Raw genomic sequence first — 115,343 nt, 5'->3', positions numbered from 1 at the left:
CAATTGAAGCTTAAATTCAAGCAGGATTCGTGGATACAGGTCAAACGTGAGAACGGTACTGTCGTTACCTCGCACCTGGCCAAGGCTGGCACGGAAGAGTTTTTTGACATGAAAGAAGCATTGCAAATCAGGATAGGCAATGCCGCTGGTGTCGAAGGCTGGTTGCGTGGCAATGCCATGGGTATCGTGCCGGGCAAGGATAGCAATGTTGTTAATTTGAATGTGAAGTAAAGATGACGGATTTTTTATCGGAAATTGCTTCTGGCCCTCAGTTCAGGCGCAAATCCCGTTCGGCCAGCGTCAGTTATGGCAGCCGTGAAGTGATCGTTGGTGGTGGGGCGCCAGTTGTGGTGCAGTCCATGACCAATACCGATACGGCAGATGCGATAGGTACCGCTATCCAGATCAAGGAACTGGCGCGTGCCGGGTCCGAACTGGTCCGTATTACCGTGAATAATCCGGAAGCCGCTGCAGCCGTACCGGCAATACGCGAGCAACTCGACAGAATGGGCATTGATGTCCCGCTGGTGGGGGATTTTCACTATAACGGTCACACGCTGTTGCATGATTTTCCCGATTGCGCCAAGGCCTTGTCCAAGTACCGGATTAACCCTGGTAATGTAGGCAAGGGTGCCAAGCGTGATACGCAATTTGCGCAAATGATAGAAATGGCCTGCCGTTACGACAAGCCAGTACGCATAGGCGTCAATTGGGGTAGCCTCGATCAGGCCTTGCTGGCCCGCATCATGGATGCTAATGCACTGCGTCCAGAACCCTGGAGTGTGCAGGCGGTCATGTATGAAGCATTGATCACGTCTGCCATTGAAAGCGCCCAGAAGGCGGAAGAGCTGGGGCTGGCTGGTGACAAGATCATCCTGTCCTGCAAGGTGTCTGGCGTGCAGGACCTGATTGCCGTTTATCGTGAACTGGGACGTCGTTGCGATTACCCCCTGCATCTTGGTCTGACCGAAGCAGGTATGGGTAGCAAGGGCATCGTTGCCTCGACAGCCGCATTGGCGGTACTGATGCAGGAAGGCATAGGCGATACCATCCGTATTTCCCTGACCCCTGAACCAGGTGGCGACCGCTGCCGCGAAGTCATCGTTGGCCAGGAGATTTTGCAGACCATGGGCTTGCGCAAGTTTACCCCCATGGTGATCGCTTGCCCGGGTTGCGGCAGGACCACATCTACCGTCTTTCAGGAGCTTGCTGACGATATACAGACTTTCCTGCGTAGCCAGATGCCGAGTTGGAAGCTGGAATATCCCGGTGTGGAAAACATGAATGTGGCAGTCATGGGTTGTATCGTGAATGGGCCTGGCGAATCCAAACATGCCAATATCGGTATTAGCCTGCCTGGTACGGGTGAATCCCCGGCAGCGCCAGTATTTATCGATGGCGCCAAGGCGCTAACCTTGCGCGGCGACAAGATTGCCGAAGAGTTTCAGGCCATAGTCCTGGATTATGTAAAAAGTCACTATGCGCCGTCGAACGGCGTGTCAGATCATTGAATCAGGTAGCAAGCATGTCGGAAAATAAAAAAGCAGAAAAAATTGCAGGCATTAAGGGTATGAATGACCTGTTGCCGGATGACGCCCCCTTGTGGGAGTTGTTTGAAAATACCGTGCAATCGGTGTTGAAGAGCTACGGCTTTCAGCAAATTCGTACCCCTATCGTCGAATCGACCCCGCTGTTTGCGCGTGGCTTGGGTGCGGTAACGGATGTCGTCGAAAAAGAAATGTATTCTTTCGAAGATTCCATGAACGGTGACAAGCTGACCTTGCGCCCCGAGGGCACAGCCGGTGTGGTCAGGGCAGCTATCGAACATAATCTGGTGTATGACGGTCCAAGGCGTTTGTGGTACACAGGCCCTATGTTCCGCCATGAGAGGCCGCAACGCGGGCGTTATCGCCAGTTCCATCAAGTGGGTGCCGAAGCTCTGGGTTTCAGCGGTCCGGATATTGATGCCGAACTGATCATGATGTGCCAGCGTTTGTGGGATGACCTGGGCTTGCAGAATGTGCGACTGGAACTGAACTCGATTGGCGATGCCGCCGAAAGAGCGCAGCACCGTGCAGCACTGGTTACCTATTTTGAGCAACATCTGGATATTCTGGATGCAGAAGCACAACGTCGTCTGCATACTAATCCTTTGCGCATACTGGATACCAAAAATCCGGCGATGCAGGAAATGGTCAATGGCGCGCCCAAGTTGCTGGATTATCTGGGTGAAGAATCGCTCGCCCATTTTGAAGGCGTGCAGAAAATCCTGCGCCATAACAGTATTCCCTTTACCATCAATACCCGCCTGGTACGTGGCCTGGATTACTACAACCGTACCGTGTTTGAATGGGTGACGGATGAGCTGGGTGCCCAGGGTACAGTCTGTGCCGGTGGTCGTTATGATTCTCTGTTCGGTATTTTTGGCGGCAAGCCTACGCCATCTTGCGGATTTGCAATGGGAATAGAGCGCTTGCTGGAATTGATGAAGATCAACGGTGATCTGCATAAGCCGGCTTTGTGCGATGTGTACCTGGTACACCAGGGGGATGCCGGACAGGTTCAATCCATGGTACTTGGCGAACGATTGCGTGATGCCGGGCTGGATGTTGTGTTACATTGCGCAACGGCGGCGGGTGCAGGCAGTTTCAAGTCGCAAATGAAGAAGGCAGATGGCAGCGGCGCAGCCTATGCCGTTATTATTGGTGAGGATGAGGCCAGTAATAATACCGTCAGCATCAAGGCCATGCGTGCCGATGATGTTGAAAACAACCAGGTCAACGTGCCATTCGATACAGCGGTGGATTATCTGGTCGACCAGATTGCCGGTGTGGAAGATGCTGATCATTGCTGCGACGACCCGACTCACATCCATATTCATCATTAATACGCATTAGTACGATTATTAACGTTAATAATATAGATAACAATAGACACTATGGCATACGATTTAGAAGAACAAGAGCAGATAGACAGCCTGAAAGATACCTGGAAAAAATACGGCAATCTGGTGACATGGCTGGTGATTGTTTGCCTGGGCGGCTATGCAGCCTGGACTTACTGGAACACCTATCAGGGCAATCAGTCCTTGCAAGCTTCACAGTTATATGAAGAAATGCAAAAATCAGTGACGTCCAAGGACAATGCCAAAGTGCAACGTGCTGCTGAAGACTTGAAAGAGAAATTTCCACGTGCAGCCTATGCGCCCATGGCTGCACTGGTTGCCGCAAAGAGCGCATTTGATGCAGGTGACCTGAAAGTAGCTAAAACCCAGTTGCAATGGGTGGCTGATACAGCAAAGGTGGATGAATACAAGGCCATTGCCAAAATTCGCCTGGCCGGTATTGCACTCGATGAAAAAGCTTACGACGAAGGACTGAAGCAATTATCTGGCAGCTTCCCGGCAGAACTGGAAGCGGATGTGCTGGATGCCAAGGGTGATATTTATGTTGCTCAGAACAATATCGCAGAAGCACGTACTGCCTATAAAGCTGCACTGGACAAGATGTCGGAAAAAAATCCGGGACGTCAGTCTTTGCAAACCAAGCTGGATGCCGTTGGCGGTGCAGCTGAAACAAAAGTTGTTAGTAAATAACAGGAGCCATACATGCAATTTTCTGCCAAGCTGCTGGTTACGGCGTCTGCACTTTTTGCCTTGAGTGGCTGTTCTACACTGTCATCCCTGAATCCTTTTTCTTCCAAGTCAGAAAAAAACACACCTGCTGTTCTGACCGACATTAAAACCACGATGTCCATCAAGGCTAGCTGGACTGTGCCAGTTGGTGCTGCCGGAAATTACCTGTTTACACCAGCTTCACTGGCGCAGAACGTGTATGCCGCTGCGGCTGATGGCACGCTGATACGGGTTGAAGTTGCAAGCGGTCGTACTGTCTGGAAAATCAATGCAGGCATGCGTCTGACTGCCGGTGTCGGTGTTGATGCTGGCACGATTGCCGTAGTGGGTGAAAAAGGTCAGTTGCTGGCATTTGATCTGGATGGCAAGCTGCGCTGGAAGACGCCAGGCACGAATGAAATCCTGTCTGCACCTGCAGTCGGCCAGGGCCTGGTCGTGGTGCGCAGCATTGATAACAAGATATCTGCGTATGACGTCAATACTGGCGAACGCAAATGGTCCGTTGAGCGACCTTTGCCACCTTTGACCTTGCGTCTGGCGCCAGGCATCGTGATCACAGAACAACAGGTGCTGGTGGCTTTGCCAGGTGGCCGCATGTCTTCTCTGGCGCTGAATAACGGTGGTCTGCGCTGGGAAGCGGTAGTCGGTGAGCCGAAAGGCGCGACCGAACTGGAGCGTGTGGCGGACGTGTCCGGCATTCCTGTGATTCTGGGTCGTGATGTATGCGCCAGTTCCTTTCAGGGTCGTGTAGCCTGTTTTGACGTAGGTACCGGTGCTTTGCGCTGGAATAAGAACTTGTCCAGCGAGGTCGGTGTCAGTGTTGACGAACGTTTCGTCTTCGCGGCTGATGTCAATGGTGCAGTAAATGCCTATGCCCGTACTGGCGGTGCCAGTGCGTGGCGTAATGATAAATTGAGTAACCGTCGTTTATCTGCCCCCATTTCATTCGATCGCGCAGTAGCGGTGGGTGATTTGGCAGGTTATGTCCACTTCCTCTCAAGGGAAGATGGTTCGTTCATAGGACGGGTAACTACCGATGGTAGTCAGATTTTAGCGGCACCATTGGTGGTGGATGCTAAACTGATCGTCCAAACAAAATCAGGATCACTGGTTGCACTTGCAGCCGAGTAATAAAAATAATGAAGCCGGTTATCGCACTTATAGGCCGACCTAATGTCGGCAAATCCACGCTGTTCAATCGGCTTACCCGTTCTCGTGATGCTTTGGTAGCAGACTTGCCAGGTTTGACGAGAGACCGCCATTACGGTGAAGGCCGTGTTGGTGAGCGTCCTTTCCTGGTGATTGATACGGGCGGTTTCGAGCCTGTTGCCAAGGAAGGCATCATGCATGAAATGGCCAAACAGACCAAGCAGGCAGTGGCTGAGGCTGATGTTGTTGTATTTATTGTCGATGGCCGTCAGGGCCTGACACCGCATGACAAGACCATCACCGATTTTCTGAGGAAATCTGGCCGTTCTGTCATGCTGGTCGTCAACAAGGCCGAGGGTATGAAATACACCTCGGTGACTGCCGACTTTTACGAGCTGGGTCTTGGTGACCCGTATGTCATTTCCGCCGCCCATGGTGACGGTGTGACTGATCTGGTTGAAGAAATGGTGGACATCGCGTTTGCGCAACGTCCACCAGAACTGGAAGAGCCGGAACCAAACGTACGTGGCATCCGTATAGCTATTGTAGGTCGCCCTAACGTCGGTAAATCGACGCTGGTGAACACCTTGCTGGGCGAAGACCGCGTGATCGCCTTTGATATGCCGGGTACCACCCGTGACTCCATCGAAATCCCGTTCGAGCGTGAGGGCAAGCATTATTCCCTGATTGATACCGCTGGCATACGCCGGCGCGGCAAGGTATTTGAGGCGATAGAAAAATTCTCGGTCGTGAAAACCCTGCAATCAGTGTCTGAAGCCAATGTTGTCTTGCTGCTGCTTGATGCGCAACAGGATATCTCGGAACAGGATGCCCATATCGCCGGCTTCATTCTTGAATCTGGCCGTGCCCTGGTGGTTGGTGTGAATAAATGGGATGGCCTGCAAAGTGACAGACGGGATGAAATCAAGATGGATATTGAGCGCAAGCTGAATTTCCTGACGTTTGCCAAGTTCCATTTTATCTCTGCACTGAAATCGACAGGTATCGGTCCTTTGATGAAATCGATAGATGCTGCCTATGAAGCGGCGATGTGTAATTTGTCGACACCAAAACTCACCCGTGCACTGATTGAAGCAGTAGAGCATCAGCAACCCAAGCGCAAGGGCTCGATTCGTCCAAAATTGCGCTATGCGCATCAGGGCGGGCAAAATCCGCCTATCATTGTCATTCATGGCAATGCGCTGGAAGCGATCGGTGACGTGTACAAACGCTATCTTGAAAAACATTTCCGTGAAACTTTTTCTCTCACGGGAACTCCATTAAGAATAGAAATGCGATCGGGCAAGAATCCGTTCGACAAATCAAAATAATGGAAATAATGCCAGTTCCGATAAAAATTCGGTGCTGGATATGCAATAAAGATAAAAATAGATTACATTACTTTGTAATCAACTTCTTGGATTACTTGTATTTTGCCAAGTAGTCCCCAACTCCTGATCACAACAACACAATGGAGCTGTTATGAGTAATAAAGGGCAACTACTACAAGACCCGTTTCTGAACGCTTTGCGTAAAGAACATATCCCTGTATCAATTTATCTGGTGAATGGCATCAAGCTGCAAGGCCATATTGAATCGTTTGACCAGTACGTTGTTTTGCTGCGTAATACAGTGACACAAATGGTCTACAAACATGCTATTTCGACTGTTGTTCCAGCACGTGCAGTCAGCATTAACACCGAGTCTGAAGCAGAGTAATTTTTGAGCGCTGAATCATTGGAAAGAAGTCGTCTATGCGCGCCGCTCTAGTCGGTGTGGATTTTGGCAAAGACGACTTTGCCGCTAGTTTAGAAGAATTGACTTTGCTCTCGCAATCAGCGGGGGCGGAGCCGGTTACAACCATCACTTGCAAGCGGGCAAGCCCTGATGCGGCGTTTTTTGTCGGTTCCGGCAAAGCGGATGAGATAGCACATGCTGTCGCTGATGCCACGCTGGATATTGTGATTTTTAATCACGCATTATCGCCAGCCCAGCAAAGAAATCTTGAACGTCACATGAAAGTCAGGGTGGTAGACCGTACCAGCCTGATTCTCGATATTTTTGCCCAGCGCGCCCACAGTCACGAAGGTAAGGTGCAGGTGGAGTTGGCTCAGTTGCAACATCTGGCAACGCGCCTGATTCGCGGCTGGACCCATCTGGAACGTCAAAAAGGTGGTATCGGTCTGCGTGGTCCGGGTGAAACGCAGCTGGAAACAGATCGTCGCCTGTTAGGTGAACGGGTCAAAATGCTGAAGCAGAAGCTGGAAAAGCTGCATAAGCAGCGTGAGACTCAGCGCCGTTCAAGAGGTCGCAGCAATACTTTGTCGGTTTCCCTGGTAGGTTATACCAATGCCGGGAAATCAACTTTATTTAATACACTGACAAAGGCCGGTGCCTATGCAGCCGACCAGTTATTCGCGACTTTGGACACAACATCCCGTCGCCTTTATCTGGGAGAGGCCGGTAGTGTGGTAATTTCGGACACAGTAGGCTTTATTCGTGAGCTGCCGCATCAACTGGTTGCCGCGTTTCGTGCCACACTGGAAGAAACCATTCATGCGGATCTGCTTTTACACGTCGTGGATGCCGGTAGTCCGGTAAGATTCGACCAGATACAGCAAGTCAATGAAGTATTGAAAGAAATCGGTGCCGACCATATTCCGCAGATGCTGGTCTGGAACAAGATAGACCTGGCGGGTATAGAACCATCGGTTGACCTGGATGAGTGTGATAAAATCCAACGGGTTTTTTTGAGCGCTCGTACTGGGGCAGGTATCAGTTTGTTGCGTGAATCGATAGCTCAATTCGCGCTGGAAAAAGCGTCAGCTTCGGGGCAGGCGGTATTACCTCAAGATAATGACGCACGCTTTAATCTTCAGTAGTCCAACCCACTATTCATTGGATAGCGACAGAATGCTTGTTTCACTTCTCAAAAGAATTGGTTTGACCATGTCGTTGAACGACCCTCAATGGGGACGTGGTTCACAAAACAATAATCAGAATAATAATAATAACAATAAAAAGCCGCCTGAAGGGCCGCCTGATCTCGATCAGCTATGGAAAGACTTTAGCCAGAAGCTGAGTCGCCTGCTGGGCCAAAAAGGCAATGGCGGTGGTGATAATGGCGGTTTCTCGCCTGATTCTTCGGGTGCCAAAATAGGTGCTTCACTGATTGTTGGTATTTTTGCCCTTATCTGGCTGGCGAGTGGCTTTTTCATTGTGCAGGAAGGTCAGACGGCTGTCATCACGACCTTTGGCAAATTAAGCCATCAGACTTCTGCCGGTTTCAACTGGCGCTGGCCTTACCCTATTCAGGGCCATGAAATCGTCAATGTGTCTCAGGTGCGTACTATTGAAGTCGGCTACCGTTCGAATGTAAAGAACAAGCAGGCGCGTGAATCCCTGATGCTGACTGATGATGAAAACATCGTTGATATTCAATTCGCAGTTCAGTATAAATTGAATAATGCCGCAGACTGGCTGTACAACAACCGCGATCAGGAAGACATGATACGTCAGGTCGCCGAGACTGCCGTGCGAGAAATCGTCGGCAAGAACAAGATGGATTTCGTTTTGTATGAAGGCCGTGAAAAGGTTGCGCTGGATGTCAGTGCCAGCATGCAAAAAATTCTGGATATCTACACTGCTGGTGTGCAGATCACGAATGTGACCATGCAGGGCGTGCAGCCGCCAGAACAGGTTCAGACAGCGTTTGATGATGCCGTCAAGGCAGGGCAGGACAAGGAACGTCAAAAGAATGAAGGCCAGGCCTATGCCAATGACGTTATTCCAAAGGCACGTGGTGAAGCATCCCGTCTGCTGCTTGATGCAGAAGCCTATCAGTCACGCATTGTTGCCAATGCGGAAGGTAATGCCTCACGCTTCAAGCAGGTGTTGACGGAATACCAGAAAGCACCGGCCGTTACCCGTGACCGTATGTACCTGGAAACCATGCAGCAGATTTTTGCCAGCACCAGCAAGGTGATGGTCGATACCAAGGCTGGCAATAACATGCTGTATTTGCCGATAGACAAAATGATGGCGCCATCTGATTCGTCTGCTGGCAAGGCAGCTTCAGCAGCCACCGTGCAGCCAACGGCACCGTCTGCCGAACAGATTCCTACTGTGGAGATGCGTTACAGCAAAGATGGAAGATCAAGAGATAGCCGTGACTCTCGTGAAAGGGAGGTACGATAAATGAATAAGCTCATTTCAGTTGTTGTGGCCTTGTTTGCAGCCATACTGGTAGCATACTCCACCATATTTGTGGTTGACCAGCGTTCACACGCCATTGTTTTTGCCCTGGGTGAGGTACGTTCTGTCATCAGCGAACCTGGTCTGCATTTTAAATTGCCGCCACCGTTCCAGAATGTATTGTTCCTGGACAAGCGTGTCCTGACCATTGATTCTCCGGAAGCCGATCGTTTCATTACGGCAGAAAAGAAAAATATTCTGGTTGATTCCTACGTCAAATGGCGTATCAAGGAACCGAAGCTGTACTACGTCAGCTTTAACGGTGAAGAGCGTCGCGCTACGGACCGTATGTCACAGATCGTCAAGGCTGCCCTGAATGACGAAATTACCAAGCGCACTGTACGTGAAGTGATTTCTGGCGAACGTGGCAATGTCATGGATGCGATCAAGAAAAAAGTCGCAGAAGAAGCAAAGCAGATCGGTGTGGAAATTCTTGATGTGCGTTTGAAGCGTGTTGATTATGTCGAACAGATCAATAATTCCGTGTATGACCGTATGAAGGCAGAACGTGCCCGTGTTGCCAATGAATTGCGTTCTACCGGTGCTGCCGATTCTGAACAGATTCGTGCTGACGCTGACAAGCAAAGAACGGTGATACTGGCAGAAGCCTTCCGTGAAGCAGAAAAAATGCGCGGCGCCGGTGATGCTGAAGCCTCACAAATCTATGCGCAGGCATTCGGGCAAAATCCTGAATTCTACAAATTTTATCGTAGCCTCGAAGCCTATCGCAACAGCTTCAAGAATAAGAGCGATGTGTTAGTGGTTGATCCTAATTCTGATTTCTTCAAATACTTTAAAGGCTCTGGTGCTTCTGGCGGTAGTGCGCCTGCAGTAAAAGGCAAGTAATTCATTTGTTTTCTCGACAGCGATCTGCACCTTAAGGTGCAGATCGCTGTTTGTCGGATTGGCCTAGCCAAATTTTTTTGTTTTTTACATAATTCCCCATGCCAAATTGGCTTTTACCTGAAAATATTGCGGATATCTTGCCCTCTGAAGCACGCAAGATAGAAGAGTTGCGCCGTGCCTTGCTGGATCACTTCCGTCTGTTCGGTTACGAACTGGTGATGCCACCACTGCTGGAATACATAGAATCTTTGCTGACCGGGGCAGGGCAGGATACCGACTTGCGTACTTTCAAGCTGGTTGATCAGATGTCTGGCCGTACCATGGGCCTGCGTTCGGATATGACGACCCAGGTCGCCCGTATTGATGCACATTTGCTGAACCGCCGTTCGGTCACGCGTCTTTGCTACGCCGGCAGCGTATTGCAGACCAGGCCATCCGGCCTGCATGCCACGCGTGAGCCTTTGCAGATTGGTGCCGAGATCTATGGTCATGCCGGTCTGGAAGCAGATGCCGAAATCCAGGAGCTGGTACTGGGTTGCCTGGCGCTGGCAAATATCCGTGATGTGCGTCTGGACTTGTGTCATGTGGGCGTCTTGCGCACCTTGCTGGCAGCAGATCCGCTCGCCAAGGCGCAGGAAAATACCCTGTTTGCCCTGCTGGAGGCAAAAGACCTGCCCAGCATAGATAAACTGAGTCAGAATTTCTCTGCCGAAGTCAGGGCTGCCTTGCTGGCCTTGCCTGGCCTGTATGGCGACGCTTCTGTTATTGCCAGGGCACGTGCTGTCTTGCCGGCAATGAAAGGCATTGACCTTGCTTTGGATGAGTTGGAATATCTGGTCAACCTGACCGGTGGTGCCCATGTCACCATTGATCTGGCTGATTTGCGTGGCTACCACTATCACAGCGGCGTTATGTTCAACGTATTTGTGCCTGGTTTGCCGAATGCTGTCGCGCGCGGCGGGCGTTATGATCACGTGGGCGAGGCTTTTGGTCGCCTGCGCCCTGCAACCGGTTTTTCTCTGGATTTGCGCGAGCTGGCACGCCTGTTGCCCACAGCAGAGAGAAAAGGCGCGATACGCGCCCCCTGGGGCAGTGAGCAACTGTTGCGCGAGAAAATTGCCCAATTGCGTAGCGAGGGCGAGATCGTGATTCAAAGCATGCCCGGACACGAGAGTGAACAAGACGAATTTGATTGCAATCGCGCACTCACTTTCGATGGTGGTAAATGGATTCTTCAAAATGTAGGTTGAGTGATGACACAAACTAAAATTGCAAAAAACGTTGTTGTAATCGGTACCCAGTGGGGCGATGAAGGCAAAGGAAAAATCGTTGACTGGCTGACCGATCACGCACAAGGCGTAGTTCGTTTTCAGGGTGGACACAATGCTGGTCATACGCTGGTGATAGGCGGCCAAAAGACAGCCTTGCAACTGATACCTTCCGGTATCATGCGCGCCGGTACTGCCTGCTATATCGGCAATGGTGTGGTGTTGTCTGTGCCTGACCTGTTGAGAGAAATCGACAAGCTGCAGGCCAATGGTGTGGAAGTGGCATCACGTCTGAAAATTTCGGAAGCCTGTCCGGTTATCCTGCCTTACCACACTGCACTCGATGCGGCGCGTGAAATTGCCCGTGGTGCTGCCAAGATCGGTACTACCGGCAAGGGTATAGGCCCGGCCTATGAAGATAAAGTTGCGCGTCGTGCGATTCGTGTCGCCGATTTGCTCAATGAAGAGCGCTTTGCTGAAAAGCTGCGTGATAACCTCGATTATCACAATTTCGTACTGACCAATTACCTGAAGGCTCCTGCCGTCGAATTCCAGAAAACCCTGGATGACACGCTGGCCAATGTACCGCGTATTCGCCCTATGGTGGCGGACGTGTCGAGTGCACTGTATGCGGCTCACAAGGCTGGTGCCAGCCTGTTGTTTGAAGGTGCGCAAGGCAGCTTGCTGGACGTTGATCACGGCACCTATCCTTTCGTGACTTCCAGTAACTGTGTCGCTGGCAATGCCGCTGCCGGTTCTGGCGTTGGTCCTAACATGCTGCATTACATTCTGGGTATTACCAAGGCTTACACCACGCGTGTCGGTTCTGGCCCTTTCCCGTCTGAATTGCCGACGGATGCAGGTGTCGGCAAACATCTGGCCAGTGTTGGTCATGAGTTTGGTACCGTCACCGGGCGTGCGCGTCGTTGCGGTTGGTTTGATGCCGCCCTGTTGAAGCGCTCGGTGCAGATCAATGGCGTTTCCGGTATGTGCCTGACCAAGCTGGACGTACTCGATGGTATCGAAACGCTGCGTCTGTGCACTGGTTATAAAGTGGATGGCAAAGTCGTTGATATCTTCCCTGTCGGCGCTGAAGAAGCGGCACGTTGTGAAGCGATTTATGAGGAAATGCCAGGCTGGACCGATACAACGGTTGGTGCCAAGAGCATGGACGCGTTGCCAGTCAACGCCCGTAACTATATCCAGCGTATTCAGGAGCTGGTCGGTGTTCCGGTAGATATGGTATCTACTGGCCCGGATCGTGAAGAAACGATCGTTTTAAGGCATCCATTTATTTAAGAAGGAAAATAAGAATATGAATATGCCCGCATCAACAGACAAGGACTTATGGGTTTCCTGGGAAGCCTATCACCGCTCGATTGAAGAGCTGGCACTGAAAGTGCACGAAACCGGCTGGAAATTTGACCAGGTATTGTGCCTGGCGCGTGGTGGTTTGCGTCCAGGTGACATCTTCTCGCGTATTTTTGATGTACCGCTGGCGATATTGTCCACCAGTTCTTACCGTGAAGAGTCCGGCACTTTGCAGGGTGCGCTGGATATCGGCAAGTACATCTCCATGACCAAGGGTGCCTTGCAAGGCCGCGTGCTGGTGGTGGATGATCTGGTTGATTCTGGTGTGACGCTGGAAAAAGTACTGGTGCATTTGCGCGAGAATTTCCCGGCAGTGACTGAAGTCAAGTCAGCCGTGATCTGGTACAAGGCATGTTCATCCGTGGCGCCGGATTATTATCTCGATTATCTGGCCACAAATCCATGGATACATCAACCTTTTGAAGAGTATGACAGTATCAGGCCGCATCAATTGAATGCCTGGCTGAAAAAAGGCGCGAAGTAAGGGTGTCCCAAAAACGGAAGCATAGTCTTCCGTTTTTTTTATGCCCGCCTTGATCGTGCTGCAGAAAGTGATTGTTGGTGCTCTAATGGCGTAGTGGTGAGGTGGGGATGTGGAAGTGCAGGGAGGTGATGGCGGTGGGCTTGAGAAAGCAGAGGGGCGCGGAAATGAAAAAGCCCGCTGACGAATCAGCGGGCCATCAATTTGGTGGTGCCCACGGAGGGACTCGAACCCCCACACCCGAAGGCACATGGACCTGAACCATGCGCGTCTACCAATTCCGCCACGTGGGCAACAGAAGGCGTCATTATAGAGCATTTGCATCGTTTTGGGTGAATTCCGGGCGAATTTTTCAAAACTTTCAAAATGAAAATCAAAACTAGGCAAATGAGTTGGATTTGATTTTTGTCCGGATGAAAAAAACGCCATGAATAATGGCAGAATCAGGGATGTAGCACTGGGCTGAAGTGGGCTTGATAGTGGAGGTGAAAATGGGCTTGAGAAAGCAGGGCATCGCAGAAATGAAAAAGCCCGCTGACGAATCAGCGGGCTTCCAATTTGGTGGTGCCCACGGAGGGACTCGAACCCCCACACCCGAAGGCACATGGACCTGAACCATGCGCGTCTACCAATTCCGCCACGTGGGCAACGGAGAACAACATTATAAATTAATACGAGGATTTGTCAAGGCACATGCCTTGATGAATACAAGAATTGTTAGGTGAAAGAGGTTTGCTCCGGTAAACTAATGCCTGACTTTGGTTCTGGCACAGGCCAGATTAACATTTAAAGAAGACATATAAGATTTGAATAAGCATTTATACCCTATTCCCAGTCGCGAAGAGATACTGGGCGTTCTACGTACTAACAAGGCAAAAATGACGGCTTCCGCCATTGCGGACGGTTTGTCGGTTAAACCTGAGGAGTTAGATGGCATGACACGACGATTAAACGCGATGGAAAGGGATGGGCAGATCAAAGTGGACAAAGGTGGAAGTTACACCATCGCCAATCAGGATAATTTCATCAGCGGAAAAGTCAGCAGCCATCGTGAAGGTTATGGTTTTCTGATACCGGATGACGGTAGTGAAGACCTGTTTTTGCCAGAGCGCGAAATGCAGAAAGTATTGCATGGTGATCGCGTCATGGCACGCGTGGTTGGTACTGACAGACGTGGCCGGCTGGAAGGTGGCATTCTGGAAATTCTGGAACGGGCCAATACCCATGTCATTGGCCGTTTGCTCAATGAAAACGGCGCCTGGATCGTGGCACCTGAAGACAAGCGTTTCAGCCAGGATATTCTGTTGACCGGTGCGCCCGGCAAGGCAAAAGCCGGCCAGGTAGTCAGTGTCGAGTTAACCGAACAGCCGACCCGTTATGCGCAGCCAGTAGGCAAAATTGTAGAGGTGCTGGGTGATGTCGATGATCCTGGTATGGAAATCGAAATCGCAGTCAGAAAATTTGGCGTGCCGCACGAATTTTCAGAAGCAGTCAAAAAGGCTGCTTCAAAACTGCCGTCCGAAGTCCGTGACGTGGATCTCAATGACAGAGTTGATCTGCGCGATATCCCATTGGTCACCATCGATGGTGAAGATGCACGTGACTTTGATGATGCCGTGTATTGCGAACCCATCAAGATCGGTCGCAGCAAGGGGCACCGCCTGATCGTGGCGATTGCCGATGTCAGCCACTATGTGCAGCCGAATGATGCGCTGGATGAAGAAGCGCTGTTGCGCAGTACATCCGTGTATTTCCCGCGTCGCGTCATCCCCATGTTGCCGGAACGTCTGTCGAATGGCTTGTGTTCGCTGAATCCTGACGTTGATCGTTTGACGCTGGTGTGCGACATGGTGATTACACAGGATGGTGAAGTCACGGCTTACCAGTTTTATCCCGCAGTCATCCACTCGGCGGCACGTTTCACGTACACCGAAGTAGCGGCCATCCTGGGCAATACCAAGGGCCCCGAAGCTGCCAAGCGCCTGACGCTTGTGCCACATCTCCTGCATCTGTATGAAGTCTTCCAGTCCTTGCTGAAGGCACGTCAGGTGCGTGGTGCGATCGATTTTGAAACGACAGAAACCTATATCGTTTGCAATCCATCCGGCAAGATAGAAAAAATCCTGCCACGCACGCGCAATGATGCCCACAAGCTGATCGAAGAGTGCATGCTGGCCGCTAACGTTTGTGCTGCCAATCTGCTGGAAACCTATAAACATCCGGGTACTTACCGCATCCATGCCGGCCCGACCAAAGAAAAACTGACCCAGGTCAGAAATTTCCTGAAACAGGTTGGCCTGTTCCTCAACGGTGGCGATTCACCTTCGGCATCTGACTATGCCGAGTTGATGAAAAAAATCAAAGGCAGGCCAGACGCACCGTTGTTGCAGACCATGTTGCTGCGCTCCATGCAACAGGCGGTATACAGCCCGGACAATATCGGTCATTTCGGCTTGTCTTATGACGCTTACGCGCATTTCACCAGCCCGATTCGCCGTTACCCTGATTTGCTGACGCACCGCGCCATCAAGGCTATCTTGCAGGGACGTAAATACGAACCAAAAGGCATAGACCTGAGCCTGTTGAATACCACCGTGTCCAACGCTGCGCGCAAGCAGATGGTGGCTGACAAGGCTGCCGGCAAGAAAAAGGTCGAAAAAGACCCGACGATCTGGGACGCACTGGGTGTTCATTGTTCTGCCAATGAAAGGCGGGCAGATGAAGCATCACGTGACGTGGAAGCCTGGCTGAAATGCTATTTCATCCGTGGCAAACTGGGTGAAGAATTTACTGGCATGATCACCGGCGTCACCCAGTTCGGTATTTTTGTTCAGCTCGACGAAATTTATATCGAAGGCCTGGTGCATGTGACTGAACTGGGGGCCGATTACTTCCAGTTCGATGACGCACGTCATGAATTGCGTGGCGAACGCACAGGCAAGCGTTATCAATTGACGGATAAAGTCCGGGTCGTGGTGAGCCGGGTTGATCTGGATGCGAGGAAAATTGATTTGAGTATCGCGCAACCCGCTTCCGGCAAAATGCCTGGTGGGCCAGGTGAGCAAAGAAGTGTCACCGCATCAGATAAAAACCGTAAGAATCCGGCCAATGCAAGAAAGCTTGCCCTGGAACCGGAAGAAAAATTAGCCCCTGTTTTTTCCAAGTCGGCCAAGGCTGCTGCGGTTAAAAAGAGCGGCGTCAAAGCAAGTGAAGACAGTTTTTCTGGGGGACGTCGCCAGAAATCTGCTGCTGCGCCTGCCAGTGCCAAGAAAAAAGCACCAGGCACTACGGGCAAGGCTGCAAAGAAAAGACGTTAGTAGATAATTGAAAAGAACAAGATGAAAAGTAAAATGATATTTGGCTTCCACGCGGTGACTTCACGTATCCGCCACGAAGCCTCTTCCGTCGACGAAATTTACGTCGATTCCGCCCGTGTGGACAGACGTATGCAGGATTTGCTGAGTACAGCAAAAGCTGCCGGTGTGCGCATTATCCTGACAGATGACCAGCGTCTCAGCAATATCGTCGGTACCCGCCGTCACCAGGGCGTTGTAGCGAAAGCCAGTGAACTGTCACTGGCACGCAATCTGGATGAATTGCTGGATGCAATCGATGGCCCACCTTTGTTGCTGGTACTTGATGGCATTACCGATCCACACAACCTGGGTGCCTGCCTGCGTGTTGCTGACGGTGCCGGTGCGCATGCGGTGATCGCCCCCAAGGACAGGGCCGTGGGTTTGAATGCCACAGCAGCCAAAGTCGCCAGCGGTGCGGCCGAAACCGTCCCGTATATTACCGTGACCAATCTGGCCCGCACCTTGCGTGAGCTGAAAGAGCGTGATATCTGGCTGGTCGGTACGACGGATGAAGTCGAAAAGAATATCTATGACGTTGACTTCAAAACCGGCAGCGCCATCATCATGGGCTCTGAAGGCGAGGGCATGCGTCGCCTGACCCGTGAAACCTGCGATGTGCTGGTCAGCGTACCCATGTTCGGTTCTGTCGAAAGCCTGAACGTGTCGGTGGCTTCTGGTGTTTGTCTGTATGAAGCACGTCGTCAGCGTCTGGTAAAAAGCTGACGCTGTAAAGCTTAGTTCGCCGCCCGCCATTCCCCGGCGGGCATTAGGGGCTCTCCACAGGGCCTTGTGAAATACGCTACTATCTATCTCCCGCCAGAACATTTTCAAATTCCATGTTTAGCCGCTTAAGAGAAGATATTGCAAGTATCATCAAGAAAGATCCCGCAGCACGCAATGCGTGGGAGGTGATTACTTGTTATCCTGGTTTTCAGGCAATTCTCATGCATGGATGGGCGCAATGGTGCTGGACGCGTGGCATGAAGTGGCTGGGGCGTTTTATTTCCCATGTCGCCAGGGTATTGACCGGCATAGAGATACACCCGGGCGCGCAGCTGGGGCGCAGGGTATTTATCGACCATGGCTTTGGTGTGGTGATAGGTGAAACGGCTGAAATCGGCGACGATTGCACGATTTACCAGGGGGTGACACTGGGCGGTACTTCTTTGTCCAGAGGTGCCAAGCGTCATCCTACGCTGGAGGCAGGTGTCATTGTTGGCGCCGGTGCCAAGGTACTGGGTGGTTTTACCATAGGTGCGGGTGCCAAGATAGGCTCCAATTCCGTGGTGTTGAAGCCAGTACCTGCCGGCGCAACGGCGGTAGGCAATCCGGCACATATCATCAAGAGAGAAGTGGCGTCCGCCGATTCCGAGGCAGCACAACTATTTACTGCCTATGGCGTGACGCAGAATAGCGATGATCCTATTTCCAAGGTCTTGCACAAGCTGATAGATCATGCCGCTTCACAGCAGGAACAGATAGAAAAACTGTCCGCTGCGCTGTCGGGTGCAGGTATTGTTTGTGACGCCGCGCAAAAAGCTGAGAAACTGAATCCTGAACAGATCAATAGCCTGGTCGACTGATCAGGTTTGATGTCGCTGAAGATTAGGCATAATCATGCATGATCGCGCTAGTGGACTGTAACAGTTAAAACAGAAGTGAAAGATGTTTGCCCGGCGATCAGGGCAAGGCAAGGTTGACACTTATGCACAGCGATAGTGAACTATCGCGAGCATTTGCAACGCAGTCATGGTCGTCGCGCAAGCGGAAGGCACTCTGTTTTCAGCTGTTACAGTCCACTAGTGATCAGCGCTTTGTCAGCAGGTTCAGGTTTTGCCTGATAACAGGCAGCAATTCACTGGCAGTCAGTCCTATGGGGCCGACTCCTTGCGCCACCAGTTCATCTGCCGCATAAGCATGTGCCCAGACAGCAATTCTTGCTGCCTCAGCGGCAGTGCAGCCTTGTGCCAGTAAAGCGCCGGTAACGCCAGCCAATACATCACCAGTGCCGCCGCTGGCCAGCGCCGGATTGCCGGTCGTGTTAATGGACAAATCCCCATTTGCTTCGCAAATGATGCTGCCAGACCCTTTCAGTACCACAACGGTATTCAACTGCTGCGCCAGTTTGCGCGCTGCAAGCAAGCGGTCTGCCTGTACTTCTGCCACGCCTTGTTGCAACAGGCGGGCTGCTTCCAGTGGATGCGGGGTAAGCACACTGGCGGCAGTTCTTGCTGCCAATAGATGAGCAAGTGCTGCGTCTGCGGCGATCAGGTTCAGTGCATCTGCATCCACCACCAATGTCTTTGCTGACTTGATTGCCTTGGTCAGCAATGCCTGCACTGATGCTGACGTACCCAGGCCAGGGCCGATGACGACATGGTGATTATGAAAGTCCATGTCTTCAGGCGAGCGAAACATGATTTCCGGATGCAGGCTGTCATAACTTGGCGCCAAAGGGATTACGCCAGGAATGCCACAATAAATGCGTCCGGCGCCCGAAAATTGCGCTGCCCTGGCAGCAAGGATGGCAGCGCCCACCATGCCGCTGGCACCTCCTATGATGATGACATCGCCATAGCTGCCTTTGTGGCTGTTTTGTTTGCGTGGCTGCAGTATGCCTTTCAGTGATGCAGCCGTATTCAGACGGGCTTTGCCGGGCGGGAAAAAATTTGCCGGAATATCCAGTGTCGCCACGCTGACCTCGCCAGCATAATCTCGCCCTGCACCGGTATGCAGGCCTGTCTTGTTGCCGATGAAGCTGATGGTATGCGTTGCACAAACAGCGATGCCATCAGCACCTGTGACTTGTCCGGTATCGGCATTCAGGCCGCTGGGTACATCCAGTGCCAGTAAGGGTATTGCAAGCTCCGCTGCAAGCTTGTTGATATCCCTGATCAGACTGGCGATGCTGCCTTCTGGTGCCTGTTTCAAACCTATGCCAAACAGGCCGTCAATGATCAGTGCCCAGTCAGCGGGCAATGTCGCCAGAATGGCGGTATCGATAAATTGCACATGCTGTGCCTGTGCTTTGTGCCGGCTGGACAGGGCGTCGCTGGAATAATTTGCCGTTTCGCCGCATTGCAGTACATGTACGACATGGCCCTGTGCCGATAAGAGGGCAGCGACCTCGAAGGCATCACCGCCATTGTTGCCAGGGCCTGCCAGTACCAGGATTTTTGCATGCGCTTGCGTGAGCAGTTCAGCAGCCAGGTGGGCCGCTGCCAGCCCGGCTTTCTGCATCAGTGACATCGTGTCTGCATTGCCAGCATCTGCCTGCATGGCCAGCGCATCGGTTTCTATGGCGCGAATTTCTGCCACGCTGTATACCCGATATACGCTATCCTGATTGCCCATGGTTTGCATAATGACTTATCTTGGTGGTATGGCTGATGGCAGGGGTAATGGTTTTGGTGGCTGAATATTCGGCTGCCCCATAGCCTGCATGGCTTCTATGCCTTGCTGAAACAGGTTTTCCAATGGCAAAAGTAAATACGGCATGATCAGCGCCAACATCAAAAAGCCGACACCTATAGTAATCGGGAAGCCGATACCAAATAAATTCAGTTGAGGGGCGGCACGTGTCAGGATACCCAGTGCCACGTTGGTAACCAGCAAGGCTGCCACGATGGGTAACGATAAATGCATGCCCACACTGAAAATCTGTTCGCCCCATAGCGCCATTTTCTGATAGTTCAGCCCGGTCTGAAAGGTGGTTGAAATCGGTATGGTCTGGAAGCTTTCAACCAGTGTGGCGAGCATGGACAAGTGCACATTCGCAGTCAGCATCAGCAGGGTGGCAGTCAACACCAGAAACTGCGCAATTGCCGAGGAACGCCCTTGCGTCTGCGGATCAAAGAAGGTGGCAAAACCCAGACCCATGGTCAGACCTGCCACCTCGCCCGCCATTTCTATGGCAGAAAATACCACGCGCATGACAAAGCCCATGCCTATGCCTATGATCAGTTGCTGTGACAGAACGAGTATGCCATTCAGTGATACTGGATCCAGTGCAGGCATGGCGGGCAGGGTAGGGGCAACGATGAGTGACAGCACGATACCCAGCGCCAGCTTGATCTGTACCGGGACGGTATTGTTGCCGAAGGGGGGCGCAACCGCAATCATGCCCAGTATCCTGGTCAGCGGCCAGATAAAGGAATTGATCAGTGCGATCAGTTCATTGCTGGAGAAGGAAATCATGGATGTGACATGTCAGCCGCCAGTGGGTGGCTGCACCTATCCTGCCATGGTTGCGATACTGGTGAACATCTGGCGCATGTAATCCGTCAGCACAGTCAACATCCAGGGGCCGGCGATAATCAGGGTGACAAAGATACCCACCAGCTTGGGAATGAAAGACAGTGTGGTTTCATTGATCTGGGTGGCCGCCTGAAAAATACTGACGATCAAACCTATGCCCAGTGCAACCAGCAGTAAAGGGGCGGAAACCATCAGGGTTACTTCCATGGCCTGGCGGCCGAGTGTCATTACGCTATCCGGGGTCATAATTAGCCTTGATGAAGCCTTAATAAAAACTTTGTGCGAGTGAGCCTATCAATAATTGCCAGCCGTCCACCAGAACAAACAACATCAGCTTGAAGGGCAGGGAGACAATTGCAGGCGACACCATCATCATACCCATGGACATGAGCACACTGGCGACCACCATATCGATGATCAGGAAGGGAATGAAAATGGCAAAGCTGATTTGAAAAGCGGTTTTCAATTCACTGGTGATGAAGGCCGGTATCAGGATACGCAGCGGTACATCTTCAGGACCCTGCAATTGCGGGGTGTTCGACAACTTGACATACAGCGCCAGGTCTGACTGTCTGGTCTGCTTCATCATGAATTGCTTCAGCGGTGTGGCACCTTTATCCATCGCTGCCTGCATGGTGATCTTGTTTTCAGTGAACGGTACGTAGGCTTCGGCATAGATTTTGTCAAACACCGGCCCCATGACAAACAGGGTTAAAAACAGTGACAGCCCGACCATTACCTGGTTGGGAGGCGCCGACTGCGTACCCAGGGCCTGCCGCAGCAAGGAAAGTACGATGATGATGCGGGTGAAACTGGTCATCATCAGCAATGCTGCCGGGATAAAACTGAGCGCCGTCAGGAACAACAGGGTCTGAATACTAAGCGAATAATTCTGGCCGCCACCGGCAGCAGGCGTCGTCGTAATGGCTGGCAAGCCACCTGTCGTTTGTGAAAAAGCCAGTTCAGGCAACAGCAGGCCACTCAGAAAAATGGCAAGCCAGACCAATGGCAGGGAAGAGCGCAAAGTTTTCATGCAGATGTAATTACTTGTTGTCAGATCGTTCGGTAGAACGTTTATCCAGCGTGCGTTTCAGCCATGCAGAAAATGGATCATTGGTTTGTGCCTGTGCCGCCTGTAATAACAACTCTTCCTGTTTTGGCATGCTGCCCAGATTGTTGATATTGTTGGCGGTGACACCCAGGATCAGCCATTGATCAGCCACTTCCACCACCATCACGCGTTCGCGGTTGCCAACATTGATGCCACCAATAATTTTGACCTGGATCTTGTTGCCACCCTGTATGGGGCCCAGGCGCTTCATGACCCATGCAGCGGCTACCACCAGTGCCAGTACCAGCAGCAGGGCCATGATGATCTGCAGCAGCCCACCACTGGGCGATACGGCAGGGGTATCTGCCGCCAGAACACTGCCAGACCATGTTGCCGTCGCCAGTACTGCATAAAAACGTGGGGAATACTTCATTTGTTCAGTTTGCGTATGCGCTCGGCAGGCGTGACGATATCGGTCAGGCGTATACCAAACTTGTCATTCACTACCACCACCTCGCCCTGAGCAATCAGACAGCCATTGACCAGTACATCCATAGGTTCACCGGCCAGACCATCGAGCTCCACCACCGAACCCTGTGCCAGTTGCAGCAGGTTCTTGATGGCGATTTTGGTCCTGCCCAATTCCACGGTCAGCTGTACCGGTATATCCAGAATGAAGTCGATGTCATTATGGGTTTCCGGTGCCTGGCTTTTCCCGCTAAATTCCTTGAAAATGGCTGCAGTAGGCTGTGGCTCGCTCTTTTCTGCTGCCGCAGCTTCTGCTTTTTCCTGTTCTGCAATTGCAGCACCCCAATCATCTTCACTGATTGGTGCGTCGCCGTTATCATCCATGGTTCTCTCCTTGTGCTACTTCCTGTACGCTGGAACTGATCAGTTTCTCAACGCGTAAAGCATACTGTCCGTTAAATACTCCATATTTGCACTCCATCACAGGCGTGCCATCGACCTTGGCTGAAATGATTTCCGGAATGGACAAAGGGATCACGTCGCCTTCTTTCATATTCAGGATATCACCCAGGGTGACACGGGTTGTACCCAGGTCAGCAACGATCTCTACTTCTGCAATTTGTATCTGCTGCGTCATCAGACGCACCCAGCGCTTGTCCACTTCCAGCGTTTCACCTTGCAAACTACTGGTCAAAATGTCGCGTATGGGTTCTATGGTGGAGTAGGGCATGCACAGATGCATCTCGCCACTGACCGGCCCCAGTTCTATCGTGAAGGTCGTGGAGACCACGACTTCATTCGGGGTTGCGATATTGGCGAACTGGGTGTTCATTTCTGAACGTATGTATTCAAACTCAATGGGATAGACCGGTTCCCATGATTTGGAATAGGTTTCAAAAATGATTTCCAGTATGCGGTGGATGATACGCTGTTCAGTCTGGGTGAAGTCTCGACCTTCCACACGGGTGTGGAAGCGGCCATCGCCACCAAACAGATTATCTACCAGCAAAAACACCAGGCCCGGATCAAGCACAATCAGCGAGGTACCGCGCAGGGGCTTCATGTGGACCAGATTCAGATTGGTCGGTACCACCAGGTTACGGATGAATTCACTGTACTTGGATACCCTGACGGTACCCACCGATACTTCAGCACTGCGGCGCAGGAAATTAAACAGGCCTATGCGCAGCAGGCGGGCAAAACGTTCGTTGATAATTTCCAGCGTCGGCATGCGACCACGGACGATACGCTCTTGTGTGGCAAGATTGTAGGGCCGGACACCGGAGGTATCCTCCAGTGATTGCGAGTCGTCCTGATCTCCCGTGACGCCCTTTAAAAGGGCATCAACTTCTTCCTGGGAGAGAAAATTATCTGACATGGCTTATTGAACGACGAAAGAAGTAAAGAAAACGCCACTCACTTTTTGTGGCTCGCCTTTGGCTGTAAACGGCTGGCTGACTTTCTCAATGATTTCATTGACCAGTTTTTCCTTGCCTTCAGCGGACAAGATTTCGGTAGCATCCTTGCTCGACAGCAGTAACAGCAGGCGGCTGCGTATTTGCGGCATATTCGCCTTGATCAGATTGACCTGTTCTTCATCCTGTACTTGCAGCGTCATGCTGATTTGCAGGTATTTGTCACCGCCGTCAGATTGCAGGTTGACGGTAAACGGTTCCAGTGCCAGGAATACCGGTGCTTTTGCAGGTTCAGCCTTGTGTTCTTTTTCTTTATTGGCAGCCCCTTTTTTTGACAGGAAAACAGCTGCTCCTCCACCCACTGCCACCAGTAGAAAGACGGCTGCGGCGATCATGATAAGGAGTTTCTTTTTGGATTTGCCCGCTGGTGCGGCATCACCTGTGTCAGTCGCTGCTTTTGCTGGTGCTTTCGCCATGGTTTTCCTCTCGATGGGCATTTATTGCCATGATTTATACGTATTATCGTTTATCCGGGGCTTTTAATATCCAAGAAAAAGAAGGTGTATTGCAGCTTAGCTCTGTCATTTGCGCGATGAAAGGGGGGGGCATGCATTCACTGTCAGTTGCGGTCCGGGACCGCAAGCTTCATGGATATAGCCTTTGGCAATCATTCTACATGCATGTGGGTGTTTTTTTCCAGACACCCCTCAGTGAAACCGAAGCAGATGGTGAATTTAAGTGATATTCATCAATGAAGAAGCTTGCCGGGGCAAGCTTCTGGTGTGGGCTTTGTCTGCGGGCTGTGTTTGCGCGTCGTGTTGCCAGAGCCAGCTGAGACAAGCCTGCAGGCACAGTCTGGCCCGGCAGGCAGATGTACGGCGCAGACCTTTCTAATCCGGATCAGGCGAAGGTATCGACGACGCCATTGCTGACCCTGACTTTAGGCTGGCTGCTGGTTGCGGCTACCGTTGTATTGTCACCGATGTCATTGCCAAGGCGGGATGTGCCTGTGTTCCTGGCTTGTTGCTGGGCAAAGTTTTGTCCTTGACCTGCACCTGCGGCCTGTGAATTGACCGAGAAACCTGTCAGTTGCACGCCAGCATCGCTGAGCATCTGACGTAAGCGGGGCAGGGCTGCTTCCAGTGCTTCCCGGACTTCAGGCTGGGCAGCGGTAAAGCTGGCATTGGCCTGGTCATTGCTGACTTTCAGCACGACTTGCAGCGGGCCAAGGTCGGGCGGGTTCAGTGTCAGTTCGGCAGATTGCATGGCTTCGCCAACCATCCATACCACTTTTTGACTAACCGCCTTATCCCAGCCTGGGTTGCCGACGCGTGGGCTGATATGGTCTATTGCCATGGCGGTTGCGGCATTGGCTTGGCTATTGCTGACGGCTTGTGTGGCAATCGGTGCTGGAGCAATGACCTGTGGTGTTTCCTTGCTGCTTTCAGCTGGCTTGATTTCGGCCAGCTTGTCCGCAATCACCTCACGCGCTTGTGCTACATCACTGGCGAAGCTTTTAGCCGTATCGGCCGCAATCGCAGTGGTGGCACTGGCTGCTTTGTCAGAAGCTTTGCTACCCAGCGCGAGGTCGCTGGTGGTGACTTCTGTTTTGCTTGCGTCTGTCAGTGCTGCGCCATCAGTTTTGACTGTAGTATCTTTGGGTGCTGGCGTCAGTGCGGGAGTGGCCACCAGCGTGGTATTGCTGCCTGCGAGTTTGTTGTCTATGGCATTACTGACTGTGGTATTGGTGACGGTCTTGTCTGTTGCCTTGGTTCCGGCTGTGGCTTTGCCAGCCATTAATTGTGCGGCAATGGCATTGATATCGGCGGCGCTAACGCCAGCTTCGCCGGCAACCTGATTTTTGCTATTGGCCTTGATGTCAGCGGCGGCGGTCTTGGCATCCGCAATGGCTGCTGCAAGCTTGTCAGCAGTTTCTGCATACTTGCTGTCGCCAGCCAGAGCTGTCGTATCTGTAGTGCCGGTCGCGGCATTACTGGCGGCGAGTACACTGGCATCTGCGGCAGCCAAGGCGTCAGTTGCGGCGACATCGGTGGAGATAACAGTCGCCTTGCTGGCATCGGCTGTCACTGGTGCGGGCGCCAGATTGCCTACCAGCGCCAGTATCTGGGCACTAAGGTCTTCTACGGGCGCTGTGTTTTTTTCATCATCTTTGCTGACTTTACTGCTGTTATCCGTCTCGTCGGCAGGGGAGCTGTTTTTTACCGGTGTGCCGGGTGCATTGTCGGCGGTATTCTGCTTGTCGGCATTGTTGTTGGCGTTATTATTGACATTGCTGCTGGAATTGTTGGGCGTAGCGCCAGCATTGTTATTGGGTTTGGGTGCAGTCGCAGGTTTTGCCACATTGCGATTGACGTCACTGTCCGGTTTTTTGACGCTGGAAATTTCTTTATTCAGCATCTGATTGAAATTGTTCCCGGCGTCGCTGGACGTGGTGCTTTTTGCAGATTTAGCGCTTCCAGCCTGTTTATCCAGGGAAGTCAGTAAGGTTGTCGCTTGCATGTGGAGTACCTGTTAAATTTTTGACTAACGCTTGTAAAAAAGGGCGCGGGCAGCCATTTCATCGGTTTGCTTCTGGTCGCGCTTCGCTTCTTTTTTTTGCAGCACGTTATGCGCACGATTTTGCAAAGTGTTATACGAAAGACGCTTTTTTTCCGTCGCTTGCCATTCTGTTTTTGCCATGACGATGCGGTGCTCTGCATCCATGACTACCTGCTTTTGTCCTTCAATGGCAGCATCAAGCTTGCCGAGGAAGGACAGGAAATTCGTATATTGCGCGGCACTTAAACCTTTTGTCGCCCCATCTTGCAGTCGCTGCGCATAGTCATCACGGTATTGCTGCAATAAGCTGAGCTTTTTCTCTGTATCTTCATGAGCGCGGATTGCCTTTCCCAGAAATTTGGCGGCGTCGTCCACTTCTCTTTCTGCAATTTCGATCAGTGTGGTAATGGGGGATTTTAGTGCCATGGTGATTCAAGTATAGTAGGTATCAGAGGTTTCTATCCGTTGAATAGGGCCTGAAGTGCCCCCAAGCTCTCTGGTATGGTACTTTTTTCCGTGATGTCCTGTTGTAAGAATGCAATGATTTTTGGCTGCAACCGGATCGCTTCATCCAGTAACGGGTCCGAGCCCGGCGAATACGCCCCGACGCTGATGAGATCTCTGGCACGTTCATAGCGCGAATACAATTGCTTGAGTTTTCTTGATAGTTGCTGATGTTCTGGCGTGGTAATGCTGTGCATGGCCCGGCTGATCGACTGTTCTATGTCAATGGCAGGGTAATGGCCGCTTTCTGCCAGGGTGCGGTTCAATACGATATGACCATCCAGAATTGCCCTGGCGGCATCGGCAATCGGATCTTGCTGGTCGTCGCCCTCGGTCAGTACCGTATAAAAGGCGGTAATGGAACCACCACCGCTTTTACCGTTACCAGCGCGTTCCACCAGGATGGGCAGTTTGGCAAAGACAGATGGTGGATAACCCTTGGTTGCTGGTGGTTCGCCGATGGCCAGTGCAATTTCCCTTTGCGCCATGGCATATCTGGTCAGAGAATCCATGATCAGCAATACACTGCGCCCCTGGTCCCTGAAATATTCAGCGATGGTAGTGGCATAGGCGGCACCTTGCAGGCGCATCAGGGGAGGGGCGTCCGCCGGGGCTGCCACGACCACAGAACGGGCCAGACCGTCGGTGCCCAGAATCTGTTCTATGAATTCCTTGACCTCACGACCACGCTCACCGATCAGTCCAACCACGATGATGTCGGCAGAGGTGTAGCGCGCCATCATGCCCAGCAGCACGCTTTTGCCTACGCCAGAGCCAGCGAACAGGCCCAGGCGCTGGCCCCGGCCAACGCTGAGCATGCTATTGATGGCCCTGACGCCTACGTCCAGCGTATCAACGATGGGAGCGCGTTCCAGCGGGTTGTAAATACGCGCTCCCAGCGGGGCGGATTCATGCGTGCCTAGCGGACCCAAAGTGTCCAGCGGGCGACCATTGCCATCCAGGACACGCCCCAGCAATTCATAGCCTACCGGTAAATGCCTGCTTCTGTCGCTGGGACGGCGGCGGGGATGATTGACGACTTCATGTGCATCGGGTTCCGCCGGAAAGACGGGAGCACCAGGGGTAACACCGTCCAGATCGCTATGCGGCATCAGAAACAGGCGTTCACCTTCGAAACCGACCACTTCGGCATCTATTTTTGCACCACTTTGCAAATGGATGGAACAGGCGCTGCCTACCGGCAATCGCAAGCCAACCGCTTCCATCACCAGGCCGGTGACACGGGTAACACGCCCTGACAGCGAGGTAGTGTTGACATGCGATAGCTGCTCACGGCTGTTGTGCAGCCTGGCTTTCCAGTCGCTGATGTATGCTTCTTGCATCATGTCGGTCTGCCTAGACGGCGTTCACAAAATTGTGCTGCATGCTGTCCATGAGTTTTTGCCAGCGTGTCGCATAACTCGCATCCAGCAGATTGTGCTGGGTTTCCAGCCTGCAGCCACCGCGTTCTATATGTGGGTCAGAGACAATGCGCCAGCCATTTTCAGCCAGTGATTCACCCAGATGGTTTTTGACGATGACAGCATCATCCGGATGCAACAAGACCTGCGCCGGTTGCTGGACTGTACTTATCTGATTGATTGCATCTTCGACGATGGGCAGTATCAGCTCAGGTTCGGTGTCAAATTTGATTTTCAGCATGGCTTTGGCCAGATCTATCGCCAGTTCCAGCACTTCATTACTCATCTGTCCGGACGCCGCCTGCAATTGCTGTGAAAATCCTTGCGCCATCTGTTGCAGGGAATGAATTTCGACCTGCACCTGTTCCATGGTTTCTGCGTAAGCCGTTTCCTGGCCATCTTTCAGGCCACGTTCATAGGCTTCCTTGTAACCAGCGGCAAAACCTTCCTGGCGCGCACTTTCCCGCAGTTTGTCGGCTTCGACGCGACTGATGGCAGCTGCCTGCGCGCTTGCTGCCTTTACTTCTTCGACATGTGCCGGCCGATTGTCGCCAAACGAGGTCATTTCCCAGCGTTGAAAGGCGGTCAGATCGCCGCTACGCACAGGATTAGACATAAGCGTCTTCGCCTTTTGCGCCCAGCATGATCTGGCCTTCGTCAGCCAGGCGACGGACGATCAGCAAGATCTGTTTCTGTTGTGCTTCCACTTCCGACAGACGTACCGGGCCTTTGGATTCCAGATCTTCACGCATCATTTCAGCCGCACGTTGTGACATGTTCTTGAATATTTTTTCGCGCATATCCTGATTCGCGCCCTTCAGTGCCACGATCAGTGAATCAGACTGCACTTCACGCAACAGCAGTTGTATGCCCTTGTCGTCAATTTCGAGGATGTTATCAAAGACGAACATTTCATCCATGATCTTCTCGGCCATGTCGCCATCGTATTTCCGGAGATTGTCCATGACGGACGCTTCGTTTTCACCGCTCATGAAGTTCAAGATTTCAGCCGCAGCGCGCACGCCACCTATGGATTTTTTCTTCAGGCTTTCATTGCCGGTCAAGAGCTTGGTGAGTACGTCATTCAGTTCACGCAGGGCAGTAGGCTGAATACCATCCAGGGTGGCGATACGCAATACGATGTCATTGCGCAAACGCTCGGTAAACTGGTTCAGGATTTCACAGGCCTGGTCACTTTCCAGATGAACCAGGATGGTGGCAATAATTTGTGGATGTTCGTTCTTGATCAGTTCGGCAACCGAAGGGGAATCCATCCACTTCAGGCTTTCTATACCGCTTGCGTCCTTGCCGCCCAGGATGCGGTTCAACAGCGAAGCAGCCTTGTCATCGCCCAGGGCCTTGGTCAGCACGTTGCGGATATATTCATCCGAATCCAGCCCGACCGAAGAACTGAGGTCAGCCGCCGCCTTGAAGTCATCCAGGACTTTGGCAATGGCTTCATGCGGGATAGGGCCGATCGCAGCCATGGCTGCACCGATTTTTTGTACCTCACGCGGGCCAAGATATTTCATGACCTCGGCCGCACCGTCTTCACCCAGCGCCAACATCAGGGTGGCTGCTTTTTGAACTCCGTCTTCACTCATTGCTGACCCATGCCTTTACAACGTTTGCGACTATCCTTGGATCGTCTTTTGCCAGGGTTTTTGCCATTTCCAGATTCATTTCATAGCTGGAACCCTGACGCGTATTCTGCTGTTCAGCCTCTTTGGAAAGATTGACGATGGCGGCTTCTTCTTCCTCGCGCTGTTCTTCTTCCAGGACTTTCTGTTTTTCCGCTTCCAGCGCTTCCAGTGTTTCCTTGTCCTTGCCCATTATCTTATACAACATGGGTTTGAGGTAACCAAAAAACAGGTAAGCCAATACCAGTGCAGCAAGTGCATATTTACCAAATTCCTTTGCCATCTGAATGACATCTGGCTGTTTCCACAGTGGTAATTCCACTATAGTTTCTTTTTCAGGGCTGGCAAAGGGACTATTGACCACATTCAGGGTATCACCACGATCTTTGTTGAAGCCCATGGCTTCCCTGGCAAGATCAGTAATTTGTGTTTTTTCTATGTCCGTCAGAGGGCGGGTTGAGGTTTTCCCTGCCTTATCAGTTTCTGTCCTGTAATTAACCACGATGGCCACCGACAGGCGTTTGACGCCACCCATGGGCTGCTGGGTGTATTTGATGGTCTTGTCTACCTCAAAATTGGTGGTCGAGTCCTTCTGCATCAAACCGGCATTCGCTGCACCTGCCTGACCAGTCGCGGCTGCGCTGGCAACGATAGGTGCTGTCGCCGGTACGGGGGGCTGGTTGCTCAATGCGCCAGGTATACCCGAGGGGTTGGCAGATTTATTATAGGACTCGCTGGTTTGCTGGCTGCGGATGGTGGATGCTTCCGGCGGTGAGTTGGGGCGATAACTTTCAGCTGCCTGTTCTGACCTGGAAAAATCAATATCCGCCGTCGCTTCAGCCCGCACATTGCTGGAGCCGACAATAGGCGAAATAATGGATTCTATGCGTTTGACGATGTTTTGCTGATATTCCTGCACATACTTCAGTTGCGAAGGGTCAAGATTATTATTCGCCATCTGTTTGCTGGGATCAGACAGTAGATTGCCATTCTGGTCAACGATGGTGACGCTCTTGGCCGACAGTTCCGGCACACTGCTGGCGACCAGATGGATAATGGCGCTGACCTGTTGCTGATCCAGCACGCGGCTGGGGTAAAGATTCAGCAAAACCGACGCAGTGGGCTTTTGCTGATCACGGATGAAGACCGATGATTTGGGTATGGCCAGATGCACACGTGCGGTCTGCACCGCAGAAACTGCCTGTATGGAACGTGCCAGTTCGCCTTCCAGCGCGCGTTGAAAATTGACTTGTTCCAGGAATTGCGAAATCCCCAGTTTTTGGTTTTCCATAAGTTCAAAGCCGACATTGCCACCCTTGGGCAAGCCTTGTGCCGCCAGTTTCAGGCGCGCATCATGGACCTGGTTGGCAGGCACCAGAATGGCATTGCCGCCGTCGGAGTATTTGTAGGGCACATTCAATTGCTGCAAGGATGCGACGATGGCGCCGCCATCTCTGTCATTGAAGTTGGAAAACAGGACCTTGTAATCCGGCTGCTGGCTCCACAGCCATACACCCACCATGATAGCCAATGTGATGGCAGCACCCACGGCCAGCAAGATATTGCGAATGGCAGGTGTTTGCTGTAATCCGAAGATATTCGGAAGAACAGGGCCTGGTGGGGCAAGTACGGTATTTTCTGCGGTTGCCATAAATTACCTTGTGCCAATAATTGTGTCGATGAGTTGCATGCGTGTACTTCCGGAGATGAGTTTTTTCCTTGATACCGATTTTCCACTGAATTTGCAAAATCAAAGGCAGGAAAAACACTGGTTTTCCTGCTCTTTTCCAGCTTCGCTTTTGTTTGCCAACTGTTAATGTAGCAGTCATAGAAGTCTGAAAAAAGGTGATGTGATGAATATCGGCGGAATTGACGCAAGTCGCATAGAAGCCATGGTGGCACAGTTGAAGGCAACTGCGGCAAGAATGGAAGCCAGTGCAAGTGTGGGCGCGGGTTTGGGGGTAAATCAGGCGGACAATGTCAGTCCACCAGGCAAGCTCGATTTTGCAGACGCGCTGAAAGCCTCGCTGGATAGCGTGAACCAGGCGCAAACGAGTTCGCAAAAGCTGGGGGAAAAATTTGCCATGGGGGATGATAAGGTCAGTTTGTCCGACGTCATGATTTCCATGCAAAAAGCGAATATATCTTTCCAGACCACGGTACAGGTCAGGAACAAACTGGTGTCTGCCTATCATGACATCATGAATATGCAGATATAGCCCGTGTATTTTATGCCAGGCAATTTGTGTATTGATTGCCTTGATTGTGTCTGCACAAAAAAACAAAGGGGCAATTTTGCCCCTTGTTCTTTCTGATGGTCTCTTGTTGTCTAGCGTATGCCAGTCATTTTGGCATTGCGCTCACGTTCCAGTTTCATGATGTAACGCTGAACACTGGCAAGCACGTTGTTGGACATGTTGATGAACTGACACCCCAGACGGCGATTGGTTTTGCCATTCAACAAAATAAGATCCTGTGAGTTCCTGACTTGCAACACCACATCCACCAATCCTATGGTTGGCAGATCAAGTTTGCAATGCTCATAGATAACACCTATGGTGCTATCCATGGCTTTTCTTTCATCCAGTATGGCGATGCCGCCGCAACTGATATCAACCAGCGACAGTTTCAGGGTTTCTTGCCGGGTATCCACCTGTACCGGTACCAGGGCACGTATCGGTGTTGATAGCGGGGTGTTGATACGATAATACTCGCGCCTTTGCAGGCGTATTACCGTTGCCGGAATACTAAACTGGAAAGCAGGGCGGTCTTCAAACGTGATCAGTTCCAGGTTGTCGGATGAAAACTGTATGCTGATCTTGTCCAGCAAGCCTTCAAAAGAAACCCGTGGTGCTTCAGTAATGCGTTGATTTGCCAGTTGGCTTGGTGCACTGTCGATAATGATTAAGTTATTGGTGTCATCAACTTCCAGAATGGACGTGATGAATACTTCGGAACCGCTGTTGATCAGCATGCTGATCAATTGTTTGCTTTCCCTTAAGCCGCGTAACAAGCCGATGATCTCCCTCCGGGAGTCGACCTGGAAGGGGCTCTGGTTTTCTGTACCTAGGCTCGGAGGTGAGGATGGCATATATTTTTATAATTACATTCAGTAAATGGGCAATCAAACCGGTTTTTGCCCTGACGTCTCCGAAATTGCTTCTGAGTTTCCTTTATCAATATGGTAAAGCCAAGCGAGAAGTTCTGCAACTGCGCGATACAAAGCTGGAGGAATATCCCGGTCCAGATCGACTTTCATCAATAACGAGACCAATTCCTTGGATTGGTGCACGTGCACGCCATGTTCTTTAGCGCGGGCAATGATTTCTTCTGCAATCAGGCCCTTACCCTTGGCAACCACACGTGGTGCCGCATCGCCATTCTGGTAAGCAAGGGCGACAGCATTCTGAATCTGCGGTTTGGGCTCATTCATCTTGATTGACAACGAAAGACATCAGCGGCGAGCCGGCCATTTGCAATGCAGAGGCTAGCTCGCTGGCATGGCTTTTTAAAGCGGCTACCGTGTCACCCTGCGTGGCACGCAGCGACAAACCAACGGTATTCGATTGCAGGTTGATGGTTGCCGTTACCTTTCCCAGTGTGGGAAGATCAAAACTGACGACCGATTGCCAACTGCTGTCTTCACTGCCTGCCTGCGTATGCCGTGCCTGCTCGTTTTCTTTTCTGATTTCCCAGTCAATTTTCCGACCAGGAAAAAGCTCACCCTGCCATCGTACAACGTTTTGTTCCAGGACATTGAGCTGTTGGTGAATAATTTGGCCCATTTCCTTATTGATGGACGTGGTATTGCTGGCCTGCAAGCTGTCTGCCGCTTTCGATAAGCCGAGCTGGGATTGCGGTTCACTGCGGATGTCGGCGATATCCCGTTTGCCTTGCGCCCATTCTGCGACGTGGGATTCATAGAACAGGCCGCTGGTGCTGATTTGATTTTGCAGCTTGGTCGCGGTCCTTATGCCGTCTTTTAATTCTGAAGGACTGGCAAGAATGGGTACTTCGCTGTTGATACTGGTTTTCGTGCCGGTCTGACGTCCGGTTTGTAAAATTTGGTCAATCATTTTCCCGGTGTTGCTTAATGACGTCGGTGCGCTGCTCAGATGGTCTGGCGTGGTGTCAACAACATTGGTATTGAGCAGCGGCGATTTGCTGACGATTTCGCTGGTTTTTGATGTCGCCAACTGCTGCAGTGCTGGTGCCAGCGCCTTGTCCAGGAGGGCATTGCCGGTTTGTGGCAAGCTTTTGTTGCCGTACAGCGTAACTACTGCCGATGCATCTGCTTCGTGAGGTGTTTCGGCAATGACCGCAGGGGTGTTGTTACCCGCAGTGCCTGGTAAAGGTGTTGCCTTGCCAGCCTCTGTGGTCTGTGGCGCAGCATAATTCTGCGATGGAGATGGCAATCCGGGTTTGCCCGGGCCTGGTGTCAGTAACTGTGGTGCGTTAGTGGGGAGTTGATGGACATCCGCATCGCTTTCCAGCAAAAAGGTAGGGCGTGGCTCAGTACCGATCAGACGCAGGGGGATTTGATCCCCGGTCTTACTGCCTTCGGGCAACAACATTTTTGCTGTTATACCCGCTACTCTTACGGTAAAACTGCCATCCATCAGTTTTGATAGTACTTCACCCTTAAGTAGCTGGCCTGTGACCAGTTGCGCCAGTCGCGGGGTGATGTCCTGTTTGACTTCTGCAATCGCGCCTACGGCGGCCGGTGCCTCGATATTGGCTACAGGTTTAGTGAGTATATCGAGCCGCGCAGGCATAGTCGTCAGGCGCTATTGCCAACACCATAAGTCCTGGAGAGCTTCTGGCTGGTGCTGGAGCTTTTCATCATGTCGGATAACTGAGCCATCCAGGGTTCGGTAATGTCACGAATTTCCCTGTCGTCAGCCAGTATCTGCTTGATAATGCGGATTTTTCTGTCGCGCATATCGGCTGGAAGATCAGATGGAATTTCATTTTCACGCAATTGCTGGACGCGGCTTGAGCAATCGCTTTCCAGTTGTCCCAGCAGTTCCCAGTCGCGTGAACGGGCGGCTTCCAGCATATTGCCCGTAATCGTTGCGACATTTTCATACAATGTAATCAGTTCCAGACTATTCATCTTGATTCAAGCCTCAACAAAGTTGGCGGGACGAGGAGACAGCGGGTCAACGTTCATTTTTGGCGCTTCCGTTACGGCTTCATTGACAGGCGCAATCGCTTCCCATGAAGTTTTCAAATCTTTCAGCAGATTTCTGACTTCGCTCAGCATGCCGTCGTTGTTTTCCAGATTCGCCTTGATCAAACGGGCGGTCATGTATTCATACAAAGCATCAAGGTTATTGGCTATTTCACCACCTGCTTTTTTATCAAGGCTGGCACGCAGGCCATTTTCGATAATGGCAATTGCTTTCGAAATCGACTGACCTTTAGAGGCTATTTCCCCATTGCTTAAGTGCTGCGAAGCATTGGAGATCGCCACGATTGCGCCTTCAAAAAGCATCACGATCAATTTATGGGGGCTGGCAGCAACAACACCAGTCTCTATGCCAACCTTGGCATAGGCATTTGCACCACGTACTTGAGATGAGCCAAACATAGCGATTAATCCTCTCTGATATTTTCTATTCTACCAACTACTTTTACTTCTTTTTACTTCGTACTGGACGTCAATGCCGCCAGTTGTTGTGTCAGGAATGAACTTGTATTGTTCAGGCTGCTCACAATGGTATCGAGAGCCGTAAATTGCGCGCGATAACGTGCTTCAGTGTCAAACAGACGGCTATTCAATATATCGCGCTGCTTGCCAATGTCCTTGATACTGCGGTTGATACCATCGGTTGCGCTTGAAATCGAACCAGAGGTGCCGACGACAGTAGAAAGCAGGGACGTTACCTGCGACGCATAACCTCTGGAGAAATTGATCGTGCCCCGTGCGCCGAGCGAACCACCACTGATCAGGATTTTCAATCCTTCTGCATTTGAGCCAGTAGCACCAGTCAGATATTGGCCGGAACCGGCGGCAGTAATGCCATTCAGCTTGCCCGCCACATCCACCCCGGCAGTACCGTTAAGAACAGTACCTGTCAAACTGGCAGCGCCCGTGCCTGTGCCATCTGCCAGGGTGACATTCGATGCACTGCCATAGTTGGTGGATTGCAATTGCAGGAATCCATTACCATCAATAGTGGCAGTGACAGTTGAACCATTGTCTTTGAAGGTGGAATTACCGTTGATCGATGTCTGCAACAGGGTTGCCAGTGACGATGCCGTATATGAACCCGCTGCCAGTGCGACGGCGGCGGTTTTTCCATTGAGCGTGACATTGATGGTGGTGCTGGCTGCAATGGTTGTGTTGCCTGTAGTTAGATCCAGATCACCCTTCAAGCCGCCCTGGGTGGCAATTGCAGTTACCTCCAGCCCATAAGCGCCTTGCTTGGTAGCTGAAGTTGAGCTGCTGTATCCAACCAGACTGTCTGTTGCCTTACCGACGGAGGCGAACAAGCCACTGATGTCATTGTAATTACTGCTCAGAGCAGTTTGTAACTTGGACGAGTCGATGGAAAGCGTGCCATCTTTTTGAAAACTGATACCGATACTGGACAGGGTGGTAATGTTACCGCCCAGACCATTGACTGCAGTACTTAAGGTTGACCTGACCTGACTTTGGATATTCCTGGCGGTAGAGTCACCGATCAGAATGCCACCCTTTTGGGTGCTGGCATCATAACCAGTCAGGGTTTTTAATGTTGACTGGAAATCATTGAAGCCTTTTACAAAACCATTGATGGCGGACTGGATGCCGCTGGTGTTGGCGCTCAGTGACAAGCTGGTGGTGCCGACCTTGCTCAGATTCAGTGTGGTGCCCTGGATCGCGCCAGTCACCGCATTCGATGTACTGGAAATGGCTATGCCATTGACGGTCAGTGCGGCGTTTTGTGCTGTTGTTGTTTCTGTAAAGTTCTGGCTACCAGCCGGATCATAATTAACCAGGCTTTGTATGGCAGCATCGCCGGTAGCCGAGATTTTCAGGCTGGATGTAGCACCGGTTTTGGCAGAAGTAAGCACCAGATGGTAAGGCGTTGCACTACCGTCACCAACAATGGCGGCGGTCGCGCCGACATTGGCGGCATTGATGGCGTCTCGTATGCCTTGCAGGGAGTTATTGGCACCATCTATCGTGACTGTGCCAATGGCCTGTGTTGCATCCTGAGTGAAGGTGGCACCTGTATACACACCATTTGCCGAAGTGCCACCTGAAATGGTGCCAAACTCAAAGCTGATCGTGGTGCTGCTGCCGCTACCTATGCTGGCCGTAGAACTGAGCTGACCTGCGCTGGAAATGGTTTGTGCCTGTGCAAGCTTGCTGACATTGACGCTGTAGCTGCCCTGGGTGGAAACGCTGGTGGTGCTGGCTGACAAAATGGAGCTGTCGCCGGCAGAGGCAGTCAGGGACTGGAACGTGCTCAGATTGCTGAGGCCGGTAACATTTGACTGAAAAATGCTCAGCGCGCTGTTCAGCGTGCCGTAAGCCGACAGCTTTGCCTGAAAGCTGGCTTCTTTTTTCGCCAATGTGGTCAGGGGCTGGCTCTCGACCGTCATTAACTTTGAAATCAGACCATTGACGTCCAGATTGGCGCCTAAGCCTGTAGATTGTATGCCCACGTTATTCCCCCTTGTCAGACCGTACTGTACTAAATTATCGGCTAAGGCAAACTAGACTTTAGAGGGGAATTTACGTGCCAATTTAAAATTTAGGTGTAAGACTGACTAAATAAATGATTAAGCTTGCTGTTTAATTAAGAGACCTTGCAGTTTATCTAACGAACGCGATATTTCAAGGGCTTCTTCGGAAGGAATCTGACGCAAAACCTCTTTGGTTTGCTGATCAACCACCTTCACGACTACTTTATTACTGTGTTCCTCTACACTGAATTCTAGAGACTGTGACAGAGATTGGATAGTTTTATTGATATCGTCGACTGCCTTGGTCACTTTGTCGATTGCTGGCGGTGACGATGCAGATGATGCAGCCTTGACGGCATCTATGGTCTGGGTTGAAGCAGCTGCTGACTTGTATACCTGCGCGCTGCTGTCAGTTACTGCTGGTCTATCCGTGATCAGTTGTCCAGATTGAGAAGTGTTCCCTATCGATCGGATGTCCATGATCTTTTCCTTCAAGAAAAATACCCCTGGTCAAATTTTTGACCAGGGGGACATGCTTTATGCTTTAAGTATAGACCTAATTTACATAAGCCTACTGCTATTAGCCACGCAACAGGGCCAGAACGCCGTTTGGCAAGCCGTTAGCCTGAGCCAAAATCGCTGTACCAGCTTGTTGCAAGACCTGACCACGTGTCAGAGACGCTGTTTCCTGAGCGAAGTCTGCATCGCGGATACGGCTGCGGGATGCTGTCAAGTTTTCAGAGTTAGTCTGCAAGCTTTCGATCGCGGAAGAGAAGCGGTTTTGATACGCACCCAGAGAAGCGCGGGAACTATTGATCGATTGCAAGGCCGCATCGATGGTCGTCAACGCGGCGGTGGCCCCGGCAGCAGTACCCAGATTCAGTGAAGATACACCCGCACCGACCGTGACCGAAGCAGAAGTGAAGCCACCAGTCAGGTTGGCAGCTGTCAGACCAGTACCAGTACCGTTAGCCAGAGTGATACCGGCAGAGCTGGTGGAAGTCAGGGACAGTGTTGATGTTGCAATATCAGTTGCGCCAGTTGCAGATACAGTGATACCTGTGTTGGCAGCAGCTGCAGCAGCATTGGTGCTGGCAGTTACAGTGATGTTACGGCCATCAGCAGCAGCCAGTGCAACTGCACCAGTTGTTGTATTGAATGTTGCAGTAACGCCTGTTTGTGTACTGATTGCATTAACAGCAGCTGCAACCTGAGCACCACGTTGTGCGCCGGAAGTCGAAGCGCTCAAGGCACCCAGATTTACGCCGTTAATGGTGATGTCGCCGGAGGCAATCGCTGTTGCAGATGTACTTGCTGTACCTGCAACTGTTGTGGAACCTACTGTTGCTGTCACGCCTGTGCTGCCGCTGATCGCATTGATCGCTGCTGCTTTAGCGATACCGCTGGCGTTGGAGTTGGAGAAAGATACGCCGTCAGCTGCAGATGCGCCAACCTGGAAGCCGTTGATGGACAGGTCACCAGCAGACAGGGCTGTGGTAGTAACTGCACCTGCACCGGCTACTGTCGTAGCGTAGCTGGAAGATGCACCAACACCCAGGGCGCTAGATTTTGCGCTGGTGATGGAAGCGATACTGATTTGATCGTTTGATGTACCGTTGGCACCAACTTGGAAAGTTTGTGCAGAGAAGCTACCGTCGAGCAGGTTCACGCCGTTGAAGTTAGTGCTGCTGGCAACGCGGTTAATTTCAGAAATCAATTGACTTGCTTCGTTGTTCAGAGCTGCACGATCAGAAACGCTGTTGGAGCCGTTGGCAGATTGTACGGCCAGATCACGGATACGTTGCAAGTTGGAACCGATCTGTTGTAACGCACCCTCAGCAGTTTGCGCCAGAGAGATACCGTCGTTCGCATTACGTGCAGCTTGATTCAAGCCGCCGATTTGAGAAGACAGACGTTCGGAAATAGCCAGACCAGCGGCATCGTCTTTCGCGCTATTAATACGCAGACCGGAAGACAGACGTTGCAGGGATGTGTTCAGCGCAGATTGCGATGTAGTCAAGTTACGTTGTGCATTCAGCGATGCAATATTGGTATTAATAACAGCCATGGTGATTCTCCCTAAGTTATTCAAATTGGCGTAGTAGCCTGAAACTTTGGTCTTTCGTGCTGACTATTGGACCGCCGTTGTAAAGGGTATCGGTAGAGACTAAAAAAGTTTTAGCGTGTTTCTGAAAATAAATGTTATTTTTTTCGCTCAAGTTTTAAAGATGTTTCCGCTTGTCGGCGCGTTTTTTAAATACTTTAGGGCTAAATTTGATTTAGTTTTAGGGCCTTATTTAACATATGGAAACGAATTCATTAGCTATACAATAAGCCAGAGCCGTATGGTTTCTGGTATTTTCCTATTTAAACAGGCAATGCTGCGTTCTCGGTAGTGTAAAAAAGTACAGAAATACGTAGAAATGTAAAATCGGTTTAGAAGATCAATAAGTAGATTAATAAGCAGATCAGCTTATTGATCAAGTCATCGACTATTTGTTTAATAATAATTACACCTTATCAGGGCGCAGGCATGAGCAAATCCAGTTTTGATGCACGAAAGGCAATGCGTGAAGTTAACAAGTACTTTGACGCAGGTGCCTTGCCCCAGGCCAGACAGGTGTGCCTGAATATCATCAGACATTTTCCCCGTCACCCGGATGCACTGTATGCGCTGGCCAGGATATGCGGTGACTTGAATGAGTGCGACGAGGGCATGCAGTATCTGAAGCTGGCATTCGACGTCATGCCGCATTTTCCGGACAACAGGAAAGTCGCTTTCGGTATCTTTAATAAATACCTGCTTGGTAAACAGTATGCGCAGCTGGAAGAAGCCAGTTTGTGGCTGTCCAGATATCTGCCGCGTGATGGCATTGTCTTGGATTATCTGGGTGTGGCCCGCATCGAGCAGGCCAAATTTGCCGACGCGTTCCCAGTTTTAACCAGGGCGCTGGAGCTGCTGCCAAGCAATCCGCATATTCTGGTGAATATGGGGAATGTGCTGATTTCCCTGGAGCGTTGCGCCGACGCCATCCCTTATCTGGAAAAAGCCCTGACGATACAGCCCAATATGGTGGTGGGTCTGAATAATCTGGGTAATGCCATGCGTTTTATCGGTCGGACCGAAGACGCCATAGAGAATATATCCAGGGCCATACAGATTGATCCCAGCCAGCCTTACCTGTTTAATAATCTTGGGCTGGCCTATCGCGAACACGGCATGTACAGCTTCGCTATTGTGCAATACCGGCACGCGCTGGAACTGCAGCCGGATCTGTTGCAGGTTTATCCCAACCTGATTGATGCCCTGCGCCAGAATGGGCAAGTGCAGGAATCGATAGAATGTGGCCAGCATGCATTGTCACTGACACAGGATATTCCCGAGATATGGGCAGCCTATGGCGACACCCTGCGTGAAGCCAACCATCTGGATGCAGCTATTGAAGCTTATATCAAGGCCTTGTCGTTCAGGGAAGATGGACAGTCTTCTTTCAACCGCAAGATCTACACCAATTTATTATTTTGCCTGAATTACCATCCGGATCTGACGCCAGAGGTGATTTATAACGCCTACCATGAATTCGACTTGCGCTTTGCTGCACCACTGAAGGCGCAATGGAAGAAGTTTGAGAATGCGCGCGTTCCCGGCAAGCGCCTGAAAGTGGGTTATGTGACCCAGGCTTTCTACAATCATGTCTGCAAATACTTCTTGCTGCCGCTGCTGGAAGGGCATGACAAGGAACAGGTAGAAGTTTATGCCTATGCCAACCCACCGTTTGAAGACGATGTCACTGCCTATTATAAAAAGCAGATCGACCATTGGGTGCCTACACGTGACATGACTGATGATGTGCTGGCCGAAAGAATACGGGCTGACGGCATCGATATCCTGGTCGACGTGGCCGGGCACACCAACGGCAACCGCCTGCCGGTATTTGCCCGCAAGCCGGCCCCGGTGTCCTTGCACTGGCTGGAATATGGCTACACCACTGGTTTGAGTGCCATTGATTATTACCTGACCGACAAGCCGACCATTACCGACAATTGCGCACACCTGTTTGCCGAAAAAGTCTGGTGCCTGGATGGACCTGCCTATGTATACAGGCCGGATACCAGAAGGGCAGAATTAGGGCCATCACCATTTGAATCAAATGGCGTAATTACCTTTGGCAGTCTGTCGCGTTCGACACGTATCAACCACCGGGTGGTGCGCGTTTGGGCAACCATACTGGATGCCATGCCAAATTCACAACTGATTATCAATAGTGGTGATTTTAAAGATCCCCAGGTACAGGATGAAATGGCGTCACGCTTCATGCGGTATGGCATAGACCGTTCAAGACTGCTGATTGGCTTCACTTCACCTTCATGGGAAGTGCTCAAACATATAGATATTGGTCTGGATTGCTTCCCGCATAATTCCGGGACGACCTTGCTGGAATCACTGTACATGGGCATTCCTTTCATCTCGTTGACGGACAGGCCATCGGTAGGTCGTATCGGTGCCAGTATCCTGACAGCAGCAGGGCATGAAGAGTGGATCGCCAATACGGAAGATGAATACGCGCAGAAAGCAGTCATTCTGGCGCATGATCTGGATGCCTTGCGCCGCCTGCGTGGCAGTTTGCGGTCAGAAATGGAACAGTCGCTGCTGATGGATGAGCCGGCATTTGCCCGTTCGGTAGAAAAAGCCTATCGTCAGATGTGGAATATCTATTGTGAAGGACCCGAGCAATGAAAGCAGTTATCCTGGCCGGCGGTTTGGGAACACGGATTTCCGAAGAGACGCATCTCAAGCCCAAGCCCATGATAGAAATTGGCGGCCACCCCATACTCTGGCACATCATGAAATCCTATTCTGCCCATGGCGTGAATGAATTTGTGATTTGCTGTGGCTATAAGGGTTATCTGATCAAGGAATATTTTGCCAATTATTTTTTGCATATGTCGGATGTCACCTTCAACATGCAAAATAATAGTATGGAGGTGCACGAACACCATGCCGAACCTTGGAAGGTGACGCTGGTGGATACCGGTGAAGACACCATGACTGGTGGCAGGCTCAAACGGGTTGCCCGTTATCTGCAAAATGAAGAGGCTTTTTGTTTTACCTATGGCGACGGTGTCGCTGATCTGGATATCGCTGCTTCCATCGCTTTTCACAAAGCGCATGGCAAACTGGCGACCGTGACGGCGGTCTTGCCGCCAGGGCGCTATGGTGCGCTGGAACGTGACGGCGATCAGGTGAGTGGTTTTACCGAAAAACCGCGCGGCGATGGCGGCTGGATCAATGGCGGCTATTTTGTCCTGTCTCCCAAAGTGCTGGATTTGATCGATGGTGATCCGACCAGTTGGGAATCTGAACCTTTGAATGGCCTGGCAGCAAGCCAGGAATTGATGGCTTTTGAACATTCAGGATTTTGGCAGCCCATGGATACCCTGCGCGAGAAAAACCTGCTGGAAGATTTGTGGCAGTCTGGAAACGCTCCGTGGCGGGTGTGGTAAACATGGCAGCAAGCATGCAAAACATTGTTCAGCATAGTTACGCTATTCCCGATGCCGGATTTTGGCGTGGTAAACGGGTGCTGTTGACCGGGCATACCGGCTTCAAAGGCGCCTGGTTTGCCAACTGGCTGGCGCACATGGGGGCGATCGTGCATGGGCTGGCGCTGCCACCGGAGTCGCGCCCCAATCTGTTTGATGTGCTCGAGATTGATAAAAAGATACATAGCCACTTTGGTGACATACGCCAGTTTGATGCCGTCAAGTTGGCCGTGGATGCCGCCCGGCCTGACATTGTCTTCCATCTCGCTGCCCAGGCACTGGTCAGGGCCAGTTATAAACAACCGCTGGCGACTTTTGAAACCAATATCATGGGCACCGCCAATCTGCTGGAAGCACTGCGTGGCCGCCCTGACGTGAAAGTCGCCCTGATGGTGACGACGGACAAGGTGTATCGCAACCGCGAGCAACTGGCACCGTACCCCGAAACCGCAGAATTGGGCGGACATGACCCGTATAGCGCCAGCAAGGCCGCATCAGAACTGGTATTGGCCAGCTACCGCGATTCTTTCCTGCAGGAGCAGGGTACGGCCATACTGGCCGCACGTGCCGGCAATGTCATCGGAGGTGGTGACTGGTCAGAAGACCGTCTGCTGCCGGATGCGGTACGGGCCTGGCGCAATGGCGACACCCTGCACATCAGACGGCCCGATTCAGTACGCCCCTGGCAACACGTGTTGGAGCCATTGTCTGCTTATTTATGTCTGGCACAACATGCCTGGAGCAATCCGTCGACCAGCCTGGCATGGAATATAGGGCCGGATGGTGCCGCCAGTGTCAGGGAAGTGGTGCAACTGGCGCATGCTGCCTATGGCAAGGGTAAGATAGAATTTGCCACCGAAATCAGTGGCCCGCATGAGGCCGGATTACTGGCGCTGGATGCCAGCAAGCTCAGACAGACGCTGGGCATCGCTCCGCGCTGGAAACTGGATGAAGCAGTAGAGCACAGCATGTGCTGGTATCGTGACTTTGAAAATGGCATGTCGGCAGATGCACTGTGCGCGCGCGATATGGATGACTATCTGCATGCTGCACAATTCGTCTCACAACAGCCAGGCCAGCCTGCATGAACGATATGCTGATAATTTCAAAAGGGCTATGAGCATGTCCGGGCGATTTGATTTCTTGGCCACACCGATAACGGGTTTGCAACTGGTGCAAAGGAAGCCGCGTGGCGATCAGCGCGGTTATCTGCAAAGATTATTTTGCTCGGACGATATGCAGGAGCTGGGCTGGACAGCGCCGATAGCGCAAATCAACCACACCTATACCGCCCGTAAGGGCACATTGCGGGGCCTGCATCTGCAATTGCAGCCATTTGCCGAGATGAAGCTGGTCAGTTGCATGAAGGGGGAGGTGTGGGATGTCGCGGTGGATTTGCGTGCAGGCTCACCGCATTTCCTGCAATGGCATGCCGTCCTGCTGTCGGCACAGAATCAACGTTCTTATCTGATACCTGCCGGTTTTGCCCACGGTTTCCAGACCATGACAGATGACGTGGAAATGCTGTATTGTCATAGTCAGCCCTACATGCCAGCCAGTGAAATGGGTGTGCACCCCATGGATAGCCGTTTGGCCATTACCTGGCCGCTGGCGGTGAGTGAAATGTCAGACCGGGATAATCATGGAATATCGCTGGATACAGATTTTCAAGGAGTAAATGTATGAAGTGCAGGCATTGCGACCATGAATTGACCCAGAGCTTTCTTGACCTGGGTTCTGCTCCTCCATCCAACGCTTACTTGCGCCCGGATACCTTGAACACCTCAGAAATCTGGCTACCCATGAAGCTCATGGTGTGTGATGCCTGCTGGCTGGTACAAACCATAGATTTTACCGGTCGTGAAAACCTGTTTGATGCCGAATACGCATATTTCAGTTCATGCTCGTCAAGCTGGTTGCTGCATGCCAAACGATTTGTGGAAGACATGCGCCAGGAATTCAAGCTGGGCAAGCAAAGCCTGGTCATGGAGGTAGCTGCCAATGACGGGTACCTGCTGCAATATGTGATGGAAGCCGGCATCCCCTGTTTTGGCGTGGAACCTACCTCCAGCACGGCCACAGCAGCGCGCGAAAAAGGCATACGCATCATAGAACGCTTCTTTGGAACCGAACTGGCGCGTGAACTGCTTGCCGCAGAGGGGCGGGTCGATCTGGCGGTGGCAAACAATGTACTGGCGCATGTGCCGGACATCAATGATTTTGTCCGTGGCTTTGCCGATATTCTTAGTGAGCAGGGTGTGGCCAGTTTTGAATTTCCGCATTTGCTGAACATGGTGCAGCAAAACCAGTTTGATACAGCCTACCATGAGCATTATTCTTATCTGTCCCTGCATGCAGTCAAGTCTGTGTTTGAGCGCAATGGCCTGCATATATTTGATGTGCAGGAATGGCCTACCCATGGTGGCAGCTTGCGTGTGCTGGCCCAAAGAGCCGACATTCGCCATTACCCTGAAAAAGACAGTGTCAGCCAGTTGCTGCAAGTGGAACACGAAGCCGGCATGACGACCCTGGATTTTTACCGGCGTGCCCAGGAAAGGGCAGAGGAAGCCAAGTTTGGGTTGCTGGAATTTTTGCTGGATGCCAAACGCAAGGGTCTGCGCGTTGCTGCCTATGGTGCGGCGGCCAAAGGTAATACTCTGCTTAATTTCTCTGGCGTGCGTCCCGATCTGCTGCCTTACGTGGTCGATATCAACACCCACAAGCAGGGCAAATACATGCCCGGCAGCCGGATACCAATTGTCAACGCCGCTTACCTGCTGGCAGACAAGCCGGATTATGTGCTGATCCTGCCCTGGAATCTGAAGACGGAAATCATGCGTGACCTGGCTGCGGTTGAGGAGTGGGGTGGGCATTTTGTGGTGGCAGTTCCCGAGTTAATGAAGATTTAAGCATCACCTGACCATGATGAGAGTGACGATGAGGGTAAAGATGAGAGTGACGATGAAAGTGCTTGAGGCGTGATAGACATACATCCCGACGCACGTGTATCCAGACTGGCTGATATTGAAGATTCAGTCAGGGGGACACGTATTGTTGTTGCTGCCTTTGCCTGCATAGACAGTTTCGTGAAGATCAAACCCGCAGGTGGTGCTGGCGACGTCATCATCGGCGAGCGTAGTGTGGTGAATTCTGGTTGCGTGCTGTATACAGGAAATGGCATCCACATAGGCAATGACGTGGCTATCGCGGCCAATTGCACGTTTGCCCCAGTCAATCATGCGTATCAGGACAAAAACAAACGTATCAACCAGCAAGGCTTTTTGCCAAGCAAGGGTGGCATTGTGATTGAAGATGATGTCTGGATCGGCGCCAATTGCATCATTCTGGATGGAGCCATCCTGCGCAAGGGTTGTGTTATCGGGGCCGGGTCTATCGTCCGTGGCGAAATCGCTGCCTATTCGATACAGGTTGGTAATCCCTTGCGACAGATAGGGGAACGTAAATGATATCCAACGCAGCCTATACTTATACCCCACGTGCAACCCTGATCGGTGGCAAGGGTTTTATCGGTCAGCATTTGCACCTTGCCTTGCAAGCCACAGGCTGGAACAGTTATGTCGCTGAAAAAGCAGACCCACGACTGACGAATGAAGACCTGGGGCATGTTTTTTACTGTGCAGGTCTGACGGCTGATTTCCGCCAGCGACCGTATGCGACCGTGGATGCACATGTTCTTCTGCTGGCGGATATATTGCAGCGCTGTCAGTTTTCCACCCTGACTTATCTGTCCAGCACCCGTGTGTATGCCGGGTCAACGTCTACTGACGAGCAGGCGGCACTGACAGTAAATTCGAATCTTGCGGGTGATTTATATAATATCTCCAAATTAATGGGGGAGAGTTTATGTCTGAACAGCCGGCGCAATGTCAGGGTAGTGCGATTGTCGAATGTGTATGGACAAGGTATGCCGGAACAGAATTTTTTATCCGAGATATTGCGCGATGCTGCGACCAATAAAAAGCTGTTGTTCCGTTCCGCCGCCAGCTCCGAAAAAGATTATATTGCCGTGGCTGATGTTGTCAGTTGCCTGCCGCGGATTGCAATGGAAGGTGAAATAGGTATTTACAATCTGGCCAGTGGTCATAATACTTCTCATGCCAGCCTGGCTGCGCAATTGCAGGCACTGGGTGTGACCTGCGCATTTGAAGAACAGGCGCCCGAACTACGCTTTCCCCGGATTTCTACGACGAAACTGCATACCTTGTGTGGCCCCATGCAAGGTGATTTGAATACTGAACTGCCGGTCCTTTTTAACTATTACGCCAGGATGCCATGAACCCGATCAAACAATTCGAAGCTGAACGTGACCAACGCATAGAACAACTGGGCCAGGATAGCGAGTTCAGGGAGCAGTCGCGCAGCTGGCTGGAACAAAGTATGCGACGCCAGTATGTGTACAACTTTTCCTGGCTCGGTCGGCCCATTATACAAAACCCCATCGACATGGTCGCCATGCAGGAAATCATCTGGAACGTACAGCCAGACCTGATCATAGAAACCGGCATTGCACATGGCGGTTCGATTATTTATTCCGCCTCGTTGCTGGAACTGAATGCCGCCTGTGGCGGTAATCCGGATGCTCTGGTGCTGGGCATCGATATCGATATCCGCCAGCATAACAAGGATGCGATTTTGCAGCATCCCATGGCCAGGCGCATACAAATGCTGGAAGGTTCCAGTGTTGCACCCGACATCGTGCAGCAGGTGCAGGATATTGCACGTGGCAAGCAGCGTATCGTGGTGTTTCTTGATTCAAATCACACGCATGAACATGTGCTGGCAGAATTGCAGGCGTATGCTCCGCTGGTCAGTAAAGACAGTTACTGCGTGGTGTTTGATACCTTTGTTGAGGATGTACCGGCAGATGTTTTTGATAACCGCCCCTGGCAGCCAGGCAATAGCCCCAAGACAGCAGTGCATGAATACCTGAAGACACACCCGGAATTTGTCATCGACAAGAGCATGCACAACAAACTGCAGATTACTGTCGCGCCAGACGGCTTCCTGAAGCGCATACAGTAAATTGCATAGGCCAGGGGTTTGGTGATGAAAAAACGCAGGCACCAGGCCTGCGTTTTTATTGATGCACGCTGTTTGACAGATCAGGGTGCCTTGATCACCCGGTTTTTGCCTGACTGTTTGGCCTCGTACATGGCCTTGTCTGCCCGTTTGATGGTGGCATCTTGCGGTTCTTTCGGGTTGCGCAAGGCAACACCGGCACTGAAGGTGATAAACAGCCTTTGTTCGTTTGCCGTAAAGAAGTGCTTGGTCAGCTCACGTTGCACACGTATCATTGCCTGCGCGGCTTCTTCAAGTTCGGTTTCCGGCATGATGATGACAAATTCTTCACCACCATAGCGGGCTACCATATCGATAGAACGCAGGGTTTGCTTGACGATGCGTACCAGATGCACCAGTGCTTCATCACCTGCGGCATGGCCGTGGGTGTCATTCAGTTTTTTGAAATTGTCCAGATCAAGCAAGGCCACGCACAGCGGTGTCTGTCGGCGGTCTGCCCGGTCTGCTTCGCGCTCGAACACATCATCCATGCCACGTCGGTTCAGGCTGCCGGTAAGCTGATCTTCCCTGACCAGTTCACTCATCTGGGCGAGTTTGTTTTCCAGCTCCTTGATGCGGGCTTCTGCTTCAGTGACTTCTTTTTGCGCAGCCACGATCATGTCTCTGGAACGCAGGGTTTCAACCTGGACTTCCTTTGTTTCATTGAGGATGCTGGCGATCAGATTGGTGACTTCAGCAACATCTTTGGCAGTACTCAACTGCTGCGAATAGGCTCCCATTTTATGCTGGTAGGCGCCGGTGCTGTCAGCCATGGCATTGAGCCTGTCGATAAACGCCGTCATCATGTTCTTGACGGAGGTTTTCGACTCTGCAATGCTGGATTTGAGTACACCCTGCTTGTAGATCACATCTTTCAGGCTGCGGGTGGCTTCTTGCAGGGCGCGATGATCTATCGGACCAGCTATCAGATTCTGCACCACTTCAATCTGGCCGCGCAGCCAGTTATCGTTGTCGAGCAGATCATGAATATTCGTCAACAACAAATCAAACAGACGCAACAGTAATTCCTGCTGTTCGGCACCGTCGCCGCTTTGCAATTCTATTTGAAAGCACAATTGCTTGAGGCGTGCAGCAATATGGTTCAGTTCACTCTCATTACCGGCGACTTTGACTGCCTGTGCCAGGCTTTCAGATTCATTCGATAGTGGCGGACTGGGTTTGAGTAGTGATGTCAGCGCCAGGGCCAGTGTGCGATGCAGCAAATCCTTGAGCAGCCGTACTCGTGTGTCTTCCACTGGTGCATCGTCCACCAGTGAAATATTTTTTGTCTGTGCTACGGGAGCAGGATCGACCAGGCTGATGTTATTGCTGGATGGTGCAGGGGGCGGGGCGGTAATGCGTTCTGTCAGTTGTGTCAGCGCCCGGCCCAGGTCGGGCCAGTTGCCAGATTTAATCGCGCGATTGAAGCGCAGACCAAAGGTCGATAAATCGGTTTGTGAAGCTTGCAGGCCGGTCGCAAAACCTGCCAGCAGATTTTCAGCTTCCGACACTGGCGCGGCCGCTTCGGCAACCACTTCTGGTGGCGGGTCAATGACGCCGGATATGTCGTTATACAACTTGCGATAAGCATCGGGCGTAGGCGCAATTCTTTGTATGGCCAACTGCCGGAAGGTTTCGCGCGCGATGTCAGTCGGGGTTTTGAATTGCGAATTATTTGGAGTTTTTGACATGGTGCTCTGCCAATGGCGTTACCAACAAAGGTGTTGCAATAAAAGTATTGCTGAAGTTCTGGTCGGATTACACATCGATATTGCCTTCTAATCTACAAGCTGATTCTTGATGGCATAGTGCGTTAGCTCTGCATTGTGCCGCAATTTCATCTTCAAAAGAATTCTCGAGCGGTATTCGCTAATGGTTTTTACAGAAAGTGACAATTCTTTTGCAATGTCACTGACCGATTTGCCCGAGGCGATCAGCGTCATGGTTTGAAACTCGCGGTCAGACAGGGTCTTGTGCAGGGCGTCTTCATGCTCCTGGTTGAGATTGTTGGCCAGTTCCTGTGCCAGTTGCGGGCTGATGTATTTCAGGCCGCGTGAAATCTGGCGTATGGCATCCAGAATCTGGCTGCCGCCGCTTTGCTTGTTCAGGTAGCCTGCTGCCCCGGCTTTCAGCGCCCGCACTGCATACTGGTCTTCCCTGTGGATGGAAAACATCAGCACGGCAACACCCGGGTTTTCTGATTTGATCTGTTTCAGCACTTCGATGCCGTTTTTGTCGGGCAGGGAAATATCCAGCAATATCACCTGTAGCTCATGCTGGCGGCACAGGCGTATGGCTTCCAGCCCGGTTTCTGCTTCGGCAACGACGGCAATATCAGTACTGGTAGATATAATGCTTTTAATGCCTTCACGGACAACCGCATGATCGTCTACGATAAGTACATTAATTGCTGCTTTTTCTGTCATGCAAAATCCATTTCTTGTTCAGACCTCTGCACATTACTGAAAAATGCAAGCTTGTCACATTATGCAACACTGGTAGCTGGCTCAGTGTGAACCAGATCGTAGTGGTAAAGAGGCTTGCTTGCTTTAAATTTAATTGCATCCGACATGCAGGTCCCAGCTATTTTATAAGGGATGCACAGATTTTGGTGCTACAAAGAAAATTAAATCCTTCAAGTCCGTTACAATCATGCAATGAGCAAAGCATTTATCAAAGAGTCAGACTCCGATGACGACGAAGAATTCGGCGCACCGGCTATTCCTGCTGGCGTAAAAAACTACATGACGCCGGAAGGACATCAGCGCATGAAGGAAGAGTTTTTGCACCTGATGGATGTTGAGCGACCCGAGGTTGTCAATATAGTGCACTGGGCAGCATCAAATGGAGACCGTTCAGAGAACGGCGACTATATCTATGGCAAACGACGCTTGCGCGAAATTGACCGGCGCATACGCTTTCTGACCAAGCGTCTCGACATTGCCGAAGTATTTGATTCCAGCGTGCACCATGGGTCTGACCAGGTATTTTTTGGTGCCACCGTCACCTATGAAAACCAGCATGGAGATGAAGTGACTGTCCGCATCGTCGGGGTAGATGAGTTTGATCCCCTGCAAGGCAAGATCAGCTGGATTTCACCGGTGGCCCGGGCCCTGATCAAGGCCAGGGCAGGCGATACCGTGACCCTGCGCACGCCTGGTGGTGTTGACGAGCTGACGATTCTTGAGGTTGACTACCCAGCGTGAACATGAGGGCAGTATGGCTTGTTTGCTGGTGCGCGGTTGCTGCTGAAGTGGTCCAGCTAGCTTAACCGTGTTCCCTGACAATGCGCGTGACACCGGTCAGGTGTTTGATGTTGCGCATGATTTTGGCAAGATGGGTGCGGCCTTCTATCTGTATCGTGAAATGGATATTGGTCATGTCGTTGGCATCGCCATCTTCCATGTTGACATGGCTGATATTGGCATCGGATTCACCGATTTCTGCAGCGATGCGTGCCAGTGCGCCACGCTCATTGCTGACAGTGACGGCAATGCGACAATCAAAGCGCCGGTTCAGGTCTTCACCCCAATTAACGTCTATCCAGCGATCCGGTTCCTTGATGTGCAGACGTTTGGCGTATTCACAATCATCGGTATGTACGACCAGGCCCTGATCGCGTTTTAACTGGCCAACGATGCCATCACCAGGAATAGGCAGGCAACATGCTGCCAGTTGCACCGACAGGCCTTCACTGCCATAAATGATGACAGGATCGCGCTTGTTGGCCATCTTGTCACCATACTGCTGGAAAGGAATGGAAGGGGAGTCATCCTCGACCAGATCCAGTATATGTCTGGCAACCAGAGCAGCCATGCGCTTGCCTATGCCTATGTCGGTATGAATTTCATCCAGCGACTTGGCACTGGATTCGTTCAGCAGTTTATCGACCAGCGGTGGTGGCAGATCGGGGTTTAGATTCACTGACAGCAATGCCTGCGCCAGCAACTGTTTGCCCAGTTCAGTCGATTCATTCAGGTTGATGGTGCGCAGGTAATGACGGATCGCCGACCTGGCCTTGCCTGTGCGCACATAAGTCAGCCAGTTCGGCGTAGGGCGCGAATTGGGTGAGGTAATGATCTCAACGATGTCGCCATTCTTCAATTCTGAACGCAGTGGTACGGGTTCATGGTTGATGCGGGTGGCGATGGCCTGGTCACCGATGTCGGTATGAATGTTATAGGCAAAATCCAAAGCGGTTGCGCCGCGGGGCAGTGCAATAATTTTGGATTTAGGGGTGAATACATAGACAGAATCAGGGAACAGGTCGATTTTGACGTGTTCCAGAAATTCAGCCGAATCACCGGTTTGTTTCTGTATATCCAGCAGTGACTGCAGCCAGGCATGCGTGCGTTGTTGCAGGTCAGTCAGGCTGCCTTCTTCATTCTTGTACAGCCAGTGCGCAGCGACGCCGGATTCTGCCACATGATGCATGTCGCGGGTGCGGATCTGGAATTCGACTGGTGTGCCATACGGGCCAATCAGGGTGGTGTGCAAGGACTGGTAGCCATTCGTTTTGGGGATGGCGATATAGTCCTTGAACTTGCCTGGCATGGGCTTGTACAGGGCGTGCAGGCTGCCCAGGGCGTAATAACTGTCACGCAGATCCGTCACAACAATGCGGAAGCCATATACATCCAGTACCTGGGAAAAGCTCAGGTGTTTGTCATGCATCTTGCGGTAGATGCCGTACAGGGTTTTTTCGCGCCCATAGACTTCGGCCTTGATACCAGCGTCTGCCAGGGTGGACTTTACTGCTTCCATGATCTTGTTGACCACTTCGCGACGATTACCGCGCGCTGCCTTGACTGCCTTGGACAGGGTGCGGTAACGCATGGGGTACAAGTGCGAAAACGCCAGGTCCTGCAATTCACGATAAATATTGTTTAAACCAAGACGGTGCGCGATAGGCACATACACATCCATGGTTTCGCGCGAGATACGGCGTTTTTTCTCGGGCGACATGACGCCCAGAGTGCGCATATTGTGCAGGCGGTCAGCCAGCTTGACCAGGATGACACGGACATCGCGCGCCATTGCCAGCAACATCTTGCGGAAATTCTCTGCCTGGGCTTCGATCTGGCTTTGAAACTCGATTTTTTCCAGCTTGGACAAACCATCCACCAGAGTCGCCACCGGTGCACCAAAGCGTTCTATCAGTTCCTCTTTCTTGACGTCCTGATCTTCCATGACGTCATGCAGCAGTGCCGCCATGATGGCCTGCACGTCCAGCTTCCATTCAGCACAGATTTCCGCAACGGCGATGGGGTGGGAAATATAGGGTTCGCCTGACTTGCGCACCTGTCCCAGATGCATTTCATCTGAAAAGCGATAGGCTTCTCTCACCAGCTTCAATTCGCTGGCAGACATGTATTCGCCGATGCGATTGGTCAGCGCAGTGATGGATGCCACGCCTGTCATATTGGCGGGTGCGCGCACGCCGTTCAGGTCGTCGAGTGGTGAAGTATGTTTTACAGGAATGGTGCGCGCAGGAGGAAGCGCGACTGATGCTGATTCGGCCGGTTTGATTTCCAGAGATGAATAACTGTCATTAAGGTTCATTCTGAGTGGTCCCGGCCGATGAATACTGGCTTGATATGAGCGTGTTTGCTTACGATATAAATAAACCTATCGTGTAACGACGCTTAAACAGGTACCTTCTTCAACATTTCAATACCGATTTTGCCTTCAGCGATTTCGCGCAGGGCGATCACGGTAGGCTTGTCCTTGGAGTCCACTTTTGGTGTATGGCCTTGCAGCAATTGGCGGGCACGATAAGTGGCACACAGAGTCAACTGGAAGCGGTTAGGGATTTGTTTCAGAGCGTCTTCAATGGTGATACGTGCCATGTTTTTTCCTAAATACTAAATTATTTACAAAATACTAAAAATTGCCAATGCTGCCAAGTGGAGTTTCGCGAATTAATTCGGATTGGCGTGAATGCCAAGCTGGGCAAATAGCTCGTAATGGCGAGTTGCCTGTTGTGCAAATCGGCAGCGCGTTGCTTTCACGATTGCATTTAATTCTGACAAGGCTGTCGCAAAGTCTTGATTAATAATAACATATTCGAACTCAGGAGAGTGTGCCATTTCACCGCCCGCAGCCAAAATGCGCTTGGTAATGACATGTGGTTCATCCTGGCCGCGCTTTTTCAGGCGTTCTTCCAGTGCTGGAATCGATGGCGGCAAGATAAAAATGCCAACTGCACCAGGAAATTGCTTTCTGACCTGTTGCGCGCCTTGCCAGTCAATTTCCAGCAAGACATCAGTACCGGATCGCATCTGTGCTTCGATAATGATGCGCGAAGTGCCGTAGTAGTTGCCATGCACTTCGGCAGATTCCAGAAATTCACCTTGTGCCTTGCGTGCCAGAAAGTCTTCAGGTGTCGTGAAGTGATATTCACGGCCATCCTGCTCGCCTGGTCGTGGCTGCCTTGTGGTGTACGAAATCGACAGTTTAATCGCCGGTTCCTGAGCGAGCAGGGCATTCACCAGGGTCGATTTACCTGCACCAGAAGGCGCGGCTACCACGAAAAGACTGCCGGCAGTCGAAGTATTGGCTTGCATGGGTCGGTCCTCCGGTGTGGTTAATTCTGGTTAATAACAAAGCGCTTGATGTTCAAGAAACAGGCGGAGAAGCGCTGCCTGCCTTGCTTTTAATTATTTCCCAGAGAAAATAGTGGCGGGAGTATAAGCAAATGTGCCTGCTTATTCAAGGTTTTGCACTTGCTCGCGCATCTGTTCTATCAATAATTTTAATTCCATCGATGCATCCGACAGTTCTTTTGACGCAGCCTTGGAGCCCAGGGTATTGGCTTCACGGTTCAGTTCCTGCATCATGAAGTCGAGTCGTTTGCCGACCTGGCCACCTTTTTTCAGGATATGGCGGGTTTCGGTCAGATGGGCAGACAGGCGTGCCAGTTCTTCGGCCACGTCGACACGGATGCCGTACACGGTCACTTCCTGACGGATACGGTCGAGCGCTTCTTCGCGGGTGATGGTCTGGCCAGCATTGGACCCGCCTGACTGCAAGGCCAGGCCCAGGGCTTCTTCCAGCCTGGTGGTGGCTTTTTGCTGGAATTGCTGCACAATTTGCGGCATCAGCGGCGTAATGCGGGTGACGATTTCTTCCATGGCCGTGATGCGGCTGATCAACACCTGTTCCAGCGCGGCGCCTTCACGTTCACGGCTGGTGACAAAGGCTTCCAGCGTTTTGTTGATGGTATCGTTGATGGCGGTCTGCAAAAACTCGGCATTGATTTCACCTTCTTCAATCACGCCCGGCCAGCGCAGGATTTCATTGTTGGTGAAGGGCGCCGCATCAGGAAACCGGGATTTCAGCGTCGTCTGGAAAATGGACAATTGCTCCAGCAGGCTGGCATTGAGCGACTTATGATTGGTTTCTGCGACTTTTTTACCAAAACTGAAGCGACATTCGACTTTGCCACGGGCCAGCTTGCGCGTCAGTGCTTCCCGGAATTGCGATTCGACCGCACGAAATTCATCGTTGATCCTGAATTGCAGGTCCAAAAAGCGCGAATTGACACTTTTAATCTCTATGGTAATGGTGCCAGCATCGGTTTCATTGGTGCTGGTGGCGTAGCCAGTCATGCTAAAAATGCTCAAAGTATTTCCTCTAAAAGGGATGAACTGTGTATAAGATTGGCAAAATTGCGCAATAGACACTAGGATATTCTTTACAAATACCGCAATAATCAACACAATCCGTTTTGTATAGTGAATTGGAAGATTGATGGCCGCACAAAATAACGCACCTCTACCAGATGGACTGGAAATTGCCGGATACCGCATTGTAAAGAAAATTGCGTCCGGTGGCTTCAGTATTGTATACCTGGCTTCTGATGAAGATGGCAATGCTGTCGCCATCAAAGAGTATTTGCCAAGTTCACTTGCCTTGCGTCAGCAGGGCGAGCTGGTACCTGCGATCTCTAACGAGAATTTACCGATTTACCGCATAGGCCTGAAGTGTTTTTTTGAAGAAGGCCGTGCACTGGCCCGCATTTCTCACCCCAATGTGGTGAGTGTTATCAATTTTTTCCGGGCGAACGAAACGGTTTATATGGTAATGGCCTATGAATCGGGACGTTCGCTGCAAGAGCATATCTTGCGTCGCCGCGATAAAGGTGAAAAACCACTGGTGTCAGAACGCTTTATCCGGCGTATGTTCAACCAGGTCATGAATGGCTTGCGTGAAGTGCATACCAATAAGCTGCTGCATCTGGATTTGAAACCGGCCAATATTTACCTGCGCCTGGATGGCACACCGATTTTGCTCGATTTTGGCGCTGCCAGACAAACCCTGAAAACCGACATACCCAAGCTGTACCCTATGTACACGCCAGGTTTTGCTGCACCAGAGTTGTATCAAAAAAATGGTAACCTTGGCCCCTGGACTGATATTTATAGCATAGGTGCTTCGATATTTGCCTGCATGGTAGGCGCGCCGCCCCAGCCATCTGACCAGCGCAAGACCAATGACAAGATGGAAGGGCATTATCGTAAGCTGGAAGGTTTATACTCTGCTGAATTGATCGAGGTGGTACGCTGGTGCCTGCAACTGGATTCGCTGGAACGTCCGCAAAGCGTGTTTGCCCTGCAAAAAGCACTGGCAATACAGGCGCAGCCACAGAGAGAACTGACTTTTACGGAAAAAATTCGTCTGAAGATCACCACTTTCATCAATGGTAAAAGAAAAAAAGTCGAAAGCGACCATACAACAATACAAGAGAGCACCTTGAATTAGATTTGCATTTTTGCAAATGACAGTGTCCTTGACACCATCTGTTGTTCTACTGAACAGAAGTCCCCATTAACTGAATTAAATCAGAATTAACTTTTATATCACATGCGTTTTTCCGTTTATCAAGAAAGTCATATTGGTGGCCGTAAGGTCAACCAGGATCGAATGGGGTATAGCTTCACTCGCGATTCGATTTTGCTCTTGCTGGCGGATGGCATGGGTGGCCATATCATGGGCGAAATGGCAGCCGCCATTGCCATGCAGACCATAGGTAATCTCTTCCAGCAGCAGGCGCATCCAATGATAGGGCGCCCTGAGCGGTTTATGGAAGACAGTTTCCTGGCTGCGCATCAAGAGATACATCGCTATCGCGCCATCAATAATTTGCCGGAAACCCCGCGTACCACCATTGTCGCCTGCCTGATCCAGAATGGTTATGCCTACTGGGCGCATTGCGGTGATTCGCGTTTGTACTGGATACGCCAGGGGCAGATTCTGCTTCGTACCAAAGACCATTCGCGCCTGGAAACCCTGATTGCGCAAGGCAAGGTTGATCCGGCAGAACGCCATACTCACCCTGACCGCAACAAACTGTTCAATTGCCTGGGTGCGCCGAATGCACCTATCGTTGAATTATCACGTCGTGCGGTCTTGCAGCCAGGTGATTTGCTGCTGCTGTGTTCCGATGGCCTGTGGTCGGTATTGCCTGACCATATGCTGGCGCAGCGCCTGCATGACCATACCATCGTGCGGGCCGTGCCTGAACTGATACGCTCTGCCGTCGATATTGCCGGCAAGCAGAGTGACAATGTCACCGCCCTGGCCATGATGTGGGAAGGTGATGACAGGATGGATAATTCCACCATCATTTCCACCAATACCCTGCCTATCGGTTCTGTCACGACGACCATTCAGGCTCCCATGGATGCCGAAGTGGAAACCTCCGATGGTGACGTCTTCAATGACGCTGAAATAGAAAAGGCTATTGCCGAAATCCGCAACGCGATACATAAATCGTCACGCATTACTTCTAAAAACTAAAATACATGTCAAATACATTTCGCCCTAGCGGGCGTACAGCGGACGCCCTGCGTCCAGTTGTAATCAACCGCCATTTCACCAAACATGCAGAAGGCTCGGTCCTGATCGAGTTTGGCGATACCCGCGTTATCTGTACCGCCAGTATCGAAGACAAGGTGCCCGGCTTTTTAAAAGGCAAAGGGCAGGGCTGGCTGACGGCTGAATACGGCATGCTGCCACGTTCTACCCATAGCCGTATGGACCGCGAAGCAGCCAAGGGCAAGCAATCAGGCCGCACCCAGGAAATCCAGCGTTTGATAGGCCGTTCATTGCGCGCTGCCTTTGATCTGGAAGCATTTGGTGAACGCACGCTGCATATCGATTGTGATGTCATCCAGGCGGATGGCGGTACGCGTACTGCTTCGATCACCGGTGCCATGGTGGCAGCATATGATGCGTTTTCAAAACTGGTTGAGCGTGGGCTTATCGCACGGGTGCCGGTCAAGCATTTTGTGGCTGCAATTTCTGTTGGCGTGTACCACGCCCACCCTGTACTGGATCTGGATTATCTTGAAGATTCGCAATGCGATACCGACATGAACGTGGTCATGACAGAAAACGGTCATTTTGTCGAAGTGCAAGGCACTGCCGAAGGTGAAACTTTTGATCGCGCCACCATGAATCATTTGCTGGATCTGGCGCAGGAAGGCATCAACGACCTGATCGCCTTGCAAAAACAGGTGCTGGGCTTGCAGGCGAGCTGAAGAGGGTAGCGCTATGAACAAAAAAATCGTCCTGGCATCGAATAATCAGGGCAAGTTGAAAGAGTTTTACCAGATACTTGCCCCGCTGGGTATCACGCTGTACTCGCAATCAGAATTTCAGGTGCCGGAAGCAGAGGAACCTTATCCCAGCTTTGTAGAAAATGCGCTGACCAAGGCCAGGCATGCATCGCGCCTGACGGGCCTGCCTGCGCTGGCAGATGATTCCGGTATCTGCGTGAATGCCCTCAACGGTGCTCCTGGTGTGATTTCTGCCCGTTATTCAGGTGAACCCAAATCCGACCTGCGAAATAATCAAAAACTGATTGCGGATTTGGCTGGTATTGCTGACAAGTCAGCCTATTATTATTGTGTGCTGGTGTTTGTGCGTTCTGAATTTGACCCGCAACCAGTCATTGCTGATGGCGTCTGGCCCGGTGAATTGATTGCTGATGCCCGTGGTGAAAACGGGTTTGGCTATGACCCGCATTTTTTCCTGCCCGCACTTGGCAAGACCGTGGCGGAGTTGTCGGCAGAGCAAAAAAATCAGTTATCCCATCGTGGGCAGGCTTTGCGTGCCCTTGTTGAAAAACTTAGATGATACCGATCAAGCCTATTCCGGCAACACCCGCAGTTCAGGCAAGCAAGCGCGATTTATCGGTGGTGCCACAAAACGTGGCCAGCCAGTACTTGTCGCCAGGCAGTCTTAACCTGGCGCAACTGCCACCGCTGTCGCTGTATATTCATTTTCCGTGGTGTGTCAAAAAATGTCCTTACTGCGATTTTAATTCGCATGAAGTGCGTAGCAGTTTTGATGAGCAGGCTTATCTGGATGCGCTGCGGGCCGATCTTGAAATGGCCTTGCCCCTGATTTGGGGACGCAAGATATACACCATCTTCATTGGTGGCGGCACCCCCAGCCTGATGTCCGCAGCCGGACTGGACAGGTTGCTGTCTGACGTGCGCACCCTGTTACCACTGGATGGGGCGGCTGAAATCACCATGGAAGCCAATCCTGGTACCTTTGAAGCAGAAAAATTCCGTTCCTACCGCCAGAGCGGCATCAACCGCCTGTCCATCGGCATACAAAGTTTCAATTCGCGCCACCTGGCAGCGCTGGGCCGCATCCATGACGGTGACGAGGCACGTCGCGCCATTGATATCGCCAGGGCAAATTTTGATAATTTCAATCTGGACTTGATGTTCGCCTTGCCCAGCCAGACCCTGGAAGAGGTCAGGCAAGACGTGGAAACCGCCATCGCTTTTGCGCCACCGCATTTGTCCCTGTACCACCTGACGCTGGAACCAAATACCTATTTCGCCAAATACCCGCCAGCCATACCGGATGACGACCTCAGTGCCGAAATGCAGGATCTTATCCATGCCAATATGGCCGCTGCCGGTTACGGTAATTATGAAGTGTCAGCCTATGCCCAGGCAAAACGCGAATCACGACATAACCTGAATTACTGGAACTTTGGCGATTACCTGGGCATAGGTGCAGGCGCGCATTCCAAGCTGTCGTTCCCGCACCGTGTGGTCAGGCAGGCGCGCTACAAGCAGCCCAAAGCCTATATGGATGCCGTGGCTAGTGGCAATGCCGTGCAGGAATCCGCCGAAATCCAGCCGGATGAAATGGGTTTTGAATTTATGCTGAATGCCTTGCGCCTGCAAGGCGGGTTTAACGTCAACCTGTTCCAGGAACGTACCGGCATGCTGCTCAATACCATTGAGAGTGAGTTGCTTGAAGCAGAAAAGAAGGGCTTGCTTTATCGCGACCATCAGACGATCTCGCCCACGCCTTTGGGTAAACTTTTCTTAAATGATCTGCAACAGATTTTCTTGAAAACCACCTGAGCCTGGCAGGTGCGTCAACCATCAATTTGTAAAATGCTTATGCATTTCGTCAACAGCTTGTCATTCATGCATATCTTGCAGTGAAGCATTTTTACGACACCTGCTTAAGCAGATAGCAAGTTCTGGCCTGGTTTTTAAAGGAAACAGACTGTCCTGCCGATAATATTCAAAATACCTCATGTGTTGCATTAAATTGTGTTGCAATTGGTAAATTCTCAAATTAATATCTGTAACAATTTTTGATCCAAATTGCTCTTCCACCTATGACACAAAACCGAGGAATTGGCACATTTTTGCCAGTTATGAACGGCAAGCAGCAACTGCAGGCATTGCAAGCTGATTTTGGTGACATGCCTGTGGGAGAAGTGTTTTCGATTCTTCAGTTTTTGAACGAAAGCGAATTCTTTTCCAGGCTAAGCCCGATCTCATTGCTGGTAAAAATCAGCGATGTTGCCCAGATCCCCGTTGATCTGGACACGCGGCTACCTGTCGCCAGGGTGACGCTGTGCGTGCCAGAAATGCATGTCAGCGATAAAGATGTACAACTCAGGTTAAAGCATTTTTCTTCGCTGGGCGTTACCGTGCTGCTGGATGATTTTAACGCCAGCTATGAACCTGCCTGGGAAGGGGCCAGAAACCTGGGGGTAGATTGCCACGCTGCCATACCGGTCCAGGTTAAACCCTGGCTGGGGCGCTTGCATACCGGCATGCATCTGGCAAAGAACCTGTCCAGTGCCACACTACAAGAGCAGGCTGTTGAAGCCGGTTTTAAATGGCTTGCTGGCGATTATGCGTTTAATCCACCCGCCAGCAACAAGGCCGCCGATGCCAGCGCCAGAACGCGTTTGCTGAAGCTGCTGGGCCTTGTCGCCAGGGATGCAGAATCGCGTGAGCTGGAAGAGCTCTTCAAGCAGGATACAACGCTGTCTTTCATGCTGTTTAAACTGGTTAGTTCAGCCGCCTTTGCGCAGACCGTACGGGTATCCAGTTTTGGTCAGGCCATCAACCTGTTGGGCCGACGGCAGTTGCAAAGATGGCTGCAATTGCTGTTGTATGCGCGCCAGCATGACAATGGCGGTGGCCTGAACCCCCTGATGCCACGCGCTGCCTTTCGCGCCAGCCTGATGGAAGCTATCTGCCACAAGCAGGGCGGCAATAAAGACCAGCTGGATTGCGCCTTCATGGTTGGCATGTTTTCATTGCTGGACAAACTGTTTGGCAACCCGCTGGCAGAAGTGCTGCAACCACTGAATTTGCATACTGATGTGCTGGATGCCTTGCTGCACAAATCCGGGCAACTGGGCAAGTGCCTGGACCTGGTAGAGCGGGCCGACCGGGCACATGCCGGTTTCGACATGACATTGTTGGGCGAAATCGGACTCAAGCCGGACGAGTATTATGACTGCGTGATCTCTGCCTATGCATGGGTCAACCAGGTTTGCCAGGACATGTGACCATGAGCATACCGCCTGCGATCAATGAACTGGAAATCGGCGTCCGCCTGAGCGAGGCTGTATTGTGTCTTCAGGACGAAGCACTGGACGCAGAATTGAATCGCATTGTCAGCACCGTTTTTAATGATGCCAATGCAGCTTTCAAGCGCGGCTTGCCCAACCCGGAGCAGATGGCGGATGCCATCCATTGTGCCGCTACAGCAGAAAGTTACTATGTACTGTCCGGTAAAATGGGGCGCGTCAATGAAGCCGATATACAAAAACTGAACATCCTCGCTGCACTGACAGCCAGACTGTTTTCACGCCGCGCTTTGCTCGACAAGCAATACCAGGCATCCGCCCAAGCGCAGCTGCAGCAGACCCAGATCCTTGATCAGATTCATGAATCCGTCATTACCATGGATCTGGCAGGCTTCATCATCAGCTGGAACCGTGGTGCAGAAAAACTGTTTGGTTATGATGCGCATGAAGTCATCGGCAAGAACATTCTTTTCCTGTACGACGACGAAGACATCGATGGCCTGAAACTGTATGACAGCTTTCTGGAGCAGGGCGGGCGCGAGATGGAAGTGCGCCGTAAAAAGAAATCCGGCGAAGTATTCTGGGCCAGTCTGAACCTGTCCCCTTTGTGTGATACCAATGGCATGCCCATAGGCATCATCGGCTATTTAAGCGACATTACTGCACGCAAAGCAGCCGAAGATAAAATCAATTACCTGGCCTATTACGATGCCCTGACCAGCCTGCCCAACCGCAGCCTGTTCAAACAACTGGTGGACAATGCCCTGTTGCAATCACAACGCAATAACACCAGCGCTGCCATCATCTTTATTGACCTGAACCGTTTCAAGCTCATCAACGACACCCTGGGTCATGAAATAGGCAATGAACTGCTGCGCCAGGTCTCTTCACGGTTTTTGACTACCCTGCGAGAAAACGACATCGTCGCCCGCCTGGGTAGTGACGAATTTGCGATTGCCCTGCTGGATATTAACCAGCACTTTCATGCCAGCCTGGTAGTGCAAAAGCTGCTGCACGCGCTCGAGAATGCGTTTGTCGTGGAAGGGCATGAACTGCGGGTAGGTGCCAGCATCGGCCTTAGCGTTTTCCCGCAAGATGGCGCAGGTGCAGACATTCTGCTGCAAAAAGCAGATATCGCCATGGTCAAAGCCAAACGCAGTGCCGGCAACGTATCCGGCAGCTTTTTGTTTTATAGCGACAACATGAACCAGAGCATAGCAGGCAGGCTGTATCTGGAATCTGCCATGCGCAAGGCGCTGGAAAATCAGGAATTTTATCTTGTGTACCAACCCAAGGTGGATCTGGCCAGCGGCAAAATCATCGGTGTTGAAGCCTTGCTGCGCTGGCAGCATCCAGAAAAAGGCTTCATTTCACCAGTAGAGTTCATCCCCGTTGCCGAAGAAACCGGCCTGATCCTGCAGATTGACGAATGGGTATTGGAAACTGCCTGCGCCCAGGCCAAAGCCTGGCAAGACAGCGGCATTGCACCTTTCCGCATTGCCGTGAATGTGTCAGCGCGGGAATTTACCAATAACCTGCCCGTGCGTGTTAAAGAAGCCTTGCAGCACCATCAGATATCGCCCCAGTGGCTGGAACTGGAAATCACCGAAGGCATGCTCATGCACAGCTCGGAAAGCGTCATCGCCATCATGGAACAAATCACCGCACAAGACGTGGTGCTTGCACTGGATGATTTTGGCACCGGCTATTCCAGCCTGTCGTACCTCAAACGTTTCCCTATTGAGACGCTAAAAATCGACCGTTCTTTCATACAAAGCATTCCGAGCGACCCGAACGATTGCGCCATCGCCAGCACCATCATCCTCATGGCCAAACAGTTACACCATAAAGTCATCGCAGAAGGCGTAGAAACCCGCGAACAACTCGATTTCCTGATCAAAGCTGGCTGTGACGAGGTACAGGGCTACCTGTATTCCAAACCCGTCAGCCCGGAACAAATCATCAGCCTGCTGGACAAGAATTTTCATACAGAAATTTGAGCCTTGTTGAACAAGCATAATCCGGGTATAATCATCGGCTCGGAAGCTTGGCAGAGCGGTTGAATGCACCAGTCTTGAAAACTGGCGAGGTGTTATAGCCTTCGTGAGTTCGAATCTCACAGCTTCCGCCACGGAATACGAAAAAGCCCTTGATTATCAAGGGCTTTTTTATTTTCGGCACCACAGAATAAAGTGCTTGGGATGTAAGATTTGGCAGGCTGATTTAACAAAATGCGGAAAGCCTTTCCGCAACCACCTACTTATCTGGTCGGTTTTACCGTTTCGCCAACGCGTCGATACACTGTTTCCGTTATCTGTTTGTTACTATACCCCAATAATTTGCTGGCATCGCGCAAATCAGATATTTCGCTGGCTGTTTTTGGGTTGATACGGGCTATTGACCCCCTATGCAAGCAATTTATGCTTTCCTCAAAAAGGTGATTTGACGCCTAACAAATTTATATAGAAATTTTGATCTTCCGGTATTTGAGTTGATAAGCCAAGAAGATTTTTTTATTTTCCGATGGCGATACTCCGACGAGTTGTGAGCCATTAAGCTCAACTCTTTCTAAAGAGATTAGCTTTTCTAGTGATGGAAGCGACGTGATTTGTGAATTGCTGAGATCGAGGGAATCTAACGCGGTTAGCTTATCCAGTGATGGAAGTAATGTGATTTGTGAAAAGCCGAGGTAGAGAGTATTTAAGGCTGTTAGCTTATCCAGCGATGGAAGCAACTTGATTTGTGTATCGCCGAGATAGAGAGTATTTAGGGCTGTTAGTTTATCCAGCGATGGAAGGGATGTGATTTTTGAAGAGGTTAGAGAGAGTTCTTTTAAGGAGGTTAGCTTATCCAGCGATGGAAGGGATGTGATTCTCGTCTTGGTGAGTTTGAGAGTCTTTAAGGCTGTTAGCTTATCTAGCGATGGAAGGGATGTGATTCCCGTCTTGGTGAGATCGAGATTCTCTAAGGAGGTTAGCTTATCAAGCGATTGAAGCGATGTGATGTTTGTATCGCCGAGATAGAGAGCTTTTAAGGAGGTTAGCTTGTTCGTTTGCTAGCTGAATTGACCCTGTCAGTTTGATCCACCTTCCACTTCCTGGCGAAGGCCGCCACCCGGTCATACGACCCTTCAAATCCTAGCTCTTTCAGATCGAGATGAAGTTGTTTTAAGCTGCGTCGTTGTTTCCGATTTTTACCTGCTTCGGTTTTAAGCCAGCTTGAGAGCTGCAATGCGTATTTGTCGATAGCACTGGTTGTTTGTCGCTCCGCATAGGCAGGCTCTGTGACTTCAGAGCGCAGATAGCGGCGGACAGTGTTGCGAGAGATGCCCAGTCGTCTGGCGATCTCCCGTAATGGAATCTGGTCACGAATGTGCCAGCGTCGAATAATACCTAGTAATGCCACGTCAATCACTCCTGCTCCCTACTCATCAAGATAAGTAGGATTGTGTGCTAAACGTGGGTCAATTTTAGATGCAATTTATCCAGCAAAGTGGGTCAATTTTCAGTGCAAATCAACATAATGATGTATCGGACTTTGCGGGACTTTCTATAGACGCCATAGCGTTGCTGCCCGAAGAATACAGCGAAGAAGAGTTGAGCGGAATTTTTGAAGCATTAAGATGGGCGACTAAAAATCCAGGTTATGATTTTCGTTCGCTTCTTCCGGATTTGCGGCATTCTAACGGAGATATTTATCAGTACCTTTGCAAGATAGAGGTGTCTTTAGAAAAATATTATCCCGTGTAGGCGCGATTAGTGAAACGTAATCGCACGCATGTCGAGGCCGAAAAAGTCAATATTCGCACCTACTTGGGCTGTAGCTAATATGCCAGTTCAGCAGTAATGCTGGGAATTTCGTTTGGTGAAAATACTTTATCGAAACCCGTGTCCAAGACAACGGGGATAAGTGAATTCAGTGCCTTGGTAAATTGAATTCCCAAATCGGTAGAACCCACCTCGCTGAAGAATGAAAGCTCTATAAATGAGAGTGGGGCAGTGCCTAAGAGTTTTTCATACTCATCAAGTTCGTCTTGTTCAAAGCAGCAACTATCGCCAGTAAGTAAATTGATATCAACATGAGCGCGGCTCTCTTCGTTATAGATCATCCGGCACTCTGCCAGTTCTGGCTCCCCAATTATTTCGCCTACTTTCTTTAAATATTCTACGAACGATTCTTTAGTCAAATGTTCACCGAGAATAAGTGTTGATTCGATGGTCATGATGTCACTTTGCTGGAATTTGAGAGGAATCTCAGGTTATTGGGTGAGTTTTGATATTCATGTGCGAAAACGCGGGTTAATCGATCGCAATCCAAGGCGTCATTTCCCACGGAGTGCGCCAGGCAATATTGTGGCGCGTATAGAGTTCGTTTTTCATCCAGCCCCACATTCTTACTGATCGCCCGCGTCGGCCGTCACCTAGCTCTCCGGCGTTGAGCTTGTTTCTTGCTTCGAGGCGGATGGTTTCAATTAAACCAGAGTATTCTGGGTCAACTTCTATTGGGTCAATCAGTATCGATGATCCGAACCATGACAAACCCTCTTCAAATCGTTCCACATACCAAAGACGATGCTGATCTGAAAGCGGTTCTAGCACCGTTTTGCACACTAGCACTTGTATGCCTGTAACAGCGCGAAGGCGCATTACTAGCGTTGCAAGACTTGATTCTTTCGGAGCCGTCATATTGTCCTGATGTGGCAGCCAATTTTTTTGGTTCAAAGTGACATTGTATCAATACCGTCGCCATACACAGGTTTTTGTCTGTGTATGGCTGGCGTATTGCGTCAATGCCTTAATTGCGTTGGCGCGGGATAACCCAGCAATGCACACCATTCTGTAAGTTCTTCAAGCAAACACTGCCGTTTGACAGGGTGAGTGGTGGTTTTAAGCTTGTCGAGGGCGGCCTGGTGGGCTGCTTCTACAAGCTGGCGTTCTTCGTTCGTCAGGGGTTTGGTGGTTGTTTGCATGGTCGGTTACCTCTTAATCTTCGATCAGGAGCGGTTTTTGTGCTTGGGGATAGGCGAAGGCGTCTAACTCTGGCAGATCTGTACCAAGGAGGTCGGATATCCTGCGCAGGTCAGTAAACAAGCCGGTACGTATTGCGGGGCTTTCGACTTCTTCAATCTGGCGCATGATTTTGTATTTTTGCTGCTGCAACACCAATACATCGCGAATTTTGAGATTCATCGGGGTAACGCCATTTGCTATGGTAGGGGCAGGGTGGCGTGGGGCAAGCATCTGGATTTGTAATGCACCAGTATTTTTGCCACCTTTTGACTAGTGGTCCCAAAGTACGTCATCACACTCGTTTTGATATCGGGTGATTTTGTCACGTAACTCTGTCTTTACCTTATTGGGGTTAATTGAGTACAGCCAGGCAGGCAGTTTGCATAATGGCAGGCATGTCATTTCATAATTTTTGCCGTCTGAACTAGTTGTTTCGATTATCGAAACAACTGAATTGAACTTTTCATTGAGCTTTACGTACTGAGATGCCCACAATAAGCCCATATTTTCGACAATCGGGCGCATTGCGACTACAAGCCACAAAACACAGCGATAGCGGGGCTATCGCAAGTATTTGCAATGCAGCCATGATCGTCGCGCACTTGGCTGACACCCCGGTCCACCAGTTCCTTCTAACATTGACTCCGTCCCAAGACTCAGCACGTCCCAGAAGAGGATCAAGTATGTTTCTCCATTCTGCGATAGAAGGGATTACGCCATTTATCTCCAACATATAATCGTTGTAACAAATCGAAACTTGTTGTTGACAACAACCACACTTTATCCGAATGGACGCAAGTTTCTTACCAGGCTTCCTAACTGTGCGTAAATGCGCAACTTGTTACCACTATCTTTCAACAGAGTTCTTTTTCCTCTTGACGATGTAGTAACCAGCAACTAATTCAAAATATCCGGCTAGTATCCAGAAACTAGCAAAAACTTCAAAAAAGCGATTCTGCTCCTTGCAATAATTGTCCTTAGTAATCTCTATAGATTGTAGTTTATTTAATTTTGAATAATATTTACCATTCTCTTCAAATAGAAATTTCTGATAAATAATTGTTCCATCCGGCAATGCACCGAAGTCATACGGGTTACGAAGGAAAGTGGGGAGCAACAAGATGATCGTTACAACTAATGCCGCTAACAAAATCTTAGGCAATTCCAGAAGATACTTAAAAGATTTTAATAATCCTTCTTTCTTAAATTTCCGAATTAACCAAATTTCATATGCGCCCAACAAAAAAAGAGAAACATGCATACATACAATATATGGCCCCCAATTACACACGGCGCTCACTCTTGAAAGAATAAGTGCAGTTACACTAAAAAAAAAGAAAACTACCGTAAGCCGCGCCAATATAACTGGATTTTTATTCATAAGCATATTTCGCTTGTATCAAATCAGACTAAAAATTCAAGGTCTACGATAGTAGTATATCTATTTAATTTAATTGCAATTTGGTCTACTTATTTTTTTGGAATACATCCGTTGATGGTCCACGATAAAGTTCGTGTTTTACCTTGTCCAAAGAATCCCCCAAAACCAGCCCCTTTTTTAAACGCGCCTTTGGAAGCGCTGATACCTCCGGGCCCAATATTTGCCGAGACGCCCACGCTCTTTCCCCATCCCGCGCTTGCGCCAACCCAATCAGATGTTGACATGTCAAATCCGTTGTTCGCCATGTCTCCGATGCCTCCGCCAATCGCCTGTCCCACTCCAGCATATGCACCTTTTGCGTCTGTTATATTAGTCAAGTTTACCGAGATAGTGATAGCACCATTTTCACTGAAGGCAATTGCACCATTGAGATCAAATCCAAGTGTGTATCCCTGACCTGTGCCTGTAACTAATGTGAGACCTAAAGAGTAGCCGCCAGAAATCTCACCAGCCAATCCAAATCGGTCACGCATGGCAAATGGCCTGCCATTCACATACGTGTAAGTATTGATACCACCATTGAGTCCAATCGGATCAGACTCCACATACCTACCCGCCTGCGGATCATAATCCCTGAAGTAATTGTAGTGTAGATTGGTTTCACTATCGTAGTATTGTCCCGGAAACCGGAAGTTGAATCTGAACTTGCTTGTGGCCTGGGTAGGCTGCTCGTTCGGGAGTGTTTCTCCAAATGGCGCACTATCCCAGCGCCAGACTTCGTTACCGTTCGTATCCGTGATGACACGTGGTGTATCAATCTGGTCTGTATAAATATCATAGACCTTGGGCTGATACGCCGTCACGGTTACTGGTGCCGGTGCTGATGTCGTGCTTGCGCCCAGATTATCCGTCGCCTTGGCCGTGATGCTGTAAATGCCTGCTGCCACGTTCGTCCAGTTTGTGGTGAACGGTGCCTGCGTAACATTGGCAATGCTGGTTGTTCCGTTGAAGAATTCAACCTTGGCTACTGTCCCATCCGAGTCCGTCGCTGTGGCGTTCAGGATGATGGTGGCTGGTGTAGTTGCATTGGCCGGGCTAGCTGTCAAACTGATCGTCGGTGGCGTGTTGTTGATGACGTTGATTGTGATTGGCGTACTGCTTGCCGTGTTGTTCTTGTTATCTGTTGCCTTGGCCGTCACGCTATAGCTGTTGGCTGCTACGTTGTTCCAGTTGACACTGTAGTTGTCGCCGTTGGCTGTTGTTGGTGCCGTGGCCGTACCCAGTAGCGTACTGCCCTGATAGAACTGTATCTGGCTGATTGTGTTGCCGCTACCTGTCGCCGGTGTGGCTGTGGCCATCAGGGTTACGGCTGCGGGTGCAATGAAGTTGCCGTTGGCTTGTGGTGCTGGCTGCGCCAGGCTGATATTTGGCAGTGTACTGTTCGCCGGTGAAATGATGCTGGTGAACACCGGTTTGTACAGCAGACTGGTTGGCCCGCCATTGGTGATGTTGATGTTGTTGGCGAACAGATCGCCTGTGAAGACGAAGTTGTTTGCGACTGTCAGGCTGATATCGCCCTGGTCCACATAGATACCGGCGGCTATTTGTGCACCCTGTGCGGTGGTGAAGTTGCCGCTGTAGAGGTAGACCTTGAGCTTGTCGGGGGTCTGGTTGGCGATCTGGGCGGGTGTCATGCTGTTACCGCACGTGGTGCCGCCACTGATGTTCCAGCAGGTGGGGCCACTTCCGAGGTTGAAGGCATTCTTGAAGTAGAGCTTGACGCTGGTGTTAGCGTTACCGTTTGTAGCAGTCGCTACTTTGAGGTGGCAGCTTTGCTGCCAACTGGCGTTTTCTATGTAGTAATCACCCGGTTCAAACTCCATGGACGTGCCATTGCAGTTGGACAGGTTTAGTTGTTTGATGCGGGTCGGTACGGCACCAGCCTGGAAGTGCAGTACCTTGTTTACTTGCAGGTTGACCTTGGCGTATTCGCCGGCAGGCAGATTAAGCACACCTGCCTGGGTTTTGAGGGTCAGGGTCTGGCTGGTCCCGCCCGTGCCAGGGCTGGTACTGGTAACAGCAAGTTGACTATCGCCATTGATGGTGTTGCTGGTGCTGCCGTTATTGACTAGCACTTGCGCACCATTGGCATAGTTCACATCCAATGGGTTGGTGGTACTTTGAAACGCAGGCAAAGTTATGCGGCTGGCATTGCCGCCGCTGGCGGTGACCAAGGCAGTCGTTGTCGGTGTGGTGCTGGCAGCATTCTTGCACTGGGTGGTGCCCAGCAGGTTGGAGGCCAGCACATTGAGTTTGGAGCTGTCATAAAAGCCGGGGTTGCAGAATGCCTGCGTGTTGCTGGTGTCACCCAGGGTGATCTTGCCGCCGGTGAAGACGTTGAAGACGCTGCCTGTTGTAACCTGGGCCTGGGCCTGGGCGGAAGGTGCTGCACACCAGAAACCAGCGGCGCTGATCAGTGCAGCGAACACCATGGTGTAGCGGGTGCGCAATGTCTGTTGAATGGTCGACATAGTGTATTTTTGTTGTTTGTTTTGGACGTCAGTTAGCTGAATTGGATGCATGGCAGGCTCTACTGAATCACAGCCACAGGGATGTTGTCGAGGTAGATGTAATCAACATCATTCTGGCCTGTGCGTTCGCTGATGATCTTGCCACCCAGGTCATAGTGATACACGGTGCTGGTAGCTGGATTACTGCCATTGGCAGGAGCGTTCTTTTGCACGCGCTGGCCCAGGGCATTGACCACATATTGCACATTACCTATGCTGGTAGTGGCAGACATCATGCGGCCGCGGCTGTCATAGTTGAACTGCGCTGCACCATTATTGGTGATACTGCCATTCGGGTCCATGGCAATCGCGGTGTTTTGGCTATCGGTCACCTGGGTCAGGCGATTGCTGGTGCTGGCATAGGTGTAGCTGGTATTGGCTGTGCCTGTGGTCTTGGTGCTGCGATTGCCAACGGCGTCATACGTGAAGCTTTGGCTGACCTGCGGTGTCTGGTAGCTGGTTAATCGATCAAGGTTGTCAAAGCCGTAGCCGATTTGTCGGTTGGGGTTGTTGACTTCATTGATGGAAGTGATGCGGTTGGCTGCATCATAGGTGATGGCCTGCACCGCATTGTTAAGGACGTAGCTGGCAACCCGCTGATCATTGTCATAGGTGCGGGTGTAGTTTTGTCCGGCGCTGTTGCGGTAGCTTTGTATGCCGCCAAAGGGCTGGTATGTTGCCTGGCTCAGGATGGTGGTCGTGATACCGCCTTTGCTGGTGTCAATCTGGGTGACGCGGCCCAGGCTGTCGCGGGTATAGCTGATCTGGCGGCCATTAGGATAGGTAAGACTGCTCAGGCGTCCGGTATTGTCATACTGGTAGCGGGTCACGTTAGTGACATTGTTGATGAGACGCGTATCAGTCAGGATTTGACCACGACCATTATAAGTGTAGGCAATGCTGCCATTCTGGTAGCTGATCTGGCTCAGGCGGCCTTTGGCGTAATTGCCTTGATCATAAGTGTAGGTAGTGCTGCTGCCGTCTTGATAGCTGATGCTGGTGATACGGTTGAGTACGTCATAGGTATAACGGGTAGTCTGACCCTTGGCATCGGTCCTGGTCAGGATATTGCCGGCAGCATCCACCGTTGTGGCGGTGACGCCTGTATCCGGGCTGGTGAGGCTTAATTGGTTGCCTAAACCATCGATACTATATAGCGTAGAAAGATTGCGCGCATCCGTCACTTTAATGAGGCGGTTTTGTCCGTCATAAGTGTAGCTGGTGACTTTGTTGTTAGGATCGGTCTGCGTTTGCACACGGCTGAGTGGGTCGTAACTTTGTACAGTCGCTGCATTGAGGGCATTGGTGACTTTAGTAACATTACCCATTTGGTCGTATTCGTATTGATAGACGGCGGACTGGGCATGACTAACGCCGGCAAGGCTGGCTAGCGCCAGTGTCAATAGGCTTGGTTTGAAGAGGTGTTTCATTGGGCGCCTCCGGTGATCTTTTGCAGGTGGCCGAGAACATCAAAGCTGCGGCTGATCTGGCGTGTCAAACGACCGCTGCTGTCGGTCACGGTTTCGTTAATGCGGTTACCCATATTGTCTAATGTGTAGTTGATGCTGTTACCCAAGTTGTCGCTGATCCTGGTCAGGCGGTGTGCGTCGTCAAAGCTGTAGCTGATGCTGCTATTGTCTGGCAATGTGATCGTAGTCATCTGGCCGACGTTGTCATAGTCAAAGCTGGTTGTTTCACTGATGCCGTCAACGTTGGTGACTTTTTTCTTGAGCCAGCCACGCGGGGTATACGTCAGGGTGCTGACAATACCGTTGGCATCGGTGATTTGACCTGCACGACCATTGCCGTCGTAGTTGCCCAGGGTGGTGACATGACCGGCCGCATTCGTGATGCTGGTCAGATTGCCTTGGGTATCGTAGATATAGGTGGTTTTATCAAGTACATCGGTACGTGGACCTTTGATGCTTAAAACCTGACCAGCATTATTGTAGGTGTAGGTCCAGGTGCGAGGACTGCCTGTAGTCACTGCGCTTGCGCCCTGGCTTCCATCAGCGTCACTGGTGGCTTGTTCTATCTTTGTCAGTACATTCCCTTTGCTGTCGTACGTATAGCTTGTACGTAATAGGGGAGCGTTGACTTGCATAGGCAGGCGGTAGCTTGCATGCCAGGTCGTAGTTGTCGTTTGTGCTTGTGCTGTATCGCTTGCTTCAACGCGCTTGGTTTCGAGATTACGGCTAAGGTTGTACTCGTAAGTAGTAATTGTTCCATTGAAATCTGTCTTGCGCGACAGATTTCCATTGGCATCGTAGGTTTTATTGCTGGTGTTGTCGCAGTTGATACATGGCTGATTAAGTGCCGTATGACTTATGGTATTCAGCAATGCCTTGAACTGGAAAGTATTTGATACTTTTTGTGGATTCGTAGTTGTCCCCAGGTAGGTGTCCACCGTTGTGGCTTTAGAACCGTTTGCGTCAGGATCACCATAGGTCAATGCGACTTTTTCTACGCCACCGGCATGCTCGGACGATGTTGCGCGTCCATAGCAATCATACGTCCAGCTCGCATAACGCTTGCCATTTTCATCAATGATGCCAGTCAGTGCATTGGGTAATGTTCCCAGGCCGCTGCCAACTGGTGAACCATAGGGGCAAGCTGTGCCGCCATTGATGTTGCTCGCTTCGTTATAAACGTAAGAACGTGTTTTGTTATCCGGGTAGGTGACAGATGTGAGGTTATTGGCCGCGCAGGCGTAGCTGTTCGGATCGGTATTGCAACCACCCGTCGCACCATCATAGGCATACTGATACTGGCCACCGGCAGCATCGATGACGCTGTTGATACGACCTTTGGCGTCATAAGCAAAATTCATCTGATGATTCCAGTTATCAGTCACGCACAGCAATTTGCCACGCGCCAAAACTGCTCCGGCACTCGTTTTTGTACAGGCAGGCGCATCAACTGGAAGACGTGCGACGCTGGTATCGTTGGTGGTGCCGTCACTATATGTCAGTTTTTGGACAACACCATTTCTTTTGGTGATGGAAATCAGCCGGCCTTTTGCATCATACTGCTCAACATCATCAGACGAGCTATTGGTAAACGTCCAGCCAGTAATGGCAGTGCTATCTGTATTGTACTGAGCAACGAGGCGGTCATTGGTGTTGAGATCGCTTTGCCAGTTATTGCCGTTGCGGGCAAAGAAGATTTTGTTGCCGCGTGCTCTGGTGACAGAGATGGCGTCAGGGATAGCTGTTGCGCTTGTCGGAAGATTGTTTTCGCAAAAATAAAACTTATAATCTGCTGACACATTGCATTTTGAACGTGTTTGGTTGAGCGCCAATGCTGCTTCTGGCTGGATCTGCGATTCGTAGGTATGCATCCATTTCATCCCAAAGCCATGAATTGCAACAGAGTCAGGTTTGTTTGGGTTGCTGTCGTAAAAGCGAGTGAAAGCTAGTTCGCCAGCATGGATAGCAGTAAAATCTGGCTCTTTTTGTATTTTTGCGCCGGTCGCAATAACAATTGGGTTGCCACAACTTGGACAATCGTCGGGTGGTGGCTCAGGTGTGTCAGGTTGGGGCATAACTCCCATGCAGTAACCCACTTTTGCAAAGTAGCGATAATTGGGGGCCTGGCAAATACAAGCCCTGACTTTTTTATTGTAAGTGGTATTGCCTGGGCAACTGTAAACATAAGGTTGTCCATTCAAATGTTCAGTGACAACAACTCTGTCTGACATTTGATGATTACAAAAATATTTGAATCCCTTATGTGGATCATCGTCGGTTGGCGTTTCCAGGTACTCGATATTCTTAAGCGCACCGACTACGCCATCATAGTAAGAGCCTGTGCATAAAAACGTGGCAAGAGCTGCCTCAGTGGAATACTTTGTTTCACCAAAATACCATCCTTCATCCACCAAAGGGGCGGTAGACGATTGCGCTTGTGCTTGGGTGCCGAGAAACAAACAACCCAAAATACTAACCATCAATAAAGCATTGCGGAAGAGTATTGAAATTTTTCTCGACAAGACTTGCAACAAGCTTTGCCCAGTGAACCTTTTATCACTCGATGGCTTACAAAGATACATAAATAAATTCCATTTTTTAAATCAAAAATAGTGATTGCATAATGCCAATTGCATTGATTTCTTATGTCATCGTGCAAGCGACTACTTGTTAAGGCAAGTAGTCGCATAATCAGATGGCTAAAATAGTTTAGGCAGCAAAACCGCAGTTGTTACGTGCGTAATTGCATTGCAGTGTTACCTACGGTATTGCTTGCAACCTTTTGTAGAAGACTCAAGCGCGTGTCGCGGATAGAGTGAAAGGAAATCAGAAACTATTGCGCATTGCTAAAAAATTATGTTAGCGAGTGTGGCGGTGGGTGTCTGAGTCCTTAAAAAAGGAGGAAAAAAATGCTTCCGAGCTAAACTTGTTTAATTGTATTCTGAAAATATCTACTTTGTAAAATTTTGTGTAAATTTTTGAAGATTGACAATTTCTTGAATGTAGCAAGTTTTCGATTGCTTCAAGGTTTAGCTGGCTTAGCCCCAAAACACGCCTCTGTTCATATTGAACATCAATCCCATCTGCCACAAACCTATCCCGTAGCTAGTACTGATGTACCCCCCGCAACACGGACTACACGGCCATAAAAACCTACTTCCAGTCTGTTGCCATCTGCCTTTGCCTTAAGATGGATGTTGGCGCGCAGTTTGTTTAAAAAAACCGGTTTGGACAATTACTGTGCCGATGGGGGGGCCAGGCACGCTGCAACTTCGCTTTGCGACAGGCCACCCAAATAATTCAGGGCGATAGTCTGCTGTTGCAAACGGTCGAGTATGGGCGACATTGCGCCAGAGTACGGCTGTCGTTCAATGTCTGCAGCCTATTATCCAAAGGTGTGTTATCTGAGGATCGTAGTGTAATTATAGTGTCACTGATATCATGACCAATTTCTGGCATCGATCTGTTTTGCTTGCGGGCGCGGGGTCAGGTCTGACATTCATACATTTCCAACCTAGAGGGCGATTACGCGTTGACGGAAACCATAGAATCTAATCGCTCTTACGCGGGCTCATATGACTAGAGATGAAGCAATAGATTTGTTAGTGGGACGCGACCTTGCTCGACTATTCCAGGATGAGCGTGAAGTTTTGTTGTTGGATTGGTGGTCCATTGATGCAGGTGATCCTGAATATGAAGGTCTTCCCGATGTTTTAAAGATGATGATTGCTGGTACTGACGAGCCGGACGATCCGAAAAATGCGATATATGATCCTCTACTAAAGATTGCTCTTAAACATTCTTATGCAGGGGTGGCCAACTCGTATTTGAAAAACCAAATTATCCTTCTAGGGTTGAACTGCGCAATTGAAGGCGATGTTGAGGTGCTGGTAGCTTGTCCCTGTTGCAGATACAGGAGTCTGCGTGTGAGTGACGCATATGAAATTTGTCGTGTGTGTTTTTGGGAGGATGACGGAACAACGGAATTTGATCGACTCAGTGGGCCGAATAATATGTCGCTACGTGATGCGCAGCAGAATTTTCAAAACATTGGTGCTGTTACTGAGGATGCTCTACGATATGTCCTTTCGGATGGTCGGGATCGATATATCTCAGAAAAATAGAGATACCACATTTGATAGAAAAATTAGCCGATTGCGCAATCTTTGCAATCGGCGGCATCAGCCGTTAAGTTGTGTGCAAGATTCGAAGCAATTTGCATATTTCTATACCTTGTGTGGCAAAAACAATTTATACCCGATTTGAAAACGACGATTGTCAAATGAATTTGGCTCTTGCAGACGCTTTTAAGCTATGCATGCCTTTTATCTTAGTTATAGGAATTGGCGACAATCTAATTTCTCAGCATGTTGTCTTTTACCTCTGCGAGATTGAGAGAGACCGTATGGCCCAGTTTTCCATCTTCAAACACGAAAGATTCACCCCATACGTCATTCGTAATCCATCCACTCACAGTGAGTTCGTCAAAAGGGTAAGCAGTGTTCTTTACCTGAACCTTACGCTTTTCACCAAGCTTTCGGGGGTTGGGAGAAAAAACTGCTGTCTTAGTTAGGCCGGTAGGCATCGGTCTGTATGCGGCGGTATTTGGATCAATCATGAATTTCTCCTTATGAATACCTTGCAAGTCAACCATGATTAAAGCTAATGTTTTCAGTAAATTGGCTTGCTACTAAATATAGTGGAAAATTTAAATGCGGCCCTAATTCTAGTGCTGTAATTCAGGGATGACAAATATTTCGTGGAAATTGTAGGGTTTTTTCATCATGCCTTATGGCAATTTTTGCGAAATAAAAACTTCCTCTGTTTTCATCCTTACTTCAAAAGTATTTTTTGTTTCCTCCCAATCACCGGTATCTATCCCCAATTCGTTCAACGCAGGAACTACAAACCTAACGGCATCCAAGTCATTTTTCCAAATGCCGTATGCCTGTCTATAGATTTCTTCGAACAATTGCCTATGATTTTTGATACTCCATGCCGAAGGTAAACCAAATGTTCCACTGGCTTCTTCAAGCAACCATGGAAAGATGAAGTTTGGATCACGCAAGACGTCAACCAATACAGACAATAAAAAACTCCTTAACCATTAACTCACTGAAAGTCTTACGATCATTTGGATCGGTTAAACCAAATAAAATTCTACATTTTTCTTCTTGGTCAAATTCATTAAATGGCTCAAAAAATGTCAATAAAGCTAATACCTTATTTTCAAGTGCTACACGTGCATTTAGTTCTGTCATGGTACGTTCGTCGCTAAACCAGTAAGTGGTATATTCAGGTTAGGGTCAAATCTAATCACACAATCGGTGTAGTTTTTATTAATAGAGGTGTATCCATTTACACAGATTACGTGATCTAAATCGCTCTTACGCGCATTAAAAAAGCGGCATTGATTGATCCTTGCTGCCTTTCTACTTCCTTAGCTTTGCTGCGTATTACGTCTGGCTTTTATCTCGCTTAATCACCCTTTGGGGGCAAGGTATTGACTGCGCTCCTCAACCAAAAACATTCTCCCACGTCTGGTAATTCACGAACGATAAAGCCGCGTCTTTCCAGTACGCGGCGTAATTTCAGGTTGGGCTTGGCACAATGTACGGCGTGCACACGCCATTCCAGAAATTGCAAACCTTCGCGTTGTGCATAGCGGTTGGCCAGTGATGCCAGGGCGGGTAAGGCGCCTTCGCCGCCGCCATCGACGTGCGCCAGTTCCATAATGAGGGTGTCTCCAGAAACGCAAAAGCGGCCCAGCATGTTGGCTGACCCGGCCTTGAAGACCAGGGCTTCGTCGCTGAGTATGATGGATTGCATCAGTTCAGCAGGAAGATTCAGAATTTCGTCGGTGGTGTAACCTTCCAACAGTATGTTTGACATGGGTTTGATGGATGATCAATATTGGTTATCAATCATAACAAAACTCAGCCAGTCGAGGGCCTGTAACGGGATGCGGGGTCAGCATCCATATATTTCAACCCTGCGGACGATTCATCATCATTGGTCTGGTCTATGTGGTCTACACCTTGCTTTGCAGGCTTGGGCTTAGCTTGGGTCTCAGGTCATTGTTTTTGGCAATCTGGCCCACAGTAGATATTGGCACCGGTCTTTTGATCAAGACTTTGATTTTTGTGGGTGCTTAATGGCATCTGCTATGCCTGTCTGTCACCTCCCTGAAACCCGCATATCTTATACTTGCGCTTATAGCGCATTTATTTATTTTGTGACATGCTGCTCTTACCGCGCTGAATTTCCTACTTTTGGTAATTGGCAGTGTTTATATAAGGCAACTCTATTGTCGTCACCGTACCAGAAAATTCGTTTGAATTTTAAATTGCATATGTATGCAGCGAAATGACGCTACGTCGAATTTAAGGAGCTGCAAAATTGTATTGTTACGTGGGTAAATTATTACCTTGGTTTGCTCGCTTGATGACGTTGATGCTGGTGATGTGGGCTGCGCCAGCCAGGTCGCAACAAATGCCGCTTCGGTATTTCACGCAACAAGATGGTCTTAGCAATCTGTCGGTCAGTGCGATGGCGAACGACAGGGATGGTTATATCTGGATTGGTACAGAAAACGGATTATTTCGTTATAACGGTACCGAATTTCGTCGTTATTCCAGGGAAGACGGGTTGCCCGAACCATTCATTGCAGCCTTGCACGTCGATGCTCAAAACCGATTATGGGTTGCCAATAATAATACTTTATATCTAAGGAAGGGCGAGCGTTTTGAATCGGTTTTCAATGACGGCAAAAAGGTCCCCATTTCTGCGGGACAAAAATTAAGTTCGTCTCCTGACGGAAGGCTATTCTTTGTCAGTCAGCAAAGCTTATATGCGCTGACAATGTCTGACGGCCAACCGCAACTCACCGTGCTTTTCCCAAGCCAGCAAAACCTTGCGCAAACGGTGCCTGATGCCTTGTTTGGTTTGCATCTTGATAAAAATGGTGATTTCTGGCTGGGATGTGGGCAATCAATTTGCGAATACAGTGGCACCAAAGTTCGTGTCTGGGATGTGTCGCAGGGTGTGCCGGATGATCGCTGGCATAGTTTTTATCGTGACAGTAGCGGGCAGCTTTGGGCGAGGGGCGAACAACATATTGCTGTTCTTCCGGCCAACGATACCCGTTTCAAAGACAGAACACCACCAGGCGATATCCTGCATAAGAAGGGGTTGGTAATTTGGATATCTGCCGATGCCGAGGGGCGGGTATTGACCAATGCTGACCAGTCATTGATACGCTGGAACAAAGATCGCTGGGAAAGCTTTGACAAGCAGAATGGTTTAAAAATAGCCGGCGGCCTGACTGGGCTTCTTTTTGATAAAGATGGTGGCATGTGGCTGGGTTCTCGCGGACTTGGCTTGATCAAATGGCTGGGTTCTGGCAATTGGGAAAGTTGGACCATGGCGCAAGGCATGCCTGACGATGTTGCCCTGTCGCTGGTCAGAGACAGGGCAGGGGTTCTGCATGTAGGCACACGTTCTGGTCCGGCGCAGTTGGGGCCTGATCAACGGCATTTCAGCACCAATACAGACGGGCTGGGGAAAATTGATCATCAATGGTCAGGTATGGTGGTTGACAATTCCGGTACGGTGTGGGGCGGCACTTATTCTGGGCAACTGATGCGTTTCGACGCGAAAACCCGAATTTATACGCAGGTTGCAACGCTTCCCCAGATTTATCGAATGCTGTCAGATAGCAAAGGCAATATATGGGTGACGACTGCCAATGGGCTGTTCGTCATTGATACCAGTATCAGCAAAATTAATGTGATGCGCCCCGCTGGTTTGGATAGCCTGAAAATCCCTGAAACAGAGATTTTTCGTGACTTGTGCCAAAGCCCAAATGGAAACATCTGGGTTCTTTCCCGGAGGCAGTTACTGCGCTTTAATGGCAAGAGCTGGAATAATTTTCAGGTGAAGTTTAATGGCGAGCCGCCTAACATGGCAGCGCTCAGTTGTGCTGGTGATAATGGCTTGTGGCTAGGTACGGTGCAGGCTGGCCTGATACGCGCAGGCGTCAAGGATGGGGTTTTACAGTTGCAGCAGCAAGAATCACCGGTCTTAAAAAACAAGCTCATATTTTCTTTACTGGAAGACAATCGTGGATGGTTGTGGGTTGGTACTGATGCTGGTATCGCCGTCTGGAATAAAAAGCAGTGGCGATTATTCAATCAGAGCAATGGATTCGTCTGGAATGAAACCAATGGGCGCAGTTTTTATGAAGATCCGGATGGCGCGATGTGGGTTGCAACAAGCAATGGCATTTCACACATCCTTAAGCCTGAACGCCTGTTTAAAGAGCATGAACTCAACAGCCTGATTGAAAGTATTCATCGTGGAGGTGAGTCTTTTTTTGCAGACAGGCCGATGGACCTTGCGTGGTCGCCCCAGCCATTGGAATTTGTACTGGTCAGCCTTAATTTCAGAAACCGTGGTGCCCTTGAATTTCATTATCGGCTTGCTGGCCTGGAGAAAAGCTGGTCCACATCGACGACGCCCAGGGTACGTTATACCGCGCTGGAACCCGGCAATTATCGCTTTGAATACTTTGTCAGCAATTCTGATGCGCAGCAATCGTCAGCGATCAAGTATCTTGAACTGGTCATTCAACCCCCATGGTGGAGGACCGTATGGTTTTATATCCTGGTTGGAGCGGTTTGCCTGATCCTGGTTTTTGTCATTCACACCTATCGCTTGCGTAAATTAACCGAACTGCAGGCGCAAACGGAAGCCATAGTCAAAGAGCGTACCCGCGAGCTGGAGCTTTCGCGCGAAGAACTCAAAATTCGCGCCTTGAGAGATGGTTTGACATCAGCCTGGAATCGTTCTGCCATGCTGGAGATTTTGGAAATGGAACTGGTGAAGGCGGCGCGACAGAAAACCTTCTTGCTGCTGGTTTTACTGGATCTGGACCATTTTAAGCGCATTAATGATACCTATGGCCATCCCGCTGGTGATGCGGTGCTGGTCGAGGTTGTACGCCGTCTGAATGCGACAGTGCGTCAATATGATGCGGTTGGCCGCTATGGTGGCGAAGAATTCCTGATCATCATTCCAGGCCTGGATTTAATTCACGGAAAAAGTCTGGTGGAAAGATTGCTGCAATCCATCCGGGAGCAGAATATCGTTATTGGCGAACAACAATCAATCAGTGTCACCAGCAGCTTTGGTGTGATCGCTTTTGACCCGTACAAGCCCATGACATCGGCTGAATTAATTTCACATGCAGATCAGGCTTTGTACAGGTCCAAGCAGCAGGGCAGGGACAGGGTTGAGTATGTGGTTTGATATGCGAGTTTGATATACGGGTTTGACTATTACCTTGTGTCGAGATCATACCTATTCTATTCGTGCACCATGTCACAAATTTGTAAGCTTATTGCGCTAGACTACTGCAAACATCTCCTCGGTGTTGACGTTTTTTTTAAGCAGCCTTCGGGCTGCTTTTTTTATGGGAAATGTATTTCAGTCATTCGTGATGTAGTAATTGCACATAGTGATCAGGCCGTTGAGTTTGTCGGCGTCTTTTCTGGTCAGCAGGATGTCTCTTACCTCGATAATCTGGGTTCGGCTGGGAATGATTTCTGTGGGGCTGCGGCACATCCAGTCGATTAATATTGATGTGATCTTCTTCCGCCCCAGTTTGGCAACTTCCTTGCGGGTTGGGACGTAAATCTGGAAAGTGTGTGCTTTTTGTCTGGAGGACGAATTTTGAGCTGCCAGCAAATTTTCATCTGGTACGCCAAACCGCTCATGTAGGTGTTGCATAGGCCATGCTCCTTCAATCTTTGACTGAGGCGGGAAAGACATCACAGGAATGATGTCTGAATGGCTCCCAGTGTAATCCTATATTTGCAGATAGTCTTTTTCGTCATGTAGCAATGTTGAGCTGACGCAAAAAAATTGTCGGTTTGGTAAATAATATTTATGGAATAGTATTGATAAATTGCAATACAATACTGGGCTACCATATAGGTAAATACGGGCCTATTTCTGCCACTGTCGTCTTCATCTGTCGCCATCTTGAATATAAAAATGAGAAAAATTGTACCTCTGATTTCTGCACTTACTGTCTTACTTTCAGCTTGTATCGGTGCACCGAAAGTTGATTTTGCAAACATTGATAGTACTTGCGCGCAGCAATGCTCGGCCAATCACACAACTTGCATAAGCGGCTTCAAGCTGTTTCCATTAGCTAACGAGGCAAGCTGCAAGACGGCAATGGAAACTTGCGCACAAGCCTGTCCAACGAAAACCGAAGTAGCAAATTCTGCCAGGACCAAATCTGCACCAGTATCGACTGCTGAAAAGCTGAAAGAAATTGATACCCTTCTGAAAGATGGTTTGATCACCAAGACAGAGTACGAGGCAAAGAGGCAGGACATTCTCAAGTCGATGTGAACGATCGGGGCGGCTCAAGGATTGACGATGTGGTGGGAGATGGTTTTCCGAAATTCTGCCGGTGGTTTTCCGAATCGTTTGCGGAAGATTTTACTCAGGTAGCTGACATCCGAGATGCCTGCTTCGTCGGCGATGGTGGTCAGGCTGTGGTCAGAATTGAGCAGGCGCCATTGCACGTGCTGTAGCCTTACTTCGTTCCAGTAGTTTTTTGCCGTCATGGCATGGCTTGCGAGGAACAGACGGTCTAACTGGCGTCGGCTGATGCCGACCATGCTGGCAAGCTCATCGGCTGTCTTGCTGCTGCCAAGCAGTGTGCGCATGAGTGCAATGGCGCGGCTTACATGGCGCCCTGTATTGACTTCGTTATCCAATGACCGCAGTTGATGAGCGCTGCTGCGCGCTTCATCCACCAGCATGTCTGCCAGACCTTTCAGAGCCCTGGTGCGCCCACAGGCACGTGTCAGCATTTCTACGGCAAGGTCTATCGCTGCCGTGCCACCGGCGCATGAGATGCGGTTGCCATCAAAACAGTACATTTGATCGCTCATGACTTCTATGCGGGGGAAAGCGGCGCGAAATTCAGTTTCGTGTCGCCAGTGCAGTGCGACCTTGTGACCAGCTAGCAGTCCACATGCCGCCAGCAGGAAGCAGGCGTTGTCGATGCAAACAAGCGTTACCCCATGTCCTGCAGCCCGACGCAGCATGTTTTTATAGTGCGGGGCCAGTGCTTGCGTCACTTTGGCGCTTCTTCCGCCAAAAATAACCAGGTAATCAAAATCTTGATAGCCGATTTCTGCCGGCGTGACCTGGGTTTGTACGGCAATGCCACTGCTTGATTCTACATGGCCAGGTTCAAGGCCCAGGATCTGCCATGTGCAGTGGCGCTGACGACTGTAATCCGCTTCGTCTGCGGTAAAGCGCAGCTTATCCAGAAAACCCCCGAAGGGCAGCATCGCAAATTCTGGCAATGGCAGTAACAGGATGCGGATGTCTGCCACAAGTGTTTCAGTATGCATTATTGAGATGTCTAAAATTTATCTAAAAACGTCTAAATAATACCATTGATGATTGATCGTATTCTTTACACTGCTGTAAGTTACTGGAGTTTGAAAAACAGGAGAAATTACATGGCTTTGCATACCTGGATTATTTACGCTATCGCAGTATTGGGCTTGTCGCTTACACCGGGGCCGAATGGATTGCTTGCCATGACACATGGTGCCTTGTATGGGGCAAGAAAGGCTACCTATACCGTCGTTGGTGGTGTGGTGGGTTTTACCTGCCTGATTGCCTTGTCGATGTTTGGCCTGGGGGCAATACTGCAAGCATCGTCCAGCGCTTTACTGGTGCTGAAACTGGCAGGGGGAATTTACTTGGTCTGGCTTGGCATACAGTTATGGCGTGCGCCTGCACTTCATCTGGCGCCAAAAGAAAGCGCAGGGGCTAAACGTGGCATCAGTTTGTTTCGTCTGGGCTTGTTGACGGCGATAGCGAACCCGAAGGTGCTGCTGTTTTACGGTGCTTTTCTTCCACAGTTTATTGATATGCAGCGTGCACTGTTGCCACAGTTTGTCGTCATGACGGTGACCTTTGCGGTCATTGAATTTCTGGTGGAGTATTTACTGGCAAGGCTGGCGCATTACATCCGGCCGTGGCTGGAACGGGGGCAGAAACGTTTCAACCGTACATGTGGAACGCTGTTTGTTTTTATCGGCGCTGCCTTGCCGTTGATTAAGTAGGGCAGCACCGCACTGTATTTTAAGCCTGCAGCCGCAGCAATGGCGTACTTTGCCTTGTCCTGAAGACAGATACGGCGCTCATCAGTTCGCCGGACTGTTCGTTCAGGCTGGCAGCGGCTGCGGCCATCTGCTCTACCAGTGCAGCGTTTTGTTGTGTGGTCTGGTCCATCAGGGTGACGGCTTCGCCAACCTGTGCAACGCCGCTGGATTGCTCTGAACTGGAAGCGGTGATTTCGGCGACGATCTGGCTGACTTTGCGGATGGACCCAACCACTTCATTCATGGTAGTGCCAGCCAGGTCCACTAGTTGGGAGCCTTTTTCTACTGATTCAACACTGGTGCTGATGAGGGATTTGATTTCCTTGGCAGCATCGGCACTGCGACCGGCGAGGGATCGTACTTCGGTAGCGACGACGGCAAAGCCGCGCCCTTGTTCGCCGGCTCTGGCGGCTTCTACTGCAGCATTCAGGGCCAGGATATTGGTCTGGAAGGCGATGCCATCAATCACGCCTATGATGTCCTGTATTTTTTTGGATGATTCATTGATGCCGCGCATGGTGCCAACAACTTGTTCAACTACCGCACCACCGCGTGTGGCTACTTCGGACGCTTGTGCTGCCAGTTGATTGGCGAGTCTGGCGTTGTCTGCATTTTGATTGACGGTGGAATTGAGTTCTTCCATGGAGGCCGCTGTTTCTTCCAGTGAGCTGGCCTGACTTTCAGTGCGGTTGCTCAAATCCATGCTGCCGGATGCAATTTCGTCGGTGGCCTGGGCGATGCCAGTGGCAGAGCTGCGTACGCCGTTGACCAGTGATTCCAGCGAGGTCTGCATTTGTTGCAGCACGCCCATCAGGCTGCTGTCACTGGCATTGTTGTCTATGCTTTGGGACAAATTGCCTTTGGCAATATTCGCCAGGGCTTCCCTGGCCTGGACCGGGTCGCCGCCAAGTTCCTTGTGCAAGGTTTTTTGGCAAAAGAAGTTCAGGAAGATGGCAACCAGGCTGGCCAGCACGGCCAGGCAGATTGACAGGGTGATGGCAAAACTGACCTTGTCATTGACGTTGGTATGTTCTTGCGCAGAGCGTTTGCCGGCTTCATCGCGTTGCTTCAGCAATTCGCCACGCAGGTTTCTCCAGGCCGGGGTTTCTTCTGCATTCAGTACGACCGTTGCATCTCCTTTTTCTTTGAGTATGGCGACGATCTTTTCTTGTGTCTGGGCGTGAATCGCTCTCAGTTTGGGCAGTTCTGCCAGGCTTTGTGTCGTGTTATTTATTGCAGATACTTTCTGTGCCTGTTCAAAGGCTTTGTCGTAGGCCACTTGTGCCGCCAGAAAATTATCAACGCCTTTCTTGTTGGATGGGTCCAGCACGACGTTTCTGAGTGCCTGGCCCATTTGCAGGCCCTGGGCATACATTTCAGAGATGTTTCTTTCCAGCGCCTGTTCAGTCGAAATGTAGTTGTCAAACTGGGCACGGGTTGATAGCAGGGAGGTAATGGAGGTGGCTAAACCTATTGCAAACAATAAAGCAGGTATGGCTGAACACAAGACTATCTTGACTGAAAATTTCATGCTTACTCCTCAGTGTTGCCGTTGATTGGTACGCTATTGCACAGGTCGAAGGGTGATTCAGATATGGATATGGGGCAGCTTGATGTCAGCAGTTTGCAGGCCATTTCTTGTAAGGCTGGCATCTGTTATTGATGAGTGTAACAAAATGTTTATGCAGCTTCGTGAAATATTTATTTGAAGCATCACTTTGTGTTGCATTTTGTTCCATGCGAGATGGGGGCATTGATAACGATACTGGTATGACACGGCATTGCATTCCAGGGTCTTGTCACACCATTTGTATGTCAAACGCAGGGGCTATCTGCTTGTTGTCCACGCAAGCATAATCCAGTCGCGTTGTCTGAAAAAACGCCGTGCGACGCAGTTATCAACTTTAATGAAGTTCTTCAGATTTCTTACTGGCAGTAATCAGAAATTGGGCTGGTCAAGGACATCGGTGAGGTGGGCAATCTGCCGGTGAAAAACCAGGCAGATTTAACCATCAGGCGGGCACATCGACAGGCCTGGGCACGGGTTGATGCAGGCGTATCAATTCATTCAAGGGCTGCGGGTGACACATTACAAAACCCTGTATCAGAGTATCGCCAAACTGGCGCAAAAAAGCGAGCTGGCTATCGGTTTCCACGCCTTCGGCAATGATATTGAGGCGCAGGTTACGTCCCAGTTCTATGATGGTACGGACGATGGCGCGATCTTCGGCCTGGTCTGGCAAGCCGCTGATGAAGGAGCGATCTATCTTCATGGAGGAGATCGGTAGATTTTTCAGACGTGACAGCGACGAATAGCCCATGCCAAAATCGTCGAGGCTGATGCCAAACCCCAGTTGTCGCAGGCTGTGCATGATGGGTATCACGCGATCCGGCTGTTGCATCAGCATACTCTCGGTCAATTCCAGACACAGGTGATGCGATGCAATGCCAGATTGCACGACCACGGCGCTGAGTTCTTCCGGCAAGGTGTTGCTGGTAAATTCGGATGGCGCCATGTTGACGTGCATCTTTAAATCGCGGAAACCAGCCTTGTGCAGAAGGGCCAGGTCGTGACATGCCTGTTTGACCACCCAGCTACCGATCTGGACGATAAGATGGCTTTGTTCTGCAATGGGAATGAAAATGTCGGGTCTGACCATTTCGCCGTTCAAACGACGCCAGCGCAGCAGGGCTTCGACTGCGACGATGCGACGGTTGCCATCGAATATGGGTTGATATTCAAGAAACAGGCCCTGATTCGTCATGGCCTGGTACAGCTCTACCTCCATGGTCAGGCGCTGTGCCAGATCGGACTGCTGCATTGCCAGCGTCTGGGTGGTGCTGGTGGAGAAAAAACTGAGGGCATTACGACCGGTTTTTTTGATGCGGTACATGGCTGTGTCTGCGCTGCGTAACAGGTCAGGGCTGCTCATGCCGTTTTCAGGGAAAATACTGATTCCTATGCTGGCCGAAATAGCGACTTCATGACGGTTGAACAATACCGGCACCTGGGCTGCATCCAGCACTTGTTTGGCCAGCACATCCAGTTGTTCTACAAATGGTGTGGATGACGTATCCGGGTGTAGCAGGATGGCGAATTCATCTCCACCCAGCCGGCCTACCAGGTCACGTCCAGAGACCAGCGATTGCAGGCGCTGGGCGAAATCCTTCAATACGACGTTGCCAGCTTCATGACCAAATGCATCATTCACCGGTTTGAAACGGTCAAGGTCGATAAAGATCAAACCGAATGGTGTTTTGTTGGTGGCGTTGTCCAGACAGGTTTTTTCCAGCATACGATAAAAATGGCTGCGGTTGGCCAGTTCGGTCAAGCCGTCTATCTGCGCCAACTGACGTATGGTTTCCTGTTGTTCCAGTCTTTGTGCGGTTTGTGCGATCAGGGCGCCGATGCTGGCTGAAACGGTGGGTAACTGGGCTTCGCGCTGGCGTGACAGGCGGCTGTAAAATTCGAGTACTCCGGGACTGTGGCATTCGCCTTCGTCGGTAACATAGGCAACCGGAAAGACATAACCCGAGCGCAGCTTGCATTGACTGGCGCTGTTGTTGCGCAAGAATTCATGATCACTTTGCATGTCTTCCACCCAGCGTGCTTCACCTCTTTGCCATACCTGGCCAACGAGCCCGTCGCCAGGTGTCATGTGCATGCTGAGGCTTTCCTGGGTAAAGCTGCCCAGAGCATCTTGCGCACCATGCCAGTAATGTCTGCAACTGAGTTTTTGCTCTCCCTGTTTGTCGGTTTCCAAGGCCCAGTAGGCACCCCATTCCCAACCAAGATTTTCGCAGACCAGCTGTATCAGTTTGGTGACGGCACTGCCGAGTGTGTCTGTGCCGACAAATAAACGGGTTGATTCAAAACTTAATCTTTCGCGCATCGCTGCATGTTTGCTGGCTGTAATGTCCAGCAAGACACCGGCGATCAGGCCAGAATGAAAAGTCGCTTCCGGCAGGATGACCATGCGCAGCCAGCGCATGCCATGGATTTCACTGATGACACGTATGTCGCATTCTGTTTGTCTGCTGCTCACCGGCAGAGTTTTCAAGGACTTGGTAAGGGTGCTCAAATCGTCGAGTACTGCCTGATTGAAACCACTTTCCAGATTCGCATACCAGCCCGCACTTACCCAAAGCAGGTCTGCTGCATGTTGGGACAACACCAGTTCACCGCTTTTTGCATCCAGCCACCAACGACCAAAAGAGGCTGCACTTTCAATGGGATCGTAACGGCAGGAATTTGCCAGAATCTCGCTCAGTTCAGGTGTGATATGGCGTCCTGACATGCAGTTGGGCCCAGGTTGAGGTGGGGAGACAAATTCATGTATGTCGTAAAGATTCATGGTTGCTCTCAGAAGTGATATTTTCAAAGAGCAATTTTTATACCAATGATATTTAACTTTCATTTTGACCAAGGCTATCTGTCTGTTCGCCATCTGCACTGGTCAGCCAGTGTCAACCTGTGCTGATACCGCGCAGGGGAAAATTCAGAAAAATCATGCACCATGAAGTAACACTTATGCTGCGGTGCGCTCAGGCCTTGCACTAAAGTTGCACCTGATTCTCTTGTGCGAGCGCACATAATTTAATGTTAATTGACATTCACAAAAGAAAATTTGCATAGTAGAATAAAACTGGTCAGACCGAAATTGAATTCGGTCTGGCCAATAATATTCCAATAGCAGGGTATTTGAAACGACTATTTTGGTATTGATAAAGCAGATTGAGGTATTGAAATTCGTCACATTTAATGGCCTTATTTTCAAGGATGGTTCGTGCATATGAGAAATGATTCACGCAAGCCCAGACAGCATTCATCACATATTTCAGGCTTTACCCTGCTGGAATTACTGGTGGTGATTGCCATTATTGGCTTGCTGAGCGCATATGTCGGGCCCAAGTATTTTTCCAAGGTAGGCGAATCGCGGCAAAAAGTTGCCAAGGCACAGATCGAGTCGTTCAGTAAGGCACTGGACAATTACAGGCTGGATGTAGGGCGTTATCCAAACGGCGATGTCGGGTTGAATGCACTATTGGTCAGACCAGTTGGTGTTGCTCGCTGGAATGGACCTTATCTGCAAAAAGCGCTGCCCATGGACCCCTGGGGCAATGCCTATATTTACCGTATTCCCGGGCGTAATGGCAAGGAATTTGACCTGTCATCGCTGGGCGAAGATGGCCGTGCCGGTGGTACCGGTGAAGCGGCAGATGTCAGTAACTGATGTCAGCAACTGAGCACTGAGGCTAGCATGCGTTACGCCGTTCGCGCAGTAGGCCGTGATAATCGCGTGCATATGCTGGAGCTGGAAGCAATGGATGCTGATGGCGCATCGCGTGCGGCCGTGGTCAGGCAGATGACGGTGCTGGATGTGCGGCCCTTATCGGCGCAGGTGCAAAAACGCGGCAAAAATTTTTCGCTGATCTTGTTTACCCAGGAATTATTGGCATTGCTACAGGCCGGGCTGGGCTTGATAGAAAGCCTGGAAGCCCTGGGCGAGAAAGATGCGCAAAGCGAGACAGCAAACATCGTTGCCCGTTTGCTGCTGCGCATGCGGGATGGCTTGCGGTTTTCAGTCGCTGTTGCTGCCGAGCCTGAGCATTTTCCACCTCTGTTTATCGGTATTGTCAAAGCCGCGGAACGCACCAGCGACTTGCCGCAGGCCTTGTCGCGTTATATCGAATATCAGGTTCGTATCAATGGCATTCGCAACCGCATCGTCAGTGCGGCAATCTACCCGGCGATATTGCTGATTGTTGGTGGTCTGGTCAGCATGTTTTTGCTTGGTTATGTTGTACCCCGGTTTTCTGTGGTGTACCAGGGTAGCGGCAGGGAATTGCCACTGATGTCGCAATGGCTGATTGCCTGGGGCGCTTTAGTGGCGGCACATGGAAAATGGTTGTTGTTGGCTGCAGTGGGCATCGTCTTTTGTTTGCTGGCCTGGTGGCGCCGGCTAAAACGCTCGGGGCGTCTGATGTTGATGCTGACGCGTTTGCCTGGTATTTCGCAGCGCGTGAATATTCTGGAACTGGCACGCCTGTACCTGACCCTGGGCATGTTACTGGAAGGCGGTATCGCGGTTGTCAATGCACTGGAAATGGTCGGTGGCACCTTGTCTGCGCACAGGGCCAGGGCTTTGTCGGCAGCGCGCTATGGCATCGTCCAGGGAGGTAATTTTTCTGATGCGTTTGAGAAAAATGGTTTAACGACACCGATCGCCCTGCGCATGTTGCGGGTGGGAGAGCATTCGGGGCAACTGGGTTTGATGCTGACACGGGCAGCGCTTTTCTACGATGCCGAAACGACCCTCTGGATAGAAAAATTCAGCAAAACATTTGAGCCGGTATTGATGGCACTGATAGGTATCGTGATCGGTTTGATCGTGGTGTTGTTGTATATGCCCATCTTTGATCTGGCGGGCACTTTGCAATAAAGGGATAGCAGGTTTGATCGCAGTATGAATGTGCTGCGCCAATGTGGCGTAGCCCCGAATCAGGAAAGGAGCTTGTGAGTATGATGGAAAGTATGCGTACCGCGCATCTCAATTCCCGGCATTCGGGCGCAAGTTTTTTTATTGAGCTGGAAGCCTTGACGCAATTGGAGCCACGCGCCTTGCTGTCGCAGGCAGCAGCCTTGTTTCAGTTGATCGTGATAGACATGGCAGGCATGCTCGCCTACGAACCGGCGTTTGAATGTCTGCCACTGGCACGGGCACAGGTAAGGCAATGTGTATTGCTGCGTAATGCGCAGGGACTGACAGCGGTGGTCTGCGACCCCTATGACCAGAATCTGCAAATCTGGCTGGAAACACTGGCTGCAGAAGCATTGCAATGGCGACTTGCCCTGCCGGGTGAGGTACATGCCTATCTGGCCAAACAGGAAGAATCGGTACGTTCCATCGACGTGCTGATTCATGACCAGCAAGTTGACGGCGAGCATAAGAATCTGCTGGAAAATCTCAGTTATGCAGCCTTGAGCGATGCGGGCAGCCCCGCTGTCAAGCTGGTTAACTCCACACTATATGATGCCTTGAAGACGGGTGTGTCTGACATCCATTTTGAGTCGACCCCGAGTGGCATGTTGACCAAGTACCGTATTGACGGTGTGCTGGATCAGGCAGCGCAGGTGACGGGCAAGGCATTGGCTGAGCAGGCTATTTCCCGCATCAAGGTATTGGCCGAACTGGATATTTCTGAGCGCAGGGTGCCACAAGATGGCAGCTTCAGGGTGGCCGCGCAAGGGCGCGAGATCGATTTGCGGGTATCCATCATGCCCAGTGTGCATGGTGAAGATGCGGTGATACGGATACTGGACAAGCAGGCCATGGTCAGTGCGCATGGTGGCCTGACGCTGGATGCATCGGGTTTTGCCGATGACCACCTGGCGACCATACGGCGTCTGGTGGCAGAACCCTATGGCATGGTGCTGGTGACCGGGCCAACCGGATCTGGCAAGACCACGACTTTGTATGGCGCGATGACTGAAATCAATACGGGTCGGGCAAAAATCATCACGATAGAAGATCCGGTTGAATATCATTTGTCAGGCATCTTGCAGATACCTGTGAATGACAAAAAAGGCTTGTCGTTTGCACGCGGCCTGCGTTCCATATTGCGACATGACCCTGACATTATCATGGTCGGAGAAATTCGTGACCAGGAAACCGGTGAAATAGCCGTACAGTCAGCGCTGACCGGGCACCTGGTCTTGTCCACCGTACATGCCAATAGCGTGTTTGATGTGTTTGGCCGTTTTGCCCATATGGGAATAGATCCGTATTCGTTCGTCTCTTCGCTTAATGGTGTCATCGCACAGCGCCTGGTCAGACTCAATTGCAATCATTGCAGTAGCAGTTATGAACCTGATGACGAGGAATTGCTGCGCAGCGGGCTGGATCGATCCATGGTGAAAAATTACCATTTCAGGCGCGGGACAGGTTGCGGTGATTGCCGGGGTACAGGTTATCGCGGTCGTCGCGCAGTGGCAGAAATATTGACACTGGATGATGCGTTGGCCGAACTGGTGATAGAGCGCAGGCCTTTACGGCAAATCAAGGAAATGGCACGTGCCAGTGGCATGCGCAGCCTGTTTGAAGATGCATTGAAACTGGTCGCCAATGGTCAAACTACATTAGAGGAGGTGAAGCGTGTCACTTTGGCGGGTTGAAAAAAATTATTTAAACATCGGTGGGCAGGAAATATCCTTGGCTCGTGCCGATGGCAGTCCACCACAAAAACTGACTGCAAAGCCGGGTGACTGGCAAGCCTTGCGTGAAGAACTACATGGCCTGCTGACAACAAAGGCTGCTTTGGTAGTCGTTGTCGCAGATTGCTGGGTACGTTATTTTTTAATGGAACTGCCCGATGAAATTGTCAGCCTGGATGATTCTTTTCTGTTGTTGAATGCCCGCTTCGAGAACTTGTATGGACAACCGGCGGCTGAATGGACGATACAGGCGGACTGGCACAAGGGAGAGCCGATGCTGGCCTGTGCATTGCCGCGTAACCTGCTGCAGGCCCTGGAGGCGTATGCGCTACGCAGTCTGCAGCCGCAACTGGTAGTGATGTGGCGACAACAATGTGCAAGCTTGCCACCAACCGGTGCCTGGTGTTTTGTGCGGGATGGTGTTAGTACTTTGCTGTATTGGCAGGAAGGTGTATTGCGGCTGGTACGCCAATTGCGCTGTGCGGATGTGGATGCCCTGCTGTCACTGGAGTTGCTCAGACTCGGGGCACCATTGCCCACAGAAAGATTCTGGAGCGGCGATGCCAGGCCGCTGCATTGGCTGCCAAGGGAAGTTGCGGCATGAGACCTGTGCAAATCGACTTTGCAGAGAACAATAATCCTTGGCGTTGGGATATGCGGAATCGTGGTGTGCAGGCTTTTCTTTTATTGATGTCGCTGGCTTTATGTGTGGCCATTCTGATCTGGCATGGTTGGCAAGGCATGCAGGGTGAGCGTGTCCGTCTGGATGAACAGCACGCACAGATGCAGTCTGGTCAGGGGGCGGAGCTTGATCAGGTACGCAAGCAGCCTGGCAATGACGAGACCTTGTTATTGCGCCAGTCAGAATTTTTGCGGAACCTGCGTTGGGAAGCAATCTTTCAGGCATTTGAAGCCGCACCCGGTGCCGGTTTGGATGCATTTGAACCGGAGCTTACGCGTGGTGTGGTCAGGGTACAGGCACATGTTGGCGATGTGCTAGCCATGCAGGCATATCTGCGCGAATTGCAGAAAAGCCCGGTCTTTTTGAGGGTGAATCTGTTGCGTCATGAAACCCAGGAAACAAGGGTGAATTTTCATTTTGAGGCCATCCTGGCGGAGCCGTATCGCCTGCCTGTTGCAGAGGTCAGGGAAGCATCATGAAGCGATTTGGTGGATTTGCTGGATTTGTTGATTGGCGCTGGCATCTGGATATTTTTGTGTTGCGCTATGGCTGGTGGCCATTGACTGGTGCGGCAGTCTTTTTATCGAGTCTGTTGTTGTGGCTGGTATGGCTGCCGGTGCAGAAGGCACATATACAGTCAGAGTTGCAGGAACTGTCAGTGCAGTTGGATAGCGCAGACGAAGGAAAGCCGGTGCAAGTCAGGAATGCCTTGAATCTGCCTTTGGAAGTGATAGCAAATGAAGGTGTGCAAGGCATTTTGCTGCTGGCGAAAAAACATGGTTTGACCATCGCGCAGGCTGATTACAAGCGGCATGAAAATGGACATATAGGGCGCTGGCAACTGCAATTACCAGTGACTGCCAGCTATCCGCAGATACGCCAATTTATCCGGGCTGCCCGGAATATTCCGGGGTCGTCCCTAGATGAGGTGGTCCTGCGTGGTGGTGACGCAGGGGTTGAGGCGCGGTTGTCATTTTCCATCTGGTTTGAAGTGGAAAAGCCGAATGATGTGCCAGTTGAAGGAGGCGGCTGATGTCAAAAAGACTGGCGCTGATGCTGGCAATACTGGCAGGTATTGGAGTGCTGATGGTGGTGGACAGACCGTCACCTTCGGTTGTTGCGGAGGTCGAGCCAAGCCGCCCGTCAAGACGCATGCCACTTGCCACACCTGAAATAAAAGCGGGAGGGCAGATGGATGTGGCAGATGTGGCTGTTCCGGATCTGTTTACCGATCATGCCATCCCGGCAGTGCATCAACAGGCCCAAGGCAATGTTATAGATGGAAAAAATGACGCGTTGGAGCAGGAGTTTGGTTTGCTTGGTTTCAAAGAAGAAAATGGCAGGCGCGAAGCTTTTTTGATGCGCAATGGTGAAGTATTGATCGCCCGTGCGGGGGCAGTGTTCGAAAAGCGTTATCGCGTAATGGACTTGCAAAAAGACAGCGTGCTTATCAGAGACAATCAGTCTGGTCAGGAAATCCGGATCGGCTTCAGGGTGAATCAATGAAACGAATGGCGAGAAATGCGTTGTTGATATGGGGATTGCTGGGTCTTGCGGCCTGCGCGACTACGGTCCAGACAAAACCAACAGAAATTCGTGCCTTGCTGGATGCCGGTAAACTGGAGGAGGGCATTGCGCAACTGGAAGATCTGTTGAAGCAAACACCAAATCATGTTGAAGCCCGTGTTTTGCTGGTCAATGCCCGGCGTCAGTTGGCGACCCAATTGCTGAACAAGGCGACACAGGATGTGCGGCGCGAAGCCTGGGATGACGCCCAGTCTGCCTATCGGCAGGCTGCGGCACTTGGTGAGGTCGAACAGGCCATGCTGGGTGTGCGCACACTGGCTGCCAGCCAGTATCAATCCAGATTACTGAAGAATGTCAATGAATTATGGGATGCCGGCAAGCCGGATGAGGCGCGCAAGGAATTGCATGCCTTCCTGACAGAATTTCCACGTCATGCCAAAGGCTTGCAGTTACAGCGAAAAATCGGCGAACCGGAAGTGCGCATGCAGAATGCGGTGCTGAGTACGGCATTCCAGAAGCGCTTGAGCCTGCAGTTCCGGGATGCTCCGGTGAGAGCGGTGCTGGAAGCGATGTCGCATTCATCGGGTATCAATTTCACGCTTGACCGGGATGTGCCTGCCGATTTACGCGTCAATCTGGATTTACGGGATACCACGGTAGAACTGGCATTGCGTAACCTGCTGATGAGCGTGCAACTGGAACAGCGTGTCGTCGATGAGCGTACGGTCCTGATTTATCCCAGTGACCAGGCCAAACAGCGCAGTTATCAGCAGCTAAGTATACGCAGTTTTAAAATTGCCAATGCCGAGGCCAAACTGGTGGCGAATAGTCTGAGAACATTACTGAAGACCCGTGATCTGGTGGTAGATGAAAAGCTGAATATGCTGGTCATACGTGATACCCCGGAAACCATACGCATGGCGGCCAAACTGGTGGCGCTGCATGATGTGGCCGAGCCAGAAGTGATGCTGGAAGTGGAAATACTGGAAGTGCAACGCAGCGACCTGGAAGCGCTGGGGGTTAAATGGCCAGGAAACATTGGCTTGAGCCCGCTGGCCAAATCGAACCTGGGTGAAGATGGCAGCATCAACAGTGGCGCTTTTACCCTGCATGATTTGATGCATATCAATTCGCGCAGTGTATTGGCAACGGTGGATGCGATGAAACTGTCTGCCACCGTCAATCGTGAAAACATCAGCGTACTGGCGAATCCCCGCATACGTATCAAAAGCAGGGAAAAAGCGCTGATCAAGGTAGGTGAACGGGTACCTAGTATATCTTCCAATGTGACGGCGACCGGGGTGACATCGCAATCGGTGAATTACCTTGATGTCGGCCTGAAGCTGGAAGCGGAACCTGTGGTGTATCTTGATGACGAGATTTCGATCAAACTGAATCTGGAAGTCAGCAGCATTCTCGGTACCATTTACGATAACAATAATCAGCCATATGGCTACCGCATCGGTGCCCGCAATGCCACCACGGTCCTGCGTTTGCGTGATGGTGAAAACCAGGTGCTGGCTGGCCTGATCAGTGATAACGACAAGCGTTCTGTAAATGCGGTGCCTGGTCTGGGTGAGCTACCGGTGCTGGATCGTCTGTTTGGCAATCGCGGTACAGAAAGAACCAAGACGGAAATTGTCCTTTCGATTACACCAAGGGTCATTCGCAATCAGCCTTTGGGCGCGTCAGGTGACATTGAATTTGATGCCGGCACCGATGCCAGCTTGCGTGGACGTGATGGCTTGCCTGGACAGCAACCGGCCTTGCAGCAGCCTGTGCCAACGCAGCAAACTCAGCCAGCAATGCTGTACCCGCCAGTGGTCGAGAAGGTGGGCGGCTGACATGCGCAGCCAGGGCTTTACCCTGATAGAGCTGATGGTGACACTGGTCATTGTCTCTCTGCTGGCTGCCATTGCCTTGCCGGTGGCGCAGGTAGCGGTGCAGCGTCAGAAAGAGCAGGAGCTGCGTCTGGCGCTGCGTGAAATCCGTAATGCGCTGGATGACTACAAGCGTGCCAGTGCAGAGGGGCGCATTTCTTCGACGCCGGACAGCAGCGGCTATCCGCTGAATTTGCTGCAACTGGTGAAAGGGGTAACAGATCAGCGTAGCGCCAGGCCCAAGAAGATATTTTTCTTGCGGCGTATCCCGCGTGATCCGTTTTGTGAAGACAGCAGTCTGCCTGATGAGCAAACTTGGGGGTTGCGTTCATATCAAAGCGAGGCTGACAAACCCACGCCGGGTGAGGATGTCTACGACATACATTCCAATTCTGAACTGGTGGGTCTGAATGGCATCCCTTATCTGCGCTGGTAAAAACGAAGGTAAGCGCGCTGACAGGCGCGGTTTTACCCTGATTGAATTGCTGGTGGTACTGGCGATACTGTCCTTGCTGCTGACCATCGCGGTGCCACGGTATTTTCACAGCATCCAGCAATCCAAAGAGGCGGTACTCAAGAAAAACCTACATGTGACACGTGAGGTCATTGACAAGTTTTATGGTGATACAGGCCGTTATCCGCAATCGCTGGATGAGCTGGTTGAAAGAAGATACTTGCGATCCCTGCCGGTAGATCCGGTGACTGATAGCAGCGCTACATGGGTGCTCATTGCGCCAGAAAAGGGCGGCGGTGTGTACGACATTCAAAGTGGCGCACAGGGTTTGACGCGGGATGGTTTGGCGTTTAACAGACTGTAAGTTATTGCTGGCTTGCCCGTCATGCTGTCGATGTACGTAAGGCACTTCGCCTGATTTGATTTTTTCATATATTGGACTGACCAAATTTAAATAATCATCAATAAATCCATAAAATTCCCAGTTAATAATGTTATTGGTCCATCCAAATATTCATATTGGATGGATCAAATATTATTATTGGTTGGACCAATTGTTGTTTTTTAGTCTTATATTCAAGATGTTTTTCAGATATTAAATATTTGCATATTAATCATTTTTGTTAAAAATAAGAGATTTGAGTTTAATTATCCGAAAATTAAAATGAGCTGAATTAATGATTTTTAAGCTTATTTTAAGAAGTAATTCGATGAATTTTATTTTAATGTGAATTTTCTTTGTCTTTATATCGATATGTGGAAAGCATGTTTGTTAATGTTTTTAATGATTTTTCTGTCTTCGCATGTCCTTGGTGTTATTGACAGGTGGTGATGGTGACGCGCATTCTCAATCCAGATCAGCATAAACGTTAAAAATCTTTAAATACCGTTTTAAAAATGGCCTGAATTAATTTCAGACCAGGGTATTTGTGAGGAAATTGAAGCGATATGCCTGGTCTCTCCCATGCTGGGAAATAACGCTGCCGACCGAGCAGTGAGAGCGATTATCTACCTATTGCGCGACAGATGATCGCTTGTCCAGAGCATGGGCAAATCATCAATCAATATAAATGGAGACAAAAAAATGAAGGTACATTTTCTGAAGCTGACAGTGCTGGCGGCGGGTATCGCTGCTGGTGCGCATGCAATTGCCGGGCCGGTTGGTTACGGTGCGGCGACAACAGGTGGCGGCAGCAAGACACCGGTAGTCGTCGCTACCATGGCCGCCATGCAGGCTGAGATAGACAAGTATTCTGGCAGCGGCGGGCTGGTGTTGAGCTACACGGGCAAGTTCAATTACGCCACCATCACCGATGTATGCGCGCAGTGGAAAAAGGCCGCGCAAACCGTCGAAATCAAAAACAAGAGCGATATCACGATCAAGGGCACAGGCGATTCAAGTGCCAATTTCGGCATTCATGTTGTTGGTGATGCGCACAATGTCATCATACAAAATATGACCATAGGCTTGCTACAGGGTGGTGAGGATGCAGATTCCATTTCGATAGAAGGCAACTCTACCGGCAAACCCAGCAATGTCTGGATTGATCACAACACGATCTTCGCTTCGTTGACGATGTGTTCGGGAGCGGGTGACGCTTCTTTTGACGGTGGTATCGATATGAAGAAAGGGGCGAACAATATCACCGTCTCTTACAACTACATCTATGATTATCAGAAAGTGGCGCTGAATGGTTACAGTGATAGCGATACCCTGAATGCCGGTTCACGTACCACTTATCACAATAATCGCTTTGAAAACGTGAAAGCCCGCCTGCCTTTGCTGCGTTATGGCAAGGCGCATCTGTTCAACAATTACTTCGGCAACATCCATACTTCCGCCATCAATCCGCGTATGGGGGCCCAGGTTTTGGTCGAGTCAAATTATTTTGAAAATGTGGTCAATCCTGTCACTTCCCGCGACAGTAGCGCGATCGGCTATTGGGAGTTGAAAAACAATTTTGTCGGCAGTGGTATCACCTGGACTGTGCCTGACAGTACTTCCAAGCCTTATGTCAATGCGACAGACTGGGCAACGACCAAGGCCTACGGTGCCACTGGTTATTCCTATACCGCAGCGGCAGCAGCCGGTGTAAAAGCCAAGGCAGCTGCTACCGCCGGCGCACGTACCAATCTGGCGCAATAAGCCCTTAAAGCATGCTAAGCATGCTAAGCATGCTGAAGCAGCCGATTCGGGCGGCTGATTGGCAGTGCTCGGGTCGTGCTTTTGATTACCTAATTGAAAAGAGACAAAAATGAAAAAATCACACGGTTTACTCCTCGCAATCCTCGGGTTCGCCTTTGCTGCGGGTGCACATGCGGCACCAGCTAAAAGGGCGGTGCCTGCCTGTACCAAGCAGTCTGTGTCATCAACAACTACGGTACCTGCCAATACGGTGTTTGATGGCCTGGTTAAATACGGCAAGATGGTGTGCTTGATCGGTACTGGCAAAAGTATGGCAGGTGATCAGAGCGAAGATCAAATTCCACATTTCATTCTGGAAGAAGGGGCAACGCTGAAAAATGTGGTACTGGGTGACCCAGGTTTTGGTTCGGGGCGAGATCTGAAAGCGGGTGGTGCGGATGGTGTACATTGCAATGGCAATTGCAGGATAGAAAATGTGTATTGGGGTGATGTCGGTGAAGATGCTGCGACGCTCAAAGGTCCAGGTACGATGACGGTTACCGGTGGCGCCGCCTACAAGGCTGCCGATAAAATTTTCCAGAACAATGGCAAGGGTGGAAAAATTGTCATCACCAACTTTTATGCGGAAGAAGCTGGCAAGCTGTACCGTTCTTGCGGTAATTGCAGTGCGTCAAAACAAAGCGCACGGTATGCTGATATCAGTAACGTGACTGTCTTCAATGTCAGCCACCCTGTGATCGTCAACAGCAGTTTTAACAGCAGCAAACTACCAGCCCTGAAGGATGCCTTTGATGTGGCTACCATCAAGGATCTGAACTCCAATATCACACCTGTCTGCACTGGCAGTGTCGCTACTGTGTCGGGTAACGAACCCAAGGACGATACCAATGCAGCGAACGTCGCCCGTTCCTGCAAGGTATCGAAGTAATTGATGGGTAAGCCTCATAAACAAGTTTGAATGCGCAAGTTTGAATGCGCATGTTTTAATAAACAGGTTTTAGTAAGCGAGCAGTAAAAAACGCCATCATTTATATGATGGCGTTTTTTTTGAAGTGAAAGCAATCTTGGTTGCAGCGCGGTGGCATTGCATGCTTCCCGGTTTAATGGTGAGTTCTAATTGCTTTCGCGTTCAGGTTTTTCACTGTTCTTGCAATTCGCACCGCATGCCATGACGTATGCAAAAGTCCAGTCGCAATAACGTTTTTGGCCATCCAGATAAGTAAAGTCCCCATGGGTAAAGCTGCGTTTGATGCTGGTCGCGCATGAACTGCTTTTGATCCCCATGATGCCGCCACCAGGTGCTGCAACCAGTTGCCAATCCTGTTTGCCAGTAATGGGATCAGGATAAAGTTGCCTGATATAACGTTTTACGCCGACCTGCCTGGGGTCGCGCAACAAATCTTCCAGGCGTGACGGAGCGCGATTGGCATTGCCTGCCGGTGTATTCAATTCGTATTCGAGTATGGCTTTGATGTATTGCTTGCCGACGGTCAGCAATTCTTCTTCCGCTGTCCGCCTTCTGGCGGTGTCGGCCACGGTGACTGTTGCAACCGTGGCGACACCGATGATGGCGACCATTATCATGGCGCCCACATATGTAAAACCAGATTGCCGGGGAGGGTATGGCGGTACATGATGGAGCGGAAGTATATTCACGATATTCACGATATTCACGATATTCACGATATTTGCCATATGTGGAAAAGGTGGAATAGTCGCTTTACACTTTAACCGCTTGCGCAAGGATACTTGATGGTAATTTTTAATTATATCTGGTCTGCCCGATTTTCAATTAATTGTCCAACCAAAAAATTATTGGTAGGACCAATTGTTGTTTTTTGGTTGTGGTGATTTGAATTTTGAAAGAGATTTAATTGCAAAATTTACTCTAAATAAATTCTAATAAAATCAAAATTAGTGCATTTTTATTTTAAATAAAATTGCATATTTGCTTTTTAAATTCAAAAAATGGTGTTATTTAAAAATTGAAGCATTTTTAAAATTTCTGTTCGTGCCTGCGAGTGATGTGCTCAGGCAGAAAAAAAGCGCGATTGAATTTTTTCAGTCTGAAAAATTATCTAGAATCGGTATCAGCCCGGCGATCAGCACCAAAGAGTGTGGCCGGGTATACAACGATCTTGTCAGCTTCCAAGAGCAGCCAGAGTGCATTTCAGTCATGCAGATGAAATGCGCCCGGCACATGCCACACATGCTTGACAAATAACTATATTGAGACTGAAGGAAACCCTACTATGCGCAGGAAGAATCCCACTTTAGCTATTGGAAAGCTAGCCGTTCGTTTCGTTGGCAACACCTCGGTGTGTGCTGCCGCCATCAGTGCAGCCTATGCACAAACTGCTGCACCTCCAGGTGATGCCCCGGCCACAGTTGTCGTGACTGGCATGCGGGCCGCTTTGGAAAGTGCCTTGAACAAGAAGCGTGATGACAATGGCATAGTCGATGTCATCAAGTCCGAAGATATGGGGAAATTCCCCGACACGAATCTGGCCGAATCCCTGCAGCGTGTGCCTGGCGTGGTGATTGACCGTGATGCCGGTGAGGGGCGTAATATTACTGTGCGTGGTCTGGGGCAGGATTTTACCCGGGTGCGTATCAACGGCATTGAAGGTCTGGCTACTACCGGCGGCACCGACAGTTCTGGCGGCGCCAACCGCTCGCGTGGTTTTGACTTTAATGTGTTTCCATCCGAGTTGTTTAATTCTCTGATCGTACGTAAAAGTTCTTCTGCCGATGTGGATGAGGGTTCTCTCGGTGCCACGGTTGATTTGCAGACCTTGCGTCCCTTTGACTTAAGAGGATTTAATGCCACCATCATGGCCAAGGGCCGGTATAACGACCTGTCGGAAAAAACGGATCCACGTCTGGGTTTTTTGATTTCCAATACCTTTGCTGACAGGACCATAGGGGTTTTATTGTCTGGGGCGTACTCCAAGCGTCGTGTCAATGAAGAAGGTTTCAGTACCGTGCGCTGGGATAATGGCCCATCTTCTGGCGGCTGGTGTTCGCCCATGGGTGTGACGCCGGTGAATCCATCTACATCTACTGCCACCACTTGCGGCCCTGCGGCACAGGGCGTTGCCCGTTTGCCCGGCACGGCAGACAATATTGCTGCCTACAATGCAGCCAGTGACGCGAACAACTTTACGCCCCGGTTGCCACGCTATGGTCGCCTGACGCATGATCAGGACCGACTGGGATTGACCGGGTCTTTGCAATTTCGCCCCCGGCGCGGTACTTTGCTGACACTGGATATGCTGTATTCCAAACTCAAGGCTACCCGCCAGGAAGATTTTCTGGAGGCGATCTCATTCAGCCGCACCCTGAGTCAGGGTGGCAAGCCACAAACCAGTGTGGTCAGTACAGCCTATGCACCGAATGGGGCCTTGCTGTACGGTGTGTATAACGGTGTAGACATTCGTGCCGAATCACGTTTTGATGAACTGTCGACCACATTTACCCAGCCGACATTGACGCTGGATCATGAATTCTCGGATACCTTGCGCATGAATGCGACGCTGGGCCGGGCAACGTCCAAATTCAGCAATCCGGTACAGACCACGACGACGCTGGATGCGATCAATGTGAATGGTTATGGGCTTGATTTTCGTGCCAGCGATCGCTTGCCCGTCATCACTTATCCATTTGACGTGGCGTCGGCCAATGGTCCTTTGACACTGGTTGGCGTGCCACGGGTGACCACCGGTACGCAGGCCGCAACGGTAGCGAATACGACGACCAGTGAAATTCGTATACGCCCACAGGGAGCCAATAACCGCAATGACGTTGCCCACGTAGACTTGACCTGGGAAGCCGTACCGGACAAATTCAGTATCAAGGGCGGCGTGGATTACAAGAAATTTATGTTCGATTCGTATGAATTCCGGCGTGTGAACCAGAATGACACGATCTTTGCACCGGATGCAGGTATTTCCATTGCCAGCCTGACGACGCAAATCACCGGCTTTGGCAAGGGCCAAAATTTGCCGGCGGGCACGCCTACTACCTGGCTTATCCCCAACCTGAATGCGATTGCTCAGGCGTATGACATTTATTGTAACTGTATAAAAAGCGGCCCTGCAGGTGGTCCTGGCGACTTCACCCTGTCGTCGATCACCAATGGTAATGCACGTGGCAACAACCGTTCTGTCAGCGAAACCGACCGTGGCGCCTTTCTGATGGGCGACTTCAAGACTGATGTTGCGGGCTTTCCTTTACGCGGCAATATCGGTGCCCGTTATGTGGAAACCCAGCAGGTAGCGACCGGTTATCAGGCGGCTGGTGGCGGGACAGAAGTGACTGTGACCAATACCTATCGCGATTTCTTGCCATCGTTTAATCTGGCTTTGAATGTCACACCGGATTTCATCGTGCGTCTTGCCGGTGCCAAAGTGATGGCCAGGCCACAGTTGGGTAATTTGAGTCCGGGCGGTACCATTACCACGACAGGCACACTGTCGATTACCAGTGGCAATCCTTATCTGGAGCCTTTCCGGGCCAATACCTTTGATGCCAGTCTGGAGTGGTATTTTGCAAAAAATGCCTTCCTTGGTGTAGGCTTGTTCCAGAAAAACATCAATACCTATATCCAGAGCATCAGAACCAATGTGCCGTATAAGGATACTGGCTTGCCATTGTCTTTCTTGCCGGCCAATTTCACTGGTGAAGAGGTGTTCCAGGTAACGGCGCCGATCAATACCAATGGCGGCAAGCTCACCGGGATAGAGCTGAATTATCAGCAGCCATTTACTTTCCTGCCTGCATGGGGACGGAATTTTGGTATCTTGCTCAATGCGACCTATGTCAAATCAAAAATAGAATATGCTATTTCTCCTACCAGTTCGGCAACGATTACGGACGACTTGCTGAATCTTTCGCCCAAATCCTGGAATGCAACGCTGTACTATGACGATGGCAAGTTCAGTGCGCGTGTTTCTGCCTCCAAGCGTTCCGGTTTCGTGACCCGTGTTCCTGGACAAAACAATAATGATGTCGAAGGCAAGAATGGCACCCTCAATGTTGATTTGTCCATGTCCTTCAAGGTCAACGACAGGCTGGATTTCACACTGGAAGGCGTGAATCTGACCAATCAGGCGAATGACCAGTTCATCAGCCGCGCACGTGATAGTGTGGTGGTCAACAATGTCACTGGCCGTGAAATATTGCTCGGCTTGCGTTATAAGTTCTAAATAAAATCAGCTATATGTAGTCATGTTGCTAGCAGACTTGCGGAGTGTATTCCGCAAGTCTGTTTTACGTTTATCAGTGATTGATTTACCCTTATTGGATACCGACAATTCATGTCCAGACTTATTTCTAATGCTATTTGTAGCAATGCTTGCAGTACTGTTCGTCGCTTTATTGCGCTTGGCTGTCTTGCGCTTGCCTGTCTCATCAGTCTGCAGTCATTACAGGCCCAGGCTGCGCCGCAAGTAGCGGCAGTGGTAGATACTGCACATGCAAGCTTCCCTGGTGCGGTTGGCTGGGCTGCACAAACGCCGGGTGGGCGTGGCGGCAAAATTATCCGGGTGACGAATCTGAATGCCGATGGACCGGGGTCCCTGAAGGAAGCGATAGAAACTGCTGGGCCACGCATCGTGGTGTTTGAAGTGGGTGGTGTGATTGACCTGAAGCGCTCAACATTGACCATACGCGAACCTTTTATCACGATCGCTGGGCAGACGGCACCGTCGCCGGGTATCACGATTATTCGTGGTGGCCTGATTGTGCGCGGTCACGATGCCATCATCCGGCATCTGCGTGTGCGTACCGGTGTTGACGGACAACCCAAACGCAGCGGCTGGGAAGAAGATGCATTCTCAACTTCATCAGCCCACGATGTCATCGTCGATCATTGCAGTTTTAGCTGGGCGATAGATGAAAACATGTCAGCATCCGGCCCGCGCTTTAACGGCAATACACCAGAAGAATGGCGCAAGGGGACCAGTTACAACGTCACCTTTTCTTATAACCTGGCGGCGGAGGGGCTGGCGGAGGCCAGTCATTCCAAGGGAGAGCATTCCAAGGGTTCACTGGTGCATGACAATGTCACCAATATTCTTTTTTATCGCAACATCTTTGCCCACAATGTAGAACGCAATCCCTTGTTCAAGGGTGGCGTGCGTGGTTCTGTCATCAATAACCTGATCTATGATCCGGGGCGGCGGGCAATTCATTACAACCTGATGGCACTGGAGTGGGGCACACATGCTTATCAGAATGGGCAGTTGAGTGCGGTTGGCAATGTCATGCGGGGCGGCCTGTCGACCAAAGGCAAGCTGCCTTTCATGACACTGGGTGGTGATGGTGATCTTGAATACTATGCCAAAGACAATACGGCGGTTGACAAATATGGTATGCCTTTGCCACTGTTTGGGCGGTATGGCGAAACCCAGGCCAAACTGATCAGCATGAGCGAGCCGGTTGCCTGGCCTGCCGGCATTGCTGTCATGCCTTCACATGATGTAGAAAAATATTTGCTGCAATATGCTGGTGCCAGGCCCTGGGACAGGGATGCAGATGATACCCGTGTTTTATATTTCGTCGCTGAAGGTCAGGGCAAAATCATCAACGATGAAAATGAAGTCAGTGGCTATCCCAAACAAAATGAAGTACATGCGCCCTTTGTTGACGCTGAGTGGGGCATGGATAACATGGAACCCAGATCTGGCATCTATCCGCAGCCACGCAAACGTAAATAGCTTGATCTTTGATCTTCCGGGCAAGCGAAACAAACGTTGAAACAAATGAAAATGCCCGGTAGCGAGCAATTCGCTACCGGGCATGTCAGCTACGCTGTTATCAGGACTTGCCTATGCTTATCTTGATAGGATGTTGCATTCTTTCTGCTGTTTCCTTGACATAGGCTTGCCATTTTTCATCGCTGTTGTAAGGGCTGGCTCTGTCCCAGGCAGCGCCTACATAATAGCGTAATGGTTTGTCCGATGAAACCGTCGCCAGTATCATGTCATTCAGCTTATCTTCGGCATAGCCTTCGGCATTCGGCAATATGATAGCAGTGCCGATAGAACCATTGCTGGATTGATCTACCCATTGCGTCAGGGATGGATTCGATTGATTTTTAGCCAGTTTGATGACAGGGTTCTGACCTTTGTCGGTCGGCGTTTTATTCAGGCCCAGGGCGACTTTCAATTGCGCCGGTCCGGCGAACGTGAAGGTACTTTCTATCTGGTCGAAATAATGGCCGGCATCGACAGTGAAACGTTTGACTTCGGATACCTTGACGCCAGCCGCATCCCAGTTGCTGTAGGACAGTTCAAATACCGTGCGTACCGGGCCATTGGCGATCACTTTCCAGGTGGAGTAGTTGGCGCTGGTGTACAGGGTCTGACCATCCCAGATGCCGGTGCCGCCGCAACCGCGTGACCTGCCGACGTTGTACATGTCCATGCCTTCACCTTCGTCCTTGTGGTAATGGTCATGGCCTTTGTTGTACCAGCGATCAACGATGGAGTAGGGCACGCGCTTGAACCAGATGTCCAGCCCGCTACTGCGCAAGACTTCCTTGTTGCTGCCCGGAGGCGCTGGGGCTTCCAGTGCCGGTCCATAGGTGCGGTGGCCGATTTTGTCATTTTCCCAGGCGAAGTCATCCAGCCTTTCGGGGATGTAGCGTCCATATGCCTTGGATTCAAATACCGGTACCAGGGTATCGATTTTTTCTACGCTGAACACGGCCTGTTTTTCACCCGGGGCAAAGTCATATTGAAAAATCAGTTCACCATAAGCGATACCTTCTCCCTTGGGGTCTTTCGACAGGGGGGCAATATTGGTTACCTGGTGTGCCAATACTTTACCCTTGGCATCCTTGACGGCGATTCTCTGTATCAGCGCACCGGGCAAGGCCTTGTTGACTTCTGACCAGGGCAGGGTGATGGTTTCCGATGGACGTGCTGCATTCAGATCATGACTGACCTGTATCGTCAGTTTATCTGCAGCGCTGGCCAGACCGGCAGCAAGCATGGCAAGTGGAATGGCAAGAAGACGCAGAGTCTGCTTTAAATTCTGTTTCATAGGTTTGGATTCCATAGTGTGATTGCAAGATTATGGGTGTTCACGATAATCCGTTTTGCTGTTGCCAGCAGGCAGATAGTGGTACGTGCGCACTTTGTGCTGAATTTCAATAGATGGATTTTTCAACAATTTGATCATTTCAGCACCTGCCAGCAACATCGGGCCGTAACCATGCAGCGCATCCACGCTGGTAGGGCGGTTGTAGTAATACACATGATCGCTGGCGAAGGTCGTGCCTACGCAAGTGCCTTCAACCTGGCCCTTGGCATTGATGCGGGTGGACAAGGCAGTCCAGCCGGCCTGGGCGATGGAGCCATAGGTGGTCGGGCTGATCCAGTTCTGGTTGATGGCATGCGCAATCACATACACAAACATGGCGCTGGCTGAGGTTTCAAGGTAAGAATCATTTCGGTCCAGCATCTGGTGCCACAGACCCTGGCCGGATTGCAACTCTGCGATACCGCGCAAGGTGAGGCGCAACTGGCTCAGTACCTTGCTGTAACCTGGGTGATCTTTTGGCAATACATCCAGCAGATCAGACATGGTCATCACTGCCCAGCCGTTGGCACGCGCCCAGTAAAAACGAGGCGCATCCGGGTTGTTGGCGTTCCAGCCATGGGTATAGATGCCAGCCTGCTTGTTGAACATGTAGGCAGACATTTGCAGGACGTTTTTGACAGCATCATCAAAATAGGCGTGGTCCTTGGTCAGATGGCCCATTTCTGCCAGTGCCGGTACACCCATATACATATCGTCAGCCCACAATGAAGATGCCTGTGGACGTTTTCTGGCCAGAGTGCCGTCAGCCAGCCTGTACTGTTGTTTGGAGACGAAATTGCTACAGACCTTGATCATGTTCGACATGTCGGGTCCGACATTGGCAAAGCGCGCTCTGATCAGCGCTGCGCACATGGAACCACTGTCATCCAGCGAGCGCGGGTCGAGGAAACGGGCAAAGCTGTTGGCGCGCTCCAGGTGGAATTGCTTTTCCTGGGCATCAAAGTAAGGCATGGTTTTGGAGAAGAACTGTAAATGACGTTCAGTCATTGCAGTGAATTTCTTGTCACCCGTCACTTCTGCTGCTTTCAGCAAGCCGGCATGGACCACGCCCATTTCATACACCATGATGCCAAAGTCACCCTTGGCCGGTTCAAAAATGGCATCGGCGACTGGTTTGCTGAAGTCGGTCACTTCCGTACCGCTACCCTTCAACACCACACGGGTAGGGGTGACCGCATCCATATAGGTACGCACGCGGTTTAATGCTTCAGTGATTTCGGCAACGTCAGGCTTTTGGTAAGGGATGGGATAAGTCCCTTCGCCGACATCTTTCAGGTCCTTGTTGTCTCTGTTACGGTAAGGTCCTTCTGCATAAGCCGTGGTAGAAAGTAGCAGGGATGCTGCGAGCGTTTTAATAAGAAAAGAGCTGAATTTCATGTTGGCCTGTCAGGGATAATGATGTTAGATGATAGGTATTATTTAATATATAGGGAAATTGCTGGTCCGGATTTGTTCGCCTGGGCATGACGCTGGCTTGTCAAAGAAAAAGAGTGCTGGGAGGGAAGTGCCGGGAATTGCGCCCGGCTTTCTGGGCTTTCGCGGTTTTTTATGTTGTAGCCAGGTATGGGTGCTTGCTAGCAGGCGACGTGCGACTACCCGGATACATATATCCCGGATAAATTCTGCTGTTTTTTGCGCCACGATACGGTAGAGCCTAGGCTCCTGCGTGATCATGGTGTCTCCATGCACAAGTATTTTCTTCATTCTTTGATGAGATACCTGAATTTTGTGATTTTAATTGGCCAGACCATTCTAAATTGGCCTGTCCAATAATGCAATGTGGACTAGCCAATTATTATTTGATTATGGGATAATTCCTGACTGTAATCCTGTAGACAGGGAAATTACCCTGCCTGCAAGAGGCAGACACGGGGGAGTGGAGCTTGAAATCAATTCTGGTCATGTTTTGTGCTGTAATTCTACTGCTTGCCTGTGCTACCCCGGGTAAGCCAGTGACGGCAGATAATGTTTATACGGCTGCCTCCACTTACCAAAAGCTGGTCGCTACTTATCCTTTTATACAGATTGCCAACCAGACAGCGCCTGCATCCATCAAAGTCATCAAAGATATTTCGTATGTCAGCTATGGTGACATGGATTTGCAACTGGACTTGTTCATGCCTGCCCGGACACCGGCAAAAGCCTTGCCAGGCATTGTGCTGGTACATGGCGGCGGCTGGCGTTCAGGGTCCAGGGAAAATCTGGCGGCCATGGCCATACGCCTGGCTGGGCTCGGGTACATCGCGGCTGCCATCAGTTACAGATTGTCGGCAGAGGCACCATACCCTGCTGCAATACATGATGTGAAGGCGGCAATACGCTGGATGCGTTCACATGCGTCTGAATACCACATCGACTCCGGTTATATCGCCGTGGCCGGCGGTTCGGCAGGCGGTCAGATTGCTGCGCTGGTGGGTGTGACCAATGGCGTGCCAAAGTTTGATCCGCAGGCACAGCACAGTCAGGTATCCAGTGCTGTGCAGGCCATTATCAATATCGATGGCTTGTCCGACTTTACATCGGAACAGGCACGTCATTACGAAGATGACCCTGCCAAGAAGCCATCATCAGCTGGTGCCTGGTTTGGCGGTACCTATGCCGAGAAAACAGAATTATGGAAAGAAGCATCTCCGCTCAGCCATGTCGGCAAGAATACGCCTCCCATCCTGTTTATCGGCAGTGCTCAGAAGCGTTTCAGCCTGGGCCGGGAAGAGATGGTGCAGAAGATGACTGCACTAGGCATAGCAACGGGAGTGGTGCTGCTACCGGATACGCCGCACAGTTTCTGGTTGTTTGATCCCTGGCTGGAGCCGACGGTGAATGCGATGAGTGAATTTTTGGGGCGGGAATTTGCCTTGTCGCCATGAGTTCGCCAAATCAATAAAACCTAGGTACTCGACGCCCAGATCAACTGTTCCAATGCCATCGAAGCCTTGCTCTTGTAGCGTTCCTGGTGTCTGAGCATCTGGAAGTTGCGTGCTGGCAGTTGAAAATTTGCTTTTGCAAGCAAGCCAGCCTGCAGATGTGAAGCGACCACCAGTTCTGACATGACGGTGGCAAATGTGCCTGCCATGATGGCCGAGCGTACTGCCTCATTCGATGGCAGGGACAGTGCGACCTGTAAGGTCGTGATGGAAACGCCTTGTGACGCTAGTGCGGATTCGAAGGCAGAACGGGTGCCTGAACCTTCCTCGCGCAGTATCCACTGGGCTGCAATCAGATCTTTTGGCTTCAGTGCCTTGCCAGATGCCCAGGGATGATTGGGGGCAACCACGGTCAACAGCCGGTCTTGTCCCACGGTTTCGACCGACAGAGCGGGTTCATCAATCTCACCCTCCACAAAACCCAGATCGGCAATCCCCTGAGCGACCGCCTGGGCCACATTGTAGGTGTTGTCTACAGTGATGCTGAGGCCAATTGCCGGGTAGGTTTGACGAAACTGCACCAAAAATTGGGGAAGCCAATAGCTTGCTATGGTCTGGCTGGCCTGTATCGTCAGCGTGCCACGCTTCAATCCACCCAGTTCGGCCAGCGTCAATTCGGCGGCACGAGCGCTGGCGAGAGTACGTCGTGCCTCTACCAGAAAGGCCAGGCCTGCTTCACTGATCTCAATGCGACGTCCTACGCGATTGAACAATGGCGTGCCGTAGCGCTCTTCCAGTACCTTGATGGAGGCGCTGACTGCTGAAGGCGTTAACGCCAACACGGCCGCTGCCTGAGTCAGGTGCTGCCGTTCGGCGACTTCTACGAAGATGCGTAACTGTTCCAGTGTCATTTTATCGTTCGAATTTATTTAATGAATTATGCGAAATTGTAAAATAGACAGAATGATCTGTCGACTCGATAATTGCGTCATTGAATTCGTGGTATCGGGAACGACAAATGATCAGGCAAAAATTATATGTGCTGCGGGCTGCTTTGCCAGGATTGGCACTGTGTACTCTTGTCACTGCCTGTGCGTACGCGCTGGAAGGTTTGGAAAGTGCAGTTTTTGGGCGCGCCTGGCTGGAAAGCCTGGTCCTGGCGATTCTGCAGGGAACAGGCATACGGACTTTTTATCGTCTCGATGCGCGTTTCGAGCCTGGCATTCAAGCCGGTGCGAAATTATTGCTGGAGATTGCCGTGCTGCTGCTGGGTGCCACCGTCAGCGCCAGCTCGCTGTTTGAAAATGGCGCGGAACTGATAGTCGGTATCGCGGCAGTTGTGGCCATTGTAATTATGCTCAGTTTTATTATTGGGCGCAGCTTTGGGCTGCCACGCAAGATGGCTATTTTGATTGCCTGTGGCAATTCTATCTGTGGCAATTCCGCCATTGCCGCAGTTGCTCCAGTGATTGATGCTGATGGTGAAGATGTTGCGGCAGCGATTGCTTTCACTGCAGTGTTGGGTGTTGTCGTGGTGCTGGTGTTGCCACTGCTGATATCGGTATTGTCGTTTTCACCCTTGCAGTTTGGCGTATTTGCCGGGCTAACTGTCTATGCCGTGCCGCAAGTATTGGCCGCGACTGGCGCTGTCTCGTTGGGTAGCGTCCATATCGGCACCCTGGTCAAGCTGGTGCGTGTGTTGATGCTGGGACCAGTAGTGCTGGTATTGTCACTGCTGGGGCGAAACGGAGGTGCGCGCCGGCCTTCACTATCGCATATGGTGCCCTGGTTCATCGTGGGGTTTTTGCTGTTAATGAGCTTGCGTTCTTTGAGGTTGATTCCTGAAGCTGCTATTGCGCCAGCACACGTGGCCGCAAACTTCTTTACCATCATGTCTATGGCAGCACTGGGACTTGGGGTCGATGCCCGCTCGGTCATGCATGCCGGTGGCCGCGTTGCGGCGGTCGTTATTCTGTCCTTACTGGTGTTGGCAGCAGTGAGTTTCGCCTTGATCAAACTGCTTGGGATAGGCTGAGCAGTTTGCCGGGGATTGATTGACAAAATACCGTTTTACCGTTTCGTCTTACCGTCTATTCCCCGGCCTCTCCCCTGAAGGGAGAGGGGTTTAACTCTTCGGGTAAGCACACTGCGAGCACACTGTCAGAATCGCTTAAGTCGTTGGCGCCTGTCCATCTGCCACGATGCCCATGTCTTGCATATTTTGCGGCGTATAACCAGCCTTGACCAGGGCGTGGTTGAGTTCCTGGCGCAGATGGTGCAGGGCGTGTTCGGTTTGCGCAATGCTAAGGCCGAGTTCGGCGATTACTCCAGGACGCAGTACCGGTGCGCCGGTGGCTTTATCCCAGTGCAGCAGGTTGTGGTTTTCATTTGCATCAACGTCGAGGTTATACAATTCCCATTGGGTGTTGGTGTGATTTTTCGGTTCCCAGTAACGTACCAGTTTCCAGGGTTTTTCGAAATACGATTGTACGTGGTTGGGTTGCACCACCGGGCCTGGTGCAGTCAGTGGTTGCCTTTCTGTAGGTTGGCCATCGGGGCTGGTCAGTTTTTCGGTGATATTTACATACCATTGGTATTTGTCGGGCAGGTAATTGGTGTCCAGCGGTGCGGTGATATTGTCGTCGGATACAAACAATACGCCTTTGCGTTCTGTCGCCTCTGCGTCGCCACGGATAATCGGGGCCAGATCTTCACCGGCCAGGGGTTTGACGTCATGGCCCTGGATGAACTTCGCCAGTGCCTGTCTGTCGTTCTTGTCAAAACCGGCCAGGCCCAGCAAGGTGGGTACCCAGTCGACATGGGTGGTGTGGCATTGCACTGTGCGCATGCTTTTGTCGGCATTGACCAGTGGTGAAGAAATGATGGCGGGAATATGGGTGGCTTCCTGGTAGGCACCAAACCATTTTTCTATCTGACCGCCGTGGGCACCGGCCAATTCACCATGATCAGAAGTGAAGACGACGATGGTGTTTTGATCAAGGCCGGACTCATAAAGGCGTTCAAGTATCGTGCTGACTTCAATATTCACCAGGTATTGCAGATACAGATAAAACGCCAGGTAGTTGCGATACCAGTCTTCTGCATTACTTTGCATCTTGAACGGGTAGGGTGAAGGGAGTACGGCGTACTGGCCACGCAAAGTCGTCAGCGCCAGCTGGAATTTATAGGAATAATCATACTGGCAATCTGGCTTGCTGGATAAATCACTGCGCCAGTTGGCTGGCAGTTTCACTTCGCCCAGCTTGAAACCGCCAGGATTCAAGGGTACACGATAGGTGGCTTTGAATTGATTCGGGGCTTTGCCATATGTCGGTGGCTGACTCATCGTACCCGTTACAGGCGCACCGTAAGGGGAGATAGGCGTGATGATATCGCCCAGGGCAGGTGGCGTAGATGGTGTTGGTGGTGTCTCTACAGCCGGTTGCCAGGGAAAAGGATAAGCACCGATATCATGCGGATTGACAAAGGACGCCACTGCCAGCCAGGGGCGCAGCTTGAAGCTGGCATTGGTGGGATTGTTGCTGTTGATCATATTCGCTTCTACCCCCAGGCCCTTGCGACGCAGGAAGGTAGTGACCAGGTCGGTATAGCTTTTATCCCGATACACACCCAGGTTGGGTGTGCCAAAGTGCTGATCGGATGGGGTTGAGTATTCCCAGTCACTAAACCCCCAGTTTTCCAGACTGCCGGTCGGTGGATTCGATAAATCCCAGCGTCCAAAATAATGCGTTTCATAACCCGCTGCGCGGAACCAGTCACCCATGGTGGGTACACCATCTTGTGGCAGCCAGGGAAAGGCCGGATCGCTATCCACCTTGAACATGCCTTCGGTCTGGGTTACGCCACTATGTGCACTGTATTGCCCCGTCATGATGGTGGCACGGCCTGGTACGCAGGCAATGCTGGAACAGGTATGGTTTTGTAGTGATACACCATTTTCACGCAGTTTGACGAAGCCAGGAAACAGTTCTGCATACGGGTTGCCCGTCAGATCAGCTTCTTCAAAGCGCAAAATCTGATACAGCGGATTGAGCGGATCTGCCGGATAGTGTGGCGGATAACGCATCTGGTCAACCATGATGAAGAGGATATTCGGCCTGGCGGATTGCTGTTCGGTACTCATGTTGACCTTTCGCTGGTTGCTGGCTGGGGAGTGGAGTCTTTGGCCGCGTCTTTGCTATGACGAATTATCTTATTGATAATCTTAACCGTGCTTGCCAAAAAAGCAAAGATTAAAATGATGTTGCATCATCATTTTTGTAGCGAGCGGAAGGGAGTGTGTGTGCGTCTATGCGCGGAGTGTGGATTTGTGGTCGAAGTGTGACCAAATTGAGGCTATGCCCCCTGACAGTTGATGTGCTGTCAGGGATGATGGAGCTTTATGGAGCTTGCTTAACCGCGTGAGAACGTACGCGTGACCCTGTCAAGGTGGGCGCGCATGGCCTGGCGTGCGGCAACGGCATTGTGGGAAGCGATGGCTTCCAGGATATTGCGGTGGTCTATCAGGGTTTGCTTGCGCAATTCTTCGGTCTGGAAATGTTCTTTCAGCTTGTGCCATAAGGTGCCACGCTGATTCCACAGATATTCAACTACGCCTTCCAGGGCGCTATTGCCGGTAGCGCGGGCAATGGCCAGATGGAAATTGCGATCAGCCATTTCATTGCTATTACGATTGTCGTGGTTGTTTTCCATTTCGACGACGGTACGCAAAATGGCATCAATTGCCGAATCCGTTGCCATTTTGGCGGCGATCGCGGCAATTTCTGATTCGATCAGACGACGTGCGGACAGGACTTCAAATGGACCAGGGCCAACGGGTTCCGCCGGGACTTCCTGACTGGTCTGTTCACATACATAGACGCCGGAGCCACCTCTGACTTCGACTATGCCACCCAACTCCAGTGCGATCAGGCCTTCTCTCAGTGAGGTCCGGCTGACGCTCAGTTTGCTGGCCAGTTCACGCTCA

Annotated in this window: 106 protein-coding genes, 3 tRNA genes and 3 pseudogenes (2 of these 112 running past the window's edge); 56 read left to right on the top strand and 56 right to left on the bottom strand. The window is 50.8% G+C overall.

Annotated elements, in window-relative coordinates; translation table 11 throughout:
* From H8L32_RS07875 to H8L32_RS07815, 13 genes are all read left to right on the top strand, one after another.
* Positions 1-231 carry the end of a helix-turn-helix domain-containing protein gene (locus tag H8L32_RS07875; RefSeq protein ID WP_222619273.1) on the top strand. The gene continues 840 nt to the left of window position 1, outside the view, so 231 of the gene's 1,071 nt are visible here — the last part of the coding sequence; its start codon lies beyond the left edge, outside the window; the stop codon is at positions 229-231.
* Positions 232-233: 2 nt separating this feature from the next.
* Positions 234-1,511, top strand: coding sequence for a flavodoxin-dependent (E)-4-hydroxy-3-methylbut-2-enyl-diphosphate synthase (gene ispG / locus H8L32_RS07870; RefSeq protein WP_186946607.1), 1,278 nt, complete (start codon positions 234-236; stop codon positions 1,509-1,511).
* A gap of 14 nt (positions 1,512-1,525) precedes the next feature.
* Complete coding sequence (gene hisS / locus H8L32_RS07865) at positions 1,526-2,887, top strand: histidine--tRNA ligase (RefSeq protein WP_186946606.1); 1,362 nt, start codon at positions 1,526-1,528, stop codon at positions 2,885-2,887.
* Between the two features lie 51 nt (positions 2,888-2,938).
* Entirely contained in the window at positions 2,939-3,595 is a 657-nt protein-coding gene (locus H8L32_RS07860) for a YfgM family protein (protein ID WP_186946605.1), read from the top strand.
* 12 nt (positions 3,596-3,607) lie between these two features.
* On the top strand, positions 3,608-4,765 hold the full coding sequence (gene bamB, locus H8L32_RS07855) for an outer membrane protein assembly factor BamB (RefSeq protein WP_186946604.1): 1,158 nt from the start codon (positions 3,608-3,610) through the stop codon (positions 4,763-4,765).
* Between the two features lie 8 nt (positions 4,766-4,773).
* Positions 4,774-6,114 (top strand): ribosome biogenesis GTPase Der, encoded by a 1,341-nt coding sequence (gene der / locus H8L32_RS07850; RefSeq protein ID WP_186946603.1) that lies wholly within the window; start codon positions 4,774-4,776, stop codon positions 6,112-6,114.
* Positions 6,115-6,265: 151 nt separating this feature from the next.
* Positions 6,266-6,502, top strand: a complete 237-nt coding sequence (hfq, locus tag H8L32_RS07845) for an RNA chaperone Hfq (protein WP_186946602.1) — start codon at positions 6,266-6,268, stop codon at positions 6,500-6,502.
* Positions 6,503-6,537: 35 nt separating this feature from the next.
* Entirely contained in the window at positions 6,538-7,665 is a 1,128-nt protein-coding gene (hflX, locus tag H8L32_RS07840; RefSeq protein WP_186946601.1) for a GTPase HflX, read from the top strand.
* Positions 7,666-7,696: 31 nt separating this feature from the next.
* Entirely contained in the window at positions 7,697-8,980 is a 1,284-nt protein-coding gene (hflK, locus tag H8L32_RS07835) for an FtsH protease activity modulator HflK (protein WP_186946600.1), read from the top strand.
* Positions 8,981-9,883, top strand: a complete 903-nt coding sequence (hflC, locus tag H8L32_RS07830; RefSeq protein WP_186946599.1) for a protease modulator HflC — start codon at positions 8,981-8,983, stop codon at positions 9,881-9,883.
* A 98-nt stretch (positions 9,884-9,981) separates the two neighbouring features.
* Positions 9,982-11,133, top strand: coding sequence for an ATP phosphoribosyltransferase regulatory subunit (locus H8L32_RS07825; RefSeq protein ID WP_186946598.1), 1,152 nt, complete (start codon positions 9,982-9,984; stop codon positions 11,131-11,133).
* 3 nt (positions 11,134-11,136) lie between these two features.
* The gene (locus H8L32_RS07820) at positions 11,137-12,450 is read left to right on the top strand and encodes an adenylosuccinate synthase (RefSeq protein WP_186946597.1); all 1,314 of its coding nucleotides are present in this window, start codon (positions 11,137-11,139) and stop codon (positions 12,448-12,450) included.
* 22 nt (positions 12,451-12,472) lie between these two features.
* Positions 12,473-13,006, top strand: a complete 534-nt coding sequence (locus H8L32_RS07815; protein ID WP_186946797.1) for a phosphoribosyltransferase — start codon at positions 12,473-12,475, stop codon at positions 13,004-13,006.
* A gap of 205 nt (positions 13,007-13,211) precedes the next feature.
* Here the strand turns inward: H8L32_RS07815 and H8L32_RS07810 are convergent.
* Both H8L32_RS07810 and H8L32_RS07805 read right to left on the bottom strand, forming a co-directional pair.
* A tRNA-Leu gene (locus H8L32_RS07810) sits at positions 13,212-13,296 on the bottom strand.
* 269 nt (positions 13,297-13,565) lie between these two features.
* Positions 13,566-13,650: transfer RNA gene (locus H8L32_RS07805), tRNA-Leu, on the bottom strand.
* 159 nt (positions 13,651-13,809) lie between these two features.
* Here H8L32_RS07805 and rnr point away from each other — a divergent pair.
* From rnr to cysE, 3 genes are all read left to right on the top strand, one after another.
* Positions 13,810-16,320, top strand: coding sequence for a ribonuclease R (gene rnr / locus H8L32_RS07800; protein WP_186946596.1), 2,511 nt, complete (start codon positions 13,810-13,812; stop codon positions 16,318-16,320).
* Positions 16,321-16,341: 21 nt separating this feature from the next.
* Positions 16,342-17,082, top strand: coding sequence for a 23S rRNA (guanosine(2251)-2'-O)-methyltransferase RlmB (gene rlmB / locus H8L32_RS07795; RefSeq protein WP_186946595.1), 741 nt, complete (start codon positions 16,342-16,344; stop codon positions 17,080-17,082).
* Positions 17,083-17,195: 113 nt separating this feature from the next.
* A complete protein-coding gene (gene cysE, locus H8L32_RS07790) occupies positions 17,196-17,942 on the top strand; it encodes a serine O-acetyltransferase (protein ID WP_186946594.1) in 747 nt (248 codons plus the stop codon).
* 223 nt (positions 17,943-18,165) lie between these two features.
* Here cysE and H8L32_RS07785 read toward each other — a convergent pair whose 3' ends face one another.
* The 14 genes from H8L32_RS07785 to fliF form a co-directional block, all read right to left on the bottom strand.
* A complete protein-coding gene (locus H8L32_RS07785) occupies positions 18,166-19,722 on the bottom strand; it encodes an NAD(P)H-hydrate dehydratase (protein ID WP_230412110.1) in 1,557 nt (518 codons plus the stop codon).
* A gap of 6 nt (positions 19,723-19,728) precedes the next feature.
* Positions 19,729-20,556, bottom strand: coding sequence for a flagellar biosynthetic protein FliR (gene fliR, locus H8L32_RS07780; RefSeq protein WP_186946593.1), 828 nt, complete (start codon positions 20,554-20,556; stop codon positions 19,729-19,731).
* A gap of 36 nt (positions 20,557-20,592) precedes the next feature.
* Entirely contained in the window at positions 20,593-20,862 is a 270-nt protein-coding gene (gene fliQ / locus H8L32_RS07775) for a flagellar biosynthesis protein FliQ (RefSeq protein WP_186946592.1), read from the bottom strand.
* A gap of 19 nt (positions 20,863-20,881) precedes the next feature.
* On the bottom strand, positions 20,882-21,649 hold the full coding sequence (gene fliP, locus H8L32_RS07770) for a flagellar type III secretion system pore protein FliP (RefSeq protein ID WP_186946591.1): 768 nt from the start codon (positions 21,647-21,649) through the stop codon (positions 20,882-20,884).
* 10 nt (positions 21,650-21,659) lie between these two features.
* Positions 21,660-22,100, bottom strand: coding sequence for a flagellar biosynthetic protein FliO (fliO, locus tag H8L32_RS07765; RefSeq protein WP_186946590.1), 441 nt, complete (start codon positions 22,098-22,100; stop codon positions 21,660-21,662).
* Positions 22,097-22,519, bottom strand: a complete 423-nt coding sequence (gene fliN / locus H8L32_RS07760) for a flagellar motor switch protein FliN (RefSeq protein WP_186946589.1) — start codon at positions 22,517-22,519, stop codon at positions 22,097-22,099. Before fliN ends, fliO begins: the two co-directional genes overlap by 4 nt.
* The gene (gene fliM / locus H8L32_RS07755) at positions 22,512-23,513 is read right to left on the bottom strand and encodes a flagellar motor switch protein FliM (RefSeq protein WP_186946588.1); all 1,002 of its coding nucleotides are present in this window, start codon (positions 23,511-23,513) and stop codon (positions 22,512-22,514) included. Before fliM ends, fliN begins: the two co-directional genes overlap by 8 nt.
* A gap of 3 nt (positions 23,514-23,516) precedes the next feature.
* The gene (gene fliL, locus H8L32_RS07750) at positions 23,517-24,026 is read right to left on the bottom strand and encodes a flagellar basal body-associated protein FliL (RefSeq protein ID WP_186946587.1); all 510 of its coding nucleotides are present in this window, start codon (positions 24,024-24,026) and stop codon (positions 23,517-23,519) included.
* A 424-nt stretch (positions 24,027-24,450) separates the two neighbouring features.
* Entirely contained in the window at positions 24,451-26,070 is a 1,620-nt protein-coding gene (locus H8L32_RS07745) for a flagellar hook-length control protein FliK (RefSeq protein WP_186946586.1), read from the bottom strand.
* Between the two features lie 24 nt (positions 26,071-26,094).
* Positions 26,095-26,535, bottom strand: coding sequence for a flagellar export protein FliJ (gene fliJ, locus H8L32_RS07740; RefSeq protein ID WP_186946585.1), 441 nt, complete (start codon positions 26,533-26,535; stop codon positions 26,095-26,097).
* A gap of 32 nt (positions 26,536-26,567) precedes the next feature.
* Positions 26,568-27,956 carry a flagellar protein export ATPase FliI gene (gene fliI, locus H8L32_RS07735; RefSeq protein WP_186946584.1) on the bottom strand — a complete coding sequence of 463 codons (1,389 nt, stop codon included), beginning with the start codon at positions 27,954-27,956 and terminating at the stop codon, positions 26,568-26,570.
* 13 nt (positions 27,957-27,969) lie between these two features.
* Positions 27,970-28,650 (bottom strand): flagellar assembly protein FliH, encoded by a 681-nt coding sequence (locus H8L32_RS07730; RefSeq protein WP_186946583.1) that lies wholly within the window; start codon positions 28,648-28,650, stop codon positions 27,970-27,972.
* Positions 28,643-29,638 (bottom strand): flagellar motor switch protein FliG, encoded by a 996-nt coding sequence (gene fliG / locus H8L32_RS07725; protein ID WP_186946582.1) that lies wholly within the window; start codon positions 29,636-29,638, stop codon positions 28,643-28,645. Before fliG ends, H8L32_RS07730 begins: the two co-directional genes overlap by 8 nt.
* Positions 29,631-31,325 (bottom strand): flagellar basal-body MS-ring/collar protein FliF, encoded by a 1,695-nt coding sequence (fliF, locus tag H8L32_RS07720; protein ID WP_186946581.1) that lies wholly within the window; start codon positions 31,323-31,325, stop codon positions 29,631-29,633. The genes fliG and fliF overlap by 8 nt, the downstream gene beginning before the upstream one ends.
* 202 nt (positions 31,326-31,527) lie before the next feature.
* On the opposite strand from fliF, the gene fliE reads away from it, so the two are divergent.
* A complete protein-coding gene (fliE, locus tag H8L32_RS07715; RefSeq protein ID WP_186946580.1) occupies positions 31,528-31,893 on the top strand; it encodes a flagellar hook-basal body complex protein FliE in 366 nt (121 codons plus the stop codon).
* A 110-nt stretch (positions 31,894-32,003) separates the two neighbouring features.
* Here fliE and H8L32_RS07710 read toward each other — a convergent pair whose 3' ends face one another.
* The 8 genes from H8L32_RS07710 to H8L32_RS07675 form a co-directional block, all read right to left on the bottom strand.
* Positions 32,004-32,765: a flagellar brake protein gene (locus tag H8L32_RS07710; protein ID WP_186946579.1), complete on the bottom strand. Its 762-nt coding sequence runs from the start codon at positions 32,763-32,765 to the stop codon at positions 32,004-32,006.
* A 33-nt stretch (positions 32,766-32,798) separates the two neighbouring features.
* The gene (locus H8L32_RS07705; RefSeq protein WP_186946578.1) at positions 32,799-33,107 is read right to left on the bottom strand and encodes an EscU/YscU/HrcU family type III secretion system export apparatus switch protein; all 309 of its coding nucleotides are present in this window, start codon (positions 33,105-33,107) and stop codon (positions 32,799-32,801) included.
* Positions 33,100-34,449 carry a flagellar hook-length control protein FliK gene (gene fliK, locus H8L32_RS07700; protein WP_186946577.1) on the bottom strand — a complete coding sequence of 450 codons (1,350 nt, stop codon included), beginning with the start codon at positions 34,447-34,449 and terminating at the stop codon, positions 33,100-33,102. The genes H8L32_RS07705 and fliK overlap by 8 nt, the downstream gene beginning before the upstream one ends.
* A gap of 5 nt (positions 34,450-34,454) precedes the next feature.
* A complete protein-coding gene (locus H8L32_RS07695) occupies positions 34,455-34,790 on the bottom strand; it encodes a flagellar protein FliT (RefSeq protein WP_186946576.1) in 336 nt (111 codons plus the stop codon).
* 6 nt (positions 34,791-34,796) lie between these two features.
* The gene (gene fliS, locus H8L32_RS07690) at positions 34,797-35,267 is read right to left on the bottom strand and encodes a flagellar export chaperone FliS (RefSeq protein WP_186946575.1); all 471 of its coding nucleotides are present in this window, start codon (positions 35,265-35,267) and stop codon (positions 34,797-34,799) included.
* 53 nt (positions 35,268-35,320) lie between these two features.
* Complete coding sequence (gene fliD / locus H8L32_RS07685; RefSeq protein WP_186946574.1) at positions 35,321-37,333, bottom strand: flagellar filament capping protein FliD; 2,013 nt, start codon at positions 37,331-37,333, stop codon at positions 35,321-35,323.
* Positions 37,334-37,450: 117 nt separating this feature from the next.
* A complete protein-coding gene (locus H8L32_RS07680; protein WP_186946573.1) occupies positions 37,451-37,834 on the bottom strand; it encodes a flagellar protein FlaG in 384 nt (127 codons plus the stop codon).
* Positions 37,835-37,934: 100 nt separating this feature from the next.
* Positions 37,935-39,422, bottom strand: a complete 1,488-nt coding sequence (locus H8L32_RS07675) for a flagellin N-terminal helical domain-containing protein (protein WP_186946572.1) — start codon at positions 39,420-39,422, stop codon at positions 37,935-37,937.
* Between the two features lie 465 nt (positions 39,423-39,887).
* On the opposite strand from H8L32_RS07675, the gene H8L32_RS07670 reads away from it, so the two are divergent.
* The 8 genes from H8L32_RS07670 (at position 39,888) to H8L32_RS07635 (ending at position 47,941) form a co-directional block, all read left to right on the top strand.
* A complete protein-coding gene (locus H8L32_RS07670) occupies positions 39,888-42,092 on the top strand; it encodes a tetratricopeptide repeat protein (protein ID WP_186946571.1) in 2,205 nt (734 codons plus the stop codon).
* Positions 42,089-42,859, top strand: coding sequence for a glucose-1-phosphate cytidylyltransferase (gene rfbF / locus H8L32_RS07665; protein WP_186946570.1), 771 nt, complete (start codon positions 42,089-42,091; stop codon positions 42,857-42,859). Before H8L32_RS07670 ends, rfbF begins: the two co-directional genes overlap by 4 nt.
* A gap of 14 nt (positions 42,860-42,873) precedes the next feature.
* Complete coding sequence (gene rfbG / locus H8L32_RS07660; RefSeq protein ID WP_186946569.1) at positions 42,874-43,986, top strand: CDP-glucose 4,6-dehydratase; 1,113 nt, start codon at positions 42,874-42,876, stop codon at positions 43,984-43,986.
* A gap of 34 nt (positions 43,987-44,020) precedes the next feature.
* Complete coding sequence (locus H8L32_RS07655; protein WP_329605160.1) at positions 44,021-44,584, top strand: dTDP-4-dehydrorhamnose 3,5-epimerase family protein; 564 nt, start codon at positions 44,021-44,023, stop codon at positions 44,582-44,584.
* Positions 44,581-45,807 carry a class I SAM-dependent methyltransferase gene (locus H8L32_RS07650; protein ID WP_186946567.1) on the top strand — a complete coding sequence of 409 codons (1,227 nt, stop codon included), beginning with the start codon at positions 44,581-44,583 and terminating at the stop codon, positions 45,805-45,807. Before H8L32_RS07655 ends, H8L32_RS07650 begins: the two co-directional genes overlap by 4 nt.
* 69 nt (positions 45,808-45,876) lie before the next feature.
* Entirely contained in the window at positions 45,877-46,365 is a 489-nt protein-coding gene (locus tag H8L32_RS07645) for an acyltransferase (RefSeq protein WP_186946566.1), read from the top strand.
* Positions 46,362-47,195, top strand: a complete 834-nt coding sequence (locus tag H8L32_RS07640) for an NAD-dependent epimerase/dehydratase family protein (RefSeq protein WP_186946565.1) — start codon at positions 46,362-46,364, stop codon at positions 47,193-47,195. Before H8L32_RS07645 ends, H8L32_RS07640 begins: the two co-directional genes overlap by 4 nt.
* Complete coding sequence (locus H8L32_RS07635) at positions 47,192-47,941, top strand: cephalosporin hydroxylase family protein (protein WP_186946564.1); 750 nt, start codon at positions 47,192-47,194, stop codon at positions 47,939-47,941. The genes H8L32_RS07640 and H8L32_RS07635 overlap by 4 nt, the downstream gene beginning before the upstream one ends.
* Before the next feature lie 80 nt (positions 47,942-48,021).
* Here the strand turns inward: H8L32_RS07635 and H8L32_RS07630 are convergent, their stop codons facing one another.
* Positions 48,022-49,668, bottom strand: coding sequence for a GGDEF domain-containing protein (locus tag H8L32_RS07630; protein WP_186946563.1), 1,647 nt, complete (start codon positions 49,666-49,668; stop codon positions 48,022-48,024).
* An 87-nt stretch (positions 49,669-49,755) separates the two neighbouring features.
* The gene (locus H8L32_RS07625) at positions 49,756-50,403 is read right to left on the bottom strand and encodes a response regulator (protein WP_186946562.1); all 648 of its coding nucleotides are present in this window, start codon (positions 50,401-50,403) and stop codon (positions 49,756-49,758) included.
* A 231-nt stretch (positions 50,404-50,634) separates the two neighbouring features.
* On the opposite strand from H8L32_RS07625, the gene greB reads away from it, so the two are divergent.
* Entirely contained in the window at positions 50,635-51,183 is a 549-nt protein-coding gene (greB, locus tag H8L32_RS07620; RefSeq protein WP_186946561.1) for a transcription elongation factor GreB, read from the top strand.
* A 61-nt stretch (positions 51,184-51,244) separates the two neighbouring features.
* Here greB and H8L32_RS07615 read toward each other — a convergent pair whose 3' ends face one another.
* The 4 genes from H8L32_RS07615 to H8L32_RS07600 form a co-directional block, all read right to left on the bottom strand.
* Entirely contained in the window at positions 51,245-53,539 is a 2,295-nt protein-coding gene (locus H8L32_RS07615; protein WP_186946560.1) for a RelA/SpoT family protein, read from the bottom strand.
* 83 nt (positions 53,540-53,622) lie between these two features.
* Positions 53,623-53,826 carry a DNA-directed RNA polymerase subunit omega gene (rpoZ, locus tag H8L32_RS07610; RefSeq protein ID WP_186946559.1) on the bottom strand — a complete coding sequence of 68 codons (204 nt, stop codon included), beginning with the start codon at positions 53,824-53,826 and terminating at the stop codon, positions 53,623-53,625.
* Positions 53,827-53,898: 72 nt separating this feature from the next.
* Complete coding sequence (gene gmk / locus H8L32_RS07605) at positions 53,899-54,543, bottom strand: guanylate kinase (protein ID WP_186946558.1); 645 nt, start codon at positions 54,541-54,543, stop codon at positions 53,899-53,901.
* A gap of 141 nt (positions 54,544-54,684) precedes the next feature.
* Entirely contained in the window at positions 54,685-55,587 is a 903-nt protein-coding gene (locus H8L32_RS07600) for a YicC/YloC family endoribonuclease (RefSeq protein WP_186946795.1), read from the bottom strand.
* A gap of 142 nt (positions 55,588-55,729) precedes the next feature.
* Here H8L32_RS07600 and H8L32_RS07595 point away from each other — a divergent pair, with 142 nt between their 5' ends.
* The 8 genes from H8L32_RS07595 (at position 55,730) to H8L32_RS07560 (ending at position 63,981) form a co-directional block, all read left to right on the top strand.
* Positions 55,730-56,740 carry a serine/threonine protein kinase gene (locus H8L32_RS07595; RefSeq protein ID WP_186946557.1) on the top strand — a complete coding sequence of 337 codons (1,011 nt, stop codon included), beginning with the start codon at positions 55,730-55,732 and terminating at the stop codon, positions 56,738-56,740.
* A 102-nt stretch (positions 56,741-56,842) separates the two neighbouring features.
* Positions 56,843-57,778 (top strand): PP2C family protein-serine/threonine phosphatase, encoded by a 936-nt coding sequence (locus H8L32_RS07590; protein WP_186946556.1) that lies wholly within the window; start codon positions 56,843-56,845, stop codon positions 57,776-57,778.
* 5 nt (positions 57,779-57,783) lie between these two features.
* Positions 57,784-58,521 (top strand): ribonuclease PH, encoded by a 738-nt coding sequence (gene rph, locus H8L32_RS07585; protein ID WP_186946555.1) that lies wholly within the window; start codon positions 57,784-57,786, stop codon positions 58,519-58,521.
* Between the two features lie 13 nt (positions 58,522-58,534).
* Positions 58,535-59,119, top strand: a complete 585-nt coding sequence (gene rdgB / locus H8L32_RS07580) for an RdgB/HAM1 family non-canonical purine NTP pyrophosphatase (RefSeq protein ID WP_186946554.1) — start codon at positions 58,535-58,537, stop codon at positions 59,117-59,119.
* A complete protein-coding gene (gene hemW, locus H8L32_RS07575; RefSeq protein WP_186946553.1) occupies positions 59,116-60,375 on the top strand; it encodes a radical SAM family heme chaperone HemW in 1,260 nt (419 codons plus the stop codon). The genes rdgB and hemW overlap by 4 nt, the downstream gene beginning before the upstream one ends.
* 302 nt (positions 60,376-60,677) lie before the next feature.
* Positions 60,678-61,829: an EAL and HDOD domain-containing protein gene (locus H8L32_RS07570; RefSeq protein ID WP_222619272.1), complete on the top strand. Its 1,152-nt coding sequence runs from the start codon at positions 60,678-60,680 to the stop codon at positions 61,827-61,829.
* A 2-nt stretch (positions 61,830-61,831) separates the two neighbouring features.
* Positions 61,832-63,850 carry a putative bifunctional diguanylate cyclase/phosphodiesterase gene (locus tag H8L32_RS07565; protein ID WP_186946551.1) on the top strand — a complete coding sequence of 673 codons (2,019 nt, stop codon included), beginning with the start codon at positions 61,832-61,834 and terminating at the stop codon, positions 63,848-63,850.
* A gap of 41 nt (positions 63,851-63,891) precedes the next feature.
* Positions 63,892-63,981: transfer RNA gene (locus tag H8L32_RS07560), tRNA-Ser, on the top strand.
* Positions 63,982-64,308: 327 nt separating this feature from the next.
* Here the strand turns inward: H8L32_RS07560 and H8L32_RS28340 are convergent.
* Both H8L32_RS28340 and H8L32_RS07550 read right to left on the bottom strand, forming a co-directional pair.
* A pseudogene (locus H8L32_RS28340) lies at positions 64,309-64,878 on the bottom strand (leucine-rich repeat domain-containing protein); the annotation flags it as partial.
* Between the two features lie 47 nt (positions 64,879-64,925).
* Positions 64,926-65,264 (bottom strand): annotated as a pseudogene (locus H8L32_RS07550) (helix-turn-helix domain-containing protein); the annotation flags it as partial.
* Between the two features lie 59 nt (positions 65,265-65,323).
* Between H8L32_RS07550 and H8L32_RS07545 the strand changes: the two are divergent.
* Positions 65,324-65,599 carry a hypothetical protein gene (locus H8L32_RS07545; protein ID WP_186946550.1) on the top strand — a complete coding sequence of 92 codons (276 nt, stop codon included), beginning with the start codon at positions 65,324-65,326 and terminating at the stop codon, positions 65,597-65,599.
* A gap of 74 nt (positions 65,600-65,673) precedes the next feature.
* Here H8L32_RS07545 and H8L32_RS07540 read toward each other — a convergent pair whose 3' ends face one another.
* From H8L32_RS07540 to H8L32_RS28330, 10 genes and pseudogenes are all read right to left on the bottom strand, one after another.
* Positions 65,674-66,072, bottom strand: a complete 399-nt coding sequence (locus H8L32_RS07540; protein ID WP_186946549.1) for a hypothetical protein — start codon at positions 66,070-66,072, stop codon at positions 65,674-65,676.
* Between the two features lie 76 nt (positions 66,073-66,148).
* Positions 66,149-66,571, bottom strand: a complete 423-nt coding sequence (locus tag H8L32_RS07535) for a hypothetical protein (RefSeq protein ID WP_186946548.1) — start codon at positions 66,569-66,571, stop codon at positions 66,149-66,151.
* A 65-nt stretch (positions 66,572-66,636) separates the two neighbouring features.
* Complete coding sequence (locus H8L32_RS07530; protein ID WP_186946547.1) at positions 66,637-66,819, bottom strand: hypothetical protein; 183 nt, start codon at positions 66,817-66,819, stop codon at positions 66,637-66,639.
* A gap of 13 nt (positions 66,820-66,832) precedes the next feature.
* Positions 66,833-67,039, bottom strand: coding sequence for a hypothetical protein (locus H8L32_RS07525; protein ID WP_186946546.1), 207 nt, complete (start codon positions 67,037-67,039; stop codon positions 66,833-66,835).
* Between the two features lie 90 nt (positions 67,040-67,129).
* Entirely contained in the window at positions 67,130-67,384 is a 255-nt protein-coding gene (locus H8L32_RS28335) for a phage antirepressor N-terminal domain-containing protein (RefSeq protein WP_186946545.1), read from the bottom strand.
* Positions 67,385-67,706: 322 nt separating this feature from the next.
* Entirely contained in the window at positions 67,707-68,240 is a 534-nt protein-coding gene (locus tag H8L32_RS07515; protein ID WP_186946544.1) for a hypothetical protein, read from the bottom strand.
* A gap of 89 nt (positions 68,241-68,329) precedes the next feature.
* Positions 68,330-70,771 carry an RHS repeat-associated core domain-containing protein gene (locus tag H8L32_RS28160; protein ID WP_222619271.1) on the bottom strand — a complete coding sequence of 814 codons (2,442 nt, stop codon included), beginning with the start codon at positions 70,769-70,771 and terminating at the stop codon, positions 68,330-68,332.
* 59 nt (positions 70,772-70,830) lie between these two features.
* Entirely contained in the window at positions 70,831-72,240 is a 1,410-nt protein-coding gene (locus H8L32_RS07505; protein WP_186946543.1) for an RHS repeat protein, read from the bottom strand.
* Complete coding sequence (locus tag H8L32_RS28155; RefSeq protein WP_186946542.1) at positions 72,237-74,078, bottom strand: RHS repeat protein; 1,842 nt, start codon at positions 74,076-74,078, stop codon at positions 72,237-72,239. Before H8L32_RS28155 ends, H8L32_RS07505 begins: the two co-directional genes overlap by 4 nt.
* A gap of 51 nt (positions 74,079-74,129) precedes the next feature.
* A pseudogene (locus H8L32_RS28330) lies at positions 74,130-74,354 on the bottom strand (DUF6531 domain-containing protein); the annotation flags it as partial.
* Positions 74,355-75,854: 1,500 nt separating this feature from the next.
* Here H8L32_RS28330 and H8L32_RS07495 point away from each other — a divergent pair.
* A complete protein-coding gene (locus tag H8L32_RS07495) occupies positions 75,855-76,403 on the top strand; it encodes a CPCC family cysteine-rich protein (protein WP_186946541.1) in 549 nt (182 codons plus the stop codon).
* A 230-nt stretch (positions 76,404-76,633) separates the two neighbouring features.
* Here the strand turns inward: H8L32_RS07495 and H8L32_RS07490 are convergent, their stop codons facing one another.
* The 4 genes from H8L32_RS07490 to H8L32_RS07475 all read right to left on the bottom strand — a co-directional run bounded on the left by H8L32_RS07490 (position 76,634) and on the right by H8L32_RS07475 (position 78,171).
* Positions 76,634-76,897: a hypothetical protein gene (locus H8L32_RS07490; protein ID WP_186946540.1), complete on the bottom strand. Its 264-nt coding sequence runs from the start codon at positions 76,895-76,897 to the stop codon at positions 76,634-76,636.
* A 171-nt stretch (positions 76,898-77,068) separates the two neighbouring features.
* Complete coding sequence (locus tag H8L32_RS07485; RefSeq protein ID WP_186946539.1) at positions 77,069-77,368, bottom strand: hypothetical protein; 300 nt, start codon at positions 77,366-77,368, stop codon at positions 77,069-77,071.
* Entirely contained in the window at positions 77,352-77,540 is a 189-nt protein-coding gene (locus tag H8L32_RS07480; protein WP_186946538.1) for a hypothetical protein, read from the bottom strand. The genes H8L32_RS07485 and H8L32_RS07480 overlap by 17 nt, the downstream gene beginning before the upstream one ends.
* Before the next feature lie 217 nt (positions 77,541-77,757).
* Positions 77,758-78,171, bottom strand: coding sequence for a hypothetical protein (locus H8L32_RS07475; RefSeq protein ID WP_186946537.1), 414 nt, complete (start codon positions 78,169-78,171; stop codon positions 77,758-77,760).
* Between the two features lie 552 nt (positions 78,172-78,723).
* Here H8L32_RS07475 and H8L32_RS07470 point away from each other — a divergent pair.
* Positions 78,724-81,588 carry a ligand-binding sensor domain-containing protein gene (locus tag H8L32_RS07470; protein ID WP_186946536.1) on the top strand — a complete coding sequence of 955 codons (2,865 nt, stop codon included), beginning with the start codon at positions 78,724-78,726 and terminating at the stop codon, positions 81,586-81,588.
* A gap of 177 nt (positions 81,589-81,765) precedes the next feature.
* On the opposite strand, the gene H8L32_RS07465 is transcribed toward H8L32_RS07470, so the two are convergent.
* Positions 81,766-82,068, bottom strand: a complete 303-nt coding sequence (locus tag H8L32_RS07465; RefSeq protein ID WP_222619269.1) for a hypothetical protein — start codon at positions 82,066-82,068, stop codon at positions 81,766-81,768.
* A 267-nt stretch (positions 82,069-82,335) separates the two neighbouring features.
* On the opposite strand from H8L32_RS07465, the gene H8L32_RS07460 reads away from it, so the two are divergent.
* Complete coding sequence (locus H8L32_RS07460) at positions 82,336-82,701, top strand: SHOCT domain-containing protein (RefSeq protein WP_186946535.1); 366 nt, start codon at positions 82,336-82,338, stop codon at positions 82,699-82,701.
* Positions 82,702-82,715: 14 nt separating this feature from the next.
* Here H8L32_RS07460 and H8L32_RS07455 read toward each other — a convergent pair whose 3' ends face one another.
* Positions 82,716-83,717, bottom strand: a complete 1,002-nt coding sequence (locus H8L32_RS07455; protein WP_186946534.1) for a GlxA family transcriptional regulator — start codon at positions 83,715-83,717, stop codon at positions 82,716-82,718.
* Between the two features lie 111 nt (positions 83,718-83,828).
* Between H8L32_RS07455 and H8L32_RS07450 the strand changes: the two genes are divergently transcribed.
* Positions 83,829-84,440: a LysE family translocator gene (locus H8L32_RS07450; protein WP_186946533.1), complete on the top strand. Its 612-nt coding sequence runs from the start codon at positions 83,829-83,831 to the stop codon at positions 84,438-84,440.
* A gap of 19 nt (positions 84,441-84,459) precedes the next feature.
* Here the strand turns inward: H8L32_RS07450 and H8L32_RS07445 are convergent, their stop codons facing one another.
* Positions 84,460-86,010 (bottom strand): methyl-accepting chemotaxis protein, encoded by a 1,551-nt coding sequence (locus H8L32_RS07445; protein WP_186946532.1) that lies wholly within the window; start codon positions 86,008-86,010, stop codon positions 84,460-84,462.
* Between the two features lie 481 nt (positions 86,011-86,491).
* Positions 86,492-88,777 carry a putative bifunctional diguanylate cyclase/phosphodiesterase gene (locus H8L32_RS07440; RefSeq protein ID WP_186946791.1) on the bottom strand — a complete coding sequence of 762 codons (2,286 nt, stop codon included), beginning with the start codon at positions 88,775-88,777 and terminating at the stop codon, positions 86,492-86,494.
* A 495-nt stretch (positions 88,778-89,272) separates the two neighbouring features.
* On the opposite strand from H8L32_RS07440, the gene gspG reads away from it, so the two are divergent.
* The 12 genes from gspG to H8L32_RS07380 all read left to right on the top strand — a co-directional run bounded on the left by gspG (position 89,273) and on the right by H8L32_RS07380 (position 100,311).
* Positions 89,273-89,713 carry a type II secretion system major pseudopilin GspG gene (gene gspG, locus H8L32_RS07435; RefSeq protein ID WP_186946790.1) on the top strand — a complete coding sequence of 147 codons (441 nt, stop codon included), beginning with the start codon at positions 89,273-89,275 and terminating at the stop codon, positions 89,711-89,713.
* Between the two features lie 27 nt (positions 89,714-89,740).
* A complete protein-coding gene (locus tag H8L32_RS07430) occupies positions 89,741-90,922 on the top strand; it encodes a type II secretion system F family protein (RefSeq protein WP_186946531.1) in 1,182 nt (393 codons plus the stop codon).
* An 83-nt stretch (positions 90,923-91,005) separates the two neighbouring features.
* Positions 91,006-92,655 carry a GspE/PulE family protein gene (locus H8L32_RS07425; RefSeq protein ID WP_230412124.1) on the top strand — a complete coding sequence of 550 codons (1,650 nt, stop codon included), beginning with the start codon at positions 91,006-91,008 and terminating at the stop codon, positions 92,653-92,655.
* Positions 92,636-93,298, top strand: coding sequence for a hypothetical protein (locus H8L32_RS07420; RefSeq protein WP_186946530.1), 663 nt, complete (start codon positions 92,636-92,638; stop codon positions 93,296-93,298). The genes H8L32_RS07425 and H8L32_RS07420 overlap by 20 nt, the downstream gene beginning before the upstream one ends.
* Entirely contained in the window at positions 93,295-93,855 is a 561-nt protein-coding gene (locus tag H8L32_RS07415; RefSeq protein WP_186946529.1) for a hypothetical protein, read from the top strand. Before H8L32_RS07420 ends, H8L32_RS07415 begins: the two co-directional genes overlap by 4 nt.
* Positions 93,852-94,409 (top strand): hypothetical protein, encoded by a 558-nt coding sequence (locus H8L32_RS07410; RefSeq protein WP_186946528.1) that lies wholly within the window; start codon positions 93,852-93,854, stop codon positions 94,407-94,409. Before H8L32_RS07415 ends, H8L32_RS07410 begins: the two co-directional genes overlap by 4 nt.
* A 20-nt stretch (positions 94,410-94,429) precedes the next feature.
* Positions 94,430-94,882: a hypothetical protein gene (locus H8L32_RS07405; RefSeq protein WP_186946527.1), complete on the top strand. Its 453-nt coding sequence runs from the start codon at positions 94,430-94,432 to the stop codon at positions 94,880-94,882.
* Complete coding sequence (locus tag H8L32_RS07400) at positions 94,879-96,747, top strand: secretin N-terminal domain-containing protein (RefSeq protein WP_186946526.1); 1,869 nt, start codon at positions 94,879-94,881, stop codon at positions 96,745-96,747. Before H8L32_RS07405 ends, H8L32_RS07400 begins: the two co-directional genes overlap by 4 nt.
* Position 96,748: 1 nt before the next feature.
* Positions 96,749-97,219 (top strand): type II secretion system protein, encoded by a 471-nt coding sequence (locus H8L32_RS07395; protein ID WP_186946525.1) that lies wholly within the window; start codon positions 96,749-96,751, stop codon positions 97,217-97,219.
* Positions 97,194-97,601 (top strand): type II secretion system protein, encoded by a 408-nt coding sequence (locus H8L32_RS07390; protein ID WP_186946524.1) that lies wholly within the window; start codon positions 97,194-97,196, stop codon positions 97,599-97,601. Before H8L32_RS07395 ends, H8L32_RS07390 begins: the two co-directional genes overlap by 26 nt.
* Before the next feature lie 720 nt (positions 97,602-98,321).
* Positions 98,322-99,383 (top strand): pectate lyase family protein, encoded by a 1,062-nt coding sequence (locus H8L32_RS07385; protein WP_186946523.1) that lies wholly within the window; start codon positions 98,322-98,324, stop codon positions 99,381-99,383.
* A 109-nt stretch (positions 99,384-99,492) separates the two neighbouring features.
* Positions 99,493-100,311: a pectate lyase gene (locus H8L32_RS07380; RefSeq protein ID WP_186946522.1), complete on the top strand. Its 819-nt coding sequence runs from the start codon at positions 99,493-99,495 to the stop codon at positions 100,309-100,311.
* 185 nt (positions 100,312-100,496) lie between these two features.
* Here the strand turns inward: H8L32_RS07380 and H8L32_RS07375 are convergent, their stop codons facing one another.
* A complete protein-coding gene (locus tag H8L32_RS07375) occupies positions 100,497-100,967 on the bottom strand; it encodes a type II secretion system protein (RefSeq protein WP_186946521.1) in 471 nt (156 codons plus the stop codon).
* A gap of 364 nt (positions 100,968-101,331) precedes the next feature.
* Between H8L32_RS07375 and H8L32_RS07370 the strand changes: the two genes are divergently transcribed.
* From H8L32_RS07370 to H8L32_RS07360, 3 genes are all read left to right on the top strand, one after another.
* Entirely contained in the window at positions 101,332-101,607 is a 276-nt protein-coding gene (locus tag H8L32_RS07370; RefSeq protein WP_186946520.1) for a hypothetical protein, read from the top strand.
* A 28-nt stretch (positions 101,608-101,635) separates the two neighbouring features.
* Positions 101,636-104,590: a TonB-dependent receptor gene (locus tag H8L32_RS07365; RefSeq protein ID WP_186946519.1), complete on the top strand. Its 2,955-nt coding sequence runs from the start codon at positions 101,636-101,638 to the stop codon at positions 104,588-104,590.
* A gap of 111 nt (positions 104,591-104,701) precedes the next feature.
* Entirely contained in the window at positions 104,702-106,102 is a 1,401-nt protein-coding gene (locus tag H8L32_RS07360; protein ID WP_186946518.1) for a pectate lyase family protein, read from the top strand.
* Between the two features lie 100 nt (positions 106,103-106,202).
* On the opposite strand, the gene H8L32_RS07355 is transcribed toward H8L32_RS07360, so the two are convergent.
* Positions 106,203-107,432: a DUF4861 family protein gene (locus H8L32_RS07355; protein WP_186946517.1), complete on the bottom strand. Its 1,230-nt coding sequence runs from the start codon at positions 107,430-107,432 to the stop codon at positions 106,203-106,205.
* 30 nt (positions 107,433-107,462) lie between these two features.
* On the bottom strand, positions 107,463-108,869 hold the full coding sequence (locus tag H8L32_RS07350; protein ID WP_186946516.1) for a glycoside hydrolase family 88/105 protein: 1,407 nt from the start codon (positions 108,867-108,869) through the stop codon (positions 107,463-107,465).
* 506 nt (positions 108,870-109,375) lie between these two features.
* Between H8L32_RS07350 and H8L32_RS07345 the strand changes: the two genes are divergently transcribed.
* Positions 109,376-110,359: an alpha/beta hydrolase gene (locus H8L32_RS07345; protein WP_222619268.1), complete on the top strand. Its 984-nt coding sequence runs from the start codon at positions 109,376-109,378 to the stop codon at positions 110,357-110,359.
* A 20-nt stretch (positions 110,360-110,379) separates the two neighbouring features.
* Here the strand turns inward: H8L32_RS07345 and H8L32_RS07340 are convergent, their stop codons facing one another.
* A complete protein-coding gene (locus tag H8L32_RS07340; RefSeq protein WP_186946515.1) occupies positions 110,380-111,267 on the bottom strand; it encodes a LysR family transcriptional regulator in 888 nt (295 codons plus the stop codon).
* Positions 111,268-111,374: 107 nt separating this feature from the next.
* Between H8L32_RS07340 and H8L32_RS07335 the strand changes: the two genes are divergently transcribed.
* Positions 111,375-112,391 (top strand): YeiH family protein, encoded by a 1,017-nt coding sequence (locus tag H8L32_RS07335; RefSeq protein WP_186946514.1) that lies wholly within the window; start codon positions 111,375-111,377, stop codon positions 112,389-112,391.
* Positions 112,392-112,526: 135 nt separating this feature from the next.
* Here H8L32_RS07335 and H8L32_RS07330 read toward each other — a convergent pair whose 3' ends face one another.
* Positions 112,527-114,500, bottom strand: a complete 1,974-nt coding sequence (locus H8L32_RS07330; protein WP_186946513.1) for a sulfatase-like hydrolase/transferase — start codon at positions 114,498-114,500, stop codon at positions 112,527-112,529.
* 269 nt (positions 114,501-114,769) lie between these two features.
* Positions 114,770-115,343 carry the 3' portion of a FadR/GntR family transcriptional regulator gene (locus H8L32_RS07325; RefSeq protein WP_186946512.1) on the bottom strand. 125 nt of this gene lie beyond the right edge of the window, so the window shows 574 of its 699 coding nt (coding positions 126-699); its start codon lies beyond the right edge, outside the window — the gene reads right to left on this strand; the stop codon is at positions 114,770-114,772.

Origin of the sequence: Undibacterium hunanense, from assembly GCF_014284335.1 — a bacterium.
Classification (GTDB): Bacteria; Pseudomonadota; Gammaproteobacteria; order Burkholderiales; family Burkholderiaceae_D; genus Undibacterium; species Undibacterium hunanense.
The sequence above is the reverse complement of the archived record's forward strand: the minus strand, read 5'-3'. Positions and strand labels throughout refer to the sequence as shown.

What these genes read in the sequence shown, in the direction of transcription:
- gspG (WP_186946790.1), top strand. Translation starts at nt 89,273, where the DNA reads ATGAGAAATGATTCACGCAAGCCCAGACAGCATTCATCACATATTTCA.
- H8L32_RS07465 (WP_222619269.1), bottom strand. Translation starts at nt 82,068, where the DNA reads ATGCAACACCTACATGAGCGGTTTGGCGTACCAGATGAAAATTTGCTG.
- greB (WP_186946561.1), top strand. Translation starts at nt 50,635, where the DNA reads ATGAGCAAAGCATTTATCAAAGAGTCAGACTCCGATGACGACGAAGAA.
- H8L32_RS07530 (WP_186946547.1), bottom strand. Translation starts at nt 66,819, where the DNA reads ATGCAAACAACCACCAAACCCCTGACGAACGAAGAACGCCAGCTTGTA.
- fliQ (WP_186946592.1), bottom strand. Translation starts at nt 20,862, where the DNA reads ATGACCCCGGATAGCGTAATGACACTCGGCCGCCAGGCCATGGAAGTA.
- H8L32_RS07815 (WP_186946797.1), top strand. Translation starts at nt 12,473, where the DNA reads ATGCCCGCATCAACAGACAAGGACTTATGGGTTTCCTGGGAAGCCTAT.
- H8L32_RS07335 (WP_186946514.1), top strand. Translation starts at nt 111,375, where the DNA reads ATGATCAGGCAAAAATTATATGTGCTGCGGGCTGCTTTGCCAGGATTG.
- H8L32_RS07475 (WP_186946537.1), bottom strand. Translation starts at nt 78,171, where the DNA reads ATGTCAAACATACTGTTGGAAGGTTACACCACCGACGAAATTCTGAAT.
- der (WP_186946603.1), top strand. Translation starts at nt 4,774, where the DNA reads ATGAAGCCGGTTATCGCACTTATAGGCCGACCTAATGTCGGCAAATCC.
- H8L32_RS07495 (WP_186946541.1), top strand. Translation starts at nt 75,855, where the DNA reads ATGACTAGAGATGAAGCAATAGATTTGTTAGTGGGACGCGACCTTGCT.
- H8L32_RS07860 (WP_186946605.1), top strand. Translation starts at nt 2,939, where the DNA reads ATGGCATACGATTTAGAAGAACAAGAGCAGATAGACAGCCTGAAAGAT.
- H8L32_RS07820 (WP_186946597.1), top strand. Translation starts at nt 11,137, where the DNA reads ATGACACAAACTAAAATTGCAAAAAACGTTGTTGTAATCGGTACCCAG.
- rfbF (WP_186946570.1), top strand. Translation starts at nt 42,089, where the DNA reads ATGAAAGCAGTTATCCTGGCCGGCGGTTTGGGAACACGGATTTCCGAA.
- H8L32_RS07390 (WP_186946524.1), top strand. Translation starts at nt 97,194, where the DNA reads ATGGCATCCCTTATCTGCGCTGGTAAAAACGAAGGTAAGCGCGCTGAC.
- H8L32_RS07655 (WP_329605160.1), top strand. Translation starts at nt 44,021, where the DNA reads ATGTCCGGGCGATTTGATTTCTTGGCCACACCGATAACGGGTTTGCAA.
- fliK (WP_186946577.1), bottom strand. Translation starts at nt 34,449, where the DNA reads ATGCCTGCGCGGCTCGATATACTCACTAAACCTGTAGCCAATATCGAG.
- H8L32_RS07455 (WP_186946534.1), bottom strand. Translation starts at nt 83,717, where the DNA reads ATGCATACTGAAACACTTGTGGCAGACATCCGCATCCTGTTACTGCCA.
- H8L32_RS07340 (WP_186946515.1), bottom strand. Translation starts at nt 111,267, where the DNA reads ATGACACTGGAACAGTTACGCATCTTCGTAGAAGTCGCCGAACGGCAG.
- hflK (WP_186946600.1), top strand. Translation starts at nt 7,697, where the DNA reads ATGCTTGTTTCACTTCTCAAAAGAATTGGTTTGACCATGTCGTTGAAC.
- H8L32_RS07615 (WP_186946560.1), bottom strand. Translation starts at nt 53,539, where the DNA reads ATGAACCTTAATGACAGTTATTCATCTCTGGAAATCAAACCGGCCGAA.
- H8L32_RS07470 (WP_186946536.1), top strand. Translation starts at nt 78,724, where the DNA reads ATGACGTTGATGCTGGTGATGTGGGCTGCGCCAGCCAGGTCGCAACAA.
- H8L32_RS07640 (WP_186946565.1), top strand. Translation starts at nt 46,362, where the DNA reads ATGATATCCAACGCAGCCTATACTTATACCCCACGTGCAACCCTGATC.
- H8L32_RS07595 (WP_186946557.1), top strand. Translation starts at nt 55,730, where the DNA reads ATGGCCGCACAAAATAACGCACCTCTACCAGATGGACTGGAAATTGCC.
- rfbG (WP_186946569.1), top strand. Translation starts at nt 42,874, where the DNA reads ATGCAAAACATTGTTCAGCATAGTTACGCTATTCCCGATGCCGGATTT.
- H8L32_RS07445 (WP_186946532.1), bottom strand. Translation starts at nt 86,010, where the DNA reads ATGAAATTTTCAGTCAAGATAGTCTTGTGTTCAGCCATACCTGCTTTA.
- rph (WP_186946555.1), top strand. Translation starts at nt 57,784, where the DNA reads ATGTCAAATACATTTCGCCCTAGCGGGCGTACAGCGGACGCCCTGCGT.
- H8L32_RS07540 (WP_186946549.1), bottom strand. Translation starts at nt 66,072, where the DNA reads ATGACCATCGAATCAACACTTATTCTCGGTGAACATTTGACTAAAGAA.
- H8L32_RS07745 (WP_186946586.1), bottom strand. Translation starts at nt 26,070, where the DNA reads ATGCAAGCGACAACCTTACTGACTTCCCTGGATAAACAGGCTGGAAGC.
- H8L32_RS07480 (WP_186946538.1), bottom strand. Translation starts at nt 77,540, where the DNA reads ATGACAGAACTAAATGCACGTGTAGCACTTGAAAATAAGGTATTAGCT.
- H8L32_RS28335 (WP_186946545.1), bottom strand. Translation starts at nt 67,384, where the DNA reads ATGCGCCCGATTGTCGAAAATATGGGCTTATTGTGGGCATCTCAGTAC.
- H8L32_RS07490 (WP_186946540.1), bottom strand. Translation starts at nt 76,897, where the DNA reads ATGATTGATCCAAATACCGCCGCATACAGACCGATGCCTACCGGCCTA.
- H8L32_RS07330 (WP_186946513.1), bottom strand. Translation starts at nt 114,500, where the DNA reads ATGAGTACCGAACAGCAATCCGCCAGGCCGAATATCCTCTTCATCATG.
- H8L32_RS07440 (WP_186946791.1), bottom strand. Translation starts at nt 88,777, where the DNA reads ATGTCAGGACGCCATATCACACCTGAACTGAGCGAGATTCTGGCAAAT.
- hisS (WP_186946606.1), top strand. Translation starts at nt 1,526, where the DNA reads ATGTCGGAAAATAAAAAAGCAGAAAAAATTGCAGGCATTAAGGGTATG.
- H8L32_RS07430 (WP_186946531.1), top strand. Translation starts at nt 89,741, where the DNA reads ATGCGTTACGCCGTTCGCGCAGTAGGCCGTGATAATCGCGTGCATATG.
- H8L32_RS07625 (WP_186946562.1), bottom strand. Translation starts at nt 50,403, where the DNA reads ATGACAGAAAAAGCAGCAATTAATGTACTTATCGTAGACGATCATGCG.
- H8L32_RS07460 (WP_186946535.1), top strand. Translation starts at nt 82,336, where the DNA reads ATGAGAAAAATTGTACCTCTGATTTCTGCACTTACTGTCTTACTTTCA.
- H8L32_RS07590 (WP_186946556.1), top strand. Translation starts at nt 56,843, where the DNA reads ATGCGTTTTTCCGTTTATCAAGAAAGTCATATTGGTGGCCGTAAGGTC.
- H8L32_RS07355 (WP_186946517.1), bottom strand. Translation starts at nt 107,432, where the DNA reads ATGAAACAGAATTTAAAGCAGACTCTGCGTCTTCTTGCCATTCCACTT.
- H8L32_RS07730 (WP_186946583.1), bottom strand. Translation starts at nt 28,650, where the DNA reads ATGTCTAATCCTGTGCGTAGCGGCGATCTGACCGCCTTTCAACGCTGG.
- fliN (WP_186946589.1), bottom strand. Translation starts at nt 22,519, where the DNA reads ATGGATGATAACGGCGACGCACCAATCAGTGAAGATGATTGGGGTGCT.
- H8L32_RS07380 (WP_186946522.1), top strand. Translation starts at nt 99,493, where the DNA reads ATGAAAAAATCACACGGTTTACTCCTCGCAATCCTCGGGTTCGCCTTT.
- H8L32_RS07415 (WP_186946529.1), top strand. Translation starts at nt 93,295, where the DNA reads ATGAGACCTGTGCAAATCGACTTTGCAGAGAACAATAATCCTTGGCGT.
- rlmB (WP_186946595.1), top strand. Translation starts at nt 16,342, where the DNA reads ATGAAAAGTAAAATGATATTTGGCTTCCACGCGGTGACTTCACGTATC.
- H8L32_RS07395 (WP_186946525.1), top strand. Translation starts at nt 96,749, where the DNA reads ATGCGCAGCCAGGGCTTTACCCTGATAGAGCTGATGGTGACACTGGTC.
- H8L32_RS07400 (WP_186946526.1), top strand. Translation starts at nt 94,879, where the DNA reads ATGAAACGAATGGCGAGAAATGCGTTGTTGATATGGGGATTGCTGGGT.
- fliG (WP_186946582.1), bottom strand. Translation starts at nt 29,638, where the DNA reads ATGAGTGAAGACGGAGTTCAAAAAGCAGCCACCCTGATGTTGGCGCTG.
- bamB (WP_186946604.1), top strand. Translation starts at nt 3,608, where the DNA reads ATGCAATTTTCTGCCAAGCTGCTGGTTACGGCGTCTGCACTTTTTGCC.
- H8L32_RS07785 (WP_230412110.1), bottom strand. Translation starts at nt 19,722, where the DNA reads ATGCAAACCATGGGCAATCAGGATAGCGTATATCGGGTATACAGCGTG.
- H8L32_RS07695 (WP_186946576.1), bottom strand. Translation starts at nt 34,790, where the DNA reads ATGAATAGTCTGGAACTGATTACATTGTATGAAAATGTCGCAACGATT.
- H8L32_RS28160 (WP_222619271.1), bottom strand. Translation starts at nt 70,771, where the DNA reads ATGTCGACCATTCAACAGACATTGCGCACCCGCTACACCATGGTGTTC.
- H8L32_RS07385 (WP_186946523.1), top strand. Translation starts at nt 98,322, where the DNA reads ATGAAGGTACATTTTCTGAAGCTGACAGTGCTGGCGGCGGGTATCGCT.
- H8L32_RS07570 (WP_222619272.1), top strand. Translation starts at nt 60,678, where the DNA reads ATGAACGGCAAGCAGCAACTGCAGGCATTGCAAGCTGATTTTGGTGAC.
- H8L32_RS07630 (WP_186946563.1), bottom strand. Translation starts at nt 49,668, where the DNA reads ATGTCAAAAACTCCAAATAATTCGCAATTCAAAACCCCGACTGACATC.
- H8L32_RS07525 (WP_186946546.1), bottom strand. Translation starts at nt 67,039, where the DNA reads ATGAATCTCAAAATTCGCGATGTATTGGTGTTGCAGCAGCAAAAATAC.
- hflC (WP_186946599.1), top strand. Translation starts at nt 8,981, where the DNA reads ATGAATAAGCTCATTTCAGTTGTTGTGGCCTTGTTTGCAGCCATACTG.
- fliJ (WP_186946585.1), bottom strand. Translation starts at nt 26,535, where the DNA reads ATGGCACTAAAATCCCCCATTACCACACTGATCGAAATTGCAGAAAGA.
- H8L32_RS07350 (WP_186946516.1), bottom strand. Translation starts at nt 108,869, where the DNA reads ATGAAATTCAGCTCTTTTCTTATTAAAACGCTCGCAGCATCCCTGCTA.
- hemW (WP_186946553.1), top strand. Translation starts at nt 59,116, where the DNA reads ATGATACCGATCAAGCCTATTCCGGCAACACCCGCAGTTCAGGCAAGC.
- ispG (WP_186946607.1), top strand. Translation starts at nt 234, where the DNA reads ATGACGGATTTTTTATCGGAAATTGCTTCTGGCCCTCAGTTCAGGCGC.
- H8L32_RS07705 (WP_186946578.1), bottom strand. Translation starts at nt 33,107, where the DNA reads ATGAATGAGCCCAAACCGCAGATTCAGAATGCTGTCGCCCTTGCTTAC.
- H8L32_RS07710 (WP_186946579.1), bottom strand. Translation starts at nt 32,765, where the DNA reads ATGCCATCCTCACCTCCGAGCCTAGGTACAGAAAACCAGAGCCCCTTC.
- hflX (WP_186946601.1), top strand. Translation starts at nt 6,538, where the DNA reads ATGCGCGCCGCTCTAGTCGGTGTGGATTTTGGCAAAGACGACTTTGCC.
- H8L32_RS07360 (WP_186946518.1), top strand. Translation starts at nt 104,702, where the DNA reads ATGTCCAGACTTATTTCTAATGCTATTTGTAGCAATGCTTGCAGTACT.
- H8L32_RS07505 (WP_186946543.1), bottom strand. Translation starts at nt 72,240, where the DNA reads ATGAAACACCTCTTCAAACCAAGCCTATTGACACTGGCGCTAGCCAGC.
- cysE (WP_186946594.1), top strand. Translation starts at nt 17,196, where the DNA reads ATGTTTAGCCGCTTAAGAGAAGATATTGCAAGTATCATCAAGAAAGAT.
- fliL (WP_186946587.1), bottom strand. Translation starts at nt 24,026, where the DNA reads ATGGCGAAAGCACCAGCAAAAGCAGCGACTGACACAGGTGATGCCGCA.
- fliS (WP_186946575.1), bottom strand. Translation starts at nt 35,267, where the DNA reads ATGTTTGGCTCATCTCAAGTACGTGGTGCAAATGCCTATGCCAAGGTT.
- fliI (WP_186946584.1), bottom strand. Translation starts at nt 27,956, where the DNA reads ATGCAAGAAGCATACATCAGCGACTGGAAAGCCAGGCTGCACAACAGC.
- H8L32_RS07375 (WP_186946521.1), bottom strand. Translation starts at nt 100,967, where the DNA reads ATGATAATGGTCGCCATCATCGGTGTCGCCACGGTTGCAACAGTCACC.
- H8L32_RS07825 (WP_186946598.1), top strand. Translation starts at nt 9,982, where the DNA reads ATGCCAAATTGGCTTTTACCTGAAAATATTGCGGATATCTTGCCCTCT.
- fliO (WP_186946590.1), bottom strand. Translation starts at nt 22,100, where the DNA reads ATGAAGTATTCCCCACGTTTTTATGCAGTACTGGCGACGGCAACATGG.
- H8L32_RS07680 (WP_186946573.1), bottom strand. Translation starts at nt 37,834, where the DNA reads ATGGACATCCGATCGATAGGGAACACTTCTCAATCTGGACAACTGATC.
- H8L32_RS07450 (WP_186946533.1), top strand. Translation starts at nt 83,829, where the DNA reads ATGGCTTTGCATACCTGGATTATTTACGCTATCGCAGTATTGGGCTTG.
- H8L32_RS07545 (WP_186946550.1), top strand. Translation starts at nt 65,324, where the DNA reads ATGCAATTTATCCAGCAAAGTGGGTCAATTTTCAGTGCAAATCAACAT.
- H8L32_RS07650 (WP_186946567.1), top strand. Translation starts at nt 44,581, where the DNA reads ATGAAGTGCAGGCATTGCGACCATGAATTGACCCAGAGCTTTCTTGAC.
- H8L32_RS07405 (WP_186946527.1), top strand. Translation starts at nt 94,430, where the DNA reads ATGCTGGCAATACTGGCAGGTATTGGAGTGCTGATGGTGGTGGACAGA.
- H8L32_RS07425 (WP_230412124.1), top strand. Translation starts at nt 91,006, where the DNA reads ATGGAAAGTATGCGTACCGCGCATCTCAATTCCCGGCATTCGGGCGCA.
- gmk (WP_186946558.1), bottom strand. Translation starts at nt 54,543, where the DNA reads ATGCAAGCCAATACTTCGACTGCCGGCAGTCTTTTCGTGGTAGCCGCG.
- fliP (WP_186946591.1), bottom strand. Translation starts at nt 21,649, where the DNA reads ATGAAAACTTTGCGCTCTTCCCTGCCATTGGTCTGGCTTGCCATTTTT.
- fliM (WP_186946588.1), bottom strand. Translation starts at nt 23,513, where the DNA reads ATGTCAGATAATTTTCTCTCCCAGGAAGAAGTTGATGCCCTTTTAAAG.
- H8L32_RS07675 (WP_186946572.1), bottom strand. Translation starts at nt 39,422, where the DNA reads ATGGCTGTTATTAATACCAATATTGCATCGCTGAATGCACAACGTAAC.
- H8L32_RS07600 (WP_186946795.1), bottom strand. Translation starts at nt 55,587, where the DNA reads ATGACTGGCTACGCCACCAGCACCAATGAAACCGATGCTGGCACCATT.
- H8L32_RS07565 (WP_186946551.1), top strand. Translation starts at nt 61,832, where the DNA reads ATGAGCATACCGCCTGCGATCAATGAACTGGAAATCGGCGTCCGCCTG.
- fliF (WP_186946581.1), bottom strand. Translation starts at nt 31,325, where the DNA reads ATGGCAACCGCAGAAAATACCGTACTTGCCCCACCAGGCCCTGTTCTT.
- H8L32_RS07635 (WP_186946564.1), top strand. Translation starts at nt 47,192, where the DNA reads ATGAACCCGATCAAACAATTCGAAGCTGAACGTGACCAACGCATAGAA.
- fliR (WP_186946593.1), bottom strand. Translation starts at nt 20,556, where the DNA reads ATGATTTCCTTCTCCAGCAATGAACTGATCGCACTGATCAATTCCTTT.
- H8L32_RS07670 (WP_186946571.1), top strand. Translation starts at nt 39,888, where the DNA reads ATGAGCAAATCCAGTTTTGATGCACGAAAGGCAATGCGTGAAGTTAAC.
- H8L32_RS07365 (WP_186946519.1), top strand. Translation starts at nt 101,636, where the DNA reads ATGCGCAGGAAGAATCCCACTTTAGCTATTGGAAAGCTAGCCGTTCGT.
- H8L32_RS07515 (WP_186946544.1), bottom strand. Translation starts at nt 68,240, where the DNA reads ATGAATAAAAATCCAGTTATATTGGCGCGGCTTACGGTAGTTTTCTTT.
- fliE (WP_186946580.1), top strand. Translation starts at nt 31,528, where the DNA reads ATGAATATCGGCGGAATTGACGCAAGTCGCATAGAAGCCATGGTGGCA.
- rpoZ (WP_186946559.1), bottom strand. Translation starts at nt 53,826, where the DNA reads ATGGCACGTATCACCATTGAAGACGCTCTGAAACAAATCCCTAACCGC.
- H8L32_RS07410 (WP_186946528.1), top strand. Translation starts at nt 93,852, where the DNA reads ATGAAGCGATTTGGTGGATTTGCTGGATTTGTTGATTGGCGCTGGCAT.
- hfq (WP_186946602.1), top strand. Translation starts at nt 6,266, where the DNA reads ATGAGTAATAAAGGGCAACTACTACAAGACCCGTTTCTGAACGCTTTG.
- rdgB (WP_186946554.1), top strand. Translation starts at nt 58,535, where the DNA reads ATGAACAAAAAAATCGTCCTGGCATCGAATAATCAGGGCAAGTTGAAA.